This window comes from Rhizobium fabae (assembly GCF_003985135.1).
Taxonomy (GTDB): Bacteria; Pseudomonadota; Alphaproteobacteria; order Rhizobiales; family Rhizobiaceae; genus Rhizobium; species Rhizobium pisi.
This window is the reverse complement of the sequence record NZ_ML133660.1, coordinates 56,410-148,701: the sequence shown is the minus strand read 5'-3', so window position 1 is coordinate 148,701 and position 92,292 is coordinate 56,410. Positions and strand designations below refer to the sequence as shown.

At 62.6% G+C, this 92,292-nt stretch carries 101 protein-coding genes and 3 pseudogenes (1 of these 104 only partly in view); 52 read left to right on the top strand and 52 right to left on the bottom strand.

Features of this window, described 5'->3' with window-relative positions:
- Nucleotides 1–181, top strand: a 181-nt coding sequence (locus EFB14_RS33275) for a hypothetical protein (RefSeq protein ID WP_208661907.1), incomplete at its 5' end; no start/stop codon positions are given.
- Here EFB14_RS33275 and EFB14_RS28125 read toward each other — a convergent pair.
- A pseudogene (locus EFB14_RS28125) lies at nt 176–322 on the bottom strand (DUF3237 family protein); the annotation flags it as partial. The gene EFB14_RS33275 and the pseudogene EFB14_RS28125 overlap by 6 nt on opposite strands.
- Before the next feature lie 87 nt (nt 323–409).
- On the opposite strand from EFB14_RS28125, the gene EFB14_RS28120 reads away from it, so the two are divergent.
- Nucleotides 410–1,144 (top strand): phosphotransferase, encoded by a 735-nt coding sequence (locus tag EFB14_RS28120; RefSeq protein ID WP_126829744.1) that lies wholly within the window; start codon nt 410–412, stop codon nt 1,142–1,144.
- 60 nt (nt 1,145–1,204) lie between these two features.
- On the opposite strand, the gene EFB14_RS28115 is transcribed toward EFB14_RS28120, so the two are convergent.
- The 3 genes from EFB14_RS28115 to EFB14_RS28105 are packed head-to-tail and all read right to left on the bottom strand — an operon-like array spanning nt 1,205 to nt 2,775.
- The gene (locus tag EFB14_RS28115; RefSeq protein WP_126829742.1) at nt 1,205–1,576 is read right to left on the bottom strand and encodes a VOC family protein; all 372 of its coding nucleotides are present in this window, start codon (nt 1,574–1,576) and stop codon (nt 1,205–1,207) included.
- A 33-nt stretch (nt 1,577–1,609) separates the two neighbouring features.
- Nucleotides 1,610–2,383, bottom strand: coding sequence for an SDR family NAD(P)-dependent oxidoreductase (locus EFB14_RS28110; RefSeq protein WP_126829740.1), 774 nt, complete (start codon nt 2,381–2,383; stop codon nt 1,610–1,612).
- Between the two features lie 11 nt (nt 2,384–2,394).
- Nucleotides 2,395–2,775, bottom strand: coding sequence for a hypothetical protein (locus tag EFB14_RS28105; RefSeq protein ID WP_126829738.1), 381 nt, complete (start codon nt 2,773–2,775; stop codon nt 2,395–2,397).
- Between the two features lie 53 nt (nt 2,776–2,828).
- On the opposite strand from EFB14_RS28105, the gene EFB14_RS28100 reads away from it, so the two are divergent.
- The gene (locus EFB14_RS28100) at nt 2,829–3,467 is read left to right on the top strand and encodes a TetR/AcrR family transcriptional regulator (RefSeq protein WP_126829736.1); all 639 of its coding nucleotides are present in this window, start codon (nt 2,829–2,831) and stop codon (nt 3,465–3,467) included.
- Nucleotides 3,468–3,600: 133 nt separating this feature from the next.
- On the opposite strand, the gene EFB14_RS28095 is transcribed toward EFB14_RS28100, so the two are convergent.
- Nucleotides 3,601–4,401 carry an AraC family transcriptional regulator gene (locus tag EFB14_RS28095; protein WP_126829734.1) on the bottom strand — a complete coding sequence of 267 codons (801 nt, stop codon included), beginning with the start codon at nt 4,399–4,401 and terminating at the stop codon, nt 3,601–3,603.
- 74 nt (nt 4,402–4,475) lie between these two features.
- Here EFB14_RS28095 and EFB14_RS28090 point away from each other — a divergent pair, with 74 nt between their 5' ends.
- The 5 genes from EFB14_RS28090 to EFB14_RS28070 all read left to right on the top strand — a co-directional run bounded on the left by EFB14_RS28090 (nt 4,476) and on the right by EFB14_RS28070 (nt 8,253).
- Nucleotides 4,476–5,417, top strand: a complete 942-nt coding sequence (locus EFB14_RS28090) for an NmrA family NAD(P)-binding protein (protein ID WP_126829732.1) — start codon at nt 4,476–4,478, stop codon at nt 5,415–5,417.
- A gap of 184 nt (nt 5,418–5,601) precedes the next feature.
- Entirely contained in the window at nt 5,602–5,916 is a 315-nt protein-coding gene (locus tag EFB14_RS28085; protein ID WP_007628095.1) for an ArsR/SmtB family transcription factor, read from the top strand.
- On the top strand, nt 5,913–6,272 hold the full coding sequence (locus EFB14_RS28080; RefSeq protein WP_126829730.1) for an SRPBCC family protein: 360 nt from the start codon (nt 5,913–5,915) through the stop codon (nt 6,270–6,272). Before EFB14_RS28085 ends, EFB14_RS28080 begins: the two co-directional genes overlap by 4 nt.
- A 44-nt stretch (nt 6,273–6,316) precedes the next feature.
- A complete protein-coding gene (locus tag EFB14_RS28075; protein ID WP_126829728.1) occupies nt 6,317–6,928 on the top strand; it encodes an ATP-dependent Clp protease proteolytic subunit in 612 nt (203 codons plus the stop codon).
- A 215-nt stretch (nt 6,929–7,143) separates the two neighbouring features.
- Nucleotides 7,144–8,253 carry a sulfite oxidase gene (locus tag EFB14_RS28070; RefSeq protein WP_281015455.1) on the top strand — a complete coding sequence of 370 codons (1,110 nt, stop codon included), beginning with the start codon at nt 7,144–7,146 and terminating at the stop codon, nt 8,251–8,253.
- A gap of 38 nt (nt 8,254–8,291) precedes the next feature.
- On the opposite strand, the gene EFB14_RS28065 is transcribed toward EFB14_RS28070, so the two are convergent.
- Nucleotides 8,292–8,750 (bottom strand): DUF3237 domain-containing protein, encoded by a 459-nt coding sequence (locus tag EFB14_RS28065; protein WP_126829726.1) that lies wholly within the window; start codon nt 8,748–8,750, stop codon nt 8,292–8,294.
- A gap of 209 nt (nt 8,751–8,959) precedes the next feature.
- Here EFB14_RS28065 and EFB14_RS28060 point away from each other — a divergent pair, with 209 nt between their 5' ends.
- Nucleotides 8,960–9,841 carry a LysR family transcriptional regulator gene (locus tag EFB14_RS28060; RefSeq protein ID WP_126829725.1) on the top strand — a complete coding sequence of 294 codons (882 nt, stop codon included), beginning with the start codon at nt 8,960–8,962 and terminating at the stop codon, nt 9,839–9,841.
- Here EFB14_RS28060 and EFB14_RS28055 read toward each other — a convergent pair.
- A complete protein-coding gene (locus tag EFB14_RS28055; protein WP_126829724.1) occupies nt 9,813–10,211 on the bottom strand; it encodes a RidA family protein in 399 nt (132 codons plus the stop codon). The two genes, EFB14_RS28060 and EFB14_RS28055, sit on opposite strands and share 29 nt — an antisense overlap.
- A gap of 146 nt (nt 10,212–10,357) precedes the next feature.
- Here EFB14_RS28055 and EFB14_RS28050 point away from each other — a divergent pair, with 146 nt between their 5' ends.
- The 6 genes from EFB14_RS28050 (at nt 10,358) to EFB14_RS28020 (ending at nt 17,511) form a co-directional block, all read left to right on the top strand.
- Nucleotides 10,358–10,951: a TetR/AcrR family transcriptional regulator gene (locus EFB14_RS28050; RefSeq protein ID WP_126829723.1), complete on the top strand. Its 594-nt coding sequence runs from the start codon at nt 10,358–10,360 to the stop codon at nt 10,949–10,951.
- Nucleotides 10,952–11,135: 184 nt separating this feature from the next.
- Complete coding sequence (locus EFB14_RS28045; RefSeq protein ID WP_126829722.1) at nt 11,136–13,919, top strand: bifunctional diguanylate cyclase/phosphodiesterase; 2,784 nt, start codon at nt 11,136–11,138, stop codon at nt 13,917–13,919.
- A gap of 237 nt (nt 13,920–14,156) precedes the next feature.
- Entirely contained in the window at nt 14,157–15,203 is a 1,047-nt protein-coding gene (locus EFB14_RS28040; protein ID WP_126829721.1) for an isopenicillin N synthase family dioxygenase, read from the top strand.
- Nucleotides 15,204–15,654: 451 nt separating this feature from the next.
- On the top strand, nt 15,655–16,347 hold the full coding sequence (locus EFB14_RS28030) for a type 1 glutamine amidotransferase domain-containing protein (protein WP_126829720.1): 693 nt from the start codon (nt 15,655–15,657) through the stop codon (nt 16,345–16,347).
- Between the two features lie 152 nt (nt 16,348–16,499).
- A complete protein-coding gene (locus tag EFB14_RS28025; protein WP_125849795.1) occupies nt 16,500–16,913 on the top strand; it encodes a GFA family protein in 414 nt (137 codons plus the stop codon).
- Between the two features lie 154 nt (nt 16,914–17,067).
- On the top strand, nt 17,068–17,511 hold the full coding sequence (locus EFB14_RS28020; protein ID WP_126829719.1) for an SRPBCC family protein: 444 nt from the start codon (nt 17,068–17,070) through the stop codon (nt 17,509–17,511).
- Between the two features lie 465 nt (nt 17,512–17,976).
- Here EFB14_RS28020 and EFB14_RS28015 read toward each other — a convergent pair whose 3' ends face one another.
- The 3 genes from EFB14_RS28015 to EFB14_RS28005 form a co-directional block, all read right to left on the bottom strand.
- Complete coding sequence (locus EFB14_RS28015) at nt 17,977–18,906, bottom strand: hypothetical protein (protein WP_126829718.1); 930 nt, start codon at nt 18,904–18,906, stop codon at nt 17,977–17,979.
- A gap of 400 nt (nt 18,907–19,306) precedes the next feature.
- Nucleotides 19,307–19,480 (bottom strand): hypothetical protein, encoded by a 174-nt coding sequence (locus EFB14_RS33100; protein ID WP_164737602.1) that lies wholly within the window; start codon nt 19,478–19,480, stop codon nt 19,307–19,309.
- A gap of 142 nt (nt 19,481–19,622) precedes the next feature.
- A complete protein-coding gene (locus EFB14_RS28005; RefSeq protein WP_126829717.1) occupies nt 19,623–20,513 on the bottom strand; it encodes an SDR family oxidoreductase in 891 nt (296 codons plus the stop codon).
- Between the two features lie 90 nt (nt 20,514–20,603).
- Here EFB14_RS28005 and EFB14_RS28000 point away from each other — a divergent pair, with 90 nt between their 5' ends.
- Nucleotides 20,604–21,434 (top strand): helix-turn-helix transcriptional regulator, encoded by an 831-nt coding sequence (locus EFB14_RS28000; RefSeq protein WP_126829716.1) that lies wholly within the window; start codon nt 20,604–20,606, stop codon nt 21,432–21,434.
- A 323-nt stretch (nt 21,435–21,757) separates the two neighbouring features.
- Nucleotides 21,758–23,287, top strand: a complete 1,530-nt coding sequence (locus tag EFB14_RS27995) for an Ig-like domain-containing protein (RefSeq protein WP_126829715.1) — start codon at nt 21,758–21,760, stop codon at nt 23,285–23,287.
- A 200-nt stretch (nt 23,288–23,487) separates the two neighbouring features.
- On the opposite strand, the gene EFB14_RS27990 is transcribed toward EFB14_RS27995, so the two are convergent.
- Nucleotides 23,488–23,961 carry a VOC family protein gene (locus tag EFB14_RS27990; RefSeq protein WP_126829778.1) on the bottom strand — a complete coding sequence of 158 codons (474 nt, stop codon included), beginning with the start codon at nt 23,959–23,961 and terminating at the stop codon, nt 23,488–23,490.
- A gap of 229 nt (nt 23,962–24,190) precedes the next feature.
- Here EFB14_RS27990 and EFB14_RS33095 point away from each other — a divergent pair, with 229 nt between their 5' ends.
- A complete protein-coding gene (locus tag EFB14_RS33095) occupies nt 24,191–24,334 on the top strand; it encodes a hypothetical protein (RefSeq protein ID WP_164737601.1) in 144 nt (47 codons plus the stop codon).
- Between the two features lie 226 nt (nt 24,335–24,560).
- On the opposite strand, the gene EFB14_RS27985 is transcribed toward EFB14_RS33095, so the two are convergent.
- Nucleotides 24,561–24,791, bottom strand: coding sequence for a hypothetical protein (locus tag EFB14_RS27985; protein ID WP_126829714.1), 231 nt, complete (start codon nt 24,789–24,791; stop codon nt 24,561–24,563).
- Nucleotides 24,792–24,949: 158 nt separating this feature from the next.
- Here EFB14_RS27985 and EFB14_RS27980 point away from each other — a divergent pair, with 158 nt between their 5' ends.
- Both EFB14_RS27980 and EFB14_RS27975 read left to right on the top strand, forming a co-directional pair.
- Complete coding sequence (locus EFB14_RS27980; RefSeq protein ID WP_126829713.1) at nt 24,950–27,004, top strand: BTAD domain-containing putative transcriptional regulator; 2,055 nt, start codon at nt 24,950–24,952, stop codon at nt 27,002–27,004.
- Nucleotides 27,005–27,257: 253 nt separating this feature from the next.
- Nucleotides 27,258–27,818 (top strand): hypothetical protein, encoded by a 561-nt coding sequence (locus tag EFB14_RS27975; protein WP_164737600.1) that lies wholly within the window; start codon nt 27,258–27,260, stop codon nt 27,816–27,818.
- 37 nt (nt 27,819–27,855) lie between these two features.
- Here the strand turns inward: EFB14_RS27975 and EFB14_RS33595 are convergent.
- A pseudogene (locus tag EFB14_RS33595) lies at nt 27,856–28,046 on the bottom strand (hypothetical protein); the annotation flags it as partial.
- A gap of 29 nt (nt 28,047–28,075) precedes the next feature.
- Here EFB14_RS33595 and EFB14_RS33590 point away from each other — a divergent pair.
- The 3 genes and pseudogenes from EFB14_RS33590 to blh all read left to right on the top strand — a co-directional run.
- Nucleotides 28,076–28,159 (top strand): annotated as a pseudogene (locus tag EFB14_RS33590) (DsrE family protein); the annotation flags it as partial.
- A gap of 125 nt (nt 28,160–28,284) precedes the next feature.
- Nucleotides 28,285–28,671, top strand: coding sequence for a hypothetical protein (locus EFB14_RS27960; protein ID WP_126829712.1), 387 nt, complete (start codon nt 28,285–28,287; stop codon nt 28,669–28,671).
- A 412-nt stretch (nt 28,672–29,083) separates the two neighbouring features.
- Nucleotides 29,084–30,364 (top strand): bifunctional sulfur transferase/dioxygenase Blh, encoded by a 1,281-nt coding sequence (gene blh / locus EFB14_RS27950; protein ID WP_126829711.1) that lies wholly within the window; start codon nt 29,084–29,086, stop codon nt 30,362–30,364.
- Between the two features lie 34 nt (nt 30,365–30,398).
- Here the strand turns inward: blh and EFB14_RS27945 are convergent, their stop codons facing one another.
- The 8 genes from EFB14_RS27945 to EFB14_RS27910 all read right to left on the bottom strand — a co-directional run bounded on the left by EFB14_RS27945 (nt 30,399) and on the right by EFB14_RS27910 (nt 36,930).
- On the bottom strand, nt 30,399–30,722 hold the full coding sequence (locus EFB14_RS27945) for a hypothetical protein (RefSeq protein WP_126829710.1): 324 nt from the start codon (nt 30,720–30,722) through the stop codon (nt 30,399–30,401).
- A gap of 164 nt (nt 30,723–30,886) precedes the next feature.
- The gene (locus EFB14_RS27940) at nt 30,887–31,681 is read right to left on the bottom strand and encodes a hypothetical protein (protein WP_126829709.1); all 795 of its coding nucleotides are present in this window, start codon (nt 31,679–31,681) and stop codon (nt 30,887–30,889) included.
- Between the two features lie 79 nt (nt 31,682–31,760).
- Entirely contained in the window at nt 31,761–32,369 is a 609-nt protein-coding gene (locus EFB14_RS27935; protein WP_126829708.1) for a hypothetical protein, read from the bottom strand.
- A 169-nt stretch (nt 32,370–32,538) separates the two neighbouring features.
- Nucleotides 32,539–32,961 carry a GNAT family N-acetyltransferase gene (locus tag EFB14_RS27930; RefSeq protein WP_126829707.1) on the bottom strand — a complete coding sequence of 141 codons (423 nt, stop codon included), beginning with the start codon at nt 32,959–32,961 and terminating at the stop codon, nt 32,539–32,541.
- A 161-nt stretch (nt 32,962–33,122) separates the two neighbouring features.
- Nucleotides 33,123–33,599 carry an SRPBCC family protein gene (locus EFB14_RS27925; protein WP_126829774.1) on the bottom strand — a complete coding sequence of 159 codons (477 nt, stop codon included), beginning with the start codon at nt 33,597–33,599 and terminating at the stop codon, nt 33,123–33,125.
- A gap of 10 nt (nt 33,600–33,609) precedes the next feature.
- The gene (locus EFB14_RS27920) at nt 33,610–33,963 is read right to left on the bottom strand and encodes an ArsR/SmtB family transcription factor (protein WP_126829706.1); all 354 of its coding nucleotides are present in this window, start codon (nt 33,961–33,963) and stop codon (nt 33,610–33,612) included.
- A gap of 127 nt (nt 33,964–34,090) precedes the next feature.
- Nucleotides 34,091–34,987, bottom strand: a complete 897-nt coding sequence (locus tag EFB14_RS27915) for an AraC family transcriptional regulator (RefSeq protein WP_126829705.1) — start codon at nt 34,985–34,987, stop codon at nt 34,091–34,093.
- 167 nt (nt 34,988–35,154) lie between these two features.
- Nucleotides 35,155–36,930, bottom strand: a complete 1,776-nt coding sequence (locus EFB14_RS27910; protein WP_126829704.1) for a methyl-accepting chemotaxis protein — start codon at nt 36,928–36,930, stop codon at nt 35,155–35,157.
- A gap of 375 nt (nt 36,931–37,305) precedes the next feature.
- On the opposite strand from EFB14_RS27910, the gene EFB14_RS27905 reads away from it, so the two are divergent.
- Nucleotides 37,306–37,869: a hypothetical protein gene (locus tag EFB14_RS27905; RefSeq protein WP_126829703.1), complete on the top strand. Its 564-nt coding sequence runs from the start codon at nt 37,306–37,308 to the stop codon at nt 37,867–37,869.
- Between the two features lie 161 nt (nt 37,870–38,030).
- Here EFB14_RS27905 and EFB14_RS27900 read toward each other — a convergent pair whose 3' ends face one another.
- Nucleotides 38,031–38,408 carry a VOC family protein gene (locus EFB14_RS27900; protein WP_126829772.1) on the bottom strand — a complete coding sequence of 126 codons (378 nt, stop codon included), beginning with the start codon at nt 38,406–38,408 and terminating at the stop codon, nt 38,031–38,033.
- A 123-nt stretch (nt 38,409–38,531) separates the two neighbouring features.
- Nucleotides 38,532–39,029: a cupin domain-containing protein gene (locus tag EFB14_RS27895; RefSeq protein ID WP_126829702.1), complete on the bottom strand. Its 498-nt coding sequence runs from the start codon at nt 39,027–39,029 to the stop codon at nt 38,532–38,534.
- Between the two features lie 485 nt (nt 39,030–39,514).
- On the opposite strand from EFB14_RS27895, the gene EFB14_RS27890 reads away from it, so the two are divergent.
- Nucleotides 39,515–40,252, top strand: a complete 738-nt coding sequence (locus tag EFB14_RS27890; RefSeq protein ID WP_126829701.1) for an SDR family oxidoreductase — start codon at nt 39,515–39,517, stop codon at nt 40,250–40,252.
- A gap of 74 nt (nt 40,253–40,326) precedes the next feature.
- On the opposite strand, the gene EFB14_RS27885 is transcribed toward EFB14_RS27890, so the two are convergent.
- The 4 genes from EFB14_RS27885 to EFB14_RS27870 all read right to left on the bottom strand — a co-directional run bounded on the left by EFB14_RS27885 (nt 40,327) and on the right by EFB14_RS27870 (nt 42,253).
- Nucleotides 40,327–40,578, bottom strand: a complete 252-nt coding sequence (locus EFB14_RS27885) for a hypothetical protein (RefSeq protein ID WP_126829700.1) — start codon at nt 40,576–40,578, stop codon at nt 40,327–40,329.
- A gap of 1 nt (nt 40,579) precedes the next feature.
- Nucleotides 40,580–40,840: a hypothetical protein gene (locus EFB14_RS27880; RefSeq protein WP_126829699.1), complete on the bottom strand. Its 261-nt coding sequence runs from the start codon at nt 40,838–40,840 to the stop codon at nt 40,580–40,582.
- A 257-nt stretch (nt 40,841–41,097) separates the two neighbouring features.
- Entirely contained in the window at nt 41,098–41,658 is a 561-nt protein-coding gene (locus tag EFB14_RS27875; RefSeq protein ID WP_126829698.1) for a hypothetical protein, read from the bottom strand.
- Nucleotides 41,659–41,803: 145 nt separating this feature from the next.
- Nucleotides 41,804–42,253: a hypothetical protein gene (locus EFB14_RS27870; protein WP_126829697.1), complete on the bottom strand. Its 450-nt coding sequence runs from the start codon at nt 42,251–42,253 to the stop codon at nt 41,804–41,806.
- A 572-nt stretch (nt 42,254–42,825) separates the two neighbouring features.
- On the opposite strand from EFB14_RS27870, the gene EFB14_RS27860 reads away from it, so the two are divergent.
- From EFB14_RS27860 to EFB14_RS27830, 6 genes are all read left to right on the top strand, one after another.
- Nucleotides 42,826–43,833 (top strand): helix-turn-helix domain-containing protein, encoded by a 1,008-nt coding sequence (locus EFB14_RS27860; protein ID WP_126829770.1) that lies wholly within the window; start codon nt 42,826–42,828, stop codon nt 43,831–43,833.
- A 556-nt stretch (nt 43,834–44,389) separates the two neighbouring features.
- Nucleotides 44,390–45,568 (top strand): efflux RND transporter periplasmic adaptor subunit, encoded by a 1,179-nt coding sequence (locus EFB14_RS27850; RefSeq protein WP_126829696.1) that lies wholly within the window; start codon nt 44,390–44,392, stop codon nt 45,566–45,568.
- A gap of 271 nt (nt 45,569–45,839) precedes the next feature.
- Nucleotides 45,840–46,538 (top strand): ABC transporter ATP-binding protein, encoded by a 699-nt coding sequence (locus tag EFB14_RS27845; RefSeq protein WP_126829695.1) that lies wholly within the window; start codon nt 45,840–45,842, stop codon nt 46,536–46,538.
- Entirely contained in the window at nt 46,535–47,674 is a 1,140-nt protein-coding gene (locus EFB14_RS27840; RefSeq protein WP_126829694.1) for an ABC transporter permease, read from the top strand. Before EFB14_RS27845 ends, EFB14_RS27840 begins: the two co-directional genes overlap by 4 nt.
- Before the next feature lie 4 nt (nt 47,675–47,678).
- Nucleotides 47,679–48,905: an ABC transporter permease gene (locus EFB14_RS27835; RefSeq protein ID WP_126829693.1), complete on the top strand. Its 1,227-nt coding sequence runs from the start codon at nt 47,679–47,681 to the stop codon at nt 48,903–48,905.
- 375 nt (nt 48,906–49,280) lie between these two features.
- Nucleotides 49,281–50,777: a right-handed parallel beta-helix repeat-containing protein gene (locus EFB14_RS27830; protein WP_126829692.1), complete on the top strand. Its 1,497-nt coding sequence runs from the start codon at nt 49,281–49,283 to the stop codon at nt 50,775–50,777.
- Nucleotides 50,778–51,159: 382 nt separating this feature from the next.
- Here EFB14_RS27830 and EFB14_RS27820 read toward each other — a convergent pair whose 3' ends face one another.
- On the bottom strand, nt 51,160–51,465 hold the full coding sequence (locus EFB14_RS27820; protein ID WP_126829690.1) for a hypothetical protein: 306 nt from the start codon (nt 51,463–51,465) through the stop codon (nt 51,160–51,162).
- A gap of 345 nt (nt 51,466–51,810) precedes the next feature.
- On the opposite strand from EFB14_RS27820, the gene EFB14_RS27815 reads away from it, so the two are divergent.
- The gene (locus tag EFB14_RS27815) at nt 51,811–53,271 is read left to right on the top strand and encodes a right-handed parallel beta-helix repeat-containing protein (RefSeq protein ID WP_126829689.1); all 1,461 of its coding nucleotides are present in this window, start codon (nt 51,811–51,813) and stop codon (nt 53,269–53,271) included.
- Nucleotides 53,272–53,301: 30 nt separating this feature from the next.
- Here the strand turns inward: EFB14_RS27815 and EFB14_RS27810 are convergent, their stop codons facing one another.
- On the bottom strand, nt 53,302–53,583 hold the full coding sequence (locus EFB14_RS27810) for a nodulation protein (protein WP_126829688.1): 282 nt from the start codon (nt 53,581–53,583) through the stop codon (nt 53,302–53,304).
- 220 nt (nt 53,584–53,803) lie between these two features.
- Nucleotides 53,804–54,184, bottom strand: coding sequence for a hypothetical protein (locus EFB14_RS33090; protein ID WP_164737599.1), 381 nt, complete (start codon nt 54,182–54,184; stop codon nt 53,804–53,806).
- A gap of 76 nt (nt 54,185–54,260) precedes the next feature.
- Here EFB14_RS33090 and EFB14_RS27800 point away from each other — a divergent pair, with 76 nt between their 5' ends.
- Nucleotides 54,261–54,683: a TIGR02594 family protein gene (locus EFB14_RS27800; protein ID WP_125849879.1), complete on the top strand. Its 423-nt coding sequence runs from the start codon at nt 54,261–54,263 to the stop codon at nt 54,681–54,683.
- Nucleotides 54,684–55,206: 523 nt separating this feature from the next.
- Here the strand turns inward: EFB14_RS27800 and EFB14_RS27790 are convergent.
- The 3 genes from EFB14_RS27790 to EFB14_RS27780 all read right to left on the bottom strand — a co-directional run bounded on the left by EFB14_RS27790 (nt 55,207) and on the right by EFB14_RS27780 (nt 58,315).
- On the bottom strand, nt 55,207–55,698 hold the full coding sequence (locus tag EFB14_RS27790; RefSeq protein WP_126829685.1) for a hypothetical protein: 492 nt from the start codon (nt 55,696–55,698) through the stop codon (nt 55,207–55,209).
- Nucleotides 55,699–55,818: 120 nt separating this feature from the next.
- Nucleotides 55,819–57,222 carry a pyridoxal phosphate-dependent decarboxylase family protein gene (locus EFB14_RS27785; RefSeq protein ID WP_126829684.1) on the bottom strand — a complete coding sequence of 468 codons (1,404 nt, stop codon included), beginning with the start codon at nt 57,220–57,222 and terminating at the stop codon, nt 55,819–55,821.
- Nucleotides 57,223–57,394: 172 nt separating this feature from the next.
- The gene (locus EFB14_RS27780) at nt 57,395–58,315 is read right to left on the bottom strand and encodes a phytanoyl-CoA dioxygenase family protein (RefSeq protein WP_126829683.1); all 921 of its coding nucleotides are present in this window, start codon (nt 58,313–58,315) and stop codon (nt 57,395–57,397) included.
- A gap of 97 nt (nt 58,316–58,412) precedes the next feature.
- Between EFB14_RS27780 and EFB14_RS27775 the strand changes: the two genes are divergently transcribed.
- From EFB14_RS27775 to EFB14_RS27755, 4 genes are all read left to right on the top strand, one after another.
- Nucleotides 58,413–59,237, top strand: a complete 825-nt coding sequence (locus EFB14_RS27775) for a helix-turn-helix transcriptional regulator (protein ID WP_126829682.1) — start codon at nt 58,413–58,415, stop codon at nt 59,235–59,237.
- Nucleotides 59,238–59,482: 245 nt separating this feature from the next.
- On the top strand, nt 59,483–59,848 hold the full coding sequence (locus EFB14_RS27770; protein WP_245438320.1) for a hypothetical protein: 366 nt from the start codon (nt 59,483–59,485) through the stop codon (nt 59,846–59,848).
- 413 nt (nt 59,849–60,261) lie between these two features.
- Nucleotides 60,262–60,768, top strand: coding sequence for a GNAT family N-acetyltransferase (locus EFB14_RS27760; RefSeq protein WP_126829680.1), 507 nt, complete (start codon nt 60,262–60,264; stop codon nt 60,766–60,768).
- A gap of 166 nt (nt 60,769–60,934) precedes the next feature.
- Nucleotides 60,935–61,867 carry an ornithine cyclodeaminase family protein gene (locus EFB14_RS27755; RefSeq protein WP_210302974.1) on the top strand — a complete coding sequence of 311 codons (933 nt, stop codon included), beginning with the start codon at nt 60,935–60,937 and terminating at the stop codon, nt 61,865–61,867.
- 35 nt (nt 61,868–61,902) lie between these two features.
- Here EFB14_RS27755 and dapB read toward each other — a convergent pair whose 3' ends face one another.
- From dapB to EFB14_RS27740, 3 genes are all read right to left on the bottom strand, one after another.
- Nucleotides 61,903–62,697, bottom strand: a complete 795-nt coding sequence (gene dapB / locus EFB14_RS27750; RefSeq protein WP_126829678.1) for a 4-hydroxy-tetrahydrodipicolinate reductase — start codon at nt 62,695–62,697, stop codon at nt 61,903–61,905.
- Between the two features lie 120 nt (nt 62,698–62,817).
- Entirely contained in the window at nt 62,818–63,183 is a 366-nt protein-coding gene (locus EFB14_RS27745) for a hypothetical protein (RefSeq protein WP_245438319.1), read from the bottom strand.
- Nucleotides 63,184–63,200: 17 nt separating this feature from the next.
- On the bottom strand, nt 63,201–63,416 hold the full coding sequence (locus EFB14_RS27740; protein WP_126829677.1) for a hypothetical protein: 216 nt from the start codon (nt 63,414–63,416) through the stop codon (nt 63,201–63,203).
- A gap of 370 nt (nt 63,417–63,786) precedes the next feature.
- Between EFB14_RS27740 and EFB14_RS27735 the strand changes: the two genes are divergently transcribed.
- The 3 genes from EFB14_RS27735 to EFB14_RS27720 all read left to right on the top strand — a co-directional run bounded on the left by EFB14_RS27735 (nt 63,787) and on the right by EFB14_RS27720 (nt 68,798).
- The gene (locus tag EFB14_RS27735; RefSeq protein WP_126829676.1) at nt 63,787–64,794 is read left to right on the top strand and encodes a carbon-nitrogen hydrolase family protein; all 1,008 of its coding nucleotides are present in this window, start codon (nt 63,787–63,789) and stop codon (nt 64,792–64,794) included.
- 477 nt (nt 64,795–65,271) lie between these two features.
- The gene (locus EFB14_RS27725) at nt 65,272–66,420 is read left to right on the top strand and encodes an alpha-hydroxy acid oxidase (RefSeq protein WP_126829675.1); all 1,149 of its coding nucleotides are present in this window, start codon (nt 65,272–65,274) and stop codon (nt 66,418–66,420) included.
- Between the two features lie 371 nt (nt 66,421–66,791).
- Nucleotides 66,792–68,798 carry an ABC transporter ATP-binding protein/permease gene (locus EFB14_RS27720; RefSeq protein ID WP_126829674.1) on the top strand — a complete coding sequence of 669 codons (2,007 nt, stop codon included), beginning with the start codon at nt 66,792–66,794 and terminating at the stop codon, nt 68,796–68,798.
- 445 nt (nt 68,799–69,243) lie between these two features.
- On the opposite strand, the gene EFB14_RS27710 is transcribed toward EFB14_RS27720, so the two are convergent.
- Nucleotides 69,244–69,942: a hypothetical protein gene (locus tag EFB14_RS27710; RefSeq protein ID WP_126829673.1), complete on the bottom strand. Its 699-nt coding sequence runs from the start codon at nt 69,940–69,942 to the stop codon at nt 69,244–69,246.
- Between the two features lie 297 nt (nt 69,943–70,239).
- Here EFB14_RS27710 and EFB14_RS27705 point away from each other — a divergent pair, with 297 nt between their 5' ends.
- The 3 genes from EFB14_RS27705 (at nt 70,240) to EFB14_RS27695 (ending at nt 72,175) form a co-directional block, all read left to right on the top strand.
- Nucleotides 70,240–70,854: a demethoxyubiquinone hydroxylase family protein gene (locus tag EFB14_RS27705; RefSeq protein WP_126829672.1), complete on the top strand. Its 615-nt coding sequence runs from the start codon at nt 70,240–70,242 to the stop codon at nt 70,852–70,854.
- Nucleotides 70,855–71,042: 188 nt separating this feature from the next.
- The gene (locus EFB14_RS27700) at nt 71,043–71,399 is read left to right on the top strand and encodes a DUF6896 domain-containing protein (protein WP_245438318.1); all 357 of its coding nucleotides are present in this window, start codon (nt 71,043–71,045) and stop codon (nt 71,397–71,399) included.
- A 125-nt stretch (nt 71,400–71,524) separates the two neighbouring features.
- Nucleotides 71,525–72,175, top strand: a complete 651-nt coding sequence (locus EFB14_RS27695) for a glutathione S-transferase family protein (RefSeq protein ID WP_126829671.1) — start codon at nt 71,525–71,527, stop codon at nt 72,173–72,175.
- Between the two features lie 84 nt (nt 72,176–72,259).
- On the opposite strand, the gene EFB14_RS27690 is transcribed toward EFB14_RS27695, so the two are convergent.
- Nucleotides 72,260–73,111 (bottom strand): YwqG family protein, encoded by an 852-nt coding sequence (locus tag EFB14_RS27690; protein WP_126829670.1) that lies wholly within the window; start codon nt 73,109–73,111, stop codon nt 72,260–72,262.
- Between the two features lie 191 nt (nt 73,112–73,302).
- Here EFB14_RS27690 and EFB14_RS27685 point away from each other — a divergent pair, with 191 nt between their 5' ends.
- A complete protein-coding gene (locus tag EFB14_RS27685) occupies nt 73,303–73,836 on the top strand; it encodes a DUF805 domain-containing protein (protein WP_126829669.1) in 534 nt (177 codons plus the stop codon).
- A gap of 98 nt (nt 73,837–73,934) precedes the next feature.
- Nucleotides 73,935–74,108 (top strand): hypothetical protein, encoded by a 174-nt coding sequence (locus tag EFB14_RS33085; RefSeq protein WP_164737597.1) that lies wholly within the window; start codon nt 73,935–73,937, stop codon nt 74,106–74,108.
- A 279-nt stretch (nt 74,109–74,387) separates the two neighbouring features.
- Here EFB14_RS33085 and EFB14_RS27680 read toward each other — a convergent pair whose 3' ends face one another.
- Nucleotides 74,388–74,870 (bottom strand): MarR family winged helix-turn-helix transcriptional regulator, encoded by a 483-nt coding sequence (locus EFB14_RS27680; protein WP_208661904.1) that lies wholly within the window; start codon nt 74,868–74,870, stop codon nt 74,388–74,390.
- Between the two features lie 108 nt (nt 74,871–74,978).
- On the opposite strand from EFB14_RS27680, the gene EFB14_RS27675 reads away from it, so the two are divergent.
- Nucleotides 74,979–75,383, top strand: a complete 405-nt coding sequence (locus EFB14_RS27675) for a VOC family protein (RefSeq protein ID WP_126829668.1) — start codon at nt 74,979–74,981, stop codon at nt 75,381–75,383.
- Nucleotides 75,384–75,470: 87 nt separating this feature from the next.
- Here EFB14_RS27675 and EFB14_RS27670 read toward each other — a convergent pair whose 3' ends face one another.
- The 5 genes from EFB14_RS27670 to EFB14_RS27650 all read right to left on the bottom strand — a co-directional run bounded on the left by EFB14_RS27670 (nt 75,471) and on the right by EFB14_RS27650 (nt 80,613).
- Entirely contained in the window at nt 75,471–76,280 is an 810-nt protein-coding gene (locus tag EFB14_RS27670; protein WP_126829667.1) for a DUF1963 domain-containing protein, read from the bottom strand.
- Between the two features lie 19 nt (nt 76,281–76,299).
- Entirely contained in the window at nt 76,300–77,103 is an 804-nt protein-coding gene (locus tag EFB14_RS27665; RefSeq protein ID WP_126829666.1) for an ABC transporter permease, read from the bottom strand.
- Nucleotides 77,104–77,106: 3 nt separating this feature from the next.
- Nucleotides 77,107–77,907 (bottom strand): ABC transporter permease, encoded by an 801-nt coding sequence (locus EFB14_RS27660; RefSeq protein ID WP_126829665.1) that lies wholly within the window; start codon nt 77,905–77,907, stop codon nt 77,107–77,109.
- Between the two features lie 43 nt (nt 77,908–77,950).
- Complete coding sequence (locus EFB14_RS27655) at nt 77,951–78,952, bottom strand: ABC transporter ATP-binding protein (protein ID WP_126829664.1); 1,002 nt, start codon at nt 78,950–78,952, stop codon at nt 77,951–77,953.
- Between the two features lie 167 nt (nt 78,953–79,119).
- Nucleotides 79,120–80,613: an FAD-dependent monooxygenase gene (locus EFB14_RS27650; protein WP_126829663.1), complete on the bottom strand. Its 1,494-nt coding sequence runs from the start codon at nt 80,611–80,613 to the stop codon at nt 79,120–79,122.
- Nucleotides 80,614–80,668: 55 nt separating this feature from the next.
- On the opposite strand from EFB14_RS27650, the gene EFB14_RS27645 reads away from it, so the two are divergent.
- Complete coding sequence (locus tag EFB14_RS27645; protein WP_126829662.1) at nt 80,669–80,869, top strand: hypothetical protein; 201 nt, start codon at nt 80,669–80,671, stop codon at nt 80,867–80,869.
- A 396-nt stretch (nt 80,870–81,265) separates the two neighbouring features.
- On the opposite strand, the gene EFB14_RS27640 is transcribed toward EFB14_RS27645, so the two are convergent.
- A complete protein-coding gene (locus EFB14_RS27640) occupies nt 81,266–81,850 on the bottom strand; it encodes a DUF2087 domain-containing protein (RefSeq protein ID WP_126829661.1) in 585 nt (194 codons plus the stop codon).
- A 236-nt stretch (nt 81,851–82,086) separates the two neighbouring features.
- Complete coding sequence (locus EFB14_RS27635; protein WP_126829660.1) at nt 82,087–82,926, bottom strand: SDR family NAD(P)-dependent oxidoreductase; 840 nt, start codon at nt 82,924–82,926, stop codon at nt 82,087–82,089.
- A gap of 250 nt (nt 82,927–83,176) precedes the next feature.
- Between EFB14_RS27635 and EFB14_RS27630 the strand changes: the two genes are divergently transcribed.
- Nucleotides 83,177–83,527: a DUF2200 domain-containing protein gene (locus tag EFB14_RS27630; RefSeq protein WP_126829659.1), complete on the top strand. Its 351-nt coding sequence runs from the start codon at nt 83,177–83,179 to the stop codon at nt 83,525–83,527.
- Nucleotides 83,528–83,547: 20 nt separating this feature from the next.
- Here EFB14_RS27630 and EFB14_RS27625 read toward each other — a convergent pair whose 3' ends face one another.
- Together EFB14_RS27625 and ubiA are read right to left on the bottom strand one after the other, a co-directional pair.
- A complete protein-coding gene (locus EFB14_RS27625; protein WP_126829762.1) occupies nt 83,548–84,321 on the bottom strand; it encodes a phosphodiester glycosidase family protein in 774 nt (257 codons plus the stop codon).
- A 198-nt stretch (nt 84,322–84,519) separates the two neighbouring features.
- Complete coding sequence (gene ubiA, locus EFB14_RS27620) at nt 84,520–85,434, bottom strand: 4-hydroxybenzoate octaprenyltransferase (RefSeq protein ID WP_126829658.1); 915 nt, start codon at nt 85,432–85,434, stop codon at nt 84,520–84,522.
- Nucleotides 85,435–85,657: 223 nt separating this feature from the next.
- Here ubiA and EFB14_RS27615 point away from each other — a divergent pair, with 223 nt between their 5' ends.
- Complete coding sequence (locus EFB14_RS27615; protein WP_126829657.1) at nt 85,658–86,041, top strand: VOC family protein; 384 nt, start codon at nt 85,658–85,660, stop codon at nt 86,039–86,041.
- A gap of 51 nt (nt 86,042–86,092) precedes the next feature.
- Here the strand turns inward: EFB14_RS27615 and EFB14_RS27610 are convergent, their stop codons facing one another.
- Nucleotides 86,093–86,926, bottom strand: a complete 834-nt coding sequence (locus tag EFB14_RS27610) for a class I SAM-dependent methyltransferase (protein ID WP_126829656.1) — start codon at nt 86,924–86,926, stop codon at nt 86,093–86,095.
- Between the two features lie 102 nt (nt 86,927–87,028).
- On the opposite strand from EFB14_RS27610, the gene EFB14_RS27605 reads away from it, so the two are divergent.
- A complete protein-coding gene (locus EFB14_RS27605; protein WP_126829655.1) occupies nt 87,029–87,613 on the top strand; it encodes a TetR/AcrR family transcriptional regulator in 585 nt (194 codons plus the stop codon).
- A 118-nt stretch (nt 87,614–87,731) separates the two neighbouring features.
- Nucleotides 87,732–89,105: a TIGR02594 family protein gene (locus EFB14_RS27600; RefSeq protein ID WP_126829654.1), complete on the top strand. Its 1,374-nt coding sequence runs from the start codon at nt 87,732–87,734 to the stop codon at nt 89,103–89,105.
- A 142-nt stretch (nt 89,106–89,247) separates the two neighbouring features.
- Here EFB14_RS27600 and EFB14_RS33080 read toward each other — a convergent pair whose 3' ends face one another.
- Entirely contained in the window at nt 89,248–89,421 is a 174-nt protein-coding gene (locus EFB14_RS33080; protein ID WP_164737596.1) for a hypothetical protein, read from the bottom strand.
- Between the two features lie 387 nt (nt 89,422–89,808).
- Nucleotides 89,809–91,023, bottom strand: coding sequence for an argininosuccinate synthase (locus tag EFB14_RS27595; protein WP_126829653.1), 1,215 nt, complete (start codon nt 91,021–91,023; stop codon nt 89,809–89,811).
- A gap of 124 nt (nt 91,024–91,147) precedes the next feature.
- Here EFB14_RS27595 and EFB14_RS27590 point away from each other — a divergent pair, with 124 nt between their 5' ends.
- Complete coding sequence (locus EFB14_RS27590; RefSeq protein WP_126829652.1) at nt 91,148–91,615, top strand: Lrp/AsnC family transcriptional regulator; 468 nt, start codon at nt 91,148–91,150, stop codon at nt 91,613–91,615.
- A 353-nt stretch (nt 91,616–91,968) separates the two neighbouring features.
- On the opposite strand, the gene EFB14_RS27585 is transcribed toward EFB14_RS27590, so the two are convergent.
- A protein-coding gene (locus tag EFB14_RS27585; RefSeq protein ID WP_245438316.1) for a DUF1963 domain-containing protein crosses the window boundary here: on the bottom strand, nt 91,969–92,292 show its 3' end. It continues 1,137 nt past the right edge of the window; only the last 324 of its 1,461 coding nucleotides appear in the window; its start codon lies beyond the right edge, outside the window — the gene reads right to left on this strand; it ends in the stop codon at nt 91,969–91,971.

Here is a 92,292-nt window from a genome sequence, read left to right as displayed (position 1 = left end):
CGTAAAACAGCGCTTCCTGCATCACTGTCCGCTCGCCCATCATCGTACTGTCCTCCCAATGCCTGGAACGACTGAATCAGAACTTCACACCGACAGCAACACCGACTTTTTCAACGGTATCGGCCAAGAGCTGTCGTTTCCCATTCCGGCATGCGCCGGAAGCGGGCGTCTGAATTCATAGAATCTTGAATACATCGTACTCGACACCATCAGCACGCCGGCCGCCTCGCGCAACCGCGACGATTTGGTTGAGCCACGAGTGCCGTGGTGCGGCCGTCTCGAAATAAGGGGTCGACCGCAGATAGTATTCCGAGGGATCGACCGCTTTGCGCCACCCGAGGACATTGTGGCGTCGCAAACCTTCCTATTTCTTCCGTCACTTTAATGATGGCCGCCAAGGATATCGCCAATGGGATGGGAAGCACTCGGGCACTGGGGTGACGATGCGGTTCGCATCGAACCGCTTACGGGTGGAGTTGCCAACGACGTGTGGAGCGTTCGCGTCCATGGGCAGATCGCGGTCGGTCGTCTCGGCTCCAGGCCCGATGCTGATCTCGCATGGGAAACCGAGCTACTCCGACACCTCGACCGTGAAGGTATGACCGTTCCAGTGCCGATTCCGACCACTGACGGCCGGCTGTTCGTGGACGGTCTGGTGGTGATGAAATACATGGAGGGCGGACCGCCCGAGACGGAGTCCGACTGGCGTCGCGTGGCCGACACGCTCCGCGAGCTGCATCGGTTGACGCAGGGCTGGCCGCAGCGCCCGGGCTGGCGATCGTCGACCGACCTCCTGCATGCCGAAACCGGAACGAGGATCAACCTTTCCGCGATGCCGCCTGAGGGTGTTGTCAGATGTCGAGCGGCGTGGGCGCGGCTAATCGGGCGTCAGACATGCGTTGTCCACGGCAACCCGAACAACCCTGGCAATATCCGCATGACCGCCGATCGGGTCGCATTGATCGACTGGGATGAGTCACATGTCGACGTCCCCGACCTTGACCTGGTCCTGCCCGGCAACGCTGCCGATCTCGACGACGGCGCGCATGACATTGCCGCGCAAGCCTCAGCCGCATGGGAAGCCGCCGTCTGCTGGCAGGACGAGTATGCAGTCAGGCGGCTTGCCGAAGTTCGAGCTGTCTGAGCAGTTTCGGCGGATCGACCGCTGCGCCGACGATCGTCAAGCGGGCATGCGTGACTGCCGTCATCCCAGCGGATCGGCCGTGAAGAATTCGTAGCTGTTGCCATCGTCGTCCCAGACATAAACCCCGCGCCCGCCATTCAGGCGATTTATCGCGTGGTCTCGCGTAAACGGCCCTGATCCGAACAGCAGCTCACCCGCCGTGGCGCGGCGCAGAATCGCATCGAAATCCGGGTCGCTGACCAGGAAAGCGAAATGACCGAAGACGAAGGCACTCCCGTCATAGAAGTCGAGCGTCAGCCGATCGTTGACCCGCACGGCGGCGAACGGCCCCGAGACATGCATAGGTGCGGCGTCGATCAGGTCGGCGAAGAAGCGTGCTGCCGCCGCTTTGTCGGTGCAGTGGACGATGGCGTGATTGAGTTCGAGATCCATGTGGTAATACCTCTTCAAGAGAATGATCGGCAATCAGTGCATCAACCGGCCGCCAGCGATGTCGAGCGTCGCGCCGGTCAGCCAGCCGGCGCTTTCCGACGCCAGGAACAAGGTCGCCGCGGCGATGTCGGCCGGCGTTCCCAGTCGGCGCAGCGGATGGGCATCGGCGATCTTCTGTCGCACCGCGGGTGGCATGTGTTCCGCCGTGCGATCGGTCAGCACCGCGGACGGCGATATGCAGTTCACGCGCACGCCGTCGGGACCCAGATCCTGTGCGAGTTGCTGGGTGAGCAGGACGATCCCCGCCTTCGCGACGGCATAACCGAGTGGCGCGGCGGAGGGGGCTCGGCCGGCGGTCGAGGCCATCGTCACTGCGGCGCCCCGGCCGCTTTTCTTGAGGTCGGCCGCGAAGGTTCGCAGCGTGAGGAAGGTCGCAGTGACGTTATTGTCCAGACTGGAACGCCAGTCCCGCTCGGTTACCTGCTCGATTGGCGCAGGCCGGCTCGTGCCGCCACCGGCAAAGGCGATCAGGATGTCGAGGCCACCCTGTCGTTCGATCAGGGTGGCACGCGCGGCTTCGAGTTGATCCGCGCTGGTACAATCGAGCTCGATCGCCGCATGGCCCGCCGAAATGGTGGCGAGTGAGGCTCTGATGTGCTCGATCCGCGACCGGTCGCGTCCGGCGATCGTCACCTGAACGCCGTTGTGAGCGAACCAGCGCGCTGTCTCGGCGCCGATCCCGCCGGAGCCGCCGGTGATCAGCGCGGTTTTGCCGGCGAGATCGGGAAACAGGGGAATGTTGAGCATTGCCATTTACCTCAGACGTACTGTGCCACGGCCATGCAGATGATCGTGACGACCAGCAGCGCGGCGGACACGCGATAGCCGGTTGCGGCGCGCGGCGAGGCCTCCCCGGATCGCATCACCGCCCGGATCATGATGACCTGGACCAGCAAGGCCAGGATCGCGGCGGCGGCCCCCGTCGCGAGGATCATTTCAGTGCGTTGGAAGCTTCCTTGATGAAGCAGATGCCAGAGTAGCGACCCCGACAGGACCGAGACGCTCGCCGCGCCGATCTGCGGACGGAATAACGCGGCACCCCCCATTCCGCCGTTTCTGGCGAGAACGAAGGTCGACCCCGCCCAGAAGATCGACGACAGGACATGGACAGCGATGGTGATAATCAGCAAGATTTGCATTACGAGGGTCCGGATCGACAGGCCTATCTCTAATTCGATATACAGGTTGTATAATGATTATTTCCGGCAAACCGTCAAGGCCCTATTCGACCGAAAAACGCGAGGCGAAGGCGGCGGAGACGCGTACGCGTCTGGTTGCCGCAGCTCTGGACATTCTCCGTCAGTCCGGCGGCCAGGCACTGTCGCTCGATGCCGTGGCGAGGGCCGTCGGCGTCACGCGGCTGACCGTCTACAACCAATTCGGCTCGCGGAATGGGTTGCTCGAAGCCGCGTTCGATGCGGTCGCCGAGCAAGGCAATCTGGCCGGCCTCGCCAAGGCGATGGCGATGCCCGAGCCGCGTGCCGCGCTCGCCTGGGTCGTCAGAACATTCTGCGATTTCTGGATGTCGAATGAAGGGCTCGGCGGAATCTTCGCCGCAGCGGCGATGGATGCCGAATTGAGCAAGGCACTGGCCGCGCGTAACGAGCGGCGTCGTGCTTTATTGGGATTATTGGTCGATCGTCAGGGCATTGCCGAGGGACAGGCGAAAGCCGACATCGTCGACCTGCTGTTCACGCTCACGAGTTTCGCGACCTTCACCACCTTGCGCGGCGAACAGCGAGACGGCGAGGCGGTGTGCGCCCTGTTGCTTCCACTTTGTGATCAGATCTTTTCAGGAGAGCCCAGATCGATCTCGTCCGCCGCGACCTGATCGAATGGCAATTTCCGGGCACCGCAGCAGGGTAACCGGTGTTCCGCTCCCACGTTGTCCTAGCCGCCGTGATCTGTGATCGGCTTTCCATGCAAAGGCCGACCAGCGTTGCCGAATTTGGCCATTCGGCAAATCAGCTCGCGAAGTAGCGCGTTGGCGTTGTGCCCAATGCCTTCTTAAACATGACGATAAAGGCGGTAGCGGATTCATATCCCAAGTCGCTCGACACCCTCTGGACCGTCGCGCCGCTGGCCAGTTCGCGCAACGCGATGACCAGGTGCAGTTGCCGCCGCCATCGGCCGAAGGTCAGTCCCGTTTCCTGGACCATCAGCCGCTTCAAGGATCGCTCACTCATGGCAACGTGTGCCGCCCAATCGACCAGAGTGCGACGGTCGCTCGGCTCCGCCATCAGGGCAGCAGTGATCGCGGCGATTTTGGGATGGCTGGACGCGGGTAAGTCCAGCCCCTGTATCGGCATTTGCGCGAGTTCATCCAGCAAGACCCGCACCATACGGCCGACATGATCGTCCGGAGCAGAATTGACCGGTACATCCGCCAGTCGGAGGATCATCTCGCGGAGCATCGGCGACACAGACAGAGTGCAGCACTCCTGCGGCAGCTTGGCCGCTTCGGGTTGAACGAACAGATAGGACAGGCGTGCGTTTGATGTGACCTGGTTGCTGTGGGGCATGCCGCCGGGTATCCAGACCCCGCAGTCCGGTGGGACAATCCAGATGCCATTCTCCGTCCTGCATGTGACGGCCCCGTGCAGAGCCAAAATGAGCTGCCCTTCCTTGTGCTGGTGCTGGGGCACTTCAGCCTCATAGTCACTGAAGTCGAGGCGGACAGCGACGGCCGGGCGATCTGACCAGTCGGGATCAAAGTCGTCGTAGCAGGAACGCAGCTTTGCGGATTGGCCCGATTTTGAGATCATTTGGCATTATCTCCAAATTCGTACGGACAGCAATAGTCTACTACTGGGTGATCAACAACCGAAAGGAGACTGTCATGCGAATTTCTGTCGTCGGCGCCACGGGACGAGTCGGCGCCAAGCTGACCCGGACCCTGCTGAGATCAGGCCATCAGGTCAGAGCGTTGTCGAGAGGTGGCCCAGCGCTTGACGCACTGGTCGAGCTCGGAGCAGAGCCATTCCTCGGAAGCTTCGACACAGGAGCGGGAGACCTTGACCAATTTTTCCAAGGTGCAGATGCCGCGTTCCTGATGGTGAAGACCGATTGGAACAACATCGAGGGACACTACCCCGCTGTTGCCCAGCGCTTTGTCGATGCGCTCGAAAAATCCTCCGTCAAACTGGCCGTAAGCCTGACGGCCATGGGGTCGGACGTGAAGGGGAAAACGGGTCATTTCGAGTGCTTCCACGATCTGGACGAAAAGCTCAACGAACTTGGCAATATCAATTTGGTCCACCTGCGCGCCGCCTGGTTCATGGAAGACGTGTCGGCGTGGACGGGGCCGGTTGCCAAATACGGTCGAATTGCCTGGTTCTGCAAACCTGATTTAAAGATGCCCTGGGTGGCGACCGATGACATCGCATGGCTGGCAGCGAAGGAACTGACCAATCCGACGGGCAGACACCGCGTCTATCTCGAAGTCGGCTCGGAAGATGTCTCGATGAACGAACTGGCCGTGATCATTGGCAAGGAGATCGGCAGGCCGGTGGAGTACCGATACATCGAGACGACCCGCAAAGACGTGGAAGCTGAATTTCTGGCGCGGTTCGGGACGCCGGAGAAATGGCAGGACGACACCCTGAGCGCTGACGCTTTGAACAATGGCATCGTAAGGTTCCATGGGGAGCACGAGGATCGTCCAAAATTGCCCACGTCGATGGAGGCGTTCATTGGCGATGTTTGGAAGCCGCGTTACCTGGAGGCGGTCAGAGCGGGAGAGCAACGAGAGACGTTTCCCATGTGGACCGCCAGGGACTAGAGCCTTTCCGGGTTAGATTGAAGCATTCTGCCGGAGCAGATTTTCGTCAGGGCAAAGGCGATTGGCGACGGGCATACCCCAAGGTACGTCCGAGCCGATCGCCTTGAACTCAGGATTTCCGCAGCAACAGAAAGCTGCCTCGAAATCGCTTGCGAATCGCATAAGTACGTGCTTATGTGTTCGCATGATCGAGAATGACTTTTTCCGAGCTTTGGCAGACCCGACCCGCCGTGCGATCTTTGAGAAGCTGGCGGCAGGGAGCATGAACGCGAGCGCCTTGCGCGAGGGCATGGAGATTAGCCAGCCGGCGATGTCGCAACACCTCGCAGTTCTGCGCAGTGCAAAGCTCGTGAGGGAAGAACGACAGGGGCGTTTCGTGAATTACGAAGTCGATCCCGATGGGTTGGCTCTCATCGCCCAGTGGCTCGCAAAATACCGCGCCTATTGGCCGGAGCGTATCGCAGCACTCAAAGTCTTGCTGAAGGACATGGATCAATGAACGAAGTGAAGACCAAGGAGAGGGATAGCGGCGTCGAGTTGGAGTTTGACCTGGGCGATCCGCCGCAAAAGGTCTGGCGTGCTGTCACCATTCCCGAACTTCGGGAAAGGTGGTTGCCGCAGGAAGCATTGGCTGATCCCGATGCGATCACCGTCACCCCTGGCCAGGAAGTTCGCTACAAGCTGCGTGACGATAACCCGCCTTTCCTTGAAAGCACCGTGACGTTCACTGTCACCCCGAATGCCACTGGCGGCACTTGCCTTCGGATCGTCCACGAACTGACGGACGCAAGATTCGATGGAATGGCAAGAGCGCCGGCAAACAGCAACAGCCCGCCCGTCATGCTCGCCGCCTGACACGACGAGCCTCCCCCTTAAATTCTGAAAGTCTGGAGGTCGCCATGCGCGAAGCGATGCAACTCGTCCCTATGGTCATCGAACAGTCCAGCCGGGGGGAGCGATCCTTTGATATTTATTCCCGGCTTCTGCGCGAGCGGATTATCTTCCTCAATGGCGAGGTGAACGATACCGTTTCGGCGCTCGTCTGCGCGCAACTGCTGTTTCTGGAGGCGGAAAACCCCAAAAAGCCGATCAGCCTCTATATCAATTCGCCGGGCGGCGTCGTGACCAGCGGGCTCGCCATGTACGACACCATGCGCTTCATCCGTGCGCCGGTTCATACACTTTGCATGGGGACGGCCCGTTCAATGGGATCGTTCCTGCTGATGGCAGGCGAACCCGGCGGAAGAGCCGCATTGCCCAATGCCAGTATCCTCATTCACCAGCCTTCCGGCGGCTTTCAAGGGCAGGCTTCCGACATGCTGATTCATGCCGAGGAAATTTTAAAGACCAAGCAACGCATGACGCGGCTCTACGCGGAGCATTGCGGACGTTCCTACGAAGACTTTGAGCGCGGGATGGATCGCGACCGCTTCATGACGGCGGAGGAGGCGCTTGAATGGGGTCTTATCGACCGTATTCTGAAGGTTCGGGAAGATACGAGCAGCCTATAAGCCTTGCCGCAAAAATCCCGATTAAAGCGACACTTGTTTGGTGCCACCTCGTCCAGTTGTTCTGCGTCCGCTTTCGAGCGATGATTAGTTCAACGGCCGAAATGGGTCGATCGAAGGCGGAATGCGACAGACGCACTGCGAGGGGCGGTGTGATCGAACCGGAATTCGCGCGACCGAGAGCCGACGTTGTGTTCTTGAAAGGGGAGACGAGGACAATGCCGACGCCACAGCAACCCAGTCTAATAGTTCGACAGAAATCTCCACAGAATATCGAGTTTCCGTTTGCGTCGCTCTCCGATTGGCTGATCCCAACCGAGCTGTTCTTCGTGCGAAACCATTTCCCGTCGCCGGACCTCGATGCGCGAGACTGGAGATTGCGCGTTGGCGGGGCGGTGGAGCGGCCGATCGAACTTGACCTCGACAGCATCAAGGCGATGCGGAGCACGACTTTCAACGCCGTCGTCGAGTGTGCAGGGAACGGGCGCGTCTACTATGTACCGCCGCGGGAGGGGTTGCAGTGGCAGAACGGAGCCGTCGGCAATGCCGCGTGGACAGGTGTTCTTCTGCGCGACATTTTGGAAATGGCGGGCGTCAAGCGAACCGCATGTGAGGTTCTGCTCACAGGCGCCGACAGCGGCGTCGTCGACGCGAACAAGAAAACGGCTTCTCCCGGCCCCATCGCTTTTGCGCGCAGTTTACCGCTTGAGAAGGCCGTCGCCGACAGCACGATCCTTGCCTATTCGATGAACGAGGAGCCGTTGACGCGCGATCACGGCTACCCGCTACGCGCGGTCGTGGGTGGCTGGTTCGGCATGGCTTGGGTCAAGTGGATCACTGATATCACGGTTGTGGAGCAACCGTTCCTTGGCTACTGGCAGGCGCGCGACTATTTCCGTTGGGAGCGCGGCCTCGGGGAACCCACGCTGGTCCCCCTTGCGGAGATGGAGGTCAAAGCGCAGATCGCGCGTCCCGTACAGGGGGCGCGTCTCATCGCCGGCCAACCGTACCGGATTTTCGGAGCCGCCTGGAGCGGAGAGGCTGGTATCCGGCAGGTGCAGATCTGCACGGGAGATGGCAAGGGCTGGCGCGAGGGAAGGCTCCTCGAAACAGAACGTCCCTTTGCATGGCGCTTGTGGGAGTACATGTGGACCCCTGAAGAAGCGGGGCAATATACACTGCGCTGTCGCGCGACCGATGGGGCGGGGTGCGTGCAGCCCGACCTCCAGCGTTCCGACTGCGAGAGCTACGTGGCCAATTGGATCATTCCGGTGGAGGTTACGGTCGTTCCCGAGCCACAGAGGTACGATGAGGAATTCGTGATCTAATCACCCGCATGGGGCGGAATGCCGGCGGGCGGCTGAATTCATAGAATTTCGAAGACATCGTATTCGACGCCGCCCGGGCGCCGGCCGCCTTGCGCGACCGTGACGATCTGGTTGAGCCAGGCGTGCTGCGGTGCTGCGGTCTCGAAATAGGGGGTTGTCCGGAGATAGTATTCCGAGGGATCGACCGCTTCGCCTCTCGCGAGACGCTCGTCGACGGCGGGGGAGGAGCGTCTGACGCCGCGATAGGTCATCAGGATCAGGCCGCCGTCGTCGGCGGCGAGCAGGAGCCGGACATCCTGCTGAAAGGTGCCGTCCTCGCGGCCGAGCAGGAGATCGGAACCGATCAGTGGCGAGACCTCTCCCTTCAGCCGGTCGCCGCGGAAATGTCCCCCGGAAACGGGAAATATGCGGCGGCTGCCTGCCGGCGTCCGGCCGAGTTCGAAGGCCGGATGAAGGGTCAGGAAGAGTGTGAACAAGTGCCGAGATTGCAGGGACATGGAAAATCGCCTATTGTTTGCATGAACCTTGAAGCGCCTCGCAATCTTTCAGATCCGCTTGCCGCGCTCAAGATTTTCGGTTTGCATTTGTCGTGATCGCAAAGCCGCTGTGCACTCTGCTCGACATGCTCTAGCTGAAGGCGCCTTGTTCCCAAAACGCGCTTTGCTTGAGACCCTCACAAGCAAAACTCATCAAGAGAGAAGAGATCATGCGGCCGCCGTTGGAGTCTCTGCGAATTCTGGAAGCCTGCGTTTCCGCCTCCAGCTTTGCCCGCGCCGCCGAGCGGTTGTGTCTGACGCCTGCGGCCGTCAGTCTGCGTATCCGCACGCTGGAGGCCGAGCTTGGCCAGAAATTGTTCGTGCGGGCGGGGCGGCGCGTCGTGCCGACGGCTGCGGCGGCTCAACTGGCCGGCCGAATTCGCGCGGCATTGGATGGCATTGCCGGTGCGCTCGATGAGTTTCAGGCTGCGACGCCGCCACTCAGATTGACGGCGCCTCCGACATTCGCCTCGCGCTGGCTGGCGCCCCGGCTGGCGCGCTATTCCTTGGCTGGGGGATCGCCGATCGAGGTCGACGTCTCCCCCGATCTTCGCGATCCCAGCGCTTTCGACGTCGCCATAAGGAGGGGTCTCGGCGGATGGGAAGGGCTTGAGGAATACCGGCTCGCGCCGGTTGACGTCACGCCTATGCTGGCGCCACGTCTGCTTGGAACGCGGAGGCTGGAGGCGCCGGGCGCACTCGCCGATTTCGAGTTGTTGCCGCATCCGGATTGGCAGGAATGGTTCAGGGGCGCCGGATGCGAGCCGCCGGGCGATCTGCGGTTCGTGGCGGTCGAATACCCTACGCATGAGCTGGATGCCCATGCAGCGGTGGCGGGCGCAGGCGTGGCGCTGCTGTCGCCTTTGTTGTTTCGCCCGTTTGTGGAGATGGGGCTGCTGATTGCCCCTTTCCCCTATGTGCTCAGCGGGCCGGCCTGGCATTTTGCCTTGATGCGCGCCGACGATGTCCGTCTTGCGCCTCGCCAGTTCTGCGCCTGGCTTTGCGAGCAGGCTCAGCAGCCGATCACGCCGCTTGCGGAATACGGGCAATGACCTTGATCTCGAAGTCGAAGCCGGCCAGCCAGTTTACGCCGAGCGCCGTCCAGTTCGGGTAGGGCGGCTTGCCGAAAACCTCTTGCTTGACGGCCATGATGGTTGCGAACTGGTTTTCCGGGTCGGTGTGGAAGGTGGTGATATCGACGATGTCATCCGTCGTGCAACCGGCTGCCCGGAGCGTCGCCTTCAGGTTTTCGAAGGCGAGCCGCACCTGGCGTTCGAAATCGGGTTCGGGCGTGCCATCAGCGCGGCTGCCGACCTGGCCCGATACGAACAGAAGGTCGCCGGATCGGATGGCGGCGGAATAGCCGTGTTCCTCGTAAAGGGCGTGCCGGTCGGCGGGAAAGATTGCCTGGGGTTTCGTCATTCTGATCTCTCTTCCTTGTTGGCATGGCGCTCAGACAAGTCTTCACAGGCGGCGCCATATTTCATATACGTGGCGTATCGAAATATCTCGCATACGGACCGTATGTCAAGTTTAACATACGTGTCGTATGTGAAAATGAGGATGCGATGGGCAAAAGTCGAAGCGAAACGATGCAGGAAAACCGCGTCAAGCTGATCGCAGCGGCGCGCAAGGCCTTTGCGCAAAGGGGCTATTCGGCCGCGTCGATGGACGAGCTGACGGCCGATGCCGGCCTGACGCGCGGCGCGCTCTACCACAATTTCGGGGATAAGCGCGGGCTGCTGGCGGCGGTCGTCGATCAGATGGACACGGAAATGGCGGCGCGCGCGCAAGAAATCGGGGCTCGGGCTGATAATGACTGGCAGGGTCTGCTGGCGGAGGGGACGGCCTATATCGAAATGGCGCTCGATCCGGAGGTCCAGCGCATCGTTTTGCTCGACGGACCGGCGGTGCTGGGCGATCCCTCGCAATGGCCGAGCCAGAACAGCTGTCTGCAGGTGACCAAGAGCGCCGTCGAGCGCCTGATCACACAAGGCATCCTCAAGCCTGTTGACGCGGAGGCGGCGGCCCGGCTCTTGAGCGGCGCCGCTCTCAATGCCGCTCTCTGGATCGCCGCGAGCGAAAACCCGCAGAGCGTGCTGCCTAGGGCGGTCGAGGCTTTTCAGGCCCTGGCGGCAGGTTTGCTTCTGAAGCCGTCGTGACCTCAGAGGGGTGAAAATCCGTTCACCATATCGAGACACCTGGCGTAAACGCTAATCGGACAAGAGCGTGTCCGAAGTGGCAGGCGGGCCGGGTTTGCCGCGCTTAGTCAGATAGATGCCCGGTGTTTTTCAACCTTCCTTAAGGCGCGCTGCTTAGCGTCGCGCCGAATTGAGGGTCTGTTTCATGTTCACCGTTCTGACGTGCGTTACCCAGCAGCATAATCTTGCGCTGGTCGGTCTCGCGGGTTTGATCTGCTTTCTCGCGAGCCATTGCGCGATGGTTCTGCTGCATCGGGCAACATCGTCCGAAGGGGCGGCCCGGTGGGTATGGATTGCGACGGCCGGTGCGGCCGGCGGTTTCGGCATCTGGGCCACGCATTTCGTCGCCATGCTGGCATACGACCCCGGCGTCGTCGTCGGTTATCGCGCCGGATTGACGCTGGTTTCGCTGCTGGTCGCGATCGTGGCGACATCGGCCGCGGTTGCCGCCAAGATGGCCTATGAGCGCTGGGTGGCAAATATCCTGGCAGGCGTGCTTTTTGGAGCCGGCATCGGCTCGATGCATTTTGCCGGAATGCTGGCGATCGAACTTCCGGGCGATTTGTCCTGGGACAGCAGGTTTGTGGCGGCGTCGGTCGTTCTCGGCATCGCCTTTTCGGTCGCAGCCTTCCGACTTTCGGTAAGGCGCGACCGGTCTGTCGTCAGCAGGTTCGCACCGACGCTTGTGTTAACGCTTGGTGTCGTCGCCCTTCATTTCACCGCGATGGCGGGTGTGACCGTCACCCCCGATGCGGCTGCACTCGATCCCTCAACGCTGCTTTCGCCTGAAGTCATGGCGGTGACGATCGCCGCCGTCACATTCTCGCTGCTGGCGGCGGGTTTTGCGGCCGCCATGTTTGCCGTGCATTCGGACGTCAAAGCCGCCAAGGCGGAGCGCAACTTCAAGCTCCTGATCGAGGGCGTGACCGACTACGCAATCTACATGCTCGATCTGGATGGAAAGGTCAGCAACTGGAATGCAGGCGCCGAGCGCATCAAGGGCTATACGGCCGATGAGATCGTCGGCAAGGATTTCTCGCTGTTCTATTCGGATGAAGACCGCAGCAGAGGCAGCCCGCAACGGGCGCTTAAGACCGCCCGCACTGACGGCAAGTTCGAAGCCCAGGGGTGGCGCTACCGCAAGGACGGATCCTCGTTCTGGGCCCACGTGGTGATCGACGCGATCCACGACGAGGCCGGCGAGCTGATCGGCTATGCGAAGATTACCAAGGACAACAGCAAGCAGAAGGCGGATGCCGACCGGATCGAGGAGGTCAGCCGCAATCTCGACGCCGCCCTCGAAAACATGGGGCAGGGCATCTGCCTGTTCGGCAGGGACGAGCGCCTGCTCCTCTGCAACAAGCGCTATCTCGAAATCTTCAGATTTCCCGAGGGGTCGGTGCGTCCGGGCATGCAGTACCGGCAGATCGTCGAAATCGGATATTCCGCCCGCGGCGAGGATCCCGCCGAGGCCTCGATGCAGGCCGAGGCCCACTATGCCAGGAACATGGCGCTGATCAGGGCGGGCGCCGGCAGCGCGGTTCACAAATACCCCAGCGGGATATCCATCCAGCAAAAGGTCAACATCCTGCAGAATGGCGGCTGGGTCGTCACCTTCGAAGACATCACCGACCGCGTGAAGTCAGAGGAGCAGGTCGCCTTCCTTGCCACGCATGATGCGCTGACGGGCCTGCCGAACCGGTTGCAGTTCGGCGAGCGCGTCTCCGAGGAGCTGATGGTCGCGGAAAGGGTGAGGGGCAAGGTCGCCGTCATCGGCATCGACCTCGACAAGTTCAAGGAGGTCAACGACCAGCACGGGCACGGCGTCGGCGACATGGTTCTGGTCGAGCTCACGCGGCGTCTCGGCGAGGCGCGGCAGGAGGGCGAGTTGATCGCCCGGTTCGGCGGCGACGAGTTCTCCGCGACCAAGCGCTTCGACGATCTCAGCGCCCTGCACGATTTCATCGCGCGCCTGGAAGGCGCCCTGGCCGGCGTGATCTCCGTCGACGGATTTGAGATTAAGACCGGCGCCAGCCTCGGTGTTGCGATCTATCCCGGCGATGCCGAGAGCGTCGACGGGCTTCTCGCCAATGCCGATCTTGCCATGTACCGCGCCAAGCAATCACTGCTGCAGAAGGTGTGCTTCTACGAGGCGGCCATGGACGAGACCGCGCGCCGCCGCCGCGCGCTCGCCAACGACCTCTGGGCGTGTATCGATCGCGATGAGCTTCATCTGCACTATCAGGTCCAGAAATCCGTGCGGACCGGGGAGATCACCGGATACGAAGTTCTGCTGCGCTGGCGCCACCACGAACTCGGCAACATCCCGCCGATGGACTTCATCGGCCTTGCCGAGGAATGCGGCGCGATCCTTCCGATCGGCGAATGGGTTCTGCGGGAAGCCTGCCGGGAGGCCGCAAGCTGGAACAACAGCTACAAGATCGCGGTCAACCTGTCGCCGATCCAGCTCGGCCATGCCGACATGGCGACTGTCGTAGCAGGCATCCTCTCCGAAACCGGCCTCAATCCGCGCCGCCTCGAAATCGAGATCACCGAAAGCTCGATCATCGTCGACAAGGACAAGGCGTTGCGCACCATGCGGCAGATCAAGGCTCTCGGCGTCTCGATCGCGATCGACGACTTCGGCACCGGCTACTCGTCGCTGGAGACACTGCGCGCGTTTCCCTTCGACAAGATCAAACTCGACAAGAGCTTCATGGCCGAGGTCGAGAGCAGCCCGCAATCCAAGGCGATCGTCAGAGCCATCCTTGCGCTCGGCCGCAGCCTGGAGGTCCCGGTGCTGGCGGAAGGCGTGGAAACGCAGGCGCAGCTGGACACGTTGTTCGAAGAGCAGTGCGACGAGGCGCAGGGTTATTTGCTCGGAAGGCCGCAGGCGATGGGCGAGGCGGGGGTTGAGAAGGCGGCTTGAGCATCGCTACGGCTAGCGTCTCATAAAGCTTCTGCACAAGCGTGTCGTGGGGGCGGTAAGGCGGATCGCGTCCTGATCGATGGCGTGACGAACGTTTGTTTCCCGGCGCCTTTCTCCAGCGCAAAGCTTTTTCATGAAGCACTGGGAACGGCGCATGCGGCGTCGTTCAAAGCGTGCCTATTGCGCCTATGCTCATCGAAAACCTTCATCGATGCGTCGCCAGCTACAGGATATGCCATGAGCCTTCCATCTTCCTCGATCCCTGCGGCGGCCTCGCTGCCGACCCTTGATCTCTCGCGCTATTACGGCTCTTCCGAGGGACGCGCCGCCTTTGTCGCCGAGCTTCGCCATGTGCTCCACGCCCACGGCTTCTTCTATCTCACAGGGCACGGCGTCGATCCGAAGCTGATCGAGGATGTGGTTTCGACGGCGAAACGCTTCTTTGCGCTCCCCCTGGAAGAGAGGCTCGCGATCGAGATGGTGAAGTCGCCGCATTTTCGCGGCTACAACAGGGCGGGGCAGGAGCGCACGCGCGGCGAGCAGGATTGGCGCGAGCAGCTCGACATCAATACGGAGGGGGAGGCCGCCGAGATCGGGCCGGATACGCCGCCGTGGAAGCGCCTGCAGGGGCCGAACCAGTGGCCGGCGGCCCTGCCGGAGCTGAGGCCGCTGCTGCTTGCCTATCAGGCCGAGGTGACGCGCATCGGCATCGACATCCTGAAGGCGATCGCGGTCGCACTCGGCCAGCCGGAAGACGTCTTTGCCGAGATCTACGAGCCGCAGCCCTCGCAGCTCCTGAAAATCATCCGCTATCCCGGCCGCGAGGTGGCGGAAACCGACCAGGGCGTCGGCGCCCACAAGGACGGTGGCTTCGTCACCGTGCTGCTCCAGGATACGACGCCTGGCCTGCGCGTGCGCACCGAAGAGGGCGAATGGATCGGCGCGCCGCCGGTGCCGGGCACCTTCGTCATCAATACCGGCGAGCTCCTGGAGCTTGCGACCAACGGCTTCGTTCGCGCCGATGTGCATGACGTCGTCGCACCGCCGGCCGGCGTCGAGCGCTTCTCCGTCGCTTTTTTCCTCGGCTCGCGGCCGGACGCGACGATCCCCGTCATTGCGCTTCCCGACGAGCTGAAACGCGCCGAACGCGGCATCTCCGTCGACCCGCTCAACCCGATCTTTCGCGAGGTCGGTATCAACCAGCTGAAGAGTCGCCTGCGCTCCCACCCTGACGTCGCCGAGGTCCATCACGCGGATCTGGTGCGAACAATTTTGGCGGGGTGAGGAGAGGGCTGTGGGTAGGCATGACGGAAAAAGAGGGCGTGCCGTGTGGCACCCCCCTCTGTCCTGCCGGACATCTCCCCCACAAGGGGGGAGATCGGCTGGGCGCGTTGGCTCTCCCAACAATTGGCGTTACCGCCCGACGAGACGGTAGATAGTCAGGAAGTTCAAGCCACTCGTGATCTCCCTCCTTGTGGGGGAGATGCCCGGCAGGGCAGAGGGGGGTGCCGCACGGTACGCCATGGCGATAAGCAGATAAAACAACCGAGCAGGCAAGAGCGGTTCCTCCACGATGACTCACCACGCCCCTGAGTAGAAACACCCCAAGCCGGAGCTTGTGCCCTGGCGGCCGCGGGTCTATGTTTTAGCCGTTTCAGCATGAGATCTGCAGCAGTATTTCACCGTAAACCCGGACGCCGGCGGCTTTGTTCGCCAGGGATGAAGGAGCTGAGCAATGAAAATTCTCATGGTTCTCACATCGCATGACCAGCTGGGGGACACCGGCAGGAAGACGGGGTTCTGGCTGGAGGAATTCGCCGCCCCTTATTTCGTTTTCCGCGACGCGGGCGTCGACATCACGCTCGCTTCGCCGAAGGGCGGCCAGCCGCCGCTCGACCCGAAGAGCAACGAACCCGGATTCCAGACCGACGATACGAGACGCTTCGAAGCAGATCCGGCCGCAAAGGCAGCGCTCGCCAACACCAGGAAGCTCTCCGAAATCCGCGCGGCCGATTACGACAGCGTGTTCTTCCCCGGCGGCCACGGCCCGCTCTGGGACCTGACGAACGACCGCCATGCGCTGTCGCTGATCGAGGACATGTTTGCGGCGGGTAAGCCGGTGGCGCTCGTCTGCCACGCGCCGGGCATTCTGATGAATGTGAAGGCGCCGGATGGAACGCCGATCGCCAAGGGCCGCATCGTGACCGGCTTCACCAATTCCGAGGAGGATGCCGTGCACCTGATCGATGTCGTTCCCTATCTGCTCGAGGACGAGCTGAGGGACCAGGGGGCAAAGTTTTCCTCGACGGTCGATTGGGCTGTGCATGTTGTCCAGGACGGGCTGCTGATCACCGGCCAGAACCCGGCCTCGTCGAAAGAGGGCGCCCGCACGCTTCTTGCTGCCCTGAGAAAACAGGCCGCGGCCTAAGGCGCAACGCGCCCGCACTCTATCGCTTCAAAGCTCTGCATGATCCCGGGATCGCCGGGATCATGCCTTACGGGCATGTACGGTTCCGGCTTTGTCGCGGAGCCGGCATGATGGTTCAACACGTCCCGATTGGCTCGGGGGAGGTTTGACGCATGAGCAGGAAATATACCGGGCAATGCGCCTGCGGCGCGGTGAAATTCGAATTCGGCACCGATCCGAATTTCGTCGCCGACTGCCATTGCATGGATTGCAAGAGGGCGACGGGCGGCGAGGCGGCGACCTTCTTCGCCGTGCCGCAGGAGGATTTCACCCTGACCGCAGGCAGCCCCAAGGCGTTTCATTATATCGCCGATTCCGGCAAGGGGCTCGACCGCAACTTCTGCGGCGAGTGCGGCGCCCGATTGTTCAGCAGCAACCTGGAAAGCTTCCCCGGCCTCGTCTTCGTGACGCTCGGCAGCCTCGACCGGCCCGAGCTGATCGAGCCCGGGGTCGAAATGTTCACCAGGCGCCGGCTGAAATGGGCAAAGCCGCTCGATCTTCCGCAATTCGAGGGCATGCCCGGTTGAGCCGCTCGCTGGTGACGGTGAGCCGCTCGCCGGTGACGGTGAGCCACTCGCCCTCGGCAATTTTTCTTGAACAAAAGGGCGATCCGGTGTCGGATCGCCCAGGCCTCGCCCGTCCTAGGCTCGTCCATTCCGTCCATTCAAAAGGATCACGACCATGCCAAGCACCATCCGCCTGCACCGCGTTTTCGCGACCACCCCGGAGAAGGTCTATCGCGCATTCATCGAAGCCGACGCGCTTGCCAAGTGGCTGCCGCCGAACGGCTTTCTCTGCACCGTGCATCACCTGGAGGCGTCCGTCGGCGGCACCTTCAGAATGTCCTTCCGCAACTTCACGACCGGCCACGCCCACGCCTTCGGCGGCGAATACCGCGAACTCGTCCCCGGCGAACTCGTCCGCTACACCGACAAGTTCGACGATCCGAACCTGCCCGGCGAAATGGAAGTCACCGTGACCCTGAAAAAGGTCTCGGTCGGCACCGAGGTGAATATCACCCAGGCCGGCGTGCCCGACGTGATCCCGCCGGAGGCCTGCTATCTCGGCTGGCAGGATTCGCTGCGCAATCTTGCCCAGGTGGTGGAGCCTGACATTAACGAGTAGGATGGGGATTGGCTGCGGTTGCCCCGGGGCGGCCGGCGCGGGTGCGCCGGCGCTCGATGAAAGCAAGAAGCAGTGTTGAGCGTGTGCTTCGAGGCTGCGCCCTGCGGGCTACGCACCTCAGCATGAGGAGCGGTGGAGGATGCCGCATAAGGGGACGTCGCACGTCCTTCTATTTGTCGTTCGCTTACGCTTCATGCTTTCGCTCCTATCGTCGCTCACCCCCTCATCCGGCTGCCGCCACCTTCTCCCCGCTGGGGAGAAGGGACCAGGCCGCAACGCCGTCATTCCCACAGCCGAAGTGTCGGAGGGAGCGAGGCGCTGCCAACGATTCCACTTCTCCCCCGCGGGGAGAAGATGCCGGCAGGCAGATGAGGGGGTGAGGAGCGAAAGCGACGCACGCCTTGAGCGGTAAGCGAAAGGCAGATGGCGATATCGCCGAACACCACCACGCGCCCTCAATAAGCATCAATTCCTGATCCCGCGTTTCGCCAGGGCGTGGCGTGCGGCGGTAGCGCCCCAGTCGTCGGAAAGGTCCTGTCTCTCGATCTCGGCTTCGGAGATCGGCGTTGCCAGGATCACCGGCACGGAGCCGAAGGGCAGGCCTTCGATCCGGTCGGCCGTGCGGCTGAGCATGATGCGGGTCAGCGGCGCGTAATCTTCCGTCAGCCGGCAGAAGAGGATGGCGCCGTGCTTTTCGACGTCGCGGGCGACGCGATGGCCGTCGGCCATGAGGTCGCCGATGTTGATCAGAAGGTTCGCCCAGTTGCTGATCCCGGCCTCATCCAGCGTTGCGGCATCGAACTCCATGAAGAGCTCGCATTCGACGCCATTTTCCGGATCGGCAATGCCTGCCCAGGGGGTGGAAAGGCCGTCGGTGGCGAGGATCAGCTTTCCCGGCGCATCGATGGCGAGGATGCGGCGGTGCGGGCCGAACCATTTCGTCTGATTGTAGATGTTGGCCGTTTCGCGCTCGGCGGCAAAACCCACCTGCAGCGCGCCGCGACCCTGCCAGAAGGCGCGCCGGGCGGCGGCCGCTTCCTCGTATGCCGGGTCGTCGGGCCCGCGCGGGACGATCGCTTCGTCAAAATTGGTTTCGAGCGTGACTTCCGCGCGCATGAAAGGAAATTTCGGCTTCTTCCAGCGGATCACCACCGTGTTGAAGTGCCTTGATGCGGCCGCATCGAGCTTTTCGACGACGTCGTCGATGATGCCGAGTGAATAGCTGGGATCCTCCGGAAGCTGCCTGCCTTGGGCATCGCGATAGCCGCCCGTGCGGGAGGAATGGCCGGCCTGCATTGTCGTGGCGGTCCATTCCCCGCTGACGGCGCCCGCCGGCGCCTTGCCGAGAACCGGGGCCAATTCCCGGATCGCATCGTCAATCGAATAGGATGCCACGTCGCCCCTCCGCCTTCGCTCACAGATCCCACTGCGGCAGAAATTAGGGCGGAGGCGTTGCCGATCAATGACGGGTGGCCCGAGAGAGCCTCAAGTTGGGGAGCCCGGGAGACTGCCGCCGCTCGGAATATCTTCCTTGCATGTGGGATGAGTCATGGGACAGAAGAGAGGGGGTGCCGTGGACACCCCCCTCTGGCCTGCCGGCCATCTCCCCCACAAGGAGGGAGATCGGCAAGACGCTGGACCTTCGGTCCCTCCCTTCCTCTCTCTCGTATCGAAGCACTTATGCGGTTGTTGTTTGGGTGGGCCGGTGCGCCCAGCCGATCTCCCTCCTTGTGGGGGAGATGGCCGGCAGGCCAGAGGGGGGTATCCCACGGCACGCCCTTTCGAAAAGCACCCCTCAATTGCTTCCGTCGTTCGGCCGCGCCTTGGCGCTGTCGTTGGTGGTCGAAGAGGCGGTTTTTCCGTCGGGTTGCTGACCGAAATAGGTGCCGCCGAGATGGCCGCCGGCGCTGGTGTTTTCGACCTGCCGTTCGGCGCGCTTCTGAAGTTCCCTAGCGTTGGTCTTGCTCATGTTCGGCTCCATTTTTGTGGTTGCGACCTCTGAACAACCGACGGGGGCCGACACTGTTCCATATTTTCCGGTCCGGTAAGGCTCTCTTGAGCGTCGGCATCCTCCAACGCTGCTCCCCGAACGAGGGGGCGCCCACCCAAGGTTACCCGCCAAAATAAGCCGGGTGGTCCATATCCGCTAGGAGATCCGGCTTCCTCGGCTGCCAGCCGAGCAGCGCCCGGGTATGTTCGCTTGATGTCGGAATGTCGAAACCCGCAAACATTCCAAACCAGCCGAAATGCTCCACCGCCTCTTCCTGCGAGAGCGAAACCGCCGGCACGCCGAGGCGGCGGCCGATCAGTTCGGCGATCTCACGGAAGCGCACGCCTTCTTCCGCTACCGCGAGGAAGGGGCCATCTTGCGGTCCGTGCTCCAGCGCCAGGCGATAGAGGCGGGCGGCATCGAGCCGGTGCACGGCCGGCCAGCGGTTCTCCCCATCGCCGATATAGGCGGAGACGCCCTTTTGCCGGGCGGTATCGATCAGGATCGGCACGAAGCCATGGTCGCCATGGCCGTGCACCGAGGGCGGAAGGCGGACGGTGGAGGCGTTGATGCCGCGGGCGGCAAGGGCTGCCGCCGTCGCCTCGGAAGCACGAGGATAGGTATCCGATGTCGGCAGCGGCGGGTCCTTTTCCGTGGCGATGCGGCCGGGCGCATGGCCGAGGCCTGCGGTGACGAGCAGCGGACGGGCGGAGCCTTCCAGCGCGGCGCTGAGCGCCTCGATGGCGCGCCGGTCGGCGGCGCAGTTTTCGGCGAATTTCGAGAAATCATGGTTGAAGGCCGTGTGGATGACGCCGTCGGTCTCGGCCGCGCCGCGCCTCAGGCCCTCCAGATCGTCGAGCGTGCCGCGCTGGACCTCGGCGCCTGATGCCGCCAGTTCCGCCGCTCCCTTGTCCGAACGGGCAAGGCCGAGCACCTGATGGCCGGCGCCCAGCAATTCGCTGACGACGGCCGAGCCGACCCAGCCGGTGGCTCCAGTGACGAATATGCGCATATCGATATCTCCTGATTGGACGGGACAGATATCGGCCGGGATGCTATCATGGTAAAGTAGTGATCTTATCATGGTATATAGGCTAACAGGATGAGCGAATTCGTCGCCTCGGACAATCGGCTGGGCACCTATCTCAAGGATCGCCGCGCCAAGCTCGATCCCGCCGCCTTCGGCTTCGGGGCGGAGCGGCGGCGCACGCCGGGGCTGCGGCGCGAGGAGGTGGCGGGCCGCGCCAATATCAGCCCGACCTGGTACACCTGGCTGGAGCAGGGCCGCGGCGGCGCGCCGTCCGCCGACGTGCTGGACCGGATCTCACGAGCGCTGATGCTGACCGATGTCGAGCGCGAACACCTTTTCCTCATCGGCCTCGGCCGCCCGCCCGAGGTGCGCTACCGCAGCGAACAGGGTGTCACGCCACGGCTGCAGGGCGTGCTCGATGCGCTGGACCCAAGCCCGGCGCTGATCCGAACCGCGATCTGGGACGTCGTCGCCTGGAACCGGGCGGCGACCGTGCTGCTCACCGATTACGCCGCGCTGCCGCCCGAAGAGCGCAACGTGCTGCGCTTCATCTTCCTCGACCCGCGCGTGCGGGCCGCCCAATATGACTGGGAAAGTGTCGCCCGCTTCGTCGTCGCCGCCTTCCGGGTGGATGCGGCGCGTGCAGGCGCGGCCGCCCAAGTGGAGCCGCTGGTCGACGAACTCTGCCGCAAGAGCCCGGAATTCCTCGCCATGTGGAGAGATAACGACGTGCGCACCCACGGCGAGGGCGCCAAGCACATCAAACATCCGGTCCTCGGCCGGCTCTCCTTTGAATATTCCTCCTTCCAGGTGGACGGCCGGCCGGATCTCAGCATGGTGGTTTACAATCCGGCGACGGCGGAGGATGTGGCGAAGATCAGGGGTTTGGTGGGCGAGGGGTGAGGGCAATTCGTCCATCGAGCAGTCATCATCGCCCCTTGAGGATCGGTGCACCCGCCTCGTCCTTCGAGGCTCCAGCCTTCGGCTTCCGCACCTCAGGATGAGGCTCTCTTGAATGTGGCGCGGCATCCTCTGCCGCCCCTCATGCTGAGGTGCGTAGCCCGCAGGGCGGAGCCTCGAAGCAGGCGCCGCAGGAAACGCTCTCTTGAGTGACAAAGCTGTGAAATGCTAAAATACCACTTTTGCTAGAAAATATGTTGACCTGCCCGGCCCCGGCTGCTTTCCTCCCGATCGACAAAGGCGAACGGATCTTGAAGGAGATATCCATGACGGAGCTTGCAAACCCTGTGGCGGTTGACGATGTCGGGAGCGCTTCCGAGAATGATGTGATTTCAGGCAATCTGCTGGCCAACGATCTGGCCGGGGCTTCCGGCCACATGTTTCTCAATTTCTTCGACGGCGAGCGGGTTCTTGCCAAGACGGCCGGGCAGGTCTCCGATATCCGGGGCGAACACGGCACGTTTCACGTCAGGGCCGACGGCTCCTACAGCTATACGCTGAACGAGGCCTCCAAGGCGGGTTTTCTCCAGGGGATGACGCTGACGGAGACGATCGGCTACAAGATTTCCGACGGCGCCGGCCATACCGATGTCGGTCACTTCAAGCTCGACGTTCATGGGGTCACGAGCCCGCCGGTGGCGGTCGATGACAGCTTCTCCTTCCACGAGGGAAGCGAGATGGCCCGCAACGTGCTTGCCAATGATCACGCGGGAGAGGTGGATACGCTCTTCCTGCGCTCGGTCAACGGCACGAACATTTCTGCCGGGCAGGGGCAGACGACCGATGTGGCCGGGCAATTCGGCACCTTCCATTTCTCGGCGAACGGAAGCTTCACCTATGATCTCGATCCGGCCGTGAAGGCCGGTCTCAATGACGGCGAGCATGTCACGGAGAAGCTTCAATACAAGGTCTCCGATGGCGCCGGTCATGCGGATGCCGGCGTGATCACGCTGACTGTCGACGGCGCGACGGACGGGAAGTCGGTGAATACGGATCATGTCGAGGCCCAAGCCGATGTCGTGCGCCCCTTCGATGACCATTACGAACTCCAGGGGGTGGCGATCGATCCGCTGACGGGCAAATTTTACGTCAGCTCCGGCCATGGTTTTCCGGATGATTCCATGGTGAGCATTTACGACAACGCAGCCGCATTCGAGGCCGGCCACGCCAGCGGCGCCATCTCTCTCGGCGACTACGACAAGGGCGAATATGACATCGGCGGAACCTATTTTTCGGTCCGCGGAGGCCAGATCATCGGAAGAACCAACGAGGCGAGAGGCGAGGACCCTTTCCCCGATCAGACTTATCTCGCAAAGTGGGATGCCGCCGACGGATCGCTCGATCAGAAGGGTGCTTCGATCCCCGGCCTTATCGGCCAGAACGGGGCGGGTACGTTCGACTGGGGCGGGTTCACGGCCGTCAATACGATGCAGGATTCGACCGGCATTTACGTCGTCGGCCGCCTCAACGATACCACCTGGCAGGTCTCCAAGATCGATCCCGACACGCTGAACCCGATCGAATCCAAGACCTTTTCAGCCGGCGGGCTCGGATACGGCTTTGCCGTCAACGGCACCTTCTTCTTCGGCGATTCCGCCGGCAGCGAGCACATCGGCACGGCATTCGACTTTGCGACCGGGGTCAAGACGGCAGTCGATGTCAACATCGCCATGTCAGGAGACCACTCCACCACCAACGTCGTCTATGACGCGGCGGCGGATTCCATCTACATCACCAACAGCATGACCGACGAAATCTCGGTGGTGCATCATGTCTCGGACATATTGTTCGCCTGATCCATACGCCTCGGCTGCCCCTCACCCTAACCCTCTCCCCGTAAAACGGGGCGAGGGGACGTGCCAAACGCAGCGTTGAGGGTGAGGAAGCCGGCGCGGCATGGCTCGCCCAGGCAGAGGTGGCGGCAGGCAGACGAAGTGCTGACTTTGCGTGGCGGATGATGCCGCCCAGTTCTGGGTAGGCGAAGTCGCCAGGCGCCTCAGCCGCGCCGGGCGGCTTCGATTGCGACGATGTCGATCTTGCGCATGGTCATCATCGCGTCGAAGGCGCGTTTGGCCTCTGCCGGGCTTGCCTTCAGGGCTTCGCCCAGCACGCGCGGGGTGATCTGCCAGGAAACGCCCCACTTGTCCTTGCACCAGCCGCAGGCGCTTTCCTCGCCGCCATTGTTGACGATGGCGTTCCAGTAGCGGTCGGTCTCTTCCTGATTTTCCGTGGCGATCTGGAAGGAGAAGCATTCGTTGTGCTTGATCGAGGGGCCGCCGTTGAGCCCGATGCAGGGAATGCCGGCCACGGTGAATTCGACGACCAGCACCTCTCCCTGCTTGCCATCGGGATAGTCTCCAGGCGCACGAACGATGGCGCCGATGGCGCTGCCGGGAAAGACCTCGGCATAGAAACGGGCGGCAGCCTCGGCATCCTTGTCGTACCAGAGGCAGATCGTGTTCTTGTTCAGCATCGGGCGGTCCTCTCGTTTGCCATCTGGGGGTTGAAATAAGAGGCGGACCGGCTTTCTCCAGTGCGTGGAAACCGTTTCTGGCCTGATGTTACCGATCTGTTGAAGTTTCCCCTGGGGCCGATGTCATGCAATCCTCCGGTTGAATAAATCCAGTTGCTTTGTTTTGTATTCTTCAGTATATATTTCTAATATAAGATAAATCGAACTGTGTTGGAAAGACGTTTTCGTGAAGTTCTGGGCGTTCATTGCGGCCTTTGTTCTGAGCTTACTGCTGTGGAGCAGTTTTTACTACGGTGGCCGTGGAATTTTCGGCGCGATTGATACTTTGCAGCGCTTTGCCGAAGGTGCAATCGGCGATAAATCAGAATAAATCGGGAGCGCGCAGCGGTTGAGGCTCTCTTGAGCCTTGGCCCAGCATCTTTTGCTTCCGCTGCTATGCCGCGGCATCTTCCTGCTCCCGCTATCATGGGTGCGGCAGCCTCCAACGCCCCTCATGCTGAGATGCGCAGCCCGAGAGGGCGGAGCCTCGAAGCATCCGCCGCAACGATGCTGCTTGCCTTCATCTGATGTCGCCGCCTGGGCGTCGTTGAGGCCGCCTACCTCATCGACATAAGATTGGTCATTGTTCCCGCCTTGATTTCGAGCGTCGGGCGATTGGGTGGGGGATAACCGATATCGTCCATCTGATCGCGCGTCAGCTCGGCCAATGTCCTTCGTGTCGCGGCTGCTTGCCAGCGTGCCTTGACTGCCACTATTATCGCAAGCGTGCTTTCAAACAGGCCTGTTTGCAATGTTCGGCGTGTGAGGAGAGAGTGTGTGTCGGTCATGGTCGATCTCCTTTCCTGATCGCTGTCGACCTTGCCATGCGGCTTGAGCGGCGCTGTTCGGCCGGGCGTGAACGGCGGCGAAAAAGCCGTTAAGTCAGCGTTAAATCGATCGACCGAACTGCCGATTTCGCCGGGGCGGTGACGATTGGAGGCAACTGGTGCGCATCCGTTTGCTTGGCGGCCTCGATGTCACTTCGCCCGAAGGCGAGCCGATCCGCTTTTCCATGCGCAAGACCTCGCTTCTTTTCGCGGCCCTGGTTCTGGCCGGCCGGCGCGGCCACCGGCGGGAGCCCTTGGCCGAGGCATTCTGGCCGGGACGTGGCGATGCGCAGGCGCGCAACAGCCTGCGGCAGGCGCTCGTCGATATCAGGCGGTCATTTCCGAGCGGCGGCGAGGCGGAAATCCGGATTGAGGGTGACCAGGACGGCGTCGTGCTGAAAGCCGAGATGCATGAGGTGGATGTCTGGCTGTTCGACCGAAAACTCGAGGAAGGCCGCCCTGCCGACCTGGCCCTCGCGGCCGATCTCTATCGCGACGACATCCTGACTGAAGTCGCCATTCCCGAGGAGCTCGATGAGTGGTTCGGATTCTATCGAACCACCTACCGGCGCAAGGCGCTGCAGCTGGTGGAGCGGTTGAGCCTCGTCCTGCCGGCAGCCGGTTCGGCCGAAGAGACCGCCTGCGAGAGCCTGGCGGAACGATTGCTCGCTTCCGATCCGACCGCCGAGCCCGCCCATCGCGCCTTGATCCGGATCCACGCCGGCCGGGGTCATGAAAACGCCGCCCGGCGCCAGTTCGAGCTATGCCACGCCGCCTTGAAAAAGCATGTCGGCGCCGAGCCGGAGGCGGAAACGAGTGCGCTTGCCGCATCGCTGCGGCCTGGTGACGGAAACGAAAATTCGCGCGCGATCCCGGCGCCGCAGGGCGTGGCAGAGCCCCGCGACGTGGCGGAGCCCCGCGGCGTGGCGAAGCCCCTCGGCATGCCGCAGCCGCCTGTCTCGTCCCACTCCGATCGCCCGTCGGTTGCCGTCCTGCCCTTTCAGAATCTGAGCGGGGACAAGGAGCAGGATTATTTCGCCGACGGCATCGTCGAGGACATCATCACCAAGCTCGCTCAGTTTCGCCATCTCTTCGTCATCGCCTGCCAGTCGAGCTTCGCCTACAGGGGCGAGCCTGTGGATACGCGGCAGATCGGCTTGAATCTCGGCGTGCGTTATATCGTCGAGGGAAGCGTGCGCAGGGCGGGCGAGCGGCTGCGGATCAGCGGGCAGCTCATCGATTCCTCGAGCGGGCTGCATCTGTGGGCCGATCGTTTCGATGGCGCGCTCACGGATGTCTTCGATCTCCAGGATCAGATCGCTTCCAGCATCGTCGGTGCGATCACGCCACGAGTCGAGGAGGCCGAGATCGAGCGCTCCAAACGCAAGCCGACCGAAAGCCTCGATGCCTATGACTATTATCTGCGCGGCGTGGCGATCCACGACAGAACTGCGATCAGCAGGGAAACCATCGATGCCGCCCTGCAGCTCTTCACGAAGGCGATTGAACGAGATCCGGCATTCGCCGCAGCCTATGCCAGGGCTGCGCGGTGTTACGCATCGCGCAAGAGCCATCGCTGGATGGCGGATCCTGCGAAGGAGACCGCCGAGGCGACCGGACTGGCGAGGAGAGCCATCGAACTTGGAAGAGACGACGCCATCGCTCTGTCCTATGGCGGCTATGTCCTCGGTTATGTCGGCGGCGATCTGGACGAGAGCGCGCTCTGCATCGACCGCGCGCTTGCGCTGAACGCCAACCTCGCCGTCGCCTGGGGCTACAGCGCCTGGATCGAGGCTTGCCTGGGAGAGCCGGAAAAAGCCATCGAGCGCGCCGCGCTCGCCATGCGCTTGAGCCCGCGCGATCCCCGCCTGTTTGCCTGGGAGTTCAACACGGCGCTCGCCTGTTTTTGCGCCGGGCGCTACATGGATGCTGTCGGATGGGCAAGAAGGGCTTTGCGCTCGCAGCCGAATTACGCCAGTGCGATCCGCGTCACGGCGGCAAGTTACGCTCTTGAAGGACAGATCCTTCAGGCGAGCGAGATGATGGCCCGCCTGCGCCAGCTCGATCCCACGCTGCGGCTATCCAACCTCTCGGACATCCTGCCGCCCTTTCGCCGGCCGGCTGATCGCGCCAACTATATCGAGGGGTTGCGAAGGGCCGGGCTTCCGGAGTGAGGGAAAGTTTGCGGGTGCGGCAGCCTCCAACGCCCCTCATGCTGAGGCGCGCAGCCCGGAAGGGCGAAGCCTCGAAGCACGCGCTGTGGCGGTGCTGCTTGCTTTCATCGGATGATACGTCTTCGCTCCGTCTCGGAGCCTGTCAGGTGGCTGGGAGATGGTCTTTAGTGCGTTGATGCCCTTGAAGCCGAAACAAGTAATGTGCCAAAGAGCAACTGATGAGGATCGTTGTTCGAAGTGCGATATAATGTCGATGGAATCGAAAGAAGGGGGAAGGGCGAATCCTCTCAGTAAACCGGTCAGGATTTTGCTTGCTGTGTGGCTGTTGCCGGGACTGCTTGCCATTTTCGTGAGGATGGCTGGCTTTATCTTCCTGCCGTCCATCGAATGGACATCCCACGCGGCCCTTCCTTCGATTGTGGCCGGTCTGCTCCCTGCGGCGTTGGTGTCATGGTTCGCCTTGAAAGTCATGGACTTTATTCCGATCGGCGATGGGAAGATGGCGATTGGCATGTTGTTATCCCCCTTCATTGCTTACTACCTGGGAAAGAACCTTGTGGCCATTGCCTTGCCGATGACGCTCGCCATAGTCGCGGGTCATCAGGTCGAGCTTTCCTTCACCGTGGCACATGCCGATGGATGGAGGGACATGAAATGCCGAACATCGGTTGAGCTCGAAGGCCTACCGTTTCTCTTTAATGAAATTTGCGGTGTTCGAGAGGACATCAGGACGAGTCTGTTGCCGGGCGGCCCCACCATCGTTACTGGTCGAGGCACCAGTTTAGGTCTGTTTGTCAAAAGTCTGCGTCCGTAGACGGTACAGCTCAACCGCCAAGCGGTGCTCCTTGCATTTATCCGGCGTCGGCGAGCCCGCCTCGTCGTTCGAGGCCCCTGCGGGGCGCCTCAGGATGAGGCTCTCTTGGCCGTTGACCCGCCCGCCATGCGGCCGGAGGAGTCCCGAAGGCGCGCGAAAATGCGCGGCTGAAGGCGGCTCGGTGGCGTACTCGGCGTCGTAGGCGATAGCGATCGGCTGGGCTGTTGTGGTGAGCACTATGCAGACGAGCGGAGGCCGATCTGCTCGACGGCGTGGTTATCGTCGGTGCCAGCGCCATGCATGCGGAGATCAGCCAAGGGGCAGAGACGCTCTCTTTTTGACGGGATCGCCGGGAGATCGCGGTCACAACTTCGTGCGCGAGGGCGAAGGCGGAAGACCGGCATGAACCAAAGCCGGATTGCGGGGTTTAGAGAACGCCCGCATTTCCAACGGAGGACCGATCGTCATGCAAAGATTCCTGCTCTCCGGCCTTGCGCTTGCCGCGCTCGCTGGAGCCGCCTTCGCCCAGGAGCCGTCCGCCGCGCCTTCATCAGGCGCGGCACCGCCGCCCGCAGCCGATGCGGGCTCGCCGCCTCCGCCGCCCCGCGACGAAGCCATGCCAGATGGATCGTCGAGAGACCGCTTCGCCTTCCGGGGACACGGCTGGAGAGGCGATATGGGCCTCTACCGCGGCCAACATCGTGGCCCGCCGCCATCCAAGGCCGCCCGCTTCCGGATCGAGGACGGAGATACCAGGATCGATCTGAAATGCGCGGAGGACGAACCGATGAAGGCCTGCGCCGATCTTCTGCTTCAGGTCATGGACCGCCTGCAGGGCCCGGCGCAGCCTTGATTGGGCGCGGCATCCTTCAACGGGCCTCCGGAATGGAGAGAGGGCGTGCGTGGGGACACCCCCCTCTGCCCCGCCGGGCATCTCCCCCACAGGTGGGGAGATCGGCTGGGCGCGCTGGCTTCCCCAAACAACTGGCCATCACATGAATCGTAAATTCATGGCGAGGCATTGCCTCCTGCCGATCTCCCTCCTTGTGGGGGAGATGCCCGGCAGGGCAGAGGGGGGCGACACGGCACACCTTTCAAGTAAGTATCTCGCGCTCAAGACAGCCTCATCCTGAGCTGCGCGGCCCGCAGGCCGGCGCCTCGAAGGATCGCGCCGCGGCGCTGCTCCCTGCATCCCAGATTTGGTCAAGTGGATTTCCTTGACGCCCGGCCGCATCCATATGAGATTATCCTTATAGGGGGCTTCGATGACATCCGTCAGGGTCAATGAGCTGATATCGGTGGCGGGGCAGCCCGAGGCCGCCGATTTTGCCGATTTTGCCGCGCGCGGCTTTGCCGGCGTCATCAATGCCCGGCCGGATGGCGAGGAGCCTGGTCAGCCGGGCAATGCGGCGGAAAAGGCGGCGGCTGCCGCCGCCGGGCTTTTCTACGGTTTCGTGCCGGTGAAGGGGCCCGAGATTACCGAGGCCGATATCCGCGCCTTCCAGGCGGCGATGGCCGCGGCCAAGGGGCCGGTGCTTGCCCATTGCAAGAGCGGCACCCGGGCGCTGACGCTCTATGCGCTGGGCGAGGTGCTCGACGGGCGGATGCCAACTGGCGATGTCGAGGTCTTCGGCCAGAGCCACGGCTTCGATCTTGCCGGGGCGCGGCGCTTTCTGGAGAAGCGGGCAGGGCAGGCGCCCGAGGTGACGGCCTTCTTCCATCCCGCCACATCGAGCGTGCAATATGTCGTGGCCGACCCGGCGACGAAACGCTGCGCCATCATCGACCCGGTGCTCGATTTCGACGAGACCTCGGGGGCGACGGCGACCACCAGCGCCGATGCCATCCTCGCCTTTATCGCGGCCGAGCGGCTGACGCTCGAATGGATCCTCGACACCCACCCGCATGCCGACCATTTCTCTGCCGCCCATTACCTGAAAGGCAGAACCGGCGTGCCGACGGCGATCGGCGCCCATGTCACCGAGGTGCAGGCGCTCTGGAAGGAGATCTACAACTGGCCGGCGCTTGCCACCGACGGCTCGCAATGGGACCGGCTGTTTGCCGATGGCGACACGTTCAAGATTGGCGCGCTTGATGCCCGGGTGATGTTTTCCCCCGGCCATACGCTGGCCTCCGTCACCTACCTGATCGGCGACGCCGCCTTCGTGCACGACACGGTGTTCACGCCTGATTCCGGCACGGCGCGCACCGATTTTCCCGGCGGCAGCGCCAGCGCCCTCTGGCACTCGATCCAGGCGATCTTGTCGCTGCCCGAGGAGACCCGCCTGTTCTCCGGCCACGACTACCAGCCGGGCGGCCGCCACCCGCGCTGGGAAAGCACGGTCGCCGCCCAGAAACGCGACAATCCGCATATCGCAGGCAAGGACGAGGCCGCCTACGTGGCGCTGCGCCAGGCGCGCGACCGGACACTGGCGAAACCGAAGCTGATGCTGCACGCGCTGCAGGTGAATATCCGCGGCGGGAGGCTGCCGGAGCCGGAGGAGAATGGCAGGCGGTATCTGAAGATACCGCTGGATGCGCTTTAGCGGTTTCGCGGCTGGCGCAAAGGCAACCTTTCCGTCACTGATATCCCATCGAGCGCAGCAACATGTTCATGCCGAAGAATCCGGCCAAAGCGACGATGCCGATCATCACGCACAGGACCCATCCGACCGGCGTCAGCGTCTGCCGCGCGACGTCACGGTAGGGATATCGATTGCCGGTCGCCAGGAAATAGATGCCGAAAACCAGGCACAGCCCGATGACGACGGTGGCGCGCGGCATCCAGCTCACCACATCGGCGCCGAGACTTGCCTCCTGCAGCGGCAGCCAGATCGCCTGCCAAGCGATCACGCCAGCCAAAGCCAAGCAGAAGATGCCGCCGATCCTGTATCGTGCTTCCATCGAAATCTCCCCCGTGCTGAGTTCTGCTTGAGCTTATAGGCTGATTTCTGCGAGGAAAGGTAGTGGAGTGCAGAATTGCTCGCGTGATCAGAAGATTTGCGATCCCGGGAGGACGCGCTCGAAAGCATCCTGAGGTGGGTTTCCAGGCCGGCGATGAGCCGAGCTCAGCCTGAAGGTTCGGGAACGTCGGCATGGCTGTCAATTCTCGTGCCGGGATGAACGCGAACACATTCAAGCACCTGGCTATCCATCAGGTCTTGCACCAGGGATTCCGATCCACCGACCAGGGTGAACGTCAGGTCGTAATCGCTGCAGACGAGCCAGCTACGATCCTCAGGGAACCAATGCGTCGGCGTCAGGCGTACGCCAGGAACGTCATCGGGAAAAGCGGCTGCCTCGTCGAGTGTCCCTCGAAATACCAGATCTTCCATGTCCTCGGTCGCGAGCAGCCAGAAATGAAAAAAGCAGGAACCTGCCGGCGTGCGGCGACGGAGAACAGATATGAGCGCGTCGCGCTCGATCGGAGCCAGAGTTCCTTCGTCAGGGCCGATCAGTCGTTTCGGCCAGCTGCCGCCGACGAAGTGCCGCGTAAAGGACCATACCGATAATGTCGGGGCATAGGGAATGCCAAGGGCACTGCAAAGCGCGCGCCAGCGAAGTGGAAAGAGCTGAGAGTCTGACGTGGGTCCACCATAAACCATCGTCGCGCTGCGGAGGATCGTTGCTTCTAAATCCTGCTGCTCTCCTGAGGTGGGCTGGCTGAAACGCAGGGCGTGTTCGTGCCAGGTCAGTTGCATATCCTCGACCGTCAGATCCTCGTAGAGCGGGTGGAATATTTTCACATAGGCAGGGTAGATCGGCGGGATGAGCCGCGACACCGTACCCAGTGTTTCCGGCGATGCCTTCGCAATGCTGTGTTTGATCCAATCAATTTCGGAAAGGTCTGTGAAGCGCTGCATGGTTTACTGCTTTTCGAGGGACAAGATGATCTGACTGGAGGAGCCGTTTGCGCGTCTGGGCGCTACAAAAGGTGAGAGTTCAGTAGCGCGTCGTCGAAAGATCGGGGAAACGCGGCCCGGCGCCGGCGTCGGCGGGGTAATCGAGTTCATTGGCCAAGGTGCTGTATTTCTTCTCAATGTCTTGAGCGGCAGTCGACGCTGAGAGCCCGAAATACCGGCGCACGGATGAGCTTCGTTCGGATGCCAGTTGCGCTGCTGTGTTGAGCCTTTCGATCGTCATCAGTGCATCCATCCACTCGCGGTGCTCCTTGCGGTCCAGTTGGTCCAATTGGGTGAGCAGCACGCCGCAGATCCGCCGTGCCGTCACGGCAGCATTCATGGCGCCATCAGTCAGCTCGACGCGTTGCGAGAGGATTTCCAGAAGCTCATGAAGCGTCAGCAGATGCTCCCTAATCCTGACGAAAGCCTGGAAGGACAGGGGCGATCCCATCGAATTCAAAATCCGCTTCGACATTTCGAAATAGGCGACGACCTGATCGGTCGCCGAGCAGGCATCACGAACAATCGCCTTTCGCTGCTTCTCTAACAGCTCGCGATCGAATTTCCTTTGGCGTTCTTGCAGCCGATAGCCCGATAGCGCCACGATGATTGCGATGGAAGACACCACCCCGGAAAACCAGTCGGCCATCGATCCCATATCCACAGTCCCCGTCGCCATGCGCAAACTCCTTTGAATTCGTCTGGAAAGCACAGAAGCAGAGATAGCCGCGACAAGTCAAAACCCTTCATGGAGCCAAGAGAGCTTCATCCTTGGCCGCGAGCGGGGTGGGGCAACTCACGCACATTTTGGGACGGCATTAGAGTTTGAACAGATAAAACTGTATCGAGGCATCTTCGATCGGTGAAAAGCCGCGGTAAAATGTCTTGGCCACGTCGTTATCATGTTCCGTGGCAAGCCAGGCCTCTTCACATCCCAATTCGCGGCTCCATTCAAAGAGTTCGGTCAACATGGCTGCCGCAATACCCTGGCGGCGATGCGTCGACATCGATCCCAGGTCATCGACATAAAGTTCGGCCGCCTTGTCGATGTGGCAGTGAATGACGCCGGCGCACTGGCCGACCATCAGCCCGTCCTGCACCGCGGCAACCATCATATGGCTTGGCGAACTGAGGTAGATGGCGAGGCGGGCCGGTTCAACCGGTGCATCGAAGACATCGTCGGCAATATTGGCGAACAGGGCTTCGTCGCCGGGGCGCAGGCGCTTTATGGCAAAGGTCATGGAATGCTCTCTTCCTCATCGCGGGGGGAAACCAGCTGAGGCTCTTGATGTCACCTGTCGGTGTTGCGGCGCGTGCTTCGAGGCTCCGCCCTCGCGGGCTGCGCGCCTCAGCATGAGGGGCGTTGGAGAATGCCGCGCCGCCGTCCGCGAGATCGGCGACGTCAGGATCCTCCAACGCCGAGGGCAACGAGAAGCTCGTCCAGTTGCTCGAACTGCTCGGGCATCCCGCCCTCCGCCCCGGAATTGGCGTCGAACGCTTCCTTCGAGGGATAGAGTTCGTGCAGCACCAGCAGCGTCTTGCCGCCTTTTTCCTCGAAGGTCACCGTGGTCACGGCAGCGTCATCACTTTCCTCATTCGTCCAGACCAGGCGCGCGTTCGGTATCACTTCGAGATATTTGCCGAAGAATTCCATGGCGCTCGAGGCATCGTGGCCAAACGCAACACGGTAGCCGCCTCCGACGCGAACATCCATGTCGCAGGAAAGCATAGGCACGCCCATCGACTTCGGCGCCCACCACCGCATGAACAGCTCGGGCTTGGTCCACGCTTGAAACACGATATGTACCGGGCCGTTGAAGGTTCGCGTCACGACGAGCTCACGCTCGGACGTCCGTTCCACCGTCGTGCGGTTCTTCATGGGGGTAGGCTTACTCTCCATCGTCCTTCTCCTTCTGTTTCAGTTCCTCGACAATCTTGTCCAATTCGTCGAAGCGCGCGTCCCAGAGCTGGCGATAGCTCTCGATCCATGCCGCCTCTTCCTCCAGCCGTCGCACACCGAGCTTGCAGGTGCGTACGCGCCCGACCTTCTCCGTGGTAACGAGCCCCGCCTGCTCCAGCACGCCGACGTGCTTCTTCATACCCGTGAGGGTCATGTGGAACTTCTCGGCAAGCTCAGTGATCGAAGCATCCGCACGTCCGAGCTGCTCCAGAACGCCACGTCGGGTGGCGTCCGAGAGCGCAGCGAACGAGGCATCGAGACGGGTTTTAGAATACTGAACCATTCGGTTCAGTATCTAGCACACGGATTGGCGACAGACAAGGGGAGATCGTGGCAGTCAGGTGCGGGATCGATCCCGCAGATTTGCCAGGCGAACCTGCGGGAAGATTGGCTGAAACGGACCGCGGGTGCTATTTCAGCGGCAAGAACAGTTCCGCGACCGCCTCGTGCTCCGCCACCTCCGGGAAGAGGCTCAGCCGCTGGCAGTAGAGCGGGAAGTCGCGTGCTTCCTCGCCGCTTGCCGGAAGCCAGTCGCGATAGAGGTAGAGGGCGGCGGGCTCCAGATTGTCGGTGTGGCCGACGACGCGCAGAACCGCGCAGCGTCCGCCAGGGATCTCGCCAGTCTTGATCTCGCCAGTCTTGATCTCTTCGCCGTTCGCCTTGATCGGCTGGTCGGTGCCGACGCAAAGGTCGACGCTGTAATCGGCAGGCGAGGCAGGGCGGCGCTCGGAACGCCAGACATTGAAGGTCGGGCTTGTGCTGGGGTGGAGACCGGCGGCCTGGCGCCAGGCGATGAACCGCTGGATGGTGGCGCCGAGCGTGGCCGGGTCGCCCCGATGTTCCATGATGGCCACCGGTGTCGTGGGCACATCGCGTATCGTCACGTCGTCAGTGGTATAGGTTTTCTGCATGAGCTTGCTCCTCGCGTTGTCGAAAGGCCCGAAGGCCGCAAGCCACGGCTCCCAATCGGGAGACTTCCGGAACGAGGATGGCGATTGCCCGAACCTTTGCCGAAAGGCGCGGGCGAAGGCATCGGGTGCGGTATAACCGGCATCCATCCCTATATCGGTGACGCTTGTGGCATCCCTGTAGGCCAGCCGGTATGAAGCGCGCTTCATGCGGGCGAGCTTGATATAGCGATGCACGGACAGACCGAAAGTCGCCGTGAACTGCCGGTGGAAGTGATATTTCGAATAGGCTGCGACGCTGCTCAGCGTGTCCAGGTCCAGATCATCGTCCAGACGCCGGTCTATGTACTCCAGCACCCGCTGCATCCGGGCATGGTAGGCTTGAAGCGCCGCCTTCATCGTTCCGCCCTCCGTGGCCGCACCAACTAAGCGCACCGGGATATCAGGCGCTCGACCGATCTTGCGGTTTTCGCCAGGGATCGCACGGGTACGCCCAGTTTATGGACGAACGGCGAAATGGAGCGTTTGCCGCCTGGCGCGGATCGGCGCCGGCACGCCACGCCCGATCAGAAATCCTGCCAGCTCGCTTCCGCAACGGCGGCCGATCCGTGGGATCTGGCCGGGCGGGGGCGCTGGGGCTGTGCCGGCCTTGGCGTTGTCGCCTTGATCTCGGGGAGGGCCGAGACATTCGTCGTGGGGGTGTCGTCGAAGCGGAAGTGGCTGAGCAGTTCGAAAAGCGCTGCGGCTTCGCGCGCAAGGCTGTGGCTTGCGGCGGTCTGCTCCTCGACCATGGCAGCGTTCTTCTGCGTGCTCTGATCGACGGTATTGACAGCGCGGTTGACCTCGGCGAGCGCGGTGGACTGTTCGCGCGAGGCTTTGACGATCGCCACCACATTGCCGTTGATATCGTGAACCTGCTTGGCGATTTCCTCGAGCGCGCTGCCGGTCTTGCTGACCAGCGTCACGCCGGTTGCGACATGGCCGCTGGAGGCGGTGATCAGCGCCTTGATCTCCTTGGCGGCACTGGCCGAGCGCTGCGCGAGCTCGCGCACTTCCATGGCGACGACCGCAAAGCCCTTGCCGGCTTCGCCGGCGCGCGCCGCCTCGATGCCGGCATTCAGCGCGAGCAGGTTCGTCTGGAAGGCGATCTCGTCGATCACGCCGATGATGTTGGAAATCTCGCGCGAGGAATTTTCGATCTGGTCCATGGCTTCGATGGCGTCTTTCACCACCTGGCCGGAATGCTCCGCATGGGCCTTGGTATGGGTCACCAGCTCGCCAGCCTCGCCGGCGCGCTTGCTCGCATCCTTGACCGTGGTCGTGATCTCTTCGAGGGCTGCGGCCGTCTGTTCGACCGAGGCGGCCTGCTGTTCGGTTCGTTTCGCCAGGTCGTCGGCAGCGCTGCCGATCTCCTTCGATCCCGAGGAGATCGCCCTGGCATTGTCGGCGACCGTCGCCATGGCTTGCTTCAGCTTGTCGGAGGCGCTGTTGAAATCGGTGCGGAGGCGCTCCAGCGACGGAATGAAGGGCGATGCGATCTTCTGCGAGAGGTCGCCGTTCGACAGGTTCGTCAGGCAGGCCGCGAGTGCTTCGACGTTTTCCACGCGCGGCGTCACATCGGTCGCGAATTTCACGACCTTGAAGACCTTTCCGTTCATGTCGAAGATCGGATTGTAGGAGGCCTGGATGAAGACCTTGCGGCCGCCTTTGCCGATGCGCATGAATTCGTCGGCGACGAGCTTGCCGGCAGCGAGGTTCGGCCAGAATGCCTTGTATTCCTGCGAGGCGGCATAGGCCGGTTCGCAGAAGATCGAATGATGCCGGCCCTTGATCTCCGACAGGGCGTAGCCGAGGGCGTTGAGGAAATTCTCGTTGGCGGTCAGGATCTCGCCCTCGGGGGTGAACTCGATGATTGCCTGGGCGCGCGACAGCGCGTCGAGCTTGCCCGCGTCTTCTGCCGCGATCAGCTTCTGGCGGGTGATGTCGGTGGCGATCTTGACCACCTTGACCGGTTTACCCCGGCGGATCACCGGATTGTAGGAGGCCTCGATCCACACTTCGCGCCCGCCCTTGCCGATGCGCTTGTACTGCTGCTGATCGTAATTGCCGGCCGCGAGCTTGGCCCAGAAGGCCTTGTATTCGGGAGAGGACGCATACTCCTTTTCGACGAACATGCTGTGGTGCCGGCCGACGATTTCGGAGAATTCGTATCCGAGCGCGCGGCAGAAATTCCCGTTCGCCGTCAAGATCCTGCCTGTGAGATCGAATTCGATCATGGCCTGGGATTTGGAGAGTGAAGCAAGAACCGCAACAGCATTCGAACCACGATCAAGAATATCCACGCCATGCTCCCGAGTTAAGAAGAGGTACCCTTCAAAAGCGATAGCGAATATTTGCATATTCTGATTAATGCGGATTTAATTATATCTCTAACTTCTTGCAGCGCTGGCGGCAAAGGCGCTTTCGTTAATTCGAGCAGCTCGAGTTTTTCATCTCTTTGTTTTTGCTGTATCTTTCTGAAAGCCCCTTCGGGGCATTCCTTGCCTGCGGCAATTGGCGCGGGAGATATCGTCGGCGTGTCAGGTGCGGGAAATCCCGGCATGTCCCGTCGCGGCCACGGCCAGTGCCGCGTGGTGACCTCGCTGGCCTTTTCACATGATTTTGCTATTATTTCCGTGGGGCGCGCGACTGTGCGCCCGGCCGAACGGAGTTTCGAGATGCTCGAACGCAATCAGCTTCCCCTGCGCCCCGCCGCACCCGGTTTCGCCATCGCCTGGGTGGTGATCATTGCGGGCGCGAGCGTGGCGCTCAGCCTGCTTCTTGCCTGCGTCACGCCCTTCGTGGCGCTGGCGGCGGTCTCGGCAGTCGTTCTTCCCCGGCGGATGGCGGTGATGGCGGTTCTCATTGCCTGGCTCGCCAACCAGATGGTGGGATATTTCGTGCTCGGCTATCCCCAGACGTGGGACAGCTATGCCTGGGGGCTTGCGATCGGCATTGCGGCATTCGCCTCGCTCGCTGCCGCGCTCGGGGTGCTGCGCCTGTCCGCCGATCTTCCCGCAACGATGGCCGGCGCCTTCCTTGCCGGCTTCGTCGCCTATGAAGGCCTGCTCTTTGCCGCAACTTCAGTGCTTCCCTCCGGCGACGACGCCTTTTCGCCGTCCGTCGTCGCGAATGTGCTGCTGATCAACGCACTCGCCGCCATTGGCCTTATTGGCCTGCATGCTGCGGCGGCGGCTGGCCGTGGACTTGTCGCGGGGCATCGGGGACCGGCGCAAGCGTAGCGCGGGCAGGTGCGTCCAGCCAGTTTTCCCAAGCCTCCAAGGGGCACCTTCCGGCGCCGCTTCTGCCCGCCGGAGCGCCCGGCTCGTCCTTCGAGGCTCCGCCCTTTCGGGCTGCGCACCTCAGTATGAGGCCCTCTTGGACGTAGGCATTCCCACATACATCAGCTCGTATGACGGCTGGTTACCCTGATATAATAGCCGTCAGGGTCGACAAGGCGAAAGTCGCGCAGGCCCCAAGGCTGCAGAGCGAGATCGGAAAGCGGCCAGCCGCTGTCTCTCGCCGTGCGATAGACATCCTCAACGTCCGCGACCTTTAAGACGATCTCGACGCCAAGGCCAACTCGCTGACGGGTTTCGGCCCGTATCGGATGATCGCTAGAAAGCGTGCTTCGCGAATTAATCGCGATCACCGCGTCACCATTGCTTAACATCGTATACTCGGTGCTCGCCGAACCCTGGACTTCAAAGCCCAGAACCCGCCGATAGAAATCAAGCGATTTCTCAGGCGTTTCGACAAACAGCTCCAAGCTCAGTTGCACTGGTGCCTCCTTTTTCTGTGCGGAATGTATGCCCTCTGGAATACCTTCAGAACGTTCGTGCTGGGGATTTTCCAAGCGCGCCTCTCTTCCTTTCGTCAGTTCCGGTTTTCGAATGCGCGCCCATCACATGGGCAAAGGGTTCGTCCTCGAAAGACCGGTATTCCGGCGGCGGGTGATTTCCTCGTGGAGGTGCTCCACCGGCCGAGTCAGGTCGGGAACCTCATCGCTAGTCTGCAGCGGCACGCCGACCTGGCGGAAGAAACTTTCCAGGCCGCCGTCGCCGCCGGGCGCCAGCATGCCGAGAATTTTGCCTGGGGCATCCGTGTGGTTCCAGTAGGCATGCCGGATGTGCGGCGGCACGCTGAGGAAGGTGCCTTTGCCTGAGATCGTGCCTTGCGGCTCGCCGCCGATCCAGAAGGTGAATTCGCCGTCCAGTACATAGAAGACTTCCGCTTCCGGATGCTGGTGCGGCTCGACGCGCGCGCCGGGCGGCAGGATGGTTTCGATGAACGCGAACTGGCCGTTGGTCTCGGCCGAGGTCGCCTTGAAAGTCATCAGCCCGACCTTGAACAGGATCTGCTCGCCTTCGCCATCGGCGCGCATGACGGGTTTCCATTGCATCGGAGTTTCCCTTCGCCGTCGCTGCGGTTTGCGCGACTTCACCTGCTGTCGATTGAGGCCTCGCCCGATTGTTGCCGCTGGGCTCTAACGCGGACTGAAGGATAGGGCGCTTGGTGCTGTCGGCAACGGCTGACGTGCCTCGCCTCGAATTTGATTCATGTAACCAGTCTTACGCCTTGTTTTTTATGCGTGTTGCGGCTGCGCAGGCACCGGGCGACCCTGCCTGTTCACATCCGGCTGGAAAAGGCGGGTGCGGCAGTTCGCCATCGCGGGTCGGCTTGCCTCCCGCCCGAAAACCCGCTTATATCCCACGGTCGAAAGAGTGCTGGTCGGATGGTAGCCGGCCGTCGCCCATTGGGTGATAACTCCTCCTTTCAGGGTAACCGCGACACCGCAGCCGGCTTGCCGGCCTCGCAGGTGTGTCCGCCGGAACTCTGGAAACGTCGTCGGCGCACCTTCATGTCAACATGGAAGGAACGTTCGACTTGAAACTGACTGACAACACCATTCTCATCACCGGCGGCGCAAGCGGCATCGGGCTTGCGCTCGCACGCCAACTTTCGGCGCGCGGAAACCGCGTGATCATCTGCGGCCGGAGCCGCGAGGCGCTGGAGGCGGCGCAAGCTGATGTGCCTCACCTGATTGCGCGGGTCTGCGACGTCACCGATCTCGACGATCGCGACAGCCTGCAGGGTTGGCTGGAAAACAACCACCCGGACCTCAACATGCTGATCAACAATGCCGGGGTTCAATATCGCAGGGATTTCGACGGAGACGCTGCCGTGGCCGATCTCGAGCTGGAGGTGGCGATCAACCTTACCGCGCCGATCCGCCTGATCGACGAACTCCTGCCGATCCTGAAGCGGCAACCGAGCGCTGTTATCGTCAACGTCACCTCGGGACTGGCCTTCACGCCGCTGGCGGCCGTTCCCGTTTACTGCGCGACCAAGGCGGCGCTTCACTCCTTCACCCTGTCGCTGCGCCATCAGCTGAAGGCGACCGGCGTGCGGGTCGTCGAGATGGTGCCGCCGATGGTCGACACGAACCTCGGCGGCGGTGTGCGCGCCAAGGGGGCGGAGCGGCAACTCGCGATGTCGCCGGAGGAATTCGCCACCGAAGCGCTTGCGCAGCTGGAGAGCGGCCGGGACGAACTGCTGGTCGGCACGTCAGTCCATACCCGTCAGCACGGCGAGGCGATGTTTGCGCGGCTGAACGGCTTCTGACTAGAGATCAGAGCCGATCCCGGGCGGCCCGGACGCTCTCGAGCGGCCTGGACGCTCCCGGGATCGGCGCGTTCTCAGTCGGCCTCCCAGAGATGGTCGTGCGTCTCCTCGATATGGCGCTCGATCAGGCGGCATTCGGCATCGGTCAGGTCGAGAGGCGCGCCATCGAGGAAGGCGGTCAGCTGTTCGACCTCGCCGCCGGAAGGCGGGGCGCAGAATTCGGGGCGCGCGTGGCGGTTGCCGGGATGGTAAGGGGTAAGGGAATATTCGATCAGGAGATCGATTTCGTCGTCGCCGCGCGTCAGCGTGAAAGCGGTTTCGAACATGCTAGAGGCCGAGCGCTTCGATGCCGGCGGCAAGCTCGGCCTCCAGTTCTTCGTCCTCGTCGTCGACAAGCGGCCGGTTGAACTCTTCGTTCATGACGGCGGCGATGCGGGCAAGCCCCCGGCGGCGCCCGGCCGGTGCGAAAATGACGACCATGACACCATCGGCCTCCATGTCGAGCGACAAATACCCCTTGCCGTTGCCGCCGGAAACGCTGGCCTTGAAGGCGGTGTTGTCGGTGAAAAGCGAGACTTGTCCGCGCATGATGGATTCCCCATTGGTGATGGGGTGTTCTATCCGGTCAAAGGTTGTGGTGTGGAAATCGCAACGACATGAGCGGAAAACCTGCCGGTTGCGCGGGGCGAGACGTAGAAACGCTCGAAGGAGTTGACGTGGAAGGGACGGCGCCGACGTCTCAGTGGAGGATCGAGAGATCTGGCGCTGTGCCGTTTTCCTGCTTGGCTATTCCATAAACTGGGGGCGTGTGCGGACAGGAAATGGCTTACATAGGATCGCTAGCATCAGCCCTTGAAAAGGCGTCGCGCCAAATGAAAGCTGCCGAGACAGATCATGGTCAATGCCAGTGTTCCCACGTTCACCATAAACCAAAGCTCTCCGAAGCCCTTCGCGCCGAGCAACATTTCGCCTGCCTTACACTTGTTGAAGGCCATCAGCGACCTCGCACTGGCACACCCGGGCGGGAATCGGATCAACAGGCCATCAAACACAACCAGAAGGAAAATTCCCATAAACAGCGATTTTAACGCAGGCTTAAACTCGATGTGGCGCTTGAAGGTAATTTCCTTGTCGATTCGAATGCGGCTTAATAGGAAAACCATAGAAAATAGTAATATCGTTGTAATGATTTGTGCAAAAATCATATTGATAGGCGAATTTTTCTCAAACGAAAGATGGTAATATGGGATTGATACTATGAATGGGGCAAGGATATATGAACTGAACAGAGAGGCTGGTGTCAGGCCTTTGCGCTCCCCAAGGGTGTAAAGCATGGCGGTGGCCGAAGGTAATAAAAGTATCCAACAAACTGGACCAATCACCCACGGCAATGAAAGGGCATTCATCGTAAATTACTTCAAGTTAAGGGACCGTCATTCGGAGCGGATGTAGGTTCGAGTGCTTCACGAGTCAATCTCACGGAAGCGGCTTTCGCCGGCTCGACTTGGAGTTTCTTCAGAATAGCCGCGCTTGCCCGCGTGCGATAAGCGCCTATCCCGTCTGTTTCTTCCTTCTATTCCGCGTCGTCGGTCGCTGCGCCAGGCCGGCGGCGCGGATTTCGGTGATGCTGACGGGGTCGTCGTCGAGGTAATATTCGCTGGCCCAGGCGATCTTGCCGCCGCGCCATACACGCCGCCAAGTCAAAGCCTTCAGCCGGCCGAGCGGCGTGTCGACGCCGGCGACGGCATCGTATTCGGGGCCGATGCTGCCGGCGGCATATCGGCTGTTCCAGGCGGCGCGGGCGTTGCGCTGCACCATCTCCAGGTAATCGATGCGCTCCAACTCGGCCACTTCAGGCGAGCGGTTCGGACGCAGGGCCTTGATGGCGGCGATGATGCGGAAGGCCTGCTCGCCCGGCACCTCATCGCCGATTGCCTCGTCGACGGCGCGGAGCGCTTCGGCAATAGTGGTTTCACGGGCGAGGGCGGTGGTGAGGTTCATGGTGCGGCTGTTGTTGTGTGTTGCTGAAATCGCATTTTTGTAACATGGCGAGGAGGGGTTTGCAAATCTGTTTTGGGGATAAGCGCGGCTGGCCGACCTTGTCCTTCGAGGCCGCTTCGGTGGGCACTGTGCAAGCAAGGGTGAAGCTTTCTTGGGTGGGAGGTACTTTCTTCTTTCCTTTGCCGACGTGCCGTGGGGCACCCCCCTCTGGCCTGCCGGCCATCTCCCCCACAAGGGTGGAGATCGGCAAGAAGCCATGCCTCGCCCTAAATTTGCGGTTCGTGACGTCAGTTGTTTGGGGAAGCCATTGCGCCTAGCCGATCTCCCCCTTGTGGGGGAGATGGCCGGCAGGCCAGAGGGGGTATCGCATGGCACACACATCCACCCTCTTCCTGAGATGCGCTTCCTCCGCACGGGCTGGGGAGAGGGGTGCCATAGGCTGAACGGAACAGACATGCCCTCGATCGCTGAAAAAATCCCCACCGAAAACAGGTCCTAAAACATGATGGAGGTCGCGCGCGCCGGCGGACTCGGCGATGATGGCGCCGTCCGCCATTCCCGCGCAGAGTCTCATGATCTTCATTCCGCTCCCTTTCGTCATCGCCCTCCTGCTGCTGATCCTCTTCGTCGCCGTCATCAGGCGCGACGAGGAGGCGGCGCCGAACTGGCCGTTTCTGGCGCTGATCCTGCTTTCGGCGCTGCAATCCACCCTTTCCGGCCTGCGCTGGGGATATGGGGTGCAGGCCGTCGGCGTGATTGCGCCCGTCACTGCGGCGATGGTGCCGCCGCTTGCCTATGCCGGGGTTTCCAGGCTGGTGAGGACGAGCCGGCGGCCGCTGCCGGCGCGCATTGCGCTGCATGGCGTACCCGCCGCCCTTATCCTGATCCTGATGGCCGTCTGGCGGGACGCGATCGACATTGCGCTGGTGCTTGTCTTTGTGGGTTATGCCGCCGCGATCCTGCTTTTGATGCGCCCGGGCGCCGATGCGCTTCGGCTGGCGCCCTTCGAAGGGGCGGCGCCGGCCTACCGGGCGATCATCTTTACGGCGGCCGCACTCTGCCTTTCGGCTGTTGTCGATACCTTCGTCTTCCTCGATCTCGCCTCCGCGCATAGCGAGCGGGCGCTGACGGTGATCAGCGTCGGAAACCTCGCCGTCCTCGTCATCCTCGCCATTGCGGCGGCCGCCGCCAGCCGCAGCCGGCCGCCGGCCGAGACGGTGGAGACCGCGCCGCGCCCCGAAACGAGCGAGGACAAGGAGACGATCGCCACGATCGACGCGCTGATGGACGCGAGGAAGCTCTATCGCGACGCCAATCTCAACCTCGACCGGCTCGCCCGCAAAGCCGGCATCCCCGCCCGCCAGATCTCTGCGGCGATCAACCGGGCGATGGACAAGAACGTCTCGCAATATGTCAACGACTACAGGATCGGCGAAGCCTGCCGGCTGCTTTCCGGCACGGGCAAGTCGGTGACCGAGGTGATGTTCGAGGTCGGCTTCCAGACGAAGTCCAATTTCAACCGGGAATTCCGCCGGGTGACTGACATGACGCCGGTGGCGTGGCGGCAGAGGAAGGGTTGAGGGGAACCGCGATGGATCTTGGTTGGTGAGCGCTGCCGCTCCCATTTTTATCCCATATGTCCAGGTGCTGTTCCGGAATCCTTGTCGGGGCATTTACCTCTCCTTTCCCATCCTGCGCTTGCCACAGGAATGAAAAGAGAGGGCGTGCCGTGTGGCACCCCCCTCTGGCCTGCCGGCCATCTCCCCCACAAGTGGGGAGATCACAAGCGGCTTACGCTTCCTGCCCATCTACCGTTTCGCATGTGGCAACGTTGATTGTTTGGGGAAGCCGGTGCGCCCAGCCGATCTCCCCACTTGTGGGGGAGATGGCCGGCAGGCCAGAGGGGGGTGATCTCGGCACGCCGTTCCAAGATCTAGCCTGCGGTGCATTTTCGCGGCGGACGATTGAAGAGGCTATCAGCTGTGCATCGCGTCCAATCAAGTGCCAAGCGATGCCGCCGGCGAAGCGTGCCGATGATCCCCCGATAGCGCCGCTACCACGTACACAATCGCGATCGAGGACCGCCTGAAACATGTTCGAGGTCGCGATTTTCTAGCCGCCGGCCATGCTGTCGGCATGAACACGACATCGGAACATGAACGGGACCTTGCCGCCAAGCTGAGATCGCTTTCGATCGAGCCCGCGGCTTTCAAGACGGAGCGGGCGGAGCGCAAAGCCCGGCGGCGGGTGATGCCTGGGCTGCTGGCTCTGGCGGCGACGGTGTCGCTGGCGGCGGCTCTTCTCTATCGGCCGGCAGTATTGGAGCGCGCACTCGCGGAGCTTGCCGACGGTGGCGCTGGGATATCCGCGGGTGGAGCGGCGGTAAAGGCCCCGCCTGACGATGGGGCCGCGTCAACCCGGGATACGACTGCATCGGCCCGGGGTATGGCCGCGCCAACCCGGGGTGCGACTGCATCGACCCGAGAAATCACCGGTTCCGGTTATGTCGTGGCCCCCGATGTCGCGACTGTCTTTTCCAAATATGAGGGGCGGATCGTCGCTGTCGCGGTCGAGGCGGGCGATCGCGTCGTGGCGGGGCGGGTGCTGGCGCGGCTCGACGATGCGGGGGCGCGTTTTGCGCTTCGGGGGGCGGAGATATCGGGGCGGGCGGCGGCGCTGGCGGTTGAGGCAAAGAGCATCGCGCTGGCGCAGGCGCGGTCTTCGCTTGATCGCGCCGGGCGGCTCGCCGGGCGTGACGCGATGTCCGCCGAGGCGCTGGAGGCGGCGAAGACGGCTTTCGATACGGCTGAAAATGCCGCGGCGCAGGCACGGCAGGATGCGGCGAAGGCCGATCTCGATATCGACAGGGCGCGCGAGCAGGTCGAGGCGCTGACCGTGCGGGCGCCGATATCAGGCACCGTGACGCGGCTCGACGCGCATGTCGGCGACACGGTGCTTTCGCGGGAAGACAGCGTGCGGGAGAATGAAAGCCTGCTCGTCATTACCGACACGTCGAGCCTGGTCATCGATGCCGATGTGGCCGAGGCCAATATAGCGCTGATGCGGCCGGGTCTCTCGGGCGAGGCGGTGCTCGACGGCTTTCCCGATCAGCCCTTTGCCGTCGCGGTGTCGAAGATCGCGCCCGTCATGTCGCGGGAGAAGGGGACGGTGACGTTGCGCCTGACGCTCTCCTCGCCGCCCTCCGGCATGCGGCCTGCAATGGCGGCGCGCATCCGGCTGGTGGTGGGCGAGGAGGTGGATCACCCGCCCTCGTCCTTCGAGGCTCCGGCCCTGGGCCTACGCACCTCAGGATGAGGGCTGATCGTGCTGCCGCGGTTGCCCCTCACGCTAGCCCTCTCCCCGTAAACGGGGCGAGGGGACGTGCCTTGCGAGAGGCGGGTGGGGAATGGAGAGCGCGCGGCATATCCCCTTCGCCCCGTTTACGGGGAGAAGGTGGCGGCAGCCGGATGAGGGGCGCTACGGACGGCGCCCTCTCTCCGACCTCATCTCGAAGGACGAGGGCGGCCGCCGGTTCCCTGACCGCGAACTTTCAAACCACGAAACAATGAACCACCAAGGAGCAATCATGACCGACACTACAGAACAGTACATCGCCCTTGCCGGCGTCAGGAAGGCGTTCAGGATCGGGGGGGAGACGATACCGATTTTTTCCGGGCTCGATCTTTCCATTCCGCGCGGCGATTTCGTTGCGGTCATGGGGCCGTCGGGTTCGGGGAAGTCGACGCTGCTCAACATGCTCGGGGGCATCGACAGGCCTGATGCCGGGGAGATCAGGATCGGGCGCAGCCGTCTCGAGCAGATGGGCGAGGCGGCGAGGGCCGCGTGGCGGGCGCACAGCATGGGCATCGTCTTCCAGTTCTACAATCTGCTGCCGATGCTGAACGCGGCCGAGAATATCGAGCTGCCGCTTCTGCTGAAGCCGCTCGGGCGGAAGGAGAGGCGGGCGCGCGTCGATACGGTCATGGAGCTCGTCGGGCTTGCCGGCCGGCAGCGGCAGTTTCCGTCGAGCATGTCGGGCGGCCAGCAGCAGCGCGTCGGCATTGCGCGCGCCATCGTTGGCGATGCCGACCTCATTCTCTGCGACGAACCCACAGGCGATCTCGACCGGACATCGGCCAACGATATTCTGGAGATGCTGGGCTTTCTCAACCGCGAGCTCGGCAAGACCGTCATCATGGTCACGCACGATCCCCAAGCGGCGGCCTATGCCCGGCGCACGCTCACTCTCAACAAGGGCGAATTCACCGAGGGGACAAGCCGATGACCCTGCTCGAGCTCATGCGGCGCAATGCCTGGCGCAAGCGGCTGCGCGCGGTGCTGCTGATGTTTTCGGTCGGCGTCGCCTTCCTGATCTATGCGCTGACGGCGAGCTTTACTGCCGGCAGCCAGGGGGCGGCGGGTGCCAGCGACAATCTGCTCGGCGTCTTCAACAAGGCGGGCCGGGGGCTGCCGCTGCCGCTTGCCTATCTCAAACGGATCGCGGCGGAGAGCGATGTCGCGGCCGTCGCCTATACCGCGCGCATGCGGGGCTTCGTCGAGGTTGAGAAGAATGTGGTTGTCGTCAGCGCCGCCGATCCCCGCGCGATCGCCGCCGCCAATGGCGAGGCGCTGGGGCTGACGCCTGATCTGATCGCGGCGCTGGAAGAGGGCGGCGACCGGGTGCTGGTCGGAAGTGCGCTGGCTGAGGCGCAGGGCTGGTCGGTTGGCCAGCGCATCGGCATCACCAGCCAATTGTTGAAGGCGGACGGCAGCCGGAACTGGAGCTTCACGATCGCCGGCATCTTCGAAGGTGCCGATGCCGGCACCGACACCTATTTCATGCTCGCCCGCTACGACGCGATCAATGCCGCCCGCGCCCGGGACAAGGATACGGTCGACGCCTTCGTGGTGCGACCGCGCGCGGGCGTTTCATCGGGCGTGCTCGCCGCGCGGATCGACGCGCTGTTTGCCAATTCGGCGGCTCAGACGAAGACGCAATCGGAAAAACAGTTCCTCGAGGCCTTCCTTCGGCAATATGCCGATATCGGCCTGATCGTCGGCCTCGTCGTTGCTGCCGCCTTCGTGACGATCCTGATGATATCTGTGAACACCATGCTCTTTGCCATCCGGGAGCGCCGCTTCGAGATCGCCGTCATGAAGGTGCTCGGCTTTTCCGGCGAGCGGATCGTGGCGCTTGTTCTCGGCGAGACGCTGTTCATCTTTGCCGTCGGCGGCGCGGGCGGGCTCATCCTCGCCAAGCTTGCGACGCTGCTGATCGGGCCGGAATTCGGCCTCGTCTTCGGCTTGCCGGTGCTGCTGAAATCCGCCGCCATCATTGCCGGCCTCGGTCTGCTGACGGGGCTTCTGCCCGCTTTCAGCGCCATGCGCCTGCCCATCGTCCACGCTTTCAGAACGAGATAGCCCAATGTCGTCAGTGCTCAAGCAGAGTTTTCTCATGATCAGAGTCAATCTCGGCAGCCTGCCGCGGCGGCTCTGGATCTCAGTGTCGATGGCGCTCTCGGTTGCCCTCGTCGTGGCGGTGCTCGCGGGTTTTCTCGCCATGGCGCGCGGTTTCGAGGCAGCACTTGCAGGGGCGGGTTCGCCTGATATCGCCGTCATTCTCGGCGGAGGCACCAGCCAGGAGACGGGCTCTGATGTGCCTGCCGAGGCGATCCGCAGCCTTGCGGCGATGAGCGGCGATACGGGGATTGCCCGCAACCCCGGGATCGCCGGGGACAGCGCGGGCGGGCTGGCGCTGTCGCGCGAAGTCGTCGTTCCCATCGATGTCAGGGGCAGGGACGGCGCGGACCAGACGCTGTCGCTGCGCGGCATGGACGCGGCAGGCCCGGGCTTACGCGAGCGCGCGGCGATCTCAGAGGGGCTGATGTTTTCGCCAGGCAGCCGTGAGATCGTCGTCGGCGCCCGCATCGCCGAGGCTTTCCCCGGTTTTGCCGTCGGCGACACGGTGCGGCTCGGGGCTGTGGACTGGAAGGTCGCCGGGCATTTCGCCTCGGGTGGTAGCGCCTTCGAATCCGAGATCTGGGCGGACCGGGAGGCGGTGCAATCGGCCTTCGACCGGCAGGGGCAGGTGCAGAGCCTCAGGGTGCGGCTCGATGGCGGCGATCCCGCCCGGGCGCTCGCGACGCTGCGTGCAAGGCTTTCAGCACTTGCCGGCCCGCCGCTCACAGCCGTCTCCGAGGCCGATCTCTATGCTGCGCAGGCCGAGCGTACCGAAAGCCTGATCCGCCTGTTCGGCTGGCCGATTGCGCTGCTGATGGCGGTGGGTGCCGCGGCGGGCGCTTTGAATACGATGATGAGCTCGGTCTCCGACCGCGCCGTCGAGATCGCCACGCTGCGGCTCCTCGGCTTCTCCCGCCTGCCGGCCTTTACGGCGACCTGGGTCGAGGCGGTGCTGCTTTCGGCGGCAGGCGCGGCCATCGGCATCCTCGCCTCCCGGCTCGCTTTCGACGGCTGGCAGGCGAGCACGATGGGCGCGAACAATACCCGGATGGCGTTTCAGCTTGTCGTGACACCCGACGTGATTTTGACCGCCGGGTTGCTTGGGCTCGCCGTCGGGGTGATCGGCGGCGCGCTGCCGGCGCTGGCGGCGACAAGGTTGCCGCTGAATGCGGCGTTGCGGGCGAGGGGTTAGGGATTTGGGTTGAAGAGCAGTCGATTGCCGTTCGCTTTCCGCTCAAGGCGGGGTGAGCGACGACAGGAGTGAATGCGCTGAGCGAAAGCGAGGGCAAGTATTCACGCGCCGTAAAGTAGCAAATCGACATATACAAAGCGCCAAATGCCACGATTTATTCGCCTCGAAGTCGATGGTTTTTAAGTCGGGGTTGCAGCTTTCGATCGGCTTGGCCTTTCCCTGTGGAAGAAGTCCCGCGAACCGGCACGCTGCCTCATTGACACCATCTTATCGCCTTCTTGCCGTGGCGGGTTGCGCCCGCCGCGTCGGATCGGCCGACTCCCAGTCGATTCGCGTGGCGACATAGCGATCCGACGAACAGGGCAACATGGCGATATGACAATCTACTATGTGAACTCAGCGACTGGCTCCGACGACAACACCGGAACGGGCCTGAAATCGGCTTTTGCGACTTTGTCCAAGGTGGAATCCTTGCAACTGAAACCGGGCGACAGCGTGCTCCTTGCCAAGGGGAGCGTGTTCAACGAGCAGCTCGACATCAAATTTTCCGGCGCCCAGGGCGCGCCGATCAAGTTCGGCAGTTACGGCACGGGGGCCGCACCCGTGATCCACAGCGCCGGCGACGGCATTCACAGCCTTTATGCCACGAATATTGTTATCGAGAACATCAAGATCTCAAATGCCGGCGGCGCGGCCATCTATGGCGGCAACGTCTCGAACTGGACGGTGCGCAACGTCGAGGTCGACAAATCAGGTGTGTCGGGCAAATCGGGTTCCGTCACCTTCCGGACCGGCGAGAACATCACCATCGAAAACAGCAAGATATCGGGCGTCCATGGTGACGGCGTCTGGATCGAAAAGATCAACGGCGTCAAGCTTCTCAACAATACCATCACGAACAGCCACGGTCCTTTGGCCGATGGCGTGCAGATGAACGACAGCAGCAATATCCTGATCCACGGCAATCATATCGACCAGACGAATGCCAATAGTCCCAAGGGCGTGCTGACGCTGATCCGGCCGGTGAATGCCGTGGTCGAAGACAACGTGCTCACCGGCGGCGGCTTCGGCATCAGCGCGCAGGCGGGCAAGACCGTCGCCATCCGCGGCAACGACATATCGGGATTTCACGGCTACAGCTGGTCGTTTGCCGTCGCTCTCGGCGAGACGGGCAATGCGAGAGACTACGATATTTCGGGCAACCACATCCATGACGGCGCATGGGGCGTTGTTGTGACCGCCCCGATCGGCAGCCCGAGCTATGCCCGCACAAACATCAACGTCCACAACAACACCTTCGACGACCTTTCGGGGGCCGCACTGAAGGTCGACAGGCCCGCATCCGGCTCCTTTCACGACAATACCGTCGAGAGCGGCACCACGGCCACCAGCATATCGCCCGCCATCATCGACGCGCACACCTTCACCGTCAGCAACAACCATATCGTCGCCAATGTCGAGGCGACGACGCTTGCGGCCGCCGATGTAAAGACCACTGCGGCGACGGATGCGCCCGCCGATCCCGCTGTTGTCGCCGTCCATGACAACCTGAAGATCCTGAGCGATAACGGTGCTCCCCACCACGGCAATCTTCTCGAAAACGACAGCTCGGATGACGGCACCCTGGCGCTTCGCCGCTTCGGAAACGAAACCGTCGGCAAGCACGGCCTGACGCTGAGCGGGGATTACGGCGACATCCACGTCGAGAGAGACGGCAGCTATGCCTACACGCTCGATGAAACGAAGCTCCCCGATGGGCATAGCGGACATGTGAGCGAGAACTTCAGCTACGGGATCACCGACGCAACCGGGCATCACAGCGACACCGATATGCTGACGGTGTTCGTCCATCTGGATAGCTTGCTGAGCTGAGGGTATTTTGCCCGGCACCTCTCCGGCGTCGGCCTGAGAGGTGCGCGTCTTCACGATGATCCTTTGAGGCGATCCTGCGGATCGCACATCAGGATGAGGGCTGATGGGTATGCCGCGGTTGCCCCTCACCCTAACCCTCTCCCCGTAAACGGGGCGAGGGGACGTGCCTTGCGAGAGGTGGGCTGGGGACCGAGAGCTTGCGGCGTATCCCCTTCGCCCCGCAAGCGGGGGTCCGAAGGACGGGTCGAGACACGTGGCTCGACCCCGGTCGGTGGCGGCAGCCGGATGAGGGGCGCTACGGACCGCGACCTCGTCACGTAAGCTTCAATGCCGGTTACGCAACAGTCCCCAATATGGCAGATGCTGAATATCGAAGGCCAATTTATTCCTTCTCGATCCTTTCCTTCAGCTCGTCCCACAGCAGATAGTGAAAAGGGCTGCCTGTTTTCTCTCTGATAAATTTTCCACCGGATGCATTTATAAAAATCTCTGTGGCGAAAGAGAGAAAGGACATAAACCCTAAAATTACTGTCGAAATTATTGCCACTGCTAGAATTACCGATAGTAGAACTGCTCCGTGATGGTCGGAAATTCTTGCGTCGCCGAATAACGCATAACCTGCGAGAGCGTCGGAGAGTGTCACGGCGACTGTGGCGAATAAAAATCGGAGGGTAGTAACCTTCTTCAATTCGGTGTCCTCTTTGCCAGACTTCTCTTATTCTACAGGACCAGTTGCGTGGGTCGAGTTAGCGACGTGGTGTGATCTGTAAAAGTGTCGGCGCAGATCGGTACGCAATGCTCCACTCCCCCATGAGTCGTTGATTCGAATTTTCTTTTCGTGTAGGTTGCAGTTATCGAGAATGACGTCACCGCCTGGCGTTTTCTCGGGATGGAGGCCGGCCCCGTGGGCCTCTCGGCTGCCATGACGGCAGCGCATCCAAGGGCCTTTCGAAATGTCCCCTGACCACCGCCGCATCCAATGGATTCGACGCAGCCGACCCCTGAGCGCTGCGCAATAGAAGAAACAGGCGCCATGACAATCTACTATGTGAATTCGGCAACCGGCTCCAATTCCAACGGCGGAACGAGCGTGGACGCGCCTTTTGCGAGCTTCTCCGCGGTGGAGGCCTTGAAGCTGCAGCCGGGCGACACCGTGCTGCTGGCCGCCGGCAGCGTGTTCAACGAGCAGTTCGATCTCAAATATTCCGGCACTGTCAGCGCGCCCATCACCATCGGCAGCTACGGGATCGGCGATGCGCCCGTGATCCATAGCCCCGGCGACGGCATTCACAGCCTCTATGCTACGAACATCATCATCGAGAACATCAAGATCTCCGATACCGAGGGCGCGGCGATCTACGGCGGCACCGTTTCGAACTGGACGGTGCGCAACGTCGAGATCGATCACACCGGCTTGTCGAGGAGCGGTTCCGTCACCTTCCGGACCGGCTCCAACATCACCATCGAAAACACCACGATCAACGACGTCAACGGCGACGGCATGTGGATCGAGAAGATCAACGGCGTCACCCTCGTCAACAACACCGTCACCAATGCCCATGGCACTGCGGCCGACGCCATCCAGATAAACGACAGCAGCAACATCTACATCTCTGGCAATCATCTCGACCAGACGGGTGCCACCACGCCGAAGGGCGTGCTGACGCTGATCCGGCCGGTGAATGCCGTGATCGAGGACAATGTGCTCACCGGCGGCGGCTTCGGCATCAGCGCACAGGCGGGCACCAACATCACAATCCACAACAACGACATTTCGGGATATGGCGGCTACAGCTGGTCCTATGGCATCGGTCTCGGCGATTCCGGCGATACGCGCGACTACGACATCTCGGGCAACTACATCCATGGCGGCGTCTGGGGCGTGTCGGTCAGCTCGGCCGGCACCACCAGCTACGTCAGAGAGAATATCGATGTGCACAACAACACCTTCGACGACCTGACGCAGGCCGCACTGAAGGTCGACAGGCCCGCATCCGGCGCCTTCCACGACAATGCCATCGCAAGCGACGTGACGCCCTACAGCATATCCCCAGCGATCATCGCCGCGGGCACTTTCCCCGTCAGCAACAATACGACCTTCGAAGATGCCCAGCTTCACCTTGCGAGCCTTGACCTCCAGGCCGCCGGGGAGACGGTGCACGTCACCGCCGACCTAACGACGACGGCCCATGACGGCCTGAAAGCCTCGCCCGACAAGATCGCGCTGGAAAAGGCCGGTCACGCCACCCTTTTTGACGACAGCATATTCGGCGAAACCCTGCAGCTTCGCCACTTCGGCCACGACGTCTTCGACAGGCACGAACCGACGCCTAAGGGCGGCGATCACGGCGCGGCGGTCGATTTCGCCGATCTCTTTGCAGACAAGGGAGGTCTCGGCGAGTCCCATCATCTTGAGATCGCCGACGGGGCTTCGCATCATGGCGACGCGGATGCGGCCGGCATCCCCGGCCATCCGGACGGCGTGCTGCATTAAAGGTTACTGCGGCGGCCGGGAGCGTATGTCTTACCGGTCGCCGAGCAGGGTCTGCATGACCTCGGCTTCGATTTCCCTGCAGATGATCTCGTATTCGGCGACGATCGCCGGATCTGCCGACGCATCCCTGCGCATGCGATCGAGCACGGTGCAGGCTTCGCCATAGGCGCCGCACAATTCGCGGAGATCGGGGTCGTCTGCCGCGGCCGCCCTGATCGTTGCCCGCGTTGCGGGCAGCCGCATCATCAGCCTGGCCAGCCCCCGTTCGGCGGCATGTCCGGCGAGAGGGGCGACGCTTTCTTTCCTGACCATGCCATCATCCCTTGCTGCCTTTGTTGCCGTTGAAGGCAGTACGCAGGAATCTCGCCTCCGGTTTCATGCCGGATGCGAATTGGCGGTGCGGCCGCGCGCGTTTTTCACGGTGCCGGGCAATGCCGAAAAATCTCCAAAAACCCTTTCTTAAAAACCTCCTTGCCACTGAATTCCAATGAATCCAATGATTTAAGATTGACAAAGAGGTTTTTAAGAGAGGTCAACATTTTAAAAAATGGGTGGAGAGCGGCCTTTGCGACCGGTTTCCGGTGCTTTTTTGAAAATGTTGGGTCTCCTTAAAAACGTCCTTCCAAACCTCCGTGGCGGTGTGGGGCTGTGCTCTTTCGGGGCAACAATTGCGGCCGCCGTCTCGTCTCCGAAGCGAGCGCAATGTATTGCCGTTGCCGTCCAAGTATTCAGAGCGATCGCTGGAAATATGGGGCAGGCGAGAGGTTGCGTCTACATCCCCGCATGGCAGGGCGTTTTGCCGTGTTCGCCGCATCTGCCGGCTGGCCAGCAATGCCTTTGCGCCAAGTTCTGCTTTCAGGCTTACCTGCAGAAATACCCGAATAAATTGTTTCTCATTGACGCCATGATTCATCTCTACCTTTCCGCCCGCATTTTAATCTTCGTCACAATTGAGATCATCATGATCTTGAAAACAATGGTGAGAAACTATGAGGGTTATTCTCGTCATCGTCCTCACGGCCCTTGCCGTGCCCTGTGAGGCAGACATGTTCGGCACGGCGTCCCGGTACAAAAGCATGCATGAACGCTCCATCTCCTTCCTCAGCGTCAATCCGAGGCGCACCTCATGGTGCGGGGCGTTCCTGGCCTTTGTCGCTAAGCGATCCTCCCGCGAACCGCCTGACAATCCGAACATGGCGCGGTCCTGGATGAGCTTCGGCAGGCCGGTCTTCGCCCGCTCCGCCCAGCGCGGAGACGTGGTGGTGATCCGCAGCGGCAGGCGCTTCCACGTCAGCCTGTTCGATCATTTCGACCAGCGGCGCCAATACGTCTACCTCTTCGGCGGCAACCAATCGAACCGGGTCCAGCTGTCACGCTACCGCGCCAGCTCCGTCGTCGCCGTTCGACGATAAAGCCCGCAATTCTGCTCCCTTAAAAACATCCCTGCCACTGAATTTCAATGAATCCAATCTCTTAAGATTGACAAGGAGGTTTTTAAGAGAGGTCAACATTTTAAAAAATGGATGCAGCCGAGGTCTGCCGCCGATCTTATTTCGCGTTTTTAAAAATGTTGGGCCTCCTTAAAAACGTCCTTCCAAACCTCTGTGGCGTTCACGGCACTCGTTTGGAGCTTGGCTTCAATATCTCTCGAACGCGATCTGCTTGCTCGCTCGTGCTTTCGAAAAGGAACGGACCTGCGCATGGAGCTTGCAGGACGGTCATGGAAGCCGCCTGGGGCCACTACTGTCAGGCAGATGGTCCCCAAGCTCCCTCATTCCTGTGCCTGTCACAGGAATCCAGTGCGCCCAAGTCCTTGGGCGCGAAAGACTCTTTCTTTCGAACGATTGCTTCATTCACGGCGCGGACGCGCCGTGGCTGGATTCCTGTGACGAGCACAGGAATGAGGGAACTTGGGGAAGCGCGCAACGCCTTCCGTCAATCGCCCCCGTCCACCGCGCAGAGCACGCCGTTAACGGGGATGGCCACCATCTTTTCTCGCTTGAGATCGAACCTCCAGGCTGCGACCACATTCTCCGATCCATAGGAGCCATCCGCCTGCTCCGCCATCGTGCCGAGCGCGACGATGGTGGCATCGTCGGGAAATTGACTAGAGGAGCAATAGCCCGGCCCGAGGAGCTCGTGGCGGGGCGTCGGCTTTGTCATGACGATTTGATCGACCGGGGTCCAGACAGGGTTGTTCCCAACGCGGCCCGTCTCACGCTCAAGCCTCAGGACCAGTTGCTGGCCGCATTGCAGCTCGGTGGCTCCATATGCCGGGCTTGCCGGCGCGTTTGATACCATCGAGCTGCCGATTTCCGAGCAGTTGTCCGTCGCGAGGCGAGAGGTCTTTGCCCGCGCCTCGCTGGCGTGAGCAAAGGTCGGGGTCAGGGCGAGAAGAGCGGCAATTGCCGGCAGGTATCGTGACATTGGAAAACCATTGGAGCGTGAAGCGAGGCGAGGGACTGCTGGCCTAAATCCCGCAATCCTGAAGAGAGGACCGTAGCTTTGCTCGGGGGAGTGTCAAGAGTCGATATTGCCAGGAGAACGTCAGCCGCTGCTGACGCTTCGGAAGGCGGTGATGATGCTGTCCGCCGCCAGCCGCGCCTCGTCCGCGGTCGTCTGGAAATTGGTGACGGAGAGGCGCAGGACCTCGCGGCCGTGCCATTTGGCGCCACCGGCGAAGAGGGTGGCGTCTTCGCGGATCTTTTCGATGGTCTTGCGGGTGATCGCGTCGCTTTCGTCGTCCGGGCGGCCGGTGGCGAAGCGGAGGATGAGCTGGTTCAGCGTGACGTCGTTCAAGATGGTGATGCCGGGTTCGCGCGCAAGATGCTCGGCGAGCACGTGGGCGGAGGCGCAGCATTGGTCGATGAGGGCGGCAATGCCGTTGCGGCCGAGATGTTTCAGCATTGCCCAGGTGGCGAAACCGCGGGCGCGCCTGGAAAGCTCCGGCACGTAATGGGAGGGGTCGCGCTCGCCCTCAGTCGCAAGCGGCAGGTAGCTCGCGGCGATCGTCATAGCGCGGCGGTGGGCGAGCTCGTCGCGCACGATCGCATAGCCGCAGTCATAGGGCGTCTGCAGCCATTTGTGGCCGTCGGTCGCCCAGCTGTCGGCCGCCTCGACGCCGCGGCTGAGATGGCTGAAATTCCCGGATGCCTGCGCCCAGAGGCCGAAGGCACCGTCGATATGCACCCAGGCGCCTTTTTCCTTCAGCGCCGGGATGATGCGGAGAAAATCGTCGAAAGCGCCGGTATTGATCTGTCCGGCCTGGAGGATGGCGATACAAGGACCGGTGACCGCGGCAAGCGCGCCGGGCAGAGCGGCCGGATCGATGCGGCCCACCCGGTCGGTCGGCAGGCGCAGCACGCGGTCGTGGCCGAGGCCCAGGAATTGCAGCGCGGAGAAGACGGTCGTGTGGGCGTCGTCGCCGATCAGCACGGTAATCTCGGGTGCGCCGAACAGGCCCCTGGCATCGGCATCCCAGCCGGCTTTGCGCAACACCTCGCCGCGGGCGGCGGCAAGGCAGGTGAAGTTTGCGACCGTCGCACCGGTGACGAAGCCGACGGAGCTTTCGGCCGGCAGCTTCAATATGTCGAGAAGCCATCTCGCCGCGACGGTTTCGACGGCGGCAGCGGCCGGGGCGACGACATGGTTTCCGGCATTCTGCCCCCAGGCGCTGGTCAGGAAATCGGCGGCGACGCCGACCGGATGGGAGCCGCCGATGACCCAGCCGAAGAAGCGCGGACCTGTGGTGAGATGCAGCCCGGGCTCGGCGCTTTCGGCAAGCTGCCTGATGACATCGGCCATATCGGCGCCGGCTGCCGGCAGCGGGTCGTCGAAAGCGGCGAGGCAAGCGGCATAATCATGCCGGGGCACATGACGGGCAGGGGCGCTCTCACGAAACCCGGCCGCAAGCCGGGCGGCTTCCTGAAACAGAGATGCGATTGCCGACATTCGCTCCCCCCGCGCCGCGCACCCGCCGGTCCCAAGGACCGCCTCCAAGCAAGCTGCCGGCGCAGGCAGCTTAGAGCTTTTCACAGGAGGATTGAAGGGCTCAAACGGAGGCGGGCGATCGGGCGGGCGGCGGCAGCGGTGGTCGCGCTTTTTCGAGAATGGCGAGCAGCCGCTACAGCATATCCCCCAGGCTCCAATGGTTGCTCCAGCGGGCGTCGATTTCGTCGTCGACGTTCTGGTAGCGGATGTCGGTGGAGAGGCGCAGGCGGCGGGCGCGGTCCTGGTTGGTGGTGGAGGCGTGGATCATGTAGGGGGAGTGGAGCACGACGTCGCCCGCCTCGTAATCGGCGGCGAGCCAGCGCCTGTCGAAGCGTTCGGCCATGGCGGGGAGATCCTTCGAGACCCAGCCGCCTTCGGCCATGTGGCTGTTATAGGCGCTGATGCGCTCCTCCGGGGAGAGATCGCCGCTGCGGGCGCGGAATTCGGCCTCCATGCCGCGGCCGAGCGCGTGCGAGCCTTCGAGATAGACGAGGCCGCCCATTTCGGCGGGGATGTCGCCGACCGGGATCCAGGCGGTGACGAGCCGGCTGGTGCCGCCGCGGAGATAGACGAGATCGTAATGCGCGGGTGTCGCCATCGGCGTGCCCGGCTGGACGTAGCGCATCAGCTTGCGTTTGTGCAGATAGGAAATGCCGCCCAAGAAAGCATCCATGAAGCGCACGAGATGCGGATGCGCGCAGAAGCCCTCATAGGCCGCGGAGCGGACGATCGACATCAGCCTGCGGTTGGCGAGGTTCCAGTCGACGCCTTCGGCGGCTGATATGCCGAGGGAAAAATCGTGGCCCGGCTCGAGGAGGCCGGTTTCGGCCAGGCGGGCGAAGACCCAGCCGCGGAAATCGATCACCTCGGCCCGCGGCAGAAGGCCCTTCAGCCAGACATAGCCGTTCTCCTCGTAGCGGCCGCGGATGGCGTCGATGCCGATTGCGGGATCGGTCGGCGTGAGCCAGCCGAGCCTTTCTGCCGGCAGCGTCCTGCCGTGCGCGATGAGGGAAACCTCCGGGCTTCGGGCCTCAGCGTTCAGGGCAGTTGACATTTCATCCATCCCTCGCTTGACTTCACCTGCCTTCAATTAGCTGACAACATGGGATAGCTGCCATGGAGGAAAGTCGCAGCTGGACTTTTCGCTCATCATGAGAGATGCCGAGGCCCTCTATCGGTCGCCGCTCGGCAGCGCCGGCGGGCTTGCCGTCACCGGCAGCGGCAGGCAGCATGCGCGCCTTGCGGTCACGGAGCGGAAATTGCCGAGTTTCGCGGTCGTGCTGGTGGAGCGCGGGCAGGGGTTTCTCGAAACCGCAGCCGGCGGGCGCCAGCACATGGCAGGGCCTGCTCTCTTCTGGCTGTTTCCGAACCGAATGCATTCCTATGGGCCCGACGAAGCGGGCTGGGACGAGCGCTGGGCGCTGTTCGAGGGCTCGTTCACGCGGGATTTCGTGCGGCTGCGGCTGATTGCCGAGCGCCATCCCGTTGTAGTGCTGCGCCACCTCGAGGAGATGACGCGGCTCTTCGCCCAGCTTCATGCCGATCTTTCCGATGATACCAATCTCGCCCAGGCCGCGGCGGCTTCGACGCTGCATCGCATCGTGATCGCCGCCGCAAGACAGGCGGGCGGCGCGGCGGGCCGGCGCGACAGGGAGGCGGCGATGGGCGAGATCGTCGAGAGCCTGCGCGGCTGCGCGCTGCAGCCGCTCGACCTTGCCGGTTTTGCCGCCGGGCACGGCATGTCGCCCGCCACGCTGCGGCGGAAATTCGTGGCCGAAACGGGCCTGCCGCCCAAGGCCTTCCAGCTTCGGGCGCGCATGGACCACGCCAAGCAGCTGCTCGTCACCACCGACGAAAAGATCGAAACCGTCGCCGCCATGGTCGGCATGGACGACGCCTTCTATTTCTCGCGCGTCTTTCACGACCGCGAAGGCTGCAGCCCCCGCGAATTCCGGGCGCGACACCGGAGAAGCTGAGCGGTCGAGGCGGCGCAGCCGTGCCCGGTGCGCTCGCCTTTGCCGCGATCCCCAGGATAAAATCGAGCATCACGGGAGTTGCTTTGTAAATTTCGCCAATAACGATATTATTTCAGCTGTCCAATTTTGAAATTTCTTGGCCTGTCTTAAAATCTATTGCCTTCTTGCAAAGTATCATTCAATATTACTGAAATATCATTCGCGTTGCCGTTGAGGTAGCTCTGTTAGTCGGCGAGGGATATGAGTTGAAATATTTCATTCTCTATGCGCTGGTGTGCTCGGTGGTCGGGATACTTCTTCTCGTTGTCACCCGTCAGATCGTGCCGTTCAACATGGAAAGGCTTGGCGATCAAGCGGCTGTCGAACCGGCAGATCAGCTGGACAAGCTGGTCGTTCGGTCAACCCGCGAACGGGAGAGCAGGGCAACCGGCCAGCCGGTGCCAGGGGTAGCTGACCAGCCGGCGCCTGGGGCAACTGGCCAGCCAGTGCCTGGGGCAACCGCCAAGTTCTCATCCCACGCGCCAGCCGTCAGCACCGATCAATGGGATCTCCGGCCAACCGATGAGCCGACCGTTCGCAAGGGCGGCCGGGTGGGAACTACGGCGCAGTAACTGGAGGCACGCTCGCTCGCCCTTCGAGGTTCCAGCCTTCGGCTTGTGTGGGCGCGAGATACTTTCTTCTTTCATTTAGAGGTGTTGCCGTGTGGCACCCCCCTCTGCCCTGCCGGGAATCTCCCCCACAAGGGTGGAGATCGGCTGGGCGCGCCGGTTTCCCCAACCAACTGCCATTCAATGACTTCGAGACGGTAGAGAGGGAGCGATGGTTCAACCTCTTGCCGATCTCCACCCTTGTGGGGGAGATGCCCGGCAGGGCAGAGGGGGGTATGCCACGGCATGCACATCCACCCACAGCCTTGGCGCGAGGCGATGGGCAAAGAGGCCGAAGTCGAACTCATCACTTCCGGGTTGCATTGGCCGGAGCCGCCTGCAATGACAAGGCTTCCGATATTGGAGGAGGCCATCGGATGGATGCGGGCGGCGTGACGATCAGGCATATCGGGCCGGACGAGGTGGAGGCTTTCCGGCAGATCCGCCTGGAAGCGCTTCGCGTCGAGCCGGCCTCCTTTGCGAGCCGCTATGAAGACTGGGAGGTGCTGTCTCTCGAGGAGTGGCGCAACCGGCTGAACGAGCCGGTTTTCATCGCATTCCAGGACGGCGCGCCCGTCGGCATCATGGGCCTGTTTCGGCAGCGGTCGAGCAAGATGGCCCACCGCGCCACGATCGTCATGGTCTATGTCAGAAGTAACCTGCGCGGAACCGGCCTTGCCGGCAGACTGCTGGAGGCGGTTTCCGATCACGCCCGTGCGGCCGGCATTGTGCAGCTGGAGCTCTTCGTCAGCGCGGAAAATGCGGCGGCGATCCGGTTCTATCAGCGCCAGGGTTTTGCCGAGATCGGCCGGATCCCCGGCGGGGTTCTGGAAGAGGGCAGGGAGATCGACGACGTGATGATGGCGCGGCGTGTGACGGGGTAGAGGTTGGAGCCTCGAAAGTTCTGCAGTCATCCAACGCCGGCGCGCCCGCCTCGTCCTTCGAGGCCCCTGCGGGGGACCTCAGGATGAGGCTCTCTTGAACCTTGGTGCGGCACCTCTTGACCTCAACCGCGGTTGGGGTTGCAGCATGCCGGCGTGAACCGGAGGTTTGGCGGTGACGAAAATCCTGAGGGACGAAGATCTAAACGATAGCGGGTTGATGGCTGTTGCGATCGAGGCGCTCGAGGCGGCTTTTCTGGCCCGGGCTGGCCATCGGCTGATCGCTCCGCCGCGGCATCATGTTTCCTTTGGCGATCGGGGCGATCTGGTCTTTACCATCGGCGGCATCCTTGGCGAGACGCCGCTGGCGGGTTTCCGGGTCTATGAAACGTTTGGCGGCGCGGATCAGATCGTCGCGGTCTGGTCTGTTGACGACGCCAGGCTCAAGGGCATCGTGCTCGGCGAGCGGCTCGGCAGCCTGAGGACCGGCGCGATCGGCGGCGTCGCCATCCGGCATCTGAGCGCGCCCGATGCAAGGAGCGTCGGCATCCTCGGCAGCGGGGCGCAGGCCAGGAGCCAGCTTGCGGCGGCCGCCGCCGTTCGGAAACTGGAGCGCGCCCGCGTCTTCAGCCCCAACGAGAACCGCCGCGCCGCCTTCGCCGAGGAGATGGAACGCGCGCTCGGGCTGGAGGTGGTGCCGGTCGGCAGCGCGCGCGAGGCCGTTGACGACGCCGACATCGTCATCTCAGCGACGACGAGCCGAACGCCCGTCATCCATGCCGCCGATTTGAAGCCCGGCGTTCATATCAATACCGTCGGGCCGAAAACGCGCGACGGATACGAGCTCGGCCTCGATATCGCCGATGCCGCCGCCGTGATCGCAACCGACTCCCCGGAACAGACCAGCGCCTACGCCTCGCCCTTTTTTCTCGCAGGCTCCGGCCATGAGCACCGCATGGCCGATCTCGCCGATATCATGGCAGGCCGTGCAGGCGGGCGGGGATCGCCGGAGGATACGACGCTGTTCTGCTCCGTCGGCCTTGCCGGAACCGAAGTCGTCGTTGCCTCGGCCATTCTCGATGTCCTGGGCGCGTCTGCGTAGAATTTGATTCAAGGACGCGCTTCAAGCCTCTGTATTCACGCGGCTTGTCCGCCGGCGCCGGGCGCCAGACCCAGAACATCCCGCATGCTGTATTCGCCCGGGGCGCGGCCTGCGAGCCAGCGGGCGGCGGCAAGCGCGCCGCGAGCGAACATGGCGCGGTCGAGGGCGGAGTGGGAGAGCGTGATGACCTCCTCGGCGGCGGCGAAGAGGACGCTGTGCTCTCCGACGATGCCGCCGGCGCGCAGGACGGCGAAGCCGATTTCGCCTTGCGGGCGCTCGCCGGTGATGCCGTCCCGGGCGCGCCGTTCGACGGAGGCGAGCGAGACCCCGCGGCCGGCAGCGGCGGCTTCCCCCAGCATCAGCGCCGTGCCGGATGGCGCGTCGATCTTCCTGTTGTGATGGGCTTCGAGGATTTCGATATCCCAACCCTCAGCGGGAAGGGCGCGCGCGGCTTGTGCGACGAGGCCCATCAGCATGTTGAGGCCGATCGAGAAATTGCCGGAGCGCAGGATGGGAATGCTGCCGGCGGCCTCCGCGATCAGTTCCAGCTCATCCGGCTCGAAACCGGTCGCCCCGATCACCAGCGCCGGTCCGCCCGCTGCCGCGCAGAGGCCCGCCAGTTCGGCCGCCGCACTGCCCGTCGTGAAATCCAGGATCACATCAGCCACCCCGATCGCGGCCGAACGATCGATCAGCCCGGCGCCCGCCGAGCCCGGACGCCCGATGCCGCCTACAAACGCAAAACCGGGATCGGCCGCCAGCAGAGACTGGATGGCGCGGCCCATGCGGCCATTCGCACCGGCGACGGCGATTTTGAGAGGTGAGGTCACGGTCTGTCCTTGTGGTCCGGCGGTTGCTGCGTGGCGGATGGAACGACGCGACTATCGCAGTTCGGGGCCGGTGCAAAGCCGGATTGCTGGCCGCGATGGGCGGATCGTCCTCCACCGAACTCATGCAGGTGAAGGTGGTGGGGAGCCGTTTTGTCGTCTCAGGCGGCCGGGATACAGGAAAAGCAGGGTGACGGCGTAGACAAAGAATAACATCAGCACTTCCATCAAGATCGGGAGTGCAAGCATCACGACGGCAGGCCCAAGCTCGTCGTCTGACGGCCTCGTTGGCGTTGCCATAATGATCATGGTAACTGGCGAGAAGAGCAGCCATAGACATGCGAATGCAAGCAGCCGCCGTTTGCGCTGATTGGTCCTTCGTGCAAGGAAAATGGCAGCAACCGGGATCAGGATGTTGAGTGCCAAGACAAGCATAAGCGTGAGGCCGAGGGGCAGGATCGTCGGGTAATGCGGGTCGTATTCCAGCATGCTCTGCTCGCCCGGTCCTACCAATTGCCCGGGTCGGCGGTGTGGTCGATGCTGGCGAATTCATCCGCCTTGTTCCGGTCGAGCTTCACGTCCGTTGCCACCTTCGCCTCGTCGGTGACCGTATAGCGGTCGGGAACCTGGCCTGTGGCAAGCTCCTGATACATAAGCAGGGCGGCCTCCTCGGCGGTGTCGGCCTCGATCTCCCGGGTGATCGATACGGTGAACTTGTGCATGGCGTCCGGCTTTCCTGATCGTGGCGGGCAGGCGCAGTTTCGCACGAGTTTTTGCCGGAGGACACTCAATTTCGCTGCCGGCGGTCAGATGCGTTGGTCTCAGGAGCCTCGACGGGCGGGGCGGGTGCACCCGGTGCTGCCGCTGGTCGTTGCAGCAGCGCCAGTCGGCCGCCTCCGGGAATTGACGAATCGGGGTCGTGGCGGCATGTTTTTGTCTGGCGCGACCTTCCGCCGAACCTCCTTTGATCCTCCCCGGCAGGGTCTTCATCAGGAGGCAAAGGGACTTTTTCGTCTCGGGTCGTCAACCTTGGTCCTGATGTCTCAGACGTGCTTGCCGGGGAATGCCGTCCGAGACAGGAAAGACCGAGACATGACCGAAAACGGAAACTTCAAACGCCGCGTGCGCGCCCGTGCCGCCAAGACGGGCGAGTCCTACACGACCGCTCTCATGCACATGCGCCGCGCTTTCACTAGAGATGAAGACGCGCAGCCCAAAGGGCTACGCCTCGCCGTGGCGCAGACCAGATGTTACGACGATCCCCGCGATGTTGCCGGGCTTCGCGAAAGCGGACGGGAAATGCGCGGGCTGATGCGGCAGGCGCGGGACGCGGGCGCCCGGCTCCTGCATTTTCCCGAAGGGGCGACCTGCGCGCCGAACAAACGCATCATGTCGGCGATCGGCCCTGGGGAGATCGGGCCTTCCGATTGGCGCCGGTTCGAATGGGCCGTGCTGCGCGAGGAACTGGATCAGACGCGCAGCCTCGCGCGCGAACTCGGGCTGTGGGTGGTATTCGGATCGGTGCACCGGCTGACCGAGCCGCACCGGCCGCACAACAGCCTCTATGTCGTCTCCGATCGCGGCGCGCTGGTGACGCGCTACGACGAACGACTGCTTTCCAACACCAAGATCTCCTTCATGTACACGCCGGGTTCGATCCCCGTCACCTTCGAGATCGACGGCATCCGCTTCGGCTGCTCGCTCGGCATGGAGTGCCATTATCCCGAGATCTTCAGCGAATATGAGCGGCTCGATGTCCATTGCGTGCTGTTCTCGACCACAGGCGGGTCACCGCCCAACGAGCCGTCCTTCGGTGCCGAGGCACAAGGGCATGCGGCGACCAACAGCTACTGGGTCAGTTTCTCGATGCTGACCTATCCCGGATTGGAAGGTCAGCCAGCCTCTTCCGGCATCGTCGCCCCCGGCGGCCGATGGGTGGCGCAATGCGCGGCGGGTGGAATGCCCGCGATATCGCTTGCCGATATCGACGACAATCCCGGCGATCTCTCCCGGTCGTGGCGGCGCAAGGCCCGGTCCGGTCTCTACGACCCGCACCGCGTGGAAGGCGACCCGCGCAGCGACGGGCGGAATATGTTCTAGGCGTATGCGCCGGCGGCGGACCAATGCAAGGAGCAACGCTGCGGCGTGTCCTTCGAGGCTCCGGCCTTTGGCCTGCGCACCTCAGGATGAGGAGCGTTGGTGGGTGCCGCGGATCGCCCCTCACCCTAACCCTCTCCCCGCGCGCGGGGAGAGGGGACGTGGCATGCGAGATGTCGGAAGTGGATGGAGAGGTTGCGGCACATTCCCTTCTCCCCGCAGGCGGGGAGAAGGTGGCGGCAGCCGGATGAGGGGCTGCGGGATGCTACTTTTTTGCGATATGCGTGATGATGGCGGCCAAGAGAACCTCACCCTGAGGGGCCTCGAAGGGCGGAGCGGGTGCGGCGGCGGTCGACGAATGCAGGGAGCGGCGCTCGATATCCTCCCCGACAGGCCGTAAATCGCGCGATCCGGCCTTGGCAAGGTTTCGAATCGTGCTTTAGGTTGCGGCCCGAAAACCAAAACGGGTCGAGCAAAGAGATGCGCCTTCAGGACTGCTATAATTTTCATGATTTTCGGCGCATGGCCAAACGGCGGCTTCCCGGGCCGATCTTCGATTATATCGATGGTGCGGCCGATGACGAGGTGACGTATCGGCGCAATACGGCGGCCTTTGAGAATTGCGATCTGGTGCCGGATGTTTTGCGCGGGGTGGCCGAGGTCGATATGTCGGTGACGGTGATGGGGCAGAAGCTTGCCATGCCGGTCTATTGCTCGCCGACGGCGCTGCAGCGGCTTTTCCATCACCAGGGGGAGCGGGCGGTGGCGGCCGCGGCGGCAAAATACGGCACGATGTTCGGCGTCTCCTCGCTCGGCACGATCAGCCTGGAGGAGGCGCGGCAGATCAGCAGCGGGCCGCAGGTCTATCAGTTCTATTTCCACAAGGACCGCGGGCTGAACCGCGAGATGATGGCGCGGGCAAAGACCGCAGGCGTGCAGGCGATGATGCTGACGGTCGACAGCATCACCGGCGGCAACCGCGAGCGCGACAAGCGCACCGGCTTTTCCATTCCCTTCAAGCTCAATCTTGCCGGCATGACGCAATTCGCGATCAAGCCTTCCTGGGCGATCGGCTGGCTGACGCATGAGCGCTTCGCCCTGCCGCAGCTCGAAAGCCACGTCAAGATGGACGGCGGCTCGCTGTCGATTAGCCGGTACTTCACCGAGATGCTCGACCCCTCGATGTCGTGGAACGATGTCGCCGAGATGGTGCAGGCCTGGGGCGGGCAATTCTGCCTGAAGGGCATCATGTCGGTGGAGGACGCCAAGCGCGCGGTCGAGATCGGCTGCACCGGCATCGTGCTTTCCAACCACGGCGGGCGGCAGCTCGACGGCTCGCGCAGCGCTTTCGACCAGCTCGCCGAGATTGTCGATGCGGTGGGCGACCGGATCGACGTGATGATGGACGGCGGCGTGCAGCGGGGAACGCATGTTCTGAAAGCCTTGTCGCTGGGGGCAAAAGCCGTCGGGCTCGGCCGCTACTATCTCTTCCCACTCGCAGCGGCGGGACAGCCCGGCGTCGAGCGCGCGCTGGAGACGATGCGCACCGAGATCGAGCGAGGCATGAAGCTGATGGGCTGCACCTCGGTCAGCCAGCTGACGCGGCGGAATTTGCGGTTTCGCGGCTGAGGGGTTTGCTTGCGCTTCGCGCATTAGCGGTTTTGCCGCTCAGCCCCCTCATCTGCCTGCCGGCATCTTCTCCCCGCTGGGGAGAAGCGGACTCGTGGCAGCGTCTCGCCCTAATTGAAAGCATCGGTGTGGCAGGAAGCTCGCGGCTTGCTCCCTCTTCGTCCCAGCGGGGAGAAGATGCCCGCAGGGCAGATGAGGGGGGTGAGAAGCGCGAGCGACGAACGCCTTGAGCGGCAAGCGAAAGGCAGATGACGCGCTGGCGGGCGATGAATGCAGGGCGGCGGCTGCCTTATTTTCCCGACCAGCCTCCCAAAGCGATCTTCCGCACCGGCATCGTGAAACCTTTCGATTTCTGAGCCGTTGTCGCTCACATGGCCGACGTAACATCGAAATTGGAATCGGTCGACGGCGCCGATGCGCAAGGTGCCGAGAAGTCGCGCCAAGCGAAGGCATCGACTGTTGAGGCCGGGCCGCCGCCGGATGCCATCGAACCCGACAAGGACCTGACGCCCGAGGAGGCCGAGCAGGCGCGCCGGAAATATTTGCTGAAGCGGTTCTGGATTAGCGCGCGCGGTTACTGGGGACGCGGCGGTGACGGCTTCGCCTGGCCGTGCTCCATCGGGCTGCTTGTTATGATCGGCATGAATGTCGGCTTCCAATACGGCATCAATCTCTGGAACCGCGGGATTTTCGACGCCATCGAGCGGCACGATGCCGGCACCGTCTATTTCTTCGGCGCCGTGTTCCCGCCGCTGGTGCTCGGAAGCGTGGCGCTCGTCACCTTCCAGGTCTATGTCCGCATGATGATCCAGCGGCGCTGGCGCAAGTGGCTGGCGACGGCGCTGATCGCCCGGTGGCTCGCAAACGGCCGGTATTATCAGCTGAACCTCATCGGCGGTGATCACAAGAATCCGGAGGCGCGCATCTCCGAAGATCTGAGGATCGCCACCGAGGCGCCCGTCGATTTCATCGCCGGCGTCATCTCCGCCTTTCTCTCCGCTTCGACCTTCATCGTGGTGCTGTGGACGATCGGCGGGGCTCTGACCCTGCCGATCGCCGGGGCGTCCGTCACCATTCCAGGCTTTCTCGTCGTCACGGCGGTGCTTTACGCCATCATCACCTCGACGACGATCGCCGTCATCGGCCGGCATTTCGTGCGGGTCTCCGAGGTCAAGAACCAGGTGGAGGCCGAGTTTCGCTATACGCTGACGCATGTGCGGGAAAACGGCGAGAGCATCGCGCTTCTTGGCGGCGAGGAGGAGGAGCGCAGCGACCTCGACAAGACATTCTCCAATGTGCTGAAGCAATGGGCGCAGCTTGCCCACCAGCATATGCGCACGACCTTCGTGTCGCATGGCTCGATGCTGATTGCGCCCGTCGTGCCGGTGCTGCTCTGCGCGCCGAAATTTCTTGAAGGCAGCATGTCGCTGGGCGAGGTCATGCAGGCGGCCTCCGCCTTCGCCATCGTGCAAAGCGCCTTCGGATGGCTTGTCGATAATTACCCCCGCCTTGCCGACTGGAACGCCTGCGCGCGGCGCGTCGCCTCCTTGATGATGTCGCTCGACGGGCTGGAGCGCGCCGAACAGAGCGACGCGTTGGGGCGCATCCGGCATGGCGAAACGGAAGGCGAGGCGATGCTGAGCCTCAACGATCTCGCCGTGTCGCTGGATGACGGCACCGCCGTGGTCAAGGAGACGCAGGTCGAGATCGAACCGGGCGAGCGGGTGCTGGTTGCGGGCGAATCCGGCTCGGGCAAGAGCACGCTGGTGCGCGCCATCGCGGGCCTCTGGCCCTGGGGCCACGGCAGCGTCGATTTCCACGCCGACAGGCGATTGTTCATGCTGCCGCAGCGGCCCTATATCCCCGCCGGCACGCTGCGCCGCGCCGTCGCCTATCCCAATGCCGCTGACGGCTGGCCGCTGGAGGAGATCAAGGCGGCGCTCGACAAGGTCGGGCTCGACTACCTGAAGGACAAGCTCGAGGAGGAAGCGCCGTGGGATCAGACCTTGTCCGGCGGCGAGAAGCAGCGGCTCGCCTTCGCGCGCCTCCTCCTGCACAATCCCGATATCATCGTGCTCGATGAAGCGACCTCGGCGCTCGACGAGAAGAGCCAAGACAAGATGATGGAGATGGTGATCGAGCAATTGCCGAAGGTCACCATCGTCAGCGTCGCGCACCGCGCCGAACTCGAAGCCTTCCACAGCCGCAAGATCACTCTGGAGCGGCGCGAAGGCGGCGCAAAGCTCGTCAGCGATATCGATCTCGTCCCGCGCCAGAGAAAACGCAACGTGCTGCTGCGGCTTCTGGAGGATGGGCGGGCGTTGCCGAGGGGTAGGACGCGGTTGAGCAAGGTGGAGGGGCCGCGGAACGGGAATTGATGGTGATGTGGCTTGGGATGATGAGGAGAAGGTCTGCCGTGGGGTTACCCCCCCTCTGCCCTGCCGGGCATCTCCCCCACAAGGGTGGAGATTGGCAAGAGGCTTGACCGTCGCTTCCTCTCGAACGGCATTGATAATCACAGTGGTTGAGTTGTTTGGGCTTCAGTTGTTTGGGTAAGCCATCTCGCCCAGCCGATCTCCACCCTTGTGGGGGAGATGCCCGGCAGGGCAGAGGGGGGTGCCACACGGCACAACGTCTTGAAATGCCTTGCAGGGGCCTCGAAGGGTGCCGGCGCTGGGGTGGATGCTAGGCGCAGCGTTGCGGCGTTTCCTTCGAGGCTCCGGCCTTGGCCTGCGCGCCCCGGGATGAGAAGCGCAAGAAGGTCCCGCGCCTTGGGGTCACAGGCGCGGGAGGAGGATGCCGTGGGTGGCTTTCGCCGGGCGGCTATTCTTGCGTCGTCGTCGAGGCGGAATTCTCGAGCGACTCGCGGATCTGGTCGATCTTGCCGTTTGCATCGCCGACGCCGAGAATGGTCTTGGCCCGGTCGAAGGCAGCGGGGCTGATTTCGCCTGACTTGGTGGCGGAGGCCAATGCGTCTTCCAGGGCCTCGTCTCCGAGCAGCGGATCGTCGGGCGAAGGCTCGGTTCCGTTGGCAATCTCGTATCGGGCATAGGCCATCGCATAGGCTGAGATCGCCGTCATGCGCGGATCCGAGGTGTGCATCAGCGCCTTGTAATTGCGGTTCAGCGAATTCAGGCCGGCAAGCTGGGCTGAGACGTTCTTTTCCTTGGTGGTGACAGTCTTGCCTGACTTGGCGTTTTCTGATTTGCCGGAGTTGTTTTCGGACTTGCCGTGGGCCTCGCCGGATTTGCCTTTGTCGCCGCCCTGGGATTTGAGGCTGCCGGAGCCGTTGCCCTGGTTGCTGTTGCCGTTTCCGTTGCCGCCGCCATGGCTTTCGCTGTGACCGCCGCCGTTTCCGCCACCATTACCGCCGCCGTTGCCACCGCCATTTCCGCCGCCGTTTCCGCCACCATTGCCGCCGTCTTTTGCCAGCGCGGCCGCATCGAGCCCGATAATCGTTACCGGGCTTGCGGCAAGAGCCAGCGACGCGGCAAAGAGGGGTGCCAGAATTGCTATGCGCATCGTTTTTCTCCGAACCAGATCATGAAATCTCGATAATCGAGGCTTGCCCGGTGCGGCGCGGGCCGCATTCGCTCAAGCAGACGAAGATTAGTCGGAGATCGCGAGTCGCACATCGGGCGATGGTCCGGAGCCGCTGGGTCTATGGTCCTAGACGAGGCCGAATGCTTAACGATTTTTTCGCCGGCGGGCCGTTGGCCGGCGGCGCAAGCCGGTTGGGCGAAAAACCTGAGCCGAGCGCCCCTTGACGGGAGCGGCGGCAATCCTGCCTACTTCACGACGGGCAACGGGGGCAGGGGCATGGACAATCCTTCAAAAGAACCGTCTGGCAGGCCCGGGAACAGGCAGGTGGCGCGTGATCCCTCCGTCACCATCCGCCGCATTCTCAAGGTCAACCATGCCGGCGAGTTCGGCGCGATCAGGATCTACGGCGCCCAGATTGCGGTGGCGCGGCGGCTGTTTCCGAAGATCGTGCCGGCGCTGGAAGAGATGCGCGCGGACGAGATCGAGCATTGCCGGCTGTTTCACGAGGCGATGCCGGCAAGGCGCGCCAAGCCCTGCCGCGTGATGGCGTTCTGGAGCCTCGGCGGCGCCGTGCTCGGATTCCTGACGGCGCTTTGCGGGCGCAACATGATCTGGATCTGCACCGAAGCCGTCGAGAGCACGGTCCACCGCCATCTGGAGGACCAGCTGGCTTTCCTTCTGACGCGCGATCGCGATCTCCATGCCCTGATCGCCTCGATCCAGCAGGAGGAACTGGCGCATCTGAGGAAAGCCGAAGATAATCAGAAAGGCCGGGGGCTGAGCCGCGCATTGTTCCTGCCCGTCGTCGGCGCCCTGACCGACCTGATGATCTGGCTCTCCACCTGGGGAGATTCGAGCTGGATGCGCGCCGAAATGGCGCGCGAGATATAACGCCCATTTGGGCATGGGTGTCGGATTCCCGTCTGGCCGGCCGTCTTCAAAGGGGACGAGTTCTCGAGTGTGCCCTTGACGGTGGCCGCGTTAGTTCTGCCTACTTCGCGCAGTGGATTTGGGGCGGAGACACCGTCAATTCGTCGACCGTGTCGGACGCGAGCTGCAAATCCTCTTTGGAGATGCAATTGTCGTTTCACTCGTCGAAAATTCATGAGCTCTTGAACCTTCAGCATCAACTGCTTTCGGCATTCAGCCAGAGCTACCCGCAGGCGAATGACTTTACGCATCTGCTCAATTTCCCTCGATCAGGAATGCTCGCCGTTGACGGGCAGCGGTGGAAGTTTGCGAAACACGGCGTGGGCTTGAGGTTCGAGAGAGAGGAACCTGTTCCACATCTGGTTGTGGAAATGCATGATCAATTTGGAGATTGCGCGAAAGTCGATTGGTGGAGGCTCACGCTGTTTCTGGAATCGATGGGCATTACAACCCAACGGGCGGATGCGGAACGAGCCGTATTGGAGCACAATCGCAGAACCCAATAGGTCGGCCCAGCAGCCATGTGCGCTTAGAGCCATCTGGATCCCGCCGCCGGCACTATATTGGGCATGGATGTCGGAATTCCGTCTGGCCGGCCGTCTTCAAGGGGGACCAGCTATGGAGAATGACAATGACCATTACCATTACCGCCTTTGAACGATCGCCCGATCGCGGCAGGGGGCTCGCGCGCGACATGCGGGTTCGCTGGGCGCTCGAAGAAGTGGGCGAGCCTTACGAGGTTCGTCTTCTCTCCTTCCAGGCGATGAAGACGCCCGCGCATCTGGCGCTGCAGCCTTTCGGGCAGATTCCGACCTATGAGGAAGGCGATCTCGCCTTGTTCGAGTCCGGGGCGATCGTGCTGCATATCGCGGAGCGCTATCCGGGCCTGCTGCCGAGCGATGCCAACGGCCGGGCGCGGGCGATCGCATGGATCTTTGCCGCGGTCGCCACTTTGGAGCCTGTTGTCATCGAACGCGAGATGGCAAGGATTTTCGAGCGCGGCGAGAGCTGGCACGACGCGCGGCTTCCTCTGCTCGAAAAACGCATCCGCACCCGGCTTAGCGAACTTTCCGCCCACCTCGGCGACGCCGATTGGCTCGACGGCGCCTTCAGCGCGGGAGACCTGGAGATAATCTCGGTGCTGCTGCGGCTGAAGGGATCGGAGCTCTTGGCGGAACATCCGAACCTTTCGGCCTATCTCGCCCGCGGCGAAGCGCGGCCTGCGTACCAGCGTGCCTTTGCCGCTCAGTTGGCGGTGTTTAAAGCCGCGTCGGCGGAGTGACAAGGGTTGGCCGTTTTCGCGTTGCCGAGAATCTGATTCATGCGATGCGATTAAGCCTTTGATTTCATGCGTGTCATCTCACGCTCAGCGGCTCCAGTGCCATCGCACGACCGGCGGGGCGGAGTGGCGGTCGATGAAGACGAAGGCGGTGCCGTCGGAGCCGAAATTTACGACATCGACGCCATAGGACAGGGCGCCGTGTTCTGCGATGACCGACATCGGAGATGAGGCGGCAGACGGCTTGGCGGGAGCATGATGCTCCCATTCGGTCTCGCCTGCGATTTCCCTGTAGATGCTGACGGTGCAGCCGACGACGTCGGCGGGAGGCGCAGCACCGTCGATATAGACCATCTGATGGATCTGCAGGAGGAACTCGAAAGGCGGGCAGGTAATGCTGGATGGGTCGAGCGTCACGCCATTGCCGGTCCAGTAAGGCACTCCGCCAGCCTTGGTGTTCCAGCGGCTGTCGAAGCCGAAGGGCTGGGCAATGTCGTCGGGCAGGTTCATGTGATCGCCATCGTCGTAAAAGGAGGAGACCTGCTCCGGCGGCACGGGATCGTCATGCGGTTCCCAGCCGGAGATCCAGACTTCGCCATTGATGCTCTGGTTGCCATCCTCATCCGGCGGCTGTTCCGTCAGGCCGTGTCCGATTTCCTCGCATCTCAAGATCACGGCTTCGCATCCGCCGGCGCCGTAGCTGAGGCAGAGGAGATTGGCGCAGAAGAAGAGATGCAGCACGCCGCCCGCCGAACCGAGATCGATCGCCGGCGGATCATGCGCGAGCTGCGCGACCATGCTCATGGGATAGAAGCAGTCGGGGCAGACGGGCCAGCGGGCCTGCGGAAAGCCCCACGGCCGGCCGCCGAGCTTGGAGACAAGACGATCCTGCGGCTGTTGCAAGGCGGCGAGTTCGAATGTCGGGCGGTAGAAGCGCATGTGTTCGATCCGTGTTGCTGCCGGTGGTGCATCCGATCCTAGAGCAATTCCCGCAAGAGTGAGTAGTGGTTCGGAAGGCTCTCACTCATCCACGACCTGTGAGGCGTGCAATTGTCTCGCATTTTATCGATCGGATTCAAAGGTTTGAAGAAGTTGTGTGATGTGTTGCCGTTTCGAGCAGGGGGTTGCAAATGCTGGATGCAATATTCGCGTTTCGCGGGCGTTTGAGGAGGCGGCAATATTTGGGCGCGTCGGTGCTCATATATCTCGTCGTCGGCTGCATCATCACCGTTGGCTTCTGGATCATGAAGTCGGCACCTGGAAGCAAGCACGGCATAGGGGCAGGCGCCGTGCTCCTTATCCTGGCGATCCCGGCCCTGCCTTCCTTCTGGATGAGTCTCAGCATCCAGGCGGCGCGAATACGAGACATAGGCTGGGACCCGCGCATCCTTATCACTGCGTCCCTCGCGATCAACGCCGTTGCATATCTTGTCCTGTTCCTGATGCCGGAAGGGGCGACAACCGAGCTTATCTCGAAGCTGGTAAAAGGCGCGAACATTGCCTATGGCCTCGGTCTGCTCTTAGTGCCGAGCGATTATCACGTCCCGGCCGATCCGACCTTCGATGCGCCGCCCGCTCCGATGCGTTCGGGCAGGGTGGAGGCTTCTCCGGCGCAGCGTCTGCCGGGCCGCAACGGAGCCACCTTCGGCCGCAGGGGGCTATAAGCCTCGGCGCGTCGTCTCGTCGATCTTTCATTCCGGATTGGATAGTGTGAACTGCCGCGGCGCGCGTGTTGTCTTCGACCGCGGAACTGGAGTTCACGGTGGAAGATGAACAGGAAAGAATACGGCGAGGCTCTGAAGAGCTGGATAAATTTATGGGTCGCAACGCGCTGATTCCGCAATTGCGGCAATTCTGGAAGGATCTGCGATACACCTGGCCCGATAAAAGGGGCTCGTCTGCATCCAAGAATGGTGAAGGCGAGCCCAAGGGCTGAATTGGCTTTAGTAGAAGTGCGGCGAGGTCGGGAGGAAGCCTGGCTTACGCAGAGGCACAATCTCAAGTGCCAGGCTTCCCTCGGGTCCTCTGTGCAGGACGGTTCCGATCTTAGATCATTCCGCAGTTGGAGCTAGTTGGACCAAGGTCCCAAGGCGGAGTTTTTGGGGCAGACGTCGCTTTGCATCGTTTTGGCCGGTAGGCTTGCTGCGGCGCCCTGGTTCCCAACCTCTCGGCCCTTGATTCAGAGGGAGAGGTGACTGCTGACGCGGACAACGACCTAGAGGCCGGTGAGCAATTTCTTCAGCAGAGCGTTCAGAGTTTCCTGCTCGGCCGACGTTAGCACGGAGATTAATCGCTCTTCCAGCGCCACCATTGGACCAATCAAATCGTCTATCGCGCGCTTGCCGCCGGTCGTTAGCGCAATTTGCTTGCCGCGCCGGTCGTTGGGATCGGGGCGCCGTTCAACCAGCCCAGCGCGCTCGAGCCGGTCCAGGCGGCTCGTCATGCCGCCCGAGGTGATCATTGCCGATTCGTAGAGCTGCGTAGGTGAAAGCATATGGGGTTCACCGGCGCGTCTGAGCGGTGTGAGCACATCAAATTCACCTACATTCAGGCCCGCTTCCTTGAGCAACGGGTTCATGTGATCGCGGATCACGCGCGCGGCGGCATCAAGCAGGCGACCTACCGTTTCAACAGGCAACATTGGAAGCTCGGGGCGCTCGCGAGCCCATTCCTTAGCTGCGGCCTCGGCACGATCCATGGCAAATATTCCCTCGGTAAAATGTATCTTGCTATTAAGATACATTACATCTAGTAACATTGTAGCAAGACAATAACGCGGGGTGCAGCCCTGGAGAAGGAGAAATTCATGCCCAAAATGATTTTCGTGAACCTGCCTGTCCGTGACCTCTCGGCGTCGACGGCGTTCTACGTGGCGCTCGGCGGCACTGTGAACCCGCAGTTTTCGGGCGAGAAATCCACCTCGCTCATGTTCTCGGACACGATCGGGGTGATGTTGCTGACCCATGACCACTACCGTGAATTCACCACACGCCCGATCGGCGACGCACGGCGCGACAGTCAGGCAATGATCGTCCTCACTGTCGATGACCGCGACGCCGTCGATGCGACAGTGAACAGCGCGGTTGCGGCGGGCGGTCGCGCCGATCCCAACCCGGCCCAGGATCTTGGCTTCATGTACAACCGCCACATTGAGGACCCGGATGGCTATGTTTGGGAAATTGTATGGATGAACACGGCGGCGAACGCCTGAACGTAAAGCTACGCAATGAGCGCCGCGCGGCAGGTCGCTGGCCGGCGCTTTTGCCGCTTTTCGCTCTGGTTCCGCAACAGGCCTGCGTCAGTAGAAGTCCGACCTGATCACCCAGCCGCCGGGCGTTCGGAAGAGATAGATCGATCCGGCATCTCCGACATAGAGGCGACCTTTGTCGTTGCTGTCGATCTGAAGGCAGAACTCGCCGTCCTCGGGCCAGTTATCGCCTTGGATCCAGGTCGGCCAGCCGCCGAGTTTCACGGGACATGTGCGGCGGTGCTGATTGGCCTCTGTGGCGTAGCGGCTTTTGAAGAACCAATCACTATCGTTGGATTGCGCGATGCGGTCCGGGAGTTCGAAGGCGATATCGTCCCAGCTTGGCTGCTCCAGGGCGCTTGCACGCCATAGAACCGGGAAGGTCGGAAGTGCGCTGCTTTCCCTGTAGCCGGGACCGATCGGCACGAGGCCGGCGATCGCCGGATAGGTGCGGACGGCAAAGCCCTTGCCATTCTCGGCATCGTCAAGCGGGACGTCTTCGAGGTCCATCCAGATGGTGATGAAGGCAATGCCGGAAAAGGCAGGAAGGGCCTCGGCAAGTTCATCCAGCCGGATCTGAAGGAGCGGATGCATCGGCCGGCCGGAGGCCTCGCAGACAGGCACAGCCTCGCCCTCCGCGCCAAGGAAGTTTCCGCCCCACCAGCTTCTGGCCCGGTTGTCTTTCTCAGGCCTCTCACCGCCGATTTCGCCGAAGACGGCGGGTCGGAGCATCTGCTGCAGCACGAGAAGGGCCGATTCCAGCGCCGCTTGGCTCGACGCGCCATCTTTGGGCGCGCCATCCGGCTCGTCCTGCCGCTTGCGAATGCCGACCATCGATTTCAGCAAGCCCAGCAAATTCATTCCACGGCTCCCTTCGTCATCACCCACCCGCGCCCTGATACCTGCTGTTGGCATAGCGCCAATAGGCTATCGCTATCAGCACCCAGAGCGGGCCCGCCACCAGCGCCACGGCGCCCGCCCAGTCTCCGAGGATCGGGATGGGTTTGCCGAGGAGGGCGCCGACGGGGACGGAGCTGGTGAGGGCGAGGGGTACGGCGGTGATGAGGACGAGCTGGATGCCGCCGGGGAAGATGTTCAGGGGGTAGCGCGTCAGCTCCCAGAAGCCAAAGAAGATCGAGAAGAGGTGGTTGGAGCGCACCCAGATCAGCGCCGTGGCGCCGATCATGGTGATGATGGCGGCGGTCAGCAGCGTTGAGCTGATGATTGCGGCGATGAAGAACAGCGCCGAGGGAACCGTCCAGGCGACATCGACGGAGAGGACGGCCCAGCCCATCAGCGGCACCGCCAGGAGGATGTGGCCGGTATAACCGACGTTGAGGCCGGAAAAAATCAGATAGGCCCACGGGCTGAAAGGCTTGACCAGCAGCGTATCGTAAGTGCCGAGACGCACCAGCTCCTCGAGGTCGCGCAGCTGCGTGAAGCTCATCGCCGCGCCCAGCGAATAGGCGAGCAGCTGGAAGCTGAAAAGCAGCGCGAGCTCCGGCCAGCGCCAGCCCCCCAACGTATCGAAGCGCGAGAGCAGGATGCCGATGGTGGCGAAGACGCTGCCATAGGAGAGGATCTGCGCCAGTCGATCGAGCCAGAAGGCGCCGCGATATTCCATCTGCGAGCGGACATGCATGCGCACCAGCAGGGGAAGGACGCGAAGGTGATGGATGAGCATCAGTCAGCCTCCCTGCACGGTGATGCGGGTGGAGGCGCAGCGCCAGAGCCAGAAGACGCCCGCAAGGAACACGGCCGCCCAGGCGAGACCAAGGCCGAAATGGAGCCAGACTTCGGCCGTGGAAAGCCTGCCGAGATAGACGGCATTGGGATAATAGACCACCCAGGCGAAGGGCAGGTGGCGGGCGACGGTGGCGAGCGGTTCGGGGAAGAACCAGAAGGGCACCAGCAGGCCGGAGAAGAGTTGCAGCAGGGCGCCGAGGATCCAGTCCAGTGAGAAGCTCGTCATCAGCCAGAAGGCGATGAGGCCGCAGAATGCCGACATAAGCGACAGCAGGATGAAAGAGAGCGCCCAGAAGGCGACGAACATGATGCCATCGAACAGGCTTGCCGGCGGCAGCATGCCGTAAAACAGCGCGGTGATAGCGACGGTCGGGACGACCTGGGTCATCAGGCGATAGCCGAAGCTGCCGCATTCATTGGCGAAGATATAGAGCGGATAAGAGATGGGTTTCAGCAGCCAGACGGCGATATCGCCTGATTTCAGCGACCGGCCGATCTCGTTGATGATCCTTTCGGGGCGGGTTGCGCCCATGACAGCGCCGCCGAGCAGCGCATAGGTCACCATCTGCTGCAGGGAGACGCCGTCGACCACGGCGCCGCCGATGCCGGCAAATGCAGCAAGCCAGATGGCGACGCGGGCGAAAACCTGCACGAGCTTGCCGAAGATATTGGCCCAGACTTCGTTGCGGTAGGCGAGCTGCGCGTGAAAGGCGCTGCGTGCGAAAGCAAGGTAAGCGCTCATGGTGTCGGCGCCTGGGCGTTGCGTGCAAAGGCGAGATAGGCGCTCATGATGCCCGGGCTCTCGCATTGCGGCGCTGGTAGAAGGTGCGGATGACCTCTTCGATATCGGGCTCGTGCAGCGCCACGTCCTTCAGGCCGCGATTGTTGCCCACCTCGGAGAGGATTTTCACCAGCGACACGTCTTCGCGCTCGATCAGGTAATTCTTGCGCAGGCCCTCGTCGCTGACGAGCGAAGCGGTGTGGAGCGGCAGGGGGCCGGGGTCGGTTGAAAATTCCAGCGTCAGCCGCCGGGCCGAGCCGAGGGCGGCGCGCAGGCTCTTCAATTCGCCATCGAAGATCAGCCTGGCGTGATCGACCATGATCAGCCGCGGGCAGATGGTTTCGATATCCTGCAGGTCGTGGGTGGTGAGGATGATGGTGACGCCGCGCTCGCGGTTGATCTCGGCGAGGAAGCGCCGCACGGCATCCTTGGCGACGACGTCGAGCCCGATCGTCGGTTCGTCGAGGAAAAGGATCTTCGGATCGTGCAGGAGCGACATAACGATCTCGGCGCGCATGCGCTGGCCGAGGCTCAGCTGGCGCACGGCGCGATCGAGGAAGGGCGTGAGATCGAGCAGCTCGCTGAAATGGCGGAGATTGTCGGCATAGCGGGCGGCCGGGATATCATAGATGCGCTGGTGCAGGGTGAAACTGTCGATCAGCGGCAGGTCCCACCAGAGCTGGCTGCGCTGGCCGAAGACGACACCGATCTCGCGCGCATTGGCCATGCGGGAGAGATGCGGGGTGCGGCCGAGCACGGAAACCGTGCCGTCGCTCGGCACCAGAATGCCGGTCATCATTTTGATCATCGTCGATTTGCCGGCGCCGTTCGGGCCGAGATAGCCGACAGCCTCACCGGCCTCGATATCGAAACCGATATCGGACACGGCGGTGACCTCGGTATATTCGCTTGTCACCAGCGTCTTGAAGGCGCCAAGGAGACCCGGAAATCGCCTGTGCTGCCGGAAGCGCTTGCTGACGCCCCGGGCCTTGATCAAAGCCGTCATGTCTATTTCCCCCAAGGGGATAATTCAGCCGACTCGGCGGCGACAGGGGTGGAGAACGCAGGCTAGCGAGAAGTGGGATTCGTTCAAGCTCAAGTTGCTTTTTTGGCGATCATAATCGCGATCGAAAGCACCTTGGGGTGGGATCGATAGTTGCCGGATTTTCCGGTTCAGCCGGGCGGTCCGAACCAGGTGTTCATCGCGTCTTCAAGACCATCCTTCGTCCCGTCGCCGACCCAGGCGACATATCCGTCGGGCCGGATCAGCACTGCTGACGGAGCGGAGACCGGGCCTAGCGCCGGCAGTTCCCATAGTCCGTCATATCTGGCGTGAACCAGCATGATGTCGTCCGACCACGGGGTGATGTCGAAGCTGCCGGAGCCGTCCAGCACCAGGAGCACCGGCCGCGCATTGTGGAGGAGGGTGAAGACGCGGGTGGGGCCATCCGATGAGGTGAGGTCGAGGTCGGGCATGCGGCGGCCGAGGAGGGGGTGGCCTTGGCCGAGGTCGTAATGGATGGCAAGGCCGGACATTTCGGCGGCGATGCGTTTGCGGGGCTCGTCCATGCCCAGCAGTTCCATCATGATATCACGCAGGGCTTCGGTGCGGTCGTCGGCCCGCTGCAAGGCGACCTGCGCCATCGTCGTGCGCAGCACGCGGGCGCCGACCGGATGCCGCTCGGCGTGATAGGTGTCGAGCAGGGCGTCGGGCGATTGTCCTTTCAGCACCCTGGCGAGCTTCCAGCCGAGATTGACGGCATCCTGCACACCGGTGTTGAGGCCTTGCCCGCCGACCGGAGAATGCACATGGGCGGCATCGCCGGCGAGGAAGATCCGGCCCTTGCGATAGGCCGCCGCCTGGCGCGACATGTCGGTGAACCTGGAGATCCACTTCAGGCCATGGATGCCGTAATCCGTTCCGAATGCGGCGATGAGCGCCTGCTTGAGGTCGTCGAGTGTTGGCTCGGCAGTGGCGCCCGGATTTTTGTCAGGCACCATCACGCCGATCGGGCCTTCACTGGCAAAGATGACCTTGCCGTCGCGGATTTCATATTCCTCCCGGCCGAAGGCGTAGATGCCAAGCGCGGTGCGATGGACGCCCAATGACGGCTCCTCTGCCATCTCCACCTCGGCGAGAATATTGCCTGATGTCGCGTCCCATCCGTCAAAGGCAATGCCGGCCGCCTTGCGGATCAGGCTGCGGCCGCCATCGCAGCCGACGAGGTAGCGCGCCCTGAGCGAGGTGCCGTCGGAGAGTTCGACGGTGACGCCCGCGCCGTCCTCGGCAAAAGAGGTCACATCACGGCCGCGATAGATCGGCACCGAGAGTTCGCCGACCCAGCCGGCGAGAATGCGCTCGATATGCTTCTGCCGCAGCGCCAGACCATAATTGTGCCGGGTCGGGATATCGCTGATATCAAGGCGCGTGACCGCAAATCCCGTGACCTGGGCGATCTGCCCAGCCGCAAGGAAGCGGTCGACGATGCCGCGCTGATCGAAAACCTCCAGCGTGCGTGCGCTGAGACCGCCGGCCCGCGTGCCGAAAAGCGCCTGGTCAGGGCGGCGTTCGACGATGGCGACATCGATGCCCGCCAGCGCCAGCTCGCCCGCCAGCGTGAGGCCTGTGGGACCCGCTCCCGAAATCACGACTGCATGTTCCGTCATCGGCAAATTCCTCCTGCTGTTTGCGGTTGGCCGGCTGCGGCAGCCGGCGGCGCCTTTGCCCGATCTCCGCGCGCCCTATATCGGCGATATGGATAAGATCTACGTCCTGCTCATCTTCGCTGCGGCCATTGCCATCATCTTTCTTGCCGGCCGATGGAACACCTCCGATGTCGATCACTACATGGGCTTCGACAATCTCCGTTCGCGCCGCAAGAGGCAGGCTCCGACCGAGGACGCCGATGGGAAGGAGGAATGAAGCGGCATTCTTGTCGGTTCCAGGGGACTGACCATGTCGGCAAACTCCTCTTCCGTCATGCTCGGGCTTGTCCCGAGCATCTGCCCACGTCGATGCGCAGCAGATCCTCGGCACAAGGCCGAGGATGACGCCGAGTAAGGAGCGAATTTCGTCAACAAACTGAACCGCCGATGCACAGATGTCGGCAATGCCAGCAGAAAATTTAGCGGGAACGCTTCCCCAAGCTCCCTCATTCCTGTGACAGGCACAGGAATGAGGGAGCCAAGAAGCCAGCTTGCCCGTTCCGCTTGGGCCGCCTGACGGATGACAGACGTATCCGGCGAAATCCCGTGAAGGACGCTGTTCTGATGTCGCATGGCATTGAATTCTGCTCCTGCCTCAAAACGCCAAGAAACGTCAGCTTCCCCGGCCTCGGGAACGCTGACGCAGGATTGCTGCCGCATTCGCGGGCATCGGCCGTTCGACGCGTCTGTAGACGCTGCCGTCGCGCGTGCGGGTCATCAGGCCGAGTTCGTAGAGTTCGCGCCGCAGCAGGGCGTGATCTCCAAACAGGTGCCTGTCACGCAGAAGGGCGCTGACCTCCTTTTCGGACATTTCCCTGGCCGCGGGAATTTGGGACCAGAGAACCCAAAGTGCTGCTATCTGATCCATGCGTCTTGCGGGCCAGCGCATCAGGCGGAGGTCGTCATCGAAGCTGCGTTGAACGCGATCGACCAATTTTTGGTCGATCTTGAGATCGACCAGCTTCCGGTCGATCTCTGTGTCGACAACAGACGCCGGTGCGGCGGGGGCTTCCTCACTGCCCGATGGTTCGACCCTGGCGCGCAGGCTCTGGAAGCTGCCGTGACCGGCAGCCCTTGCCAGCATGTTCAGGAACTGGAGGTGAGAGGGAAGCCCATCATGGCCCGAGAGCTGCATGCGGAGCGATTTGGCAAATGAAGATGTGTCGCTCACAATGAGCGGAATGAGTTTTCTGGACATGACCTATCCTTCGGTCGTGCCGTTCCAAACGGATGATCGGTGATCGCCCTTCCGACATGGCACGGGATCGGTGTCCATATCTTCGTGATTGTCAGGTTTAGCGTGTTCCGAAGAACGGCGATGCCTGGGTGAACTGCAGACCCGATCCAGCGACTATCATCTCGACCGCGATATTTCAACCGTTTTCAGGCTCCGCGGGCTTTTCAGCGCCTGATGGTTGCATCGTCGCAGGGACATCAGTCCCGGACAAAATCCGCGGCGGTGAGGGGAATGGGTCTGTAGCCGCCGACATCCGCTATGCCGTATTCCCGTGCCAGTTCCGCCGCGACCAGGACGCGTCCGGTCTTCGACATCAGCTTGGGGTCGCGCCAGAGCCCTGATATGACATGGCCGATGAACTGGGGTGACTCGGAATTGGACATGTCGAAATAATCGGCATTGCGCAGCACCGCCTCGGTGCGCACCAGTCCGGGATAAAGGGCGGCTGCGGCGACATTGTGCGGGCTGAGCTCATGGGCGAAGTCGGCAGCCATCTTGTCGGCGGCGGCCTTGGCCACGCCGTAGATCGCATTGCCCTCGTAGAGCTGGGCCGCCCAGAAGGAAATGTTGACGATCAGGCCGCGCCTTGCCGAAATCATCAGCGGCGCGACGGCGCGCGACATCATGAAGGCGCCCCTCAGAGCGGTTCCGATCATGGCGTCCCAGCGCCAGTCGGGCTGCTCCCAGAAGGGCTGGGGCCAGGTGAAATGCCCGTCTTCGACCATGTTTTCGTAGCCGGGCCAGGCGTTGTTCACCAGAATATCAAGCTTGGCGCCGGCGCGGATCTCTTCGGCCACGCGCTCGGTGTCGGCATCCCTGCCGTGGTCGCATCGATGGACGAAAAGGCGTCCCGACAGTTCTGCGGCTTCATGCTCGAGCCCTTCGAGCGAGCCGGTGCGTTCGGGCACGTTCGCATCCGCCTCGAAACGTGTCCGGCCAGTGACATGAACGGTGGCCCCTTCCGCAAGCAGGGCAAGCGCAATGCCGCGGCCTATGCCGCGACTTCCGCCGGTTACCAAAGCGACGACATCTTTCATGGTGGCCGGCCTCCTGGATGATGGGCTGTCGATCAAAGCAGCTGGGGCGTCATATTGGTACCGCGGTCTGTCCGGCGCGACGGCTTTTTCGGCTCGAAGGATCTTGCGCTCAACTATGATCCTGATGGCGTTGCCGCTAACATGCGCCTCAAGCGTGGCTGGCCACGTAGCGATCAGGGTCTGCCAAGCGCCTGAAGGGTCACCCTTTGGCCGGCAGAGTTGGAAAATTCGGCATTGCACTGGAGACGGCATGACGAAGCATCGCATCTACTCAGTCAGCGTCGCGAGCGTCTATCCCCACTATATCGCGAAAGCGGAGAAAAAGGGACGCACGAAGGCGGAGGTCGATCAAATCATCTGCTGGCTGACGGGACACAGCCCGGCGACCTTCGCCGAACAGTTGGAGAAGAAAACCAGTTTTGAGGATTTCTTCGCGCAGGCGCCCGGGATGAATCCCGCCCGATCGTTGATTACGGGCATGATCTGCGGCGTGCGCGTGGAAGACATCGAAGACACCACCATGCGGGAAATCCGCTACCTCGACAAACTGGTCGACGAACTCGCCAAGGGGAAGGCGATGGAGAAAATCATGCGGCAATAGCGGCTCGCGCCGTGCTGCCGCTATTCGACGAGGCCGAGGATCGGGCCGTAGCCGCCGTGCCAGGAGCGGTCGTCGCGCCCAAGCGCCGGATCGTAGAGCCCGACGCCGTGGCCGCCATCGAGGAAAAGCGCATCCTGGCATTGCAGCTGGTCGCGGAAGAGGCGGGCGAAATCGTGGAAGTTCACATCGCCCTCGCTGATCGCGAAGCGGACGCTGCCGCCGCAGATGCCGACGCCGCCGCGGCGGGTCCGGTCGGTCGAGCCGGGGATGAAGATCGGGTTCAGCGCGCCCGATATGACGAGCATCGGCCCGGATTGCGTGGCGAAGCGCGCGGCCCGGCGCCGGTTCAGGAATTCATCGGTCGGCAGGATCTTTGCGCCCTCTCCATCAAGAAAGAACACGCCATTCGGCTTCCTGTAGAAATTCGGCAGCGAACCGACGGCGGCGTTGGCCTTCGCCCTGTTGGCCGGCCGCAATTCCTTGCCGTTCTCGATATAGAGCCCCATCGGCGAAAAATCCTGCCGGTACATGCCGGCGTTGAGCGCGAAGACCAGATGTCCCCCGCCGGCCTCGACGGCTCCGGCGACGCTGGAGAAATAGCGGTGAGGCTCGCCATTCTCGTTCTTCCAGAACAGCCGCAGATCGGCTTTTCCCGCATCCACCGTACAGACGATATAATCAGACCCTTCGAAGCTTTGCGGCGCACAGGGCTCGGCATGCGCTGCCTGCAGATGCAGGATCGTTGCCGCGAGCAGTGTGGCTGCGGCCAGCAGGCCGTGTCTGAGTGAGGTCATCGGTGCCATGGGTTTTCTTTCGGATCGGCGATGAAGGCTTACTTGGATTCCCCTCCCAAACCCCTGCCCACAAGGGGAGGGGCTCGACCCAGCCGCTTGCTTGTTGGCTCGCAGCCATGGGGAGGGAGAGGGTAACTCCGGGTTAGTCCCTCCCGCTTGTGGGGAGGGGTTGGGGAGGGGCGGACGAGGATTCGACGCTTACCATGTTCCTGCCAAAGCCGCGCCTGTGAGCAGCGCTCCGGTCAGGATATTCGCCAGGAAAAGGCGGAAGTTCACTTCCGGCCGGGCAAGGTCGATCCGCCAGGTCTGCCAGGCGAGGTGGGCGGCGATGACAAGTATTCCGCCGGCGTAGGGCAGTGACATATCCGTCAGCCAGCCGCCGAGCGACCAGGCCGCGACCGTCAGCGCGTAGAAGAAGCCGATGCAGGCTTTGCCGTGCCGGCCGAACAGGATTGCTGTCGATTTCAGGCCGAGGCGGGTGTCGTCGGCCCGATCGACATAAGCATAGACAGTGTCATAGCCGATCTGCCAGGCAACGGCGCCAGCCCACATCAACAGGGCGCCGGCAGGGATATGGCCAGAGAGTTCGGCCCAGGCCATCAGCATTCCCCAATTGAACGCCGCGCCGAGCACCGCCTGGGGCCAGTGGGTGAAGCGCTTGCAGAGGGGATAGAGGAAAACGAGCGGCAGAACGCAGACGGCGACCAGCCGCGCATAGGGCGTCAGGAAAAAGAGAAGCGAAGCCGCGAGCGCAAGCTCGACGGTGAGGAAGAGGAAGGCCGGCAGTGTGCCGATCTCTCCGCTCGCCAGCGGCCGGAAGCGTGTTCGTTCGACGTGGCCATCGAACTTCCGGTCCGCGATATCGTTTACCGTGGAGCCGGCGCTTCTCATCAGCAGGGCGCCAAGGGAGAAGACGGCGAGCTGGCGAAGATCCGGGAAGCCGTGCGATGCCTGGACAAGGGCAGCCCAGCAGGGGAATAGCGTCAGCCATATGCCGACCGGGCGATCGAGACGCGCGAGCCGCGTAAACGGCCGCCATGCGCCGGGGAGCCGGCGATCGACCCAATCGCCATGGTGGATATCGCTCAGGTCGGGGCGGCTCGATGTCGTCATGGTGTGATCCGGATTCTCGTCGCGGGAGGCGGGAGGTGTCGAACTCCGTCGGCGATGGCCACAATAGGAATTTTTGCGGGCGCGGCAATGACTGCCTGCCTGCGAAAAATCGACGTCGTCGTCGACCGCTTCTCAGTGGCCGGCGGCCCAAGAATTGTTCTTGTTATGTTCGCTTTCGCGCGCTATGAATTCTTCAAGATCCTGCAGGAGGGAAGGGAAGATCATGAGTGTTTACGCAACCGTCGGCGCGCTCGATCTGGATCGGTCGAACGCCTTTTACCATGCAGTGCTGGCAACGATCGGCTGGAGCAAACACAACGAGTTTCCCGGCTGGTGCGCCTATTCCGAAGGGGGCAAGGGCGAGGGTTTCGTTCTCTGGGTCTGCGAGCCGTTCAACGGCGAGGCGGCGAGCGCCGGCAACGGTGCGATGATCGGTTTCATGGCCAAATCTAGTGCCGCGGTGCATGCTTTCTACGAAGCCGCGATCGCCAACGGCGGAACGGATGAGGGCGGCCCCGACCCGCGCCCGCAATACGGGCCGGATTGGTACTCTGCCTATATGCGCGACCCGGCCGGGAACAAGATTGCGATTGTTTATAACGGGTGAGCCGCTCCTCTCCCGATGGCTAACGACCGCGCCATGTCGGCCAGCCGGAAATCAGAAGTTTCCGGCGCAGATGACATGCGGACCCGCGCCCCGGTCCGGTGCGTTCTGGGGCAGGCCGAAGAAGCGTTTGGCCATTTCGGTGGGGCCGAGATCCTCCAGAGAGGTGAAGCCGAGGGCGCGCAGGCGCGCGGCAAGCTCGGCCGGATCGAAGCGCGTCAGCCAGGGCTCGCCGGCGGCCGCCGTGCGCGCTCCCATTTCGGCGGCGCGGGCGCGGCGTTCGGGCGGATAGTTTTCCAGGGGTTCGCCGTAATCGAAGACGATGGAGGCGCCCGGCAGGCCGGCGACGAAACCAAGCAGCGCAAAGACCGAGGCCTCCCGGAGATAGGGCACGACGCCGAGCCAGATGAAGAAGGCCGGCGTTTCGGGCTGGAAGCCGGAGGCGACGAGGCGTGTCTGGAGATCCTCGCGCTCGAAATCGACGGGAACGAAAATCGGCAGGCTGTGCGTCAGCCCGGTCTCGCGCAGCCTCGTCTGCTTCCAGCCTTGCGTGGTGGGATGGTCGACTTCGAAGACCTTCAGGCCGGGATGGGGATTGCGCAGCGCAAAGGTATCGAGCCCGGCGCCGAGAATAACGGCCTGGGCGACGCCCCTTGCCAGCGAGTGCGCCAGGCAATCCTCGGCATACCGGCTTCTGGCCGCCATCACGAGGCGGAAGGAGCGCGTGGCGGGATCCTGCGCTTTCCGGTCGGCTTCGGCAGCCGCCTCCTCGCCGAGGATGCGGCGGGCGTAGGGATCGGAAAAGATGGCGCCGCCATCGACGCTCTGATGCGCCGCCCTGTGGGCAGCGGCGGCCATTGCCGTGCGGCTGGGTTCGGATGCCTGCATGACGGTCTCCTGTAAAGCTTCGTTGTGAACTTTGTCGTCGGTGCCCTTGTCAGCGCGCGCAGACTAGACCATGATTTTTACAGTGTAAAGATTGGAGCGGGCATGACGACAGACAAGGGACGCTATCATCACGGCAATCTGCGCCCGACGCTGCTCTCCGTCGCGCGGGCGCTGCTGGAGGAGGGCGGGCCGGAGGCGCTTAGCCTGCGGGAGATCGGCCGGCGTGCCGGCGTCTCGGCGCCGGCGGCCTATCACTATTTCAGCAGCCTGGACGCGATCGCGGCAGCGCTTGCCGAGCGGGGATTTGCCGAGCTCAGCGAAAGGATCGACGCGGCACTCGCCGGCCCCCGGCGACACCTGCTTGCCGGCGGCATCGCCTATGTCGCCTTCGCGCGCGCCAATCCCGGCCTCTACCGGCTGATGTTCGGGGAGGGTTTCCAAGCCTATGCCAAGGGGAACGAGGCGATCGGCGCTTCGCGGATGCGGGTCTACCGCCAGATGAAGGACGATCTGGAAAAGCGGCTGGCGCCGGAGGCGGTGGCGAACGCCGCGCTCTTTCTCTGGTCGCTGACGCATGGCCTGGCTTTGCTGATGATCGACGGCCAGATCGAACCCGGCGTCGATCCCGATGCGAAGGCCGAGGAGGTGCTGAAGCTTGCCGGCCTGGGGCTGCCGGCTGCGAAATGACGTGGCGAGGACGGAAACAATGACAGGTTACTCAATAGTGATTATTGCAGCTTTAAAGTGTGGGTGGTAATTTTTACTTTGGTGCTGATGTATTGCTGAATATTTTGAGGGGCCAGCCATGCATAAGGTCATCGACAGCCCATGGGAACTCGGCCATTGCGCCAATGCGCTGAAAGCGGCCGGCGTCGAAACGGTGATCCGTTACTACAATCACAGCAATTCGACCCGACTGCCGCAAAAGCGGATCGAGAGGGCCGAATATGACGATATTCTGGAGGCGGGCCTCTCGCTGGCGGTGGTTTTTCAGCAGCGGGGCGGGGCCGGCGGCAATATCGGCGATCTCGATGCCGAGTCCGGCGTGCGCGACAGCGACCGCGCTCTTGCCCTTGCCGAGACCAATGGGCAGCCGGAGAATTCAGCGATCTACTTCGCCGTCGATCACGATTACTACAAGGCGGCGGATCTCGCCTCGATCAAAGCTTATTTCGGGGCGGTTTCAAGCGCGCTGAGAGGCAAATATCGTGTCGGCGTCTATGGTTCCGGCACGGTGGGCAGGGCGGTTCGCGATGCGGGTTTCGTGGACTTCATCTGGCTGGCGGCGGCGACCGGCTGGTCTGGTACCAGGGACATGCTCAATACCGACCAATGGGCGCTCTATCAGGTGGTCCCGCCGCTGGCCTTTCAAGGCGTCAGCTATGACGGCAATATCGTCGGCGGCAAATGGAAGGATTTCGGCCAGTTCCGCGCCGACGCGGAAGGCGCCATCGCGCTGGGCGCCTCGAGGGAGTTCGCGGCTGCGATCGAAAGACATTCGGAACTCGCCGAGGTCAGCGCCACCGGCGGGCTCAACCTGCGCCGCGGGCCGGGCGAGAGCTTCGCGGTGGAAAGGGCGCTGCCGCTCGGCACGCCGGTGACGATACTGGAGCGCAACGGCGACTGGGCCAAGGTCGATCTCGACGGCGACGGCACGGTCGATGGCTATATGCATGCGAGCTTTCTGAAGGTGATGGCGGGCGGCTTCCCGATCGAGGAGGCGATCGGCAGGACGCTTTATGACGTCGCCAGGGCGGAATTGGAAAGGGGCGTCGCCGAGGTTTCCGGCGGCGGCAACAATCCGCGGATCGTCATGTATCACAAATCCACCAATCACTGGTCGGGAACCGACGACAGCGTCGCCTGGTGCTCCTCCTTCGTCAATTTCTGCGTCGAGCAGGCGGGCATGATCGGCACCGACCGGCAGGATGCCAGAAGCTGGAAGGACTGGGGCGACGACGTGACCGAAAACGCGAGGGAAGGCGACATCGCCGTCTTCGCCCGCGGCCCGATGAGCGGCTCGGACGGGCATGTGGGCTTCCTCGTCGCCGACGAGGGCGGACCAACGGTGAAGATCCTCGGCGGCAACCAGAGCAACCGCGTCTGCTACCAGACCTATCCCAAGGACGGAAATCTCGGAAGCACGCGCTACCGCCTTCTCGGCATCCGCAGGGGCTAAAGCGGATCTGCCGGGCAAGGCGCCGGTCGCGGCAGCCCCTGCGTGACGGGCTGCCGCGACCGGCTGTTGGGTCTCCCGGAGTGTCGGATGAGGGCGACGGGGCCGGATTTTTGACCCTCGAGAAAACCGGGATCTTCGGTCCCTACCAGGCGGTGCGGGCGGCGCCGAGCGCTGTGGTATGCGGGGAGGAGACGAGGGCGACCTCAGGCTTGAGCGAGACGGCGCAGTTTCCCGGGAAGGTAAGTTTGTGCAGCGTCAAATGCTTGAGCAATGCTTCCGCGTCGCGCTTCTCGGTAAGCGGAAATGTCACAGTCATGCGAGTCCTCCAACGAAACAACTGAGCATCTGTGAAAAATTAAAATCCAGTTTCTGTTGCGCTGCAACAAGAAAATTTTAACGATAAAATTAAAATCGATTAATTTATGGGTCGGTATTTTTAAAATCGTTTTAAATAGCGGAGGCGCCACGATCAGCCTGGTAGGCGGGGCATCGAGGTTTACCGAAGCGGTGGCCAGCCCCGTCCTTCGGACCCCCGCTCGCGGGGCGAAGGGGAAATGCCGCGAGCTCTCGGTCCCCAGCTCGCCTCTCGCAAGGCACGTCCCCTCTCCCCGTCAGAACGGGGAGAGGGTTAGGGTGAGGGGCAACCGCGGCACGCCGTCAGCCCTTATCCTTGTACGTTGCTGTTGCTGTATAATGCTGACGATCAATTTCCGTTGCGGGCTGCCCAGCTGCGGAGCCGCAGGCCGTTCAGGCGGATGAGGCCTTCGGCGTCGTGGTGGTCGTAGGCGATGGCGCTTTCCTCGAAGGTGACGAGGTCGGCGGAGTAGAGGGACGCGGGGGAGGTGCGGGCGATGACCGAGGCGCTTCCCTTGTAGAGCCTGACTGTCACCTCGCCGGTGACGAAGGCCTGGCTGTGGTCGATCAGGGCCTGCAGCATCTCCCGCTCGGGCGCGAACCAGAAGCCGTTATAGATCAGCTCGGCGTAGCGGGGCATGATCTCATCCTTCAGGTGGGCGGCGGCGCGATCGAGCGTGATGGATTCAATGCCGCGATGGGCCGCAAGCAGGATCGTGCCTCCCGGCGTTTCGTAGACGCCCCGCGACTTCATGCCGATGAAACGGTTTTCGACGAGATCGAGCCGGCCGACGCCATGGCGGCCGCCGAGCCGGTTGAGCTCAGTCAGCAGGGCGGCCGGCGTCATGAGCCTGCCGTTGACGGAAACAGGGTCGCCGCTTTCGAAGCCGATGGTGATGGTCTCGGGGGCATCGGGCGCGTCCACGGGGTCGACGGTGCGCTGATAGATGTAAGCGGGCGCGATCTCCGCCGGATTTTCGAGGATCTTGCCCTCGGTCGAAGTGTGCAACAGATTGGCGTCGATCGAAAACGGCGCTTCGCCGCGCTTGTCGCTCGGCACCGGAATTCGATGTTTTTCCGCATAATCCAGAAGCTCGGTGCGGGAGCGGATGTTCCACTGGCGCCAAGGGGCGATGACCGCGAGCGACGGGGCGAGCGCATTGACGGCGAGCTCGAAGCGGACCTGGTCGTTGCCCTTGCCGGTCGAGCCATGGGCGACGGCATCGGCGCCGGTTTCCCGGGCGATGGCGACGAGATGCCTTGCAATCAGCGGCCGGGCGATGGAACTGCCGAGGAGATACTGCCCCTCGTAAAGCGCATTGGCCCGCAGCATCGGAAAGACGAAGTCGCGGACGAACTCCTCGCGCAGATCGACGACGCGGATGTCCCTGACACCGAGCAGGGCCGCTTTCGCCCGCGCCGGCTCAAGCTCCTCGCCCTGACCGAGATCGGCGGTGAAGGTGACGATCTCGCAGCCGTAGGTCTCCTGCAGCCATTTGAGGATGATCGACGTATCCAGCCCTCCCGAATAAGCGAGGACGATCTTTCCTATCTTTCTTGCCATCCGATATCTCCAGATTGATGCGCGGAACGATAGGCCAGATCAGGCGCAATGAGCTTGCGAAGTGTCTCAGAAATTGCCAAAGATTGGCATATTCTGCCGCTGCTGCATGTCATGGAGCTATAAAATGCCAGTCATTCCCGACGCGATCGATCGCCATATCCTGCAGGTGCTTCAGCGCGACGGGCGCATTTCGAATGTCGAGCTGGCGAAGGAGGTGGGGCTGTCACCTTCGCCGTGCCTGCGCCGCGTGCGGCTGCTCGAGGAGGCCGGGATCATCGATCGCTACGTCGCGGTGCTGGATCCGGCCAAGGTCGGGGCGGGACTGACGGTCTTCGCCCGCGTCTGGTTCAAGACGCAGGATGCCGAAGTGACGCTGCGCTTCGGCGAAGCCGTCAGGCGCTTTCCCGAGGTGATGGAATGCTACCTGACGACGGGGGAATGCGACGCCGTGCTTCGGATCGTCACCGCCGACCTGCACAGCTACTGGCGCTTCCAGGCCGACCACCTGACCCGCATCCCAAGCGTGCTCAGCGTCAAGACCGACGTGCCGATGGAGACGCTGAAGCGCAGCTACGAGCTGCCGTTGCGATAGGGGCGTGTTCGGCCGGGGCGTAGCATACCGATGAAGTGTGCGCTCAGCTTCTGTTGCTCTTCGCTAACGCTCCGTGGGCAGTTGCAACGTTTTCGCGGCATTCCTACGTATCCACCAGATGGAGCGAGGGTGGGAAATCGATGGGGAATTCGCCCTTCTGGTGACGGGCGCGCTCTTGCTTATCCTGGCCATCATCTTCATACCTCGCGCTCTATGCAGACTGGCAGGCTGGGGCTGGCGGCTTTTTCGGCCTCGCGCTGGTGACAGGGTGAACGCCGGATCGGCCGAAGCGCGACTCAGGATCACACCTTAGGGGCGGCCGTTATGACCGGCTGGCGGCATTGCATAGGTGCTCAGTGGCCTTCGATCTCAGCCACGGCCAGATCAAACCGGCCGGCTTGAAGTGCTTCCCGCTTTATGCGGAATTGTATGAGCCCGAGGTCCCACCACATGAAGCGCGGGCCATCACAATCGCTGCAGAGCTGCAGCAGCAGAACGTCATCATCTTCGAGGTCGGATTGTATGCCGTCGCCACTCCCGAACATTCGGTGTGACAAGTATCCCCTCAGCCTAAGCTCATTGGCAGGGTCGCCGGCGGCGAGCAGTTCCGGTTCCTTTTCTGCGATGCCAGGAAAATCGGAAAGCAGGGTCGTCAAAGATGCGCGTAGGGCAGATTC

Bases quoted from the DNA above. Each gene is read 5' to 3' on its own strand.
- EFB14_RS28085 (WP_007628095.1), top strand. From the start codon at position 5,602: ATGATCGAGAATGACTTTTTCCGAGCTTTGGCAGACCCGACCCGCCGT.
- EFB14_RS28120 (WP_126829744.1), top strand. From the start codon at position 410: ATGGGATGGGAAGCACTCGGGCACTGGGGTGACGATGCGGTTCGCATC.
- EFB14_RS27800 (WP_125849879.1), top strand. From the start codon at position 54,261: ATGAGGGTTATTCTCGTCATCGTCCTCACGGCCCTTGCCGTGCCCTGT.
- EFB14_RS27590 (WP_126829652.1), top strand. From the start codon at position 91,148: ATGCCAGTCATTCCCGACGCGATCGATCGCCATATCCTGCAGGTGCTT.
- EFB14_RS27610 (WP_126829656.1), bottom strand. From the start codon at position 86,926: ATGCAGGCATCCGAACCCAGCCGCACGGCAATGGCCGCCGCTGCCCAC.
- EFB14_RS28100 (WP_126829736.1), top strand. From the start codon at position 2,829: ATGATTATTTCCGGCAAACCGTCAAGGCCCTATTCGACCGAAAAACGC.
- EFB14_RS27810 (WP_126829688.1), bottom strand. From the start codon at position 53,583: ATGGTCAGGAAAGAAAGCGTCGCCCCTCTCGCCGGACATGCCGCCGAA.
- EFB14_RS27785 (WP_126829684.1), bottom strand. From the start codon at position 57,222: ATGTCGGCAATCGCATCTCTGTTTCAGGAAGCCGCCCGGCTTGCGGCC.
- EFB14_RS27650 (WP_126829663.1), bottom strand. From the start codon at position 80,613: ATGACGGAACATGCAGTCGTGATTTCGGGAGCGGGTCCCACAGGCCTC.
- EFB14_RS27905 (WP_126829703.1), top strand. From the start codon at position 37,306: ATGCTCGAACGCAATCAGCTTCCCCTGCGCCCCGCCGCACCCGGTTTC.
- EFB14_RS27740 (WP_126829677.1), bottom strand. From the start codon at position 63,416: ATGCACAAGTTCACCGTATCGATCACCCGGGAGATCGAGGCCGACACC.
- EFB14_RS28095 (WP_126829734.1), bottom strand. From the start codon at position 4,401: ATGATCTCAAAATCGGGCCAATCCGCAAAGCTGCGTTCCTGCTACGAC.
- EFB14_RS27960 (WP_126829712.1), top strand. From the start codon at position 28,285: ATGCAAAGATTCCTGCTCTCCGGCCTTGCGCTTGCCGCGCTCGCTGGA.
- EFB14_RS27760 (WP_126829680.1), top strand. From the start codon at position 60,262: ATGGATGCGGGCGGCGTGACGATCAGGCATATCGGGCCGGACGAGGTG.
- EFB14_RS27845 (WP_126829695.1), top strand. From the start codon at position 45,840: ATGACCGACACTACAGAACAGTACATCGCCCTTGCCGGCGTCAGGAAG.
- EFB14_RS27710 (WP_126829673.1), bottom strand. From the start codon at position 69,942: ATGCGCATAGCAATTCTGGCACCCCTCTTTGCCGCGTCGCTGGCTCTT.
- EFB14_RS33080 (WP_164737596.1), bottom strand. From the start codon at position 89,421: ATGACTGTGACATTTCCGCTTACCGAGAAGCGCGACGCGGAAGCATTG.
- ubiA (WP_126829658.1), bottom strand. From the start codon at position 85,434: ATGACGACATCGAGCCGCCCCGACCTGAGCGATATCCACCATGGCGAT.
- EFB14_RS27690 (WP_126829670.1), bottom strand. From the start codon at position 73,111: ATGCGCTTCTACCGCCCGACATTCGAACTCGCCGCCTTGCAACAGCCG.
- EFB14_RS27780 (WP_126829683.1), bottom strand. From the start codon at position 58,315: ATGTCAACTGCCCTGAACGCTGAGGCCCGAAGCCCGGAGGTTTCCCTC.
- EFB14_RS27670 (WP_126829667.1), bottom strand. From the start codon at position 76,280: ATGAATTTGCTGGGCTTGCTGAAATCGATGGTCGGCATTCGCAAGCGG.
- EFB14_RS27615 (WP_126829657.1), top strand. From the start codon at position 85,658: ATGAGTGTTTACGCAACCGTCGGCGCGCTCGATCTGGATCGGTCGAAC.
- EFB14_RS27835 (WP_126829693.1), top strand. From the start codon at position 47,679: ATGTCGTCAGTGCTCAAGCAGAGTTTTCTCATGATCAGAGTCAATCTC.
- EFB14_RS28030 (WP_126829720.1), top strand. From the start codon at position 15,655: ATGAAAATTCTCATGGTTCTCACATCGCATGACCAGCTGGGGGACACC.
- EFB14_RS27975 (WP_164737600.1), top strand. From the start codon at position 27,258: ATGGAATCGAAAGAAGGGGGAAGGGCGAATCCTCTCAGTAAACCGGTC.
- EFB14_RS27680 (WP_208661904.1), bottom strand. From the start codon at position 74,870: ATGGATCGTGCCGAGGCCGCAGCTAAGGAATGGGCTCGCGAGCGCCCC.
- EFB14_RS28090 (WP_126829732.1), top strand. From the start codon at position 4,476: ATGCGAATTTCTGTCGTCGGCGCCACGGGACGAGTCGGCGCCAAGCTG.
- EFB14_RS27830 (WP_126829692.1), top strand. From the start codon at position 49,281: ATGACAATCTACTATGTGAACTCAGCGACTGGCTCCGACGACAACACC.
- EFB14_RS27665 (WP_126829666.1), bottom strand. From the start codon at position 77,103: ATGCTCATCCATCACCTTCGCGTCCTTCCCCTGCTGGTGCGCATGCAT.
- EFB14_RS28110 (WP_126829740.1), bottom strand. From the start codon at position 2,383: ATGCTCAACATTCCCCTGTTTCCCGATCTCGCCGGCAAAACCGCGCTG.
- EFB14_RS27655 (WP_126829664.1), bottom strand. From the start codon at position 78,952: ATGACGGCTTTGATCAAGGCCCGGGGCGTCAGCAAGCGCTTCCGGCAG.
- blh (WP_126829711.1), top strand. From the start codon at position 29,084: ATGACATCCGTCAGGGTCAATGAGCTGATATCGGTGGCGGGGCAGCCC.
- EFB14_RS27930 (WP_126829707.1), bottom strand. From the start codon at position 32,961: ATGACCTTTGCCATAAAGCGCCTGCGCCCCGGCGACGAAGCCCTGTTC.
- EFB14_RS28105 (WP_126829738.1), bottom strand. From the start codon at position 2,775: ATGCAAATCTTGCTGATTATCACCATCGCTGTCCATGTCCTGTCGTCG.
- EFB14_RS27605 (WP_126829655.1), top strand. From the start codon at position 87,029: ATGACGACAGACAAGGGACGCTATCATCACGGCAATCTGCGCCCGACG.
- EFB14_RS27985 (WP_126829714.1), bottom strand. From the start codon at position 24,791: ATGACCGACACACACTCTCTCCTCACACGCCGAACATTGCAAACAGGC.
- EFB14_RS28025 (WP_125849795.1), top strand. From the start codon at position 16,500: ATGAGCAGGAAATATACCGGGCAATGCGCCTGCGGCGCGGTGAAATTC.
- EFB14_RS27725 (WP_126829675.1), top strand. From the start codon at position 65,272: ATGCGCCTTCAGGACTGCTATAATTTTCATGATTTTCGGCGCATGGCC.
- EFB14_RS27660 (WP_126829665.1), bottom strand. From the start codon at position 77,907: ATGAGCGCTTACCTTGCTTTCGCACGCAGCGCCTTTCACGCGCAGCTC.
- EFB14_RS27675 (WP_126829668.1), top strand. From the start codon at position 74,979: ATGCCCAAAATGATTTTCGTGAACCTGCCTGTCCGTGACCTCTCGGCG.
- EFB14_RS27920 (WP_126829706.1), bottom strand. From the start codon at position 33,963: ATGGTTCAGTATTCTAAAACCCGTCTCGATGCCTCGTTCGCTGCGCTC.
- EFB14_RS27945 (WP_126829710.1), bottom strand. From the start codon at position 30,722: ATGGAAGCACGATACAGGATCGGCGGCATCTTCTGCTTGGCTTTGGCT.
- EFB14_RS28000 (WP_126829716.1), top strand. From the start codon at position 20,604: ATGAGCGAATTCGTCGCCTCGGACAATCGGCTGGGCACCTATCTCAAG.
- EFB14_RS27595 (WP_126829653.1), bottom strand. From the start codon at position 91,023: ATGGCAAGAAAGATAGGAAAGATCGTCCTCGCTTATTCGGGAGGGCTG.
- EFB14_RS27695 (WP_126829671.1), top strand. From the start codon at position 71,525: ATGACCATTACCATTACCGCCTTTGAACGATCGCCCGATCGCGGCAGG.
- EFB14_RS27775 (WP_126829682.1), top strand. From the start codon at position 58,413: ATGAGAGATGCCGAGGCCCTCTATCGGTCGCCGCTCGGCAGCGCCGGC.
- EFB14_RS27995 (WP_126829715.1), top strand. From the start codon at position 21,758: ATGACGGAGCTTGCAAACCCTGTGGCGGTTGACGATGTCGGGAGCGCT.
- EFB14_RS27685 (WP_126829669.1), top strand. From the start codon at position 73,303: ATGCTGGATGCAATATTCGCGTTTCGCGGGCGTTTGAGGAGGCGGCAA.
- EFB14_RS27875 (WP_126829698.1), bottom strand. From the start codon at position 41,658: ATGAATGCCCTTTCATTGCCGTGGGTGATTGGTCCAGTTTGTTGGATA.
- EFB14_RS33090 (WP_164737599.1), bottom strand. From the start codon at position 54,184: ATGAATCATGGCGTCAATGAGAAACAATTTATTCGGGTATTTCTGCAG.
- EFB14_RS28005 (WP_126829717.1), bottom strand. From the start codon at position 20,513: ATGCGCATATTCGTCACTGGAGCCACCGGCTGGGTCGGCTCGGCCGTC.
- EFB14_RS28055 (WP_126829724.1), bottom strand. From the start codon at position 10,211: ATGACGAAACCCCAGGCAATCTTTCCCGCCGACCGGCACGCCCTTTAC.
- EFB14_RS28070 (WP_281015455.1), top strand. From the start codon at position 7,144: ATGCCGACGCCACAGCAACCCAGTCTAATAGTTCGACAGAAATCTCCA.
- EFB14_RS28050 (WP_126829723.1), top strand. From the start codon at position 10,358: ATGGGCAAAAGTCGAAGCGAAACGATGCAGGAAAACCGCGTCAAGCTG.
- EFB14_RS28020 (WP_126829719.1), top strand. From the start codon at position 17,068: ATGCCAAGCACCATCCGCCTGCACCGCGTTTTCGCGACCACCCCGGAG.
- EFB14_RS27885 (WP_126829700.1), bottom strand. From the start codon at position 40,578: ATGTTCGAAACCGCTTTCACGCTGACGCGCGGCGACGACGAAATCGAT.
- EFB14_RS33100 (WP_164737602.1), bottom strand. From the start codon at position 19,480: ATGAGCAAGACCAACGCTAGGGAACTTCAGAAGCGCGCCGAACGGCAG.
- EFB14_RS28045 (WP_126829722.1), top strand. From the start codon at position 11,136: ATGTTCACCGTTCTGACGTGCGTTACCCAGCAGCATAATCTTGCGCTG.
- EFB14_RS27860 (WP_126829770.1), top strand. From the start codon at position 42,826: ATGATCTTCATTCCGCTCCCTTTCGTCATCGCCCTCCTGCTGCTGATC.
- EFB14_RS27640 (WP_126829661.1), bottom strand. From the start codon at position 81,850: ATGTCCAGAAAACTCATTCCGCTCATTGTGAGCGACACATCTTCATTT.
- EFB14_RS27915 (WP_126829705.1), bottom strand. From the start codon at position 34,987: ATGAAGGCGGCGCTTCAAGCCTACCATGCCCGGATGCAGCGGGTGCTG.
- EFB14_RS27880 (WP_126829699.1), bottom strand. From the start codon at position 40,840: ATGCGCGGACAAGTCTCGCTTTTCACCGACAACACCGCCTTCAAGGCC.
- EFB14_RS28040 (WP_126829721.1), top strand. From the start codon at position 14,157: ATGAGCCTTCCATCTTCCTCGATCCCTGCGGCGGCCTCGCTGCCGACC.
- EFB14_RS27630 (WP_126829659.1), top strand. From the start codon at position 83,177: ATGACGAAGCATCGCATCTACTCAGTCAGCGTCGCGAGCGTCTATCCC.
- EFB14_RS27935 (WP_126829708.1), bottom strand. From the start codon at position 32,369: ATGGCCGACTGGTTTTCCGGGGTGGTGTCTTCCATCGCAATCATCGTG.
- EFB14_RS27635 (WP_126829660.1), bottom strand. From the start codon at position 82,926: ATGAAAGATGTCGTCGCTTTGGTAACCGGCGGAAGTCGCGGCATAGGC.
- EFB14_RS27870 (WP_126829697.1), bottom strand. From the start codon at position 42,253: ATGAACCTCACCACCGCCCTCGCCCGTGAAACCACTATTGCCGAAGCG.
- EFB14_RS27840 (WP_126829694.1), top strand. From the start codon at position 46,535: ATGACCCTGCTCGAGCTCATGCGGCGCAATGCCTGGCGCAAGCGGCTG.
- EFB14_RS27850 (WP_126829696.1), top strand. From the start codon at position 44,390: ATGAACACGACATCGGAACATGAACGGGACCTTGCCGCCAAGCTGAGA.
- EFB14_RS28115 (WP_126829742.1), bottom strand. From the start codon at position 1,576: ATGGATCTCGAACTCAATCACGCCATCGTCCACTGCACCGACAAAGCG.
- EFB14_RS27895 (WP_126829702.1), bottom strand. From the start codon at position 39,029: ATGCAATGGAAACCCGTCATGCGCGCCGATGGCGAAGGCGAGCAGATC.
- EFB14_RS27815 (WP_126829689.1), top strand. From the start codon at position 51,811: ATGACAATCTACTATGTGAATTCGGCAACCGGCTCCAATTCCAACGGC.
- EFB14_RS27925 (WP_126829774.1), bottom strand. From the start codon at position 33,599: ATGAAGAACCGCACGACGGTGGAACGGACGTCCGAGCGTGAGCTCGTC.
- EFB14_RS27600 (WP_126829654.1), top strand. From the start codon at position 87,732: ATGCATAAGGTCATCGACAGCCCATGGGAACTCGGCCATTGCGCCAAT.
- EFB14_RS28080 (WP_126829730.1), top strand. From the start codon at position 5,913: ATGAACGAAGTGAAGACCAAGGAGAGGGATAGCGGCGTCGAGTTGGAG.
- EFB14_RS28075 (WP_126829728.1), top strand. From the start codon at position 6,317: ATGCGCGAAGCGATGCAACTCGTCCCTATGGTCATCGAACAGTCCAGC.
- EFB14_RS27940 (WP_126829709.1), bottom strand. From the start codon at position 31,681: ATGCAGCGCTTCACAGACCTTTCCGAAATTGATTGGATCAAACACAGC.
- EFB14_RS28065 (WP_126829726.1), bottom strand. From the start codon at position 8,750: ATGTCCCTGCAATCTCGGCACTTGTTCACACTCTTCCTGACCCTTCAT.
- EFB14_RS27790 (WP_126829685.1), bottom strand. From the start codon at position 55,698: ATGTCACGATACCTGCCGGCAATTGCCGCTCTTCTCGCCCTGACCCCG.
- EFB14_RS27745 (WP_245438319.1), bottom strand. From the start codon at position 63,183: ATGCTGGAATACGACCCGCATTACCCGACGATCCTGCCCCTCGGCCTC.
- EFB14_RS28060 (WP_126829725.1), top strand. From the start codon at position 8,960: ATGCGGCCGCCGTTGGAGTCTCTGCGAATTCTGGAAGCCTGCGTTTCC.
- EFB14_RS27720 (WP_126829674.1), top strand. From the start codon at position 66,792: ATGGCCGACGTAACATCGAAATTGGAATCGGTCGACGGCGCCGATGCG.
- EFB14_RS27705 (WP_126829672.1), top strand. From the start codon at position 70,240: ATGGACAATCCTTCAAAAGAACCGTCTGGCAGGCCCGGGAACAGGCAG.
- EFB14_RS27735 (WP_126829676.1), top strand. From the start codon at position 63,787: ATGACCGAAAACGGAAACTTCAAACGCCGCGTGCGCGCCCGTGCCGCC.
- EFB14_RS27625 (WP_126829762.1), bottom strand. From the start codon at position 84,321: ATGACCTCACTCAGACACGGCCTGCTGGCCGCAGCCACACTGCTCGCG.